Raw genomic sequence first — 115,343 nt, 5'->3', positions numbered from 1 at the left:
GTAAAGAAGGAAGTCAACCAAAGTCACCTCACCAAACTTTGGAACCAGGACACCACGTACCATAAACCCAGCGACTCGCTGAAAAACCTCTCTGACCGTATCAGTAAATATTTCACCATCATCATCATTGCCATTGCAATTGCCGGTTTTTCATACTGGGCGCTGCATAACGAAATGCACACCGCCATTTTTGTTTTTACGGCTGTTTTAATTGTGGCTTGCCCCTGCGCACTGGCGCTTTCCATTCCGTTTACCTTTGGAAATACCATGCGTATTTTTGGACGAAAAGGACTCTACATCAAAAACACCGATGTTATTGAAAAACTCTCCCACATCGATGCCATTGTGTTCGACAAAACCGGAACGCTGACGCAGCCCAATCAGAATGTGGTGGAATATTCAGGCGAATCGCTTTCTTCTTCTGAACTTGAAGCCGTTTTCTCGCTTACCAAACAATCGACACACCCCTTAAGCGCTGCGTTAAATCAGTTTTTCAACAACCTGAATTATCATTCACCCGAACATTTTGTGGAAGTAGCCGGGCGGGGAATGTTTGGAAAAGTTAACAACGTGGATGTTCGGATTGGTTCGGAAGAATACGTCACCGGGCAGGCAAGCACTACCGGGAAAAAATCTTCTACGGTTTTTATTTCGATCAACGAACAAACGAAGGGACATTACACCATCAGCAACCAGTACCGGAGTGGATTAAGCGAAGTTTTAAAAACACTCAGAAAGCAGTTCGCCCTCTTTCTTATTTCGGGAGATAACGATGCCGAAGCCGGCAATCTTTCTTCCTATTTCGACCGCGAGCACCTGCTATTTAACCAAAAACCGGGGGATAAAGCTGAATTCATCAAAAAACTGCAAAGCAAAGGGCGCACGGTTTTAATGACAGGCGACGGACTAAATGATGCAGGTGCATTAATGCAAAGCGATGTTGCACTTACGGTTGCCGATAAAGCCTATCATTTTTCACCTGCCAGCGATGCCGTGCTCGAAGCCGGGCAATTTCACCGCCTGGCCAGCTTTATCCGTTTTACGCGCACTTCACTTCGCATTGTAAAAATGGCTTTCATTATTTCCTTTTTCTACAACATTATAGGAATTTCGTTTGCCATCAGCGGAAATCTATCGCCGGTAGTTGCAGCCATTTTAATGCCAGTTAGTTCGGTTTCGGTGGTGGCCTTTGCCACATTCGTCACCAGGCTTGCAGGACAAATGAAGCTAAAATAAAACGATCGCGTTCCGTAATCAACCAATAAAGCACTAAATGAAGCGCCTATAAAACGGCAGTTTTGTTGGGAATGATTTATTGATCATTACGTTATTATTCTTTCTATTTTTAGTTGTCAAAACCAAACAAAATGATCAGCGGAAGAAAGGTTGTAGTTGTGCTTCCGGCATACAACGCCTCAAAAACACTTGAGAGAAAGTATAAAGAAGCCGATTTTTCGATTGTTGATGATGTTAAATTGTTAGACAATCAGAGCAATGACGACACGATAGAAGTTGTGAAAAAAAGGGAATCAAACAGATTGTAATTCACAACAAACCAAAGGCTACGGAGGAAACCAGAAATCGTTCTATAAAAAAGTACTGGCAATTCACATACTGCATGCCACAGGCTGAAATCAAAGTTTTAGATGACACCGGGAAGCAATTATTATCTCAAACGGTTTGAAATTTCGATTTTAGTTTTCATTTTTAACGACTAGAAACCTTTGACCTATGGCGAAATCGCTGGTAAACACCAACGCAAAATTTGGCACCCTTCCGGTTTTTTTAACCGCACTTTCCACCATACTTGGTGCGATACTGTTCCTCCGTTTTGGGTGGGCTGTCGGACAAGTTGGATTTCTTGGAGTTATCGGAATTATCATTCTTGGTCACGTAGTAACAATCCCCACCGCTTTTGCCGTAGCCGAAATTGCGACGAATCAACGCGTTCAGGGAGGAGGCGCCTATTACATCATCAGCCGTTCGTTTGGTTTGAATATTGGCGGTGCCATTGGTATTGCACTTTATCTTTCGCAAGCCATTAGCGTGGCATTTTACATCATTGCTTTTGGCGAAGCCTTCGAACCGCTGATCAGCTGGATCGCCAAAACCTACCACTTTTACATCCCCGACAGACGGTTTATCTCCGTTCCCACCATGGCGCTGCTTTCCATACTCATCCTTACCAAGGGCGCTAACGTTGGGATGAAAGCGTTGTATGTTGTTGCTACCATTTTACTGGCCTCACTGGTTGTCTTTTTCATGGGCGACTCTCCGCTTCAACCCACCGAAATAAACCTGCACCATAAGATCGAAAATAACCTGAATTTCTTTTATGTTTTTACCATCATATTCCCGGCGTTTACCGGCCTCGCAGCAGGTCTGGGGCTTTCGGGAGACTTGAAAGACCCCAAGAAATCGATTCCCCGCGGAACACTTTGGGCAACGGTTGTGGGCATGGTGATTTATATTGCGGTGGCCTATAAATTTGCGATTTCTGCCTCGCCGGAGGACCTGGTCAGCGATCAACTGATCATGCAGGAAATTGCAGCCTGGGGTCCCATTGTTCCGGTTGGTCTGGCGGCCGCATCGCTCAGTTCGGCGCTGGGATCGATTATGGTAGCGCCACGTACACTTCAGGCCATTGGCTTCGATGATATTTTTCCTCAAAATTCGATCAACCACTGGTTTGCGAAAGGCCGTAAAAAAGACAACGAACCCATCAACGGATCGCTGGTGACCATTTTAATTGCCTTCGTTTTTGTGTTTGTTGGCGATGTGGATTTTGTGGCGCAAATCATCTCCATGTTTTTTATGGTGACCTACGGAGCAATATGTTTGATTTCCTTTCTGGAACATTTTGCTGCCGATCCGGCCTACCGTCCAACTTTCCGGTCGAGATGGGAATTTTCGTTAATCGGCACGCTGTTTTCATTTTGGCTGATGTTCAAAATGAACGCTACTTATGCAGCGATCTCGGTTGTTATCATGTCGATGATCTACTATGTAATCATGCTCAACAACGACGAAAACCAGGGGCTAAACAAACTTTTCAAAGGTGTTATTTTCCAGTTGAGCCGTCAGCTGCAGATCATTCTTCAACGTGCCGACAGCGAAAAAGACACCAGCTGGCGCCCCTTCGGTGTTTGTATTTCGCACGACACCTTTAAACGACGCTCTGCATTTGACATCATGCGCTGGATTTCTTACAAATACGGCTTTGGCACTTACATTCACTTTATCAAAGGCTTGCTGAACGAAAAGACCACCGAAGAATCGAAAAAAGTGCTGGACCGCCTGATTCAGCTTTCTGCCGGAAGCAAGAACCGGGTGTACCTTGACACGATTATCTCACCTTCTTATACATCGGCCATTGCGCAGGTAGTGCAGCTTTCAGGCATTTCCGGGAAAGGAAACAACCTGATTTTGTTCGAATTTTCAAGGACCGATCCGGGAAACTTAAAGGAAATCACGGGGAACTACCAGATTGTTGAATCGGCAGGTTTCGACATTTGTATTCTGAATACATCCTACAAAAGCTTTGGCTATAAAAATGAAATTCACATCTGGATAAGTCCGGAGGACTATGTAAATGCCAACCTCATGATTTTACTGGGTTACATTATTTTGGGCCATCCCGATTGGAAAAAAGGGAAAATAAAAATTTTCGCCTTGTACCCGGAAGAAGACATCGAAGCCAAACGCAAACAACTGATGGAATTGATCAAAACCGGCCGGCTTCCCATCAGCCCGGCCAACATTTCGATGGTGCCCTTTGAGTCGGGGAGCCGGAAGAATGTGATCACACAATATTCGGCCGACGCCGACCTTACCATTATTGGGTTTAGCACCGATGCACTGAACGACATGGACGAATTCAGTGAAGGATATAATGATTTGGGAAACATTCTGTTTGTAAGCTCGAACCGCGCCAAAGCAATAAACTAAAAAAGTACTACGTTTTTTCACTTGGCAGATTTATTTACCTTTGATTGATCTTAATAAGAAAAAATGGAAAGAATTGCCATATTTCCGGGTTCGTTCGATCCCTTTACCATCGGACATGAATCGGTTGTCAGACGCGCTTTATCGATGTTTGATAAGTTATATATCATGATCGGTTACAACGCCAACAAGAAATCGTTTTTCCCGGTGGAGAAACGCATGAAATGGATCAATCAGGTATTTATAAACGAACCTAAGGTAGAAGTCAGGCTGCACGAAGGACTGACGGTGGATTTCTGCAAAGAAGTGGGAGCAAAATATATTTTGCGCGGAATTCGTACCTCTTCCGATTTTGAATACGAACGGGCGATTGCGCAAATGAACAAAAAAATGCACCCCGAGATTGAATCCGTTTTCCTGCTTACCTTGCCGGAACATACTCCGGTAAATGCAACCATTATTCGCGATATTATTTCGCATGGTGGCGATGCAAGCATGTTTCTGCCTGAGGGACTTGATAAAAGCGAGTTCAAAATTAACGTTGAATAAAAGTGGCATTAAACAGATTTTCATTTCTTCTTTTTCTTTCATTGTTCGGGGTAACACAACACGCGTTGTCGGTTGAAATTCGTTGCCAAAATGCAGAGTACGCAGGTAAAAAACTTGAGTTTTTAGCATACAGTGATCCCATTTCGGGCAAAACAGAAACTGCTTTTCAATTGACCTTTGATGGTTCGGGGAAAGCTTCTGCCAATCTCGATATCAAGGCAACAACCTTCGTTTTTTCTGACTTCGGGGTATTTCGGGGAATGCTTTTTCTGGAAGCCGGCAAAAACATCGGGTTAAAACTTCCTCCCTTCAAGGAAAAATCGTTTGCCGAAGAAAAAAATCCGTATTTCCAGCCGATCTCGTTTTGGTTTATCTCCGAAAACAAAAACCAGTTAACCGACAAAGTTTCGGAATTTGAGCAATTCTTTAATTACCTCACCGACAAAAATTTTAACCGGCTATACATCCGGCAGTCGAAAGCGGTGTTTGATTCGATAAGAACCGAGCTCGACAAAAAAGTACCCGACAACTCCGAAAAAGCCCTGGTCTGGCACAAAAACCTGAAATTAAAACTCATTGAAGCAGATATATTTCGTTTACGTCCCGAAGCATATTCAGCCGATTTCAACGCAGTAACCAGCGAATACTGGTTGCAGCCGGCTTTTATGGAAGTATTCAATAAAACCTTCGACCGGCAACTAAGTTTCTCGGCACAAGCCATTCACGGCGACGAAGTAAAAAAAGCGGTCGAAACCCGCGATCTGCCTGCGTTAAAAAGCTTTGTGGAAAACAAATACAAAGTAACCGGCAAGATGGCCGAATTGGTTTTGCTGAAACTGCTGCACGACGGTTTTTACTCGGATGAATTCAGCAAATCTGCTATCAAAGACCTGGCAGGAAACAAATTGTTTTTACAAAACACTAACCCGATTCTAAAAACTTCAGCCCAAAACATTCTCGACAAATTTGGTTTTATGGCAAAAGGGAGCAAGGCTCCCGCGATTTGTCTGAATGATTTGGACGAAAAAAAGCAATGTACCGAAGAGGATCACGGTAAATTTAAATACATCGTTTTTGCCGATGTTGAAACACGCGTTTGTCAGGAGCAACTCAAATACCTGAGTCGCGTTGACGAGTTGTTTAACAAACACCTCGAAATTTACGTGGTACTTCGAAATACCGGAAAAGAAAGTATCAAAGCGTTTTTTGAAGAGCAAAAAGTACCGGCGGTAAAACTGGTGGACACCGATGGTGCATTTATAAAACAATACCAAATCCGTTCGTTTCCGCAATGCTTCCTGCTAAACGAAAACCACGAAGTGGTTTTTGAACATACGAAAACGCCACTCGACGGATTTGAACAACAGTTTGGCGGATGGTTGCGCAACGAACTATTTATGCGGCAACGAAATCAGAATAAATAAGCTGCGAGCTTCGAGTAGCGAGCAGTGAGTCATAAAATGGCATAACAACAACATCGAATATCAAGAATCAAGGATCCACCATCAAGTATAAATCTGTATCAGCTCTTTTAAATTGTCATAGGTATTCGACAATACTTCATCCAATTCCGAAGGATGAAACCAACGCACTTCGCTTATTCCTTCTTCGGCTTCGGGCAACCCATCTTTCTGACCATTGTACTCCATTTCGAACCAGTGCGTTTGCTTAAAAATCCATTCCCCTTTGGTGTCTTTGTAGGGCGACTGGTAAATATGAAAAGTCGGCGGCAAAGGTTTTACAATCGAATGCCCGGTTATTCCGCATTCTTCCTCTACCTCGCGCAACGCTGCTTCTTCGGCCGATTCCCCCTTGTCAATTTTTCCCTTCGGTAAATCCCACTTTCCATTCCTGAAAATAAAGAGAAGCTGACCTTTTCGTTTTACCACTCCGCCCGCCGCATCGATATTCAGCAGCGCCGACCGAAAGGCTAAAAAAGCTTCTTCAGGGTTATCATGTTCTACAACAGCCTCGGAGTATTCCGAATTCAGCAACCGACCGAGGTAGTCAAAAACCTCTGAACTGCTTGTAAATGCTGGCGAAACAAGAGTTGTTTTCGCCAATGTTATCTTAGTGGGCGCGGAAAACCGAATCCTCTTTTCATTCAAAAAAACTTTATACTTTTGCATCGAACAAAATTGCTTTTATCATGGATTCAACTCAAATTGAAGTTACTAAACGACTCTTAGAAATCAACACCATAAAGATACAACCCAACAATCCTTTTACATGGGCTTCAGGCTGGAAATCGCCAATTTATTGCGATAACCGTAAGATTTTATCTTATCCTGAAACGCGTACTTTCATTCGCGACCAATTTGTAAAAGTGATCCGTGAAAAATACCCGGACGCTGAAGTGATTGCCGGAGTTGCGACTGGGGCAATCGCTATGGGAGTGTTGGTAGCCGAACAACTGGGATTACCCTTTATTTATGTTCGCTCGTCTCCAAAAGGACATGGTTTGGAAAACCTGATTGAAGGCGACCTGAAACCTTTCCAGAAAGTGGTGGTGGTTGAGGACCTGGTTTCTACCGGAATCAGCAGTTTGAAAGCTGCCGAAGCAGTAAATAACTTTGGAGGAGATGTTGTGGGAATGGTTTCCATCTTCACTTACAACTTTCCGCATGCCAAAGAAAACTTTAAAAAAGCGGGTATCGAACTTACCTCGCTAAGCCGCTACCAGATTCTTATTGACCTTGCCCTTGAAATTGGAGAAATCACCAAAGACCAGGTTGATTCGCTGATGGAATGGCGCGAGGACCCTGCAAACTGGGGAAAATAATTCAGAACTTTATCACAAAAAGATAGATCCCGCTCCTGATAATAATCCGGACGGGATTTTTTTTCAAAAGCAGACAGATGGGAGTTAACAAATACGTAAGCGACGTAAAAACAATCGCACACAACCAGCAAATTGTATTTAATTATTTGTCGAATTTCGAGAACCTGGCCACGTATATGAATTCAGGACTGATCGAACGGATTACCGAAAAAGTTCCGCAGATCAAAATCACTGAATTCAAGTCAGACAGAGACTCCTGCAAATTCAACATTACAGGACTGGGCGTTGCCGAGATCAGAATCATTGATCGCGATCCGTTTAAATCCATCAAAATTGAAAGTTCAGGCGGACTTCCGCTAAGTTTTACCTTCTGGATCCAGCTGCTTCCGGTTGACGAGTACAACACCAAAATGCGCCTCACCCTTCATGCCGAAATGAGTATGATGATTAAAATGATGGTGGGCAACAAACTGGAAGAAGGCCTGAATAACCTGGCGGATACGTTGACCAAACTGCCGTATCAATAGAGAGGTACTGAAGGACTGAGGGACTGAGGGACTGAAGGGCTGAGGGATTGAGTCAATAATGAAATGCTTGAATGCATGAATAAGTTTACTGTCGCAATTTGGCAGTTTTACAATTCAACAGTTTAGCAATTTCTTCGCATCGAAGCTTCTATATCTTCCGAATAAACTAAAAGCATCTTCCTAAAAGATATACTCGACCTCTTTAAACATGTATTCCGTGATTTTTCCAGAGCGGTCTTCCAGCTGAAGCTGCCCGAATTCACCGATCCCAGAAATTCTGGCTTCAAAAACCACTTTGTCTTTTCGAAAGTTTCTCCATTGGTTAAAACCAAAAAGACGATTCAGGTACGCAGTTTCGATTTCATCAACCTGTCCCGCTTCCAACAACTGATACCATTTTCGAAAATAGTAAAGCCATCCTTTTAAGGTTTCCTGAATGTCGTACTCCTTACCGTTAAGCTGCTGCAACGATACCGGATTGGGAGCATCGGAATGAAACTCCAACTGATTCAGATTGAGCCCTATCCCAATAATTGACCAATCTAGCTTTGATCCTTTAATGGAATTCTCGATCAGTATTCCGGCTACTTTCCGGTTGCCGATGTAAATATCGTTGGGCCATTTGATCGAAACATTCTCAACTTCCGTATTCAGGAGATCAAGTAAGGACAAACTCACAATTTTTGAAATTAAAAATTGCCGGGCCGCTTCCAGAAACACCGGGTACAAAATTACACTGGTTAACAGGTTCTTTTCGGCCACACTTTCCCAAAAGTTGCCAGGTTGTCCTTTCCCCCGCGACTGGAATTGTGCCAAAACGACAGTACCATTTTCGGTCCCGTCCGAAACAAGTTGCTTGGCATAATTGTTGGTACTGTCGACCTCGTCCAAGATGATAATATTTCGACCCGTTAAAAACATTTGGAAATCAAAAGTAAACCATTCTTGCAAAAAATGGTTAATGGACAAAAAGATTATCTTTGTAAGGTTCAAGATTAATTTATGAAGCAAAAAAAAGCAGAAACAGATAAACTTAGTGAAGCAATCCTGGAAGGGATACAACGTTTAAAAGGAAAAAAGATAACGATCATTGACTTAGAAAGCATCAAGCATACTGAATGCAGTTCTTTTATAATTTGTCATGGAACATCTTCGACGCATGTCGATTCCATTGCTCATTCGGTGGAAGAGACCGTTAAGGAAATGGTGGGGGAAGATGTATGGCACAGAGACGGATACCGGAATGCCATCTGGATTTTACTGGATTACGGCGATATAATGGTACATGTATTCCAGGAAGAATCCCGTCAGTTTTACAACCTCGAAGGCCTTTGGGCCGATGCAAAATCAAGAACAATAGAAGAAGATTAATACGTATCATGGCAGAAAACAATCAAAATAACAATCAAAAACAACAAAATGGGAAAGACAATCCGTTTGGCCGTCTGAATCCCAATAGAAAAGGCGATGGAAAACCGCCAAAATTCAATGCCTACTGGATTTACGGGATTATCGCCATCGTATTTCTGGCAGTTCAGTATTACATTAGTTACAGCCATGGCCCCGTTGACACTACATGGGGCGATGTGAAACAAATGATTGAAAACGGAGATGTTGAACGGCTCGAAGTCATTAATGAAAAGGATGCCAATGTTTACATCAAAAAAGACCGTTTAAAAAACTACGAAGCTCAGTTTAAGGGAAACTTTTCTGAACCCAACGAAATCGGTCCTCATTTTACGTTTAAAACAGGCCCTATTGAGAAGTTTGCCACCGATTTGGCAAAAGCACAGGAAGGAAAACCCGATGAAATTTTACCGTCATACAAGGATGAAAACAACTGGCTCCGGGATATACTGATATCCTTCGGACCGTTCCTTATTATCATCCTGTTGTGGTGGTGGATTTTCCGCAGGATGAGCCGTGGCGGTGCCGGTGGCGGTGCCGGCGGTATTTTCAACGTAGGAAAATCGCAGGCAAAGATATTTGACAAAGATCAACGCGTATCCACTACATTCAAAGATGTTGCCGGATTGGCAGAAGCCAAACAGGAAGTGGAAGAAATCGTCGAGTTCCTGAAAAATCCCGCAAAATATACCAAGCTTGGAGGTAAAATTCCAAAAGGCGCTTTGCTGGTAGGCCCTCCCGGAACGGGAAAAACCCTGCTTGCCAAAGCAGTTGCAGGAGAAGCCAATGTACCTTTCTTCTCGATGTCGGGTTCCGACTTTGTTGAGATGTTCGTGGGTGTTGGAGCTTCCCGGGTACGCGACCTGTTTAAACAAGCCAAGGAAAAAGCGCCGTGTATTGTGTTTATCGATGAGATTGATGCCATCGGTCGTGCACGTGGACGGAACCCTAACATGGGATCGAACGACGAACGCGAAAACACGCTGAACCAGCTGTTAACCGAAATGGATGGTTTTGATACCAACAGCGGCGTAATTATACTGGCCGCAACCAACCGTGCCGACATCCTCGACCGTGCATTAATGCGTGCGGGACGTTTCGACCGTCAGATTCATGTGGAACTGCCCGATTTGAACGAGCGTAGCGAAATATTCAAAGTACACTTGCGTCCGCTGAAATTAAGTGAAGACGTAAAAGTTGATTTTCTGGCCAAACAAACTCCGGGATTCTCGGGTGCCGATATTGCCAACGTTTGTAACGAGGCCGCATTGATTGCTGCACGTAAAAACAAGGATTCGGTTACCAAACAGGATTTTCTCGACGCAGTTGACCGGATTATCGGCGGCCTGGAGAAAAAGAACAAAATCATTTCTCAACAGGAAAAGAAAACCATCGCTTACCACGAAGCCGGGCACGCCACCATTAGCTGGTTGCTTGAATATGCGCACCCATTGGTAAAAGTTACTATTGTACCTCGCGGAAAAGCGCTTGGCGCTGCCTGGTATTTGCCCGAGGAAAGATCGATTACCACCAAGGAACAGTTGTTGGATGAAATGGCCTCTGCACTCGGTGGTCGCGCTGCTGAAGAAATTGTTTTTGGGAAAATCTCTTCGGGAGCTCAGAACGACCTGGAGAAAATTACCAAACAAGCCTACGCAATGGTAACTATTTTCGGGATGAGTGAAAAGGTTGGAAATGTAAGCTATTACGATTCTACCGGGCAATCAGACTTCACCTTCACAAAACCATACAGCGAAAAAACCGCTGAACTGATTGACGAAGAAGTAAAAATTCTGATCGATAATCAATACGAAAGAGCAAAACAGGTACTGCGCAGCCATGCAGAAGGACACGCCAAACTGGCTAACCTGCTGCTCGAACGCGAGGTAATTTTTAGCGAAGACCTGGAAGAGATCTTTGGAAAACGTCCGTGGGATAAAAAACACGTGATCGGAGAAAATGGCAACAGTGACAGCAAAACGCCTACTGTTTCTTTCGACGAACCAAAGACCACAGAAGCATCTGACAAAGAAGTTTTACCGGAATAAAACATGACTTCGGCCCGGGAGGAAATATTAAACAGGCTGAAACAAGCCACACATCCGGAACCGGACGAAATACCTGATTTTAACACTCCCGTTTATTTTCCCATTGATCAACCTTTGGAACTGGCTTTCAAAGAAAACCTGGAGAAAATAAACGGGAATGTTGTTTTATGTGCCTCTGAAACCGATTTGTATGAGCGCCTCCAGCAACTCCTTAAAGCTTTTTCTCCCGAAAAAGTGTACTGCAACGAAACAGCGCTTCAGCAGGCGTTCAAAGAAAACGGGATTGGCATTTCATCCGGATCTGAGCTGCCGTCTGATTTGGAAGCCGGAATTACCGGTTGCGAATTTTTAATCGCTCACACCGGATCGGTGATGGTAAGCTCAGCGATCGAAGGAGGTCGGCAAATGTTTGTTTACCCGCCGGTTCATATCGTGGTGGCCCGAAAAGAACAGCTGGTTGCCTACCTCGATGAAGCATATTCTTCCATTCAACAAAAATACTCCGGTTGTCTTCCGTCGCACATTGCCTTAATTACCGGTGCAAGCCGAACCGCCGACATTGAAAAAACACTGGTTATGGGAGCTCACGGACCACGCGCCATCTACGTCTTTATCGTTTGTTGAACACATTTATCCAGCATTGCCATATTTTCTTAACTTTACGCCATGGAAAAAGGATGGACTGAAGTATATATGACCGGTACTGAATACGAAGCAGAAATGGCGAAGGACATCTTGGCCAATGCCGGAATCAAATCAGTTATACTAAATCAACATGATACCGTTTACCAATCTTTTGGCGATTTCATACTATATGTATCGGAAGCAGATTATAACAAGGCTGTTGAGTTGCTAAAAAATCTAAAAGAAGGTGAGTAACTTAACAAAACGGTCGATCTGGGGCGCAATCTACGTCATCGTTATGATGGGCGGCCTTTTGATACATCCCTTTGCATTTGCACTTGTATTCGGGACACTGTTATTTTTTACCCAATATGAATTCTATGCCCTGGTAGAAGCTGCAGGTCACAAAATATCCCGGCTACCGGGAACCCTAATGGGTGTTTTATTTTTCGTGATATGCTTTGGTGTTGCCAACTCTTTCCTTCCCAAATCCCTGGTTTTTATCTGCATCCCCATCATCCTTTTAATGTTTATCATCGAGTTATTTCGCCGTAATCATAATACGCTGGAACGAAGCGGACTCACCGTTCTCGGTTTTATTTACATTGCCCTTCCGTTTTCGCTGATCAATTTTATTGTCAGCAGCACCATAAACGGACAGGCTCATGTTTACTATCCCTGGATAATGGCCGGTATTTTTCTCATTATGTGGGCAAACGATTCATTTGCTTACCTCATTGGAACACAGTTTGGAAGACACAAGATGTGCACCAGAATATCGCCGGCCAAATCGTGGGAAGGACTAATCGGAGGTGCGGTTTTTGGAATCGTCATGGGAATTGTAAATGCTGTTCTCTTTCAGGCGCTAAGTATGATTAGCTGGATTGTGATTGCTGCACTCACCGTAGGATTTGGAACACTCGGCGATCTTTTTGAATCAAAAATTAAACGTGAAATCGGGGTCAAAGATTCAGGTAATATCTTACCGGGGCACGGTGGTTTTCTCGATCGGCTCGACAGCCTGCTGTTTGCCATCCCCGTCGTTTTTATCTGGTTAATGCTTTCAGGAAATTTTTAAGCCATGCGAACAATTATTCGACAAATACCCAATGTAATCACCTTGATGAATCTTTCATCAGGAGTTCTTGCAACTATTTTCGCTATTGACGGACACCTGATCTGGGCCGGAATTTTTATCTGCCTGGCATCGGTTTTCGATTTTATGGATGGCTTTGCAGCACGCCTGTTAAAAGCTTATTCCGAAACAGGAAAAGAACTCGACTCTTTATCCGATGTCGTTTCTTTTGGTGTGGCACCCGGAGCGATCCTTTTTACCCTGCTCGAATTTTCACTTTTCGGGAAAAACCAGCCCATTTACGAGATCACCGCCAACTGGTACCAGTGGATCATACTTTTCTCGGCATTCGTGATTCCGATTTTTGGTGCCATTCGTTTGGCCCGCTTCAACGTTTTTTCAAGCGATGAACCATTCTTTCGCGGCTTACCCATACCTTCGAACGGAATTTTCTGGGCATCGTTGGGTTTGATGCTGGAATTTCCGAAATACCACGACTATTTCACAATGATTTACTCGACAAAAAACCTAGTGATTCTGGGAATTTTTATGGCCGGAATGATGGTCATTAACCTGCCTATGTTCTCGCTCAAGATGAAAAACCTGAAATGGAATTATAACTGGTACCGTTATATTTTTGTGTTGCTGGCGGCCGTCCTTTTAATCGCACTTAACGTTTACGGACTGGCATTAACCATCCTTCTTTACATTTTAATGAATGTAATCTTTTACCTTTTCAAAGTTGAATTATAAAAATCGACCAGGCGTAGGATCATCTGTAAAATTCGGTAGATTTCATTTTCCAAGCATAGATTTTAGTTCCTCTAAAAGGAAAATATTTGTTATAATTTGCCAGCCGGCGGCCATACTCTTTGGCTTGCCCCAAAGAGTATGCAGAAAGTTCAAGGCTGCTTTTTACCTTCACCTTCCATCTTTACAAAACTTAAGTTCGGACGGGTGATCTCCTCAATTCTTCGGAGCTTCCCGCTCTCACTAGAAGTTTTGCTTCGATTCCAGGCGCGATAAAAAGAGGCCAGCGCCCACTCAAGCCCATATCGGAAACATGAACTTTGCAGCATGCTCCATGCCTTCTTCGGAAAAAAGAATTGCACATGAAATTTGAACTGATCTAAAGCGCATTCTTTCTTGATTTTCATACAAAGAAAAGCCTCTGAAAACGGAAGAAATATTTTCCCGAGGGAAAGATTAATAATACGCCATGACAAATTGACTTCCGAAACCAGAGGCTAATATCTTATATAACACGCTTAAATAAGCGCCATTTTCGGCACTTGTACCATAGTTAACAACAAAGGGGGAAAGTTGTTTGTGATTCCAAAAATTATTTGATTTTTTTTCGACGCAGACTCGAAATAACGTGAGATTGCTTCGCGAGGCCGGCAATAACAGATGATTTATTAAAATTAGAAGTAAAGGAATTGGTTGGCGGCTCTACCGCCAACCAATTCCTTTACTTCCTTTAATCATTTCAATATATTGTCATTGCGAACGCAGTGAAACAATCTGCTTCTTACTAATTATTTTACTCCGTTAACACCGATTTCTATTTTAACGGAGCTGCAAATTTTAATACATCCGCTTCTGTAATTTCGTTGTTGCAAAGGATAATCAGTCGCTCGATCACATTTCTGAACTCACGGATATTTCCGGTCCAGTTAATTTTTTGCAACTCAGCAATCGCATTTTCGGTGATCGTCTTCACCGGCATTCCGTATTCATTACAAATCTGCTGAATAAAATGGTTGGCGAGTAAAGGAATATCTTCCAGGCGTTCGTTTAGCGCCGGAACCTTGATCAGAATAACGCTCAGACGATGGTAAAGGTCTTCACGGAAATTGTGGTTTTCAATTTCAACCGAAAGATTTTTATTGGTTGCCGCCACAACGCGCACATCCACTTTAATGTGCTTGTCGCCGCCTACCCGGCTGATCACATTCTCCTGCAGGGCGCGTAACACTTTGGCCTGCGCCGACAAACTCATGTCTCCAATCTCGTCGAGAAAAAGTGTTCCGCCATTTGCCTGTTCAAATTTCCCAAGTCTTTGTTTTACGGCCGAAGTAAAAGCACCCTTTTCGTGGCCAAACAATTCACTCTCTATCAACTCGGATGGAATAGCTGCACAGTTCACTTCCACAAACGGACCGGAAGCCCGGTTACTTTGCTCGTGAATACGACGCGCTACCAATTCTTTACCGGAACCATTTGCACCGGTAATCAGCACACGTGCATCGGTTGGAGCCACCTTGTCAGCCATATCCAGAATCTCAGAAATAGCTTCCGATTCACCAACGATCTCGTATTTTTTACTGACCTTCTTTTTTAGGATTTTGGTTTCCGTTACCAAGGTCGATTTATCCATCGCGTTTCGGATGGTAATCAACAGTCGATTCAGATCAAGCGGTTTTTCGATGTAATCGTACGCGCCTTTTTTAATCGAGTCGACAGCGGTATCAATGTTTCCGTGGCCGGAAATCATCACCACCGGAGTATCGGGAGCCAGTACCACCATTCGTTCCAACACTTCAATCCCATCGAGTCCCGGCATTTTAATATCGCACAAAACAATATCGTATTCCCCGGCGCGGATCATTTCCAGGCCCTTGTTTCCGTCTTCTGCCAGATCAACTTCGTACTTCTCGTACTCCAGAATATCTTTTAAAGTATTCCGGATACTTCTTTCATCATCAATTACCAGGATTCTTGACATGTGAATTTTCTTTTTTGAGTCTATAAAAATAACTGTAGTTGACGGTAAACAAAAATGATTCCAAACAATAATCCCGAAGAATATTTCTCGGGTTTGCGTGGTCCTTTCGATGTTGATCACTTAAAAATAATTGCGAGCAAGTTCTTTTCTACGCAAATCAGCAAAATCAGTGGCGCCCTAAGGATTCTTGAGATAAAAACAGAAAAGCAAAAATGTATAGATACCCAATTCAAAACGGAATCAACGGGAAGATTGAACGAAAGAAATGCTTTTTGAGAACAGAATCCAGCGGATTCGAATGTTTATAGCAGCAAACATGTTCAATGGGAAATTCGACTCCGACGGGAGTGGGCCCCGGGCGCTATAAACATGCAATCCCTCCGGGATTATTGGAATGTTGACCAAGCGCTGAACCCTAAAATCGTTCTGCATTAATCGGCGTAATCAGCGCGCAATTTCTTTTCAGCTAAATCAAAAAATCCCGGTAAAAAACTCACCGGGACTTTCAGAAATATATACTTGTATGGTTTTTTTAACAACCTCCGGCAGCAACGTTTGATTTTTGCCGGCGCTCAACCTGTACCGGTTGCTTAGCTACATGCTTAACTCCGGTCCCGTCTTCGGGAGCCGCCATTTCTGCATAATTAAAACGTGCGATGCCTTTTTTATACGAATCATCGTTTTTGGTAGCGGCGAGGTCGTCTTTGTGTTCGAAATAATACCGGTAACCCCCTAGCAGCAACTTTACATTGCTAAATCCCACCTGACGAAACAACATCCATGGTCCGTTTGCATGCAATTCGTCTTCGCCATAAAGAACCACGGTTGTTCCGTTGTCGCGTAATGCTTTTAAACGCTCAATATTTTCTTCGCGGGTCAGATTATTGGCCGACATATTTTCTGCTCCGGGAATGTGTCCCTGCCCGAAAACAAAATTGTCGCGAATATCGAACAGCACGATGTTTCCAGCTTTATTCCCGATTACATCTTCCAGCTGCCAGGGATAAAAATAAGCGTCCGAATCTTCAAGTGCAGCCACGCTTTCACTCATACTTTTCTCGTAAGTAAGCAGCGGTTTGTGCATGGTTAAGAAACCAACGATCAGAAGAACCACAAAAGCAGAAAGAGCAATTAGCGTTCTCCACGGATTTAATTCATGTATATGCATGGTATTGATTTTTACAAATTTCAATTAACAGCCACCGGCTGCCACACTCGACTTCTCTCTTCTTTGCACCTGAACTTCCACTTTCGCATCATCAGATGATTCGGCGCTTGCGCCTGTGAAATACATCTGTGCCCCTTTTCTGAACGAGTAGGTTTCCTGGTCGGCATAAGAAGCATCGCCTGAAGGTTGCTGTGGTTCGATAATGGTCTGCATCCAGCAGTTCAAACCGCCCTTCATAACGTAAGTTCCTTTATAACCTAAGCGTTTGGTCAGCACCCACATTTGGTCGGCCTTAATATCGTCGTCGGAAACAAAAACCACTTTCGTTCCCTTAATTCCGAGATAAGAAAGATTTTCAGGATTCAACAAGCTATCCAGCGGAATATTAACAGAGCGTGGTAAAGAATAATTTTGAAAATCTTCTTCGTTCCTTACATCAATCAGCATCAGCGAAGGATCGCCTTTGATAATCATTTTTGCTACCTGGTCGGTAGTTACGTACCTTGTTGGCTGAATAATTTCCTGAAGCAAAATTTCGGGATCAACCTGATCGAGCTCATCATCCATTTTCAGAAACAAGGTTCCAAAGGCCAGAATGAGCATTATTAGGGTCAGAATAATATAATTTCTGTTCATCGTTCTAGAATTTATATTGTTTCATATTCTTACGAACGCGTTTCTCGATAAACATGGTTCCCCAGAAAGCTGCAAGGGCGACTACCGTAAATGCCAATGCAAAGTAGGAAGCCGGAATTCCGGTAACATCGGTAAGCGTTACATTTCCAAGCGAGCCACTGTTATAAAAGTTCTCGAACAGCGGAAAAGCCAGCGAAAAGCCAAAAATTCCGACGTACAAACCGATCGTAAAAAACAAGGCATCGAGCTTGCCGATGGCTACGCCGGTAAAACTTGTTCCCGGGCAATAGCCCCCCAGAATAAAGCCAAATCCCATGATAACTCCACCAACGATCATCGGTCCTAAATAAGTAGGAAGAATAAATATTTTTGAAAGGTCGAGCCAACCCAGGTAATCAAAATACATGATGCCAACCATGGCAACGATAAGTGCGGTAAAAAATACGCGAAGCACAACAAAGTTGTAGCCATAAAACACTCCGGCCAGGTTTCTTGATGAAGAAAAGCCTGCTGCTTCAAGAATAAATCCAAAAGCAATACCGATTAAGATAGCGATTACAAAATCCCATCCGTCGCCTATTATACCGTTAGGAATTAATGGTCCCATATTTTATCTTTTTTGAATGTTATATGTATAAAATGATAAGTCATATTTTCTCAGTCTTAGTTTTCAGTCTCAGTTCTCAGTAGATTCGCCACTGGAAACTGTTCACTGCGACTGCCAACTTTCTTCTAAATCCACAATTTTCTAAAGAAGTAAGCGATGATGTACCCGGTTCCAAAAATGGAGAACATCACGATCACACCTCCCAGTGCAAAAGTTGAAGTTCCGCTTAACGCCGCTCCACTTGTACATCCACGGCCAAACTGACTCCCTATTCCAAAAAGTGCACCTCCTATTAAAGCCCAGAATAAACGTTTCCGGTTGGTAATTTGAGGTCCGCGATCGGTTCTGAACTTTTTAACACGGCCAAAAAGCATCCCCGACAATAACCCGCCAAGTAAAACTCCAAGCGATTCAAAAACCAGCCAGGTGTACATCGGAGAATGGTCGTCGCTAACAAATTTGCCCATATAGTTATTGGACTTTGTTGCCGCCGGGGCAATCGTATTTGACGTGGTTACCACCGCACTTTTGATAGCGCCACTGGCTCCAAGCCCTCTTCCTGTAATATAAACGGTTGCAAGGATCAACAGCCCTAACAATACTCCTCCCAGGTATGGATTGATATATTTTGGCTGATTATCGATGGTATTATTTACATTCATGTTTATGATATTTTTTGATTTAGTACAAATAGCGTGTGATCTGTCCGGCTTCCACCATAATAAAACGGAACATTAATCCGCCAATCAAAATCATTACCGGCGGTAACCATTTCGGTACGTGAAATCCCCAAATTTCGAGTGTTTCCAAAACAGCAGGGAAAATCAACCCAAGAATCACCACAAACACCCAGAAACTAACGGTAAACGGTCCGCCCAAAAACAGGTTGGCAGCTTCAATCGCAGTTTCCGAACCGGCTTTGAAGCCCATAAACAGGTGAGTAATCAGGAATAATTCGATGATAATAAATATCAGGTCGATACGACTCAATTTCTTGCGTTCTTTTTCGTCTTTGCTTATCCAGATAATGGTTGCCAAGCCGGTTGAAAATCCGGATACCAGAAACAGCGGCCCTAAAATGGAAGTATTCCACAACGGACGGGCATTAAAGGCCGATAACAAAATCCCGGTATAAACACCAAGGATAATGGCGTAGATCATCATAGCCCAGGCAAAATACTGCCGGTTTTTGATCACCCATGCTTCAAACTGTTCCAGCAAACTGAATTTCCAGTTCCAACCGGGAACCAGTTCCTTCATATAACTGGCTACCCAAATAAAAGCCAGGGGCGAAATTATCATCAGGGTCCAGGCTCCCCAGCTCATCGGAGACTCCAACCTAACGGTGGTGTACAACTGCCAGAAAAACAGTTTGTGTTTCAGATCGAGAAACAAAGCGAACAAGCCCAGCACCAGTGCGATAGGTGCAATAATGGGCGCCCACTTTACGGTTGCCTGCATTTGTTTTTCTTTTCCGCGAACCACATAAAATCCGGCAAAGAAAAGAATACCTGCTGCCAAACCTCCTAAAAACAAATAGAGAGGAATTTGCCAATGCCAGATATTGAGGTATGGATCAATATTCGGAATATTACGTCCACTTACAAATAATTCTTCCTTCATAAGTTATTTTTTTAGGACTTAAAGTCGTTTCTACAAATTATCGACTCTCCCTCTTCTCCCTCTCTACTGGTAGAGAGGGACGATTGGAACGCAGTTTCAATCAGGGTGAGTACGTTCAACTGAACTGATATATTAATTTCGTTATGATTCACTTATTACATCCACATTAGGTAAGAAAATACAATTGAGGTTTTGTACCTGCTTCAGGAGCCAGCACTTTCCATTTGCGGTCTTTGATGGCCAGTGAAACATCACTATTCGGATCGTCGAGATCGCCAAAATGCAGACAGCGGGTTGGGCAAACATCCACACAGGCCGGATTTTGTCCTTTTTGAACACGATGCAAACAGAACGTACATTTATCTACATAACCATCGGGATGCGAGTAACGGGCATCGTACGGGCACGATTGAATACATGCGCCGCAACCAATACATTTATGGTGTGTTACCGTTACAATTCCACCTTCCTCGATGTGACTGGCACCCGTTGGGCAACAACGCACACAGGGAGAATTATCGCAATGATTACATCTCTCCGAACGAAATTCCAAACTGATGCTTGGATACGTTCCGTCAACGCTTTCCACAATCCAGTCGCGACAATAGCCGTGAGGCACATTATTTTCTGTTTGACAGGCTACTACACAGTCGCCACACCCGACACATTTTTTTGTGTCAATTGCCATTGCATATCTCATGCTTTAACCTCCTTTCCTTCCAGTGCAGGATCTTCTGTTAAGAATGTTATAAAGTTTCCTCTCATACCGGTTCCTCCCATTATCGGGTCAACTGCCACGTTGGTGATCATTTCAGTATCGGCTGCACCGCGCCCGAATGCTCTCGAGAGTTTTTTGTTATTGTGTCCAAATCCGTGAACCATGTACACCGAATCCCAGCGTATTCTTTCTGTTACCCTCACTTTTACCGGGAACGATGTTATGGCGCCATCCTGGTTTTTCAGCCACACTTTCTGGTCTTTTTTCAAGCCCCACAAATCAGCTACTTTCGGATTTACCCAAACGCTGTTTTCGCTCATCAAATCCGAAAGGTTCGGATTGTTTGAAGTACGGCTGAAGGTGTGCATCGGAGCACGGCCATATATCAGTCGGTAAAAATTCTGCGGTGGTTCCGGATGCCTGGTATATTTTGGCATCGGATCGAATCCGTGGTCGGCAAAATCAGTAGAGTACAATTCTACTTTACCGGTATTGGTATTGAAAGTAAAATCTTCTCCGTCACCAAGGTAAAGCGGACCGCTCTTTCTCGGGAACTTCTTCACTCCAATCTTCTTCATCTCTTCAAGCGAAGTCCCCAGCTTTTTCAGCTGCCAGTCGATCACTTCAGCATAATCATCGTAGTTAAAGTAATCGTGCAACCCAAGGCGTTCACCAATTTGTTTGGCAATCCACCAACCCGGTTTGGAATCGTATTTTGGCTCGATGGCCGGCATACGCAATGCAATGTTGGGTTCGCGGTTTGGTGCCAAACGAATAACATCGTACCGCTCCAGATAAGTAGCTTCAGGGAATACTACGTCAGCATAACCAGTAATGTCCATTGGCATGGTGTCCATTACCGCGATAAATTCCACAGAAGCTGCTGCTTCTTTAAACAAGGGCTTATCCGGCATCGATAGTGGCAGGTTCGTTCCAGCCACCAGCCAGGCTTTTACCTGGTGTTCGTAATTATATCTTGGGATTGATGCTTTCAGCAATTCGGTGGTGATACCCATTGTTGCCAACGGATATTTCCCGTAATTCAGGTTCTTCCAGGTCCATTTCGGTTCAGGATATTCCGGCTGCGGGAAGTGTGGAACCGAGATTCCTTCCGGCAAATACAAACTTCCACGTTTTCCCCAGGCACCCAATAAAGCCGATAGGATAGCCATCGCTCTTTCACGCTGAGTATCGTCGCCATACCAAACCACATGGCGTCCAGGGTGAACCACTACTGCTGGTGCAGCACCGGCCATTTCGCGGGCAGTTCTGCGGATTTGTTCCGGCTCGATCGTCGTAATTCCGTATGCCCATTCCGGAGTCATGTTTTTAACATGCTCTTTCAGGTAATCGAAACCAAACGTATATTTTTCAACAAACTCTTTATTATAAAGTCCTTCATAAATCAACACATGAATCCATGCCATCAGCAAAGCAATATCAGTTGCCGGCTTAATCGGAAGCCAGTAGCTCGAATGTGCTGCAGCAGTTGAAAAACGAGGGTCGACCGTGATGATCGTTGCGCCGTTATCAATTGCTTCCGACATCTCCTGAACCTGCGAATTGTGCATGTTCTCGCCCAGGTGCGACCCGATCAGCACCAGGCAGCGTGTATCGCGAATATCGGTCGACTCAGGCGAACCAATGTAGGCGCCAAAAGTAGAATAATAGGCAGAAGAACGTGGCCCGCGACAATTGGCAAAAGCCGGTTCGGCATTGGTTTCAGAACCGTAGGCACGCAAAAGATGATGAAAATGTCCACCCGGCGTACCATGATTAAACAGCCCAAAAGCTTCCGGTCCGTATTTTTCTTTTACCTCTTTCATTTTGCCGGCCACCAAATCCAGCGCTTCTTCCCAGCTTGCTTCCCGAAAATACTGGCTGCCGTCTTTTTTAGTTTCGCGGATCAGTGGAGTTTTCAAACGGTCTTCGTCATAAACCATTCCTATACCACCTGTACCACGCGGACACAAACGACCGTTGCAATGTGGATCTTCTTTATTTCCGATCACTTTCCGAATACGGCCACTTTTGTCAACATACGCCCAACCGGCGCATTTCCAGAAACAAACTTCGCAGTAGGTAGGATAAGGAGTCAGGTCTTCATCGCTCACCGGCCCGTCAGGTTCCGATTTGAACAGGCCAAATCCATTCGAACCAAAAGCTTTTAAGCTAAGGGCCGCTGCACCGGTTCCAACTGCTGAAATTTTGATAAAATCCCGTCTTGTCTTCATTTGTGAAATATTTTTAAGATGATCAGGCAAATAAGTTTGCCATTCTTCTATTTCATCAATATTGCAATATGTATATCTAAATATTTACATTTATAGATATGGTCGCAAATATATAAAGGTTTTGGTAGAAGAAAGCTGTCAAATGTTAATTTGAAAACATTAAAAATAAGCAATTTAGATTAATTAAATCCAACAATACCATAAAACACACATGCTCTTTTAATGCAAATCCTACTAACTGTCTATCAAATACTTAAATCCGATTAAAAACTAAATCAAAAATCAAAATAAAATACTATAATGTATTTTATTTCAGAACAAATGCTACATTAATACTATAATATGAATGAAAACAATATTCACCATAAGTTTAAAAGAACATTGTATATAAATCACATTTAACAAGGGATATTCAACGCTAAAACACTGTCATAAGACGTACAAAAAGAGTCACCCGGTTTCAAATTGTTTCAAATTATCTCATATTTGCCAAACCAATGTATAAATGTGTCTGCAAAAACGAAATTCAATGATGTTAAAAAAATGACACATTATTGGGATGCAAACAAAACCTTATCAGATGAACGACAGAAGAACATTCCTGAAAATAGCCATTGCCGGAATCGTTGCGTTTTTTGTCTTTGTTTGGAATAAGCTAACGCTCAACCACATTGAAGCAACACAGCAAAATACAAGTGTTGTCCCTTTAAATAAGAATAAGGAAGTTACGTTCGCTGATCGCTTTATCATTGTAAACCAAAACAATTCCACCACCGTTTTTTCGGCGCATTGTACGCACCTCGGATGCAAAATTGACAAATATGAAGGCGATCGCCTGGTTTGTCCCTGTCATGGTTCGGAATACAATCTGCAGGGAGAAGTAATGAAAGGCCCCGCATATAAAAACCTGAATGTCATTCCTTCTCAGATATCTGACGATGGCAAAAACATTATAATCGGAGCGTAAAATGGGCCAAAAGAAAAACAAAACAACGTTTGGCACTTTGGCGCTGGCCATGTTCTGGCTGGTAGTGTTTTCCGGCGTTGCGCTGGCCATTCCCTTCGATGTAAAAGATCCGTACCTGAGCATCAGTAACATTATGGTAGTAAATCCGTGGGCTTCGCTTACGCGAAACTACCACTACTGGAGCTCTCAATTCTTTCTGATTTTTAGCCTCATTCACTTTTACGAACATTACCACTACAAGGAAAAGATCGGGCTTAAAAAAGGTATTTCTTTCCGGCTGAGCCTCGCGGTGCTAATCATTTTTCTGGCCATGATCACCGGCTTTCTGTTAAAGGGAGATGCCGACAGTCAGCAAGCCCGGCAGATTTTACAAACGCTTTCTGAACGTCTGCCTTTAATTGGGAAATCACTGGCGTTTTCGCTCTTGGGTGATCCGGAAAGCTATCAGTTGATTTACGTTCATCACATTGCCACGTTCACTGTGTTTATTGCGATAGCAATGGTGGAACACGGCCGCAAATTCTGGCCCCCGGCTTTGGATTTTGTTGCATCAGCAGCAGGACTTTTTATCTTAAGTTACCTTTTAAGCGCTCCGCTTCACGACAACTTAAATCCTGCCGTAAAAGGACCGTGGTATTTTGTGGGTTTTCAGGAAATACTGCACTGGCTCAGGCATCCGGAATGGTCGCTTCTGATCTTCCTTGCTGTTCTCGTGTTGGTTTACCTCGCCAATTCGGCAAAAGATAAAACCATGTTTTTGAGTAAACGTTCGTTGCTCATTTTCGTTGGTTTGTATTCCGTCCTCACCATCATTGGACTGTTTTTCAGAGGACAAAATTGGAAATGGACAACCCCGTGGAGCCAGGAATATAAATTTGAAGTACTTCATAATTTCAGAACGCCAAGCGTTAATTTTTCACCCGATTTTGAATTGAATGAAGCCATTGCATCTCCCGCTATCCAGGGGAGGAAAGAAAGTTGCCTAGCTTGCCATACCGGAACACATGGTTTTACGGATTCGCACCGGCCCGAAGCAATCGGCTGTATTTCGTGCCACGCCGGAAATCCGTTTGCCACCGGAAAGGAACAGTCGCATCGCAACATGATTCTTATTCCGGGCAATCTGTCAACTGCCAAACAATCGTGTGGAACCACACAGTGTCATCCGCAGATTACAGAACGGGTTCCAACCGGATTAATGGCCACCTTAAGCGGTATGATCAGTGTCAATCGTTTTGTTTTTAATGAACAGGATAATCCCGATGAACCTGCGCATGTGAGCCAGTTGGGAAATTCAGCTGCCGATGAACATTTACGTAATTTGTGTGTGCGTTGCCACCTTGGAAATCCCAAAACCGAACCGGGCCCGGTTAACGAGTTTAGCCGTGGCGGAGGATGTCTGGCCTGCCACTTAAACTACAGTCCGCAGGCTGAAAAAGAACTGGCTGAGAACAATGGCGAAATGATGCAGGCCCACCCCGAAGTAAGCCTAAAAATCACAAATAACCACTGTTTTGGTTGCCACAGCCGCTCGGGACGTATTGCGACTAATTACGAGGGCTGGCACGAAACTACGCTGACCAAAGAAGAAATGCCCGACTCGGCCAATTACCGGCTCATTGAAGGAGAACGTGTGTTTGTGAAAAAGCAGGAAGATGTGCATCACAAACTCGGTTTGGAATGTATCGATTGCCACCATTCATACGAATTAATGGGCGACGGGAATCATTATGCGCACCAGGAAAACCAACAGGATGTTCAGTGCTCGGATTGCCACATTGACGATGAACCCAGGACCATTGCAGCTGAAAACCTCGATAATGAATCGGCGATTATTGCAGCGCTTCGTTTTGGAAATATTGCCGGGAAGAAATTATTGCTGACCGAAAAACACAAGCGAGCCTTGATCAACACTTATGTTGAAAACGACTCGGTGTATTTCATCACCAAAAACAGTGGTGTCAAAATGACCATGCGGGCGCCGGCAGCCGTTTGCTCCCGAAACGAAGCACATTCCAGTTTGACTTGCTCCAGTTGCCACACGTCGTGGGCCCCCACCTGTATTGGTTGTCACAATGCCTACGATGTCAACGAGCGTGGATACAACATGATTGAAAACCACGAACAGAAAGGTACCTGGGTGGAATACATCGGGCAGTACGAGGCCAAACTGCCAACCTTGGGCGTTCGAAAATCAAAAGACAAAACAGAAGTCGTTCCGGTTATTCCGGGAATGATTATGACCATTGACCTGAAATCGTACACGGGCAACGAGAACGATCCAGAAATTTTCCATCGTTTGTATGCTCCTGCTTCGCCACACACCACTTCAGCTAAAGGAAGAAGCTGCGTAAGTTGCCACAACGACCCGGTGGCATTGGGCTACGGAGAAGGCGATCTCAACTATATCATTACCAATGGGAAAGGGAAATGGGAATTCAACTCGAAATATGCAGCCGATCCGCACGACGGGTTACCGGCCGATGCCTGGATAGATTTTATGAAAACCCGCACTGAGAAAGTAGCCACCCGCTCCGATCTTTTCCCCTTCGACGAGCAACAGCAGCAGCGCATCCTCACCGTGGGAGCCTGCCTTACCTGCCACGACGAAAATTCGGCCGTAATGCAAAAAAGTCTTAATCATTTCGATGAACTTCTCAAAAACAGAAGTAGTAAGTGCATCGTTCCGGAATGGAAGTAATATCAATTGAAGTGAGTTTTTACATGCAACGCATTCCATAAAAAACCTTGAAGAATCAAAAATCTTCAAGGTCGACCAGCTTATAATGGAAACCGTATTTCAGATAAAAACAAGGAAAGCCAGTTCAATCCACACGAACGTATTTTTCGATGTTGCAGTTGTCCTTATCATAATGACCATTCGCATCCAGCGGAAAAATTTGATAAAGCGTATCTCCTTTAAGTTCTACGTACTGCTGGATTGTCCTCCCCCGGAAGACTTGAGTATAATGATACTGGATGTTCTCAGTATATACATTTCCAGATAACTCATATGTTCCACCTCCATAATGCTGAGTTTGAAATCCGTTGCTACTTTTCCCCACAAACATAAAATACTTATCGGACCAGGTTTTTAGTACTTCCCCATTAACCTGATCCGTAATGGCCACGTTGCTTTTTCCGTTTCGGACTAGATTCTGGCTGATGAGTTTCCAGGTTCCGTTCAATTTTGTGTTATCGCTTTTAAAACTAAAAAGTGCAAAGATTAGGGCTAAAAGAACGAGTGTTTTGAGTTTCATAATAATTATTGATTTAGATTATCATTTCAGATGCTCTTGACAAAATAGCTTTTGATTAGTCCACACGAACGTATTTTTCTATGTTACAGTTATTTTTATCATAATTACCATCTTTGTCAAGTGGAGAAAACAGGTAAACCTGATAAAGTGTGTCTCCCTTTATTTCGAGATACTGTTGCACTTTTCTTCCCAGAAAGTTGGGAACATTGTGATAGAGGACTTCTTCTGTATAAACATGTCCAGACAAATCGTAAGTCCCTCCTCCATAATTATTGATAAGTTGCTGGCCGATGACACTTTTGCCAACAAACATAAAATACTTATCCGACCAGGTTTTGAGCTGTCCGCCATTCGCTTGATCCAGAATAGCGATTCTACTTTGCCCGTTTCGGACTAATTCCTGACTGATAAGTTTCCAGGTTCCATTCAGCTTTGTTTTATCGCTTTTAAAACTGAAGAGCGCGAAAATTACGGCGAATAAAATGAGTGTTTTGAGTTTCATAATAATTTTTGATTTAGTTGATATTCGAGAGTATTGAAAGTAGTTTTTATTTTTCTATAATAATGTGTTTTATAACATAATGTTACCTATATCTTCCGGATAATTCAGGTTTCGAAACAACTCAGGATATTTTTTAAACCACTCGCCCGATTCAACAAAATTGGTGTTGACTTCCTGTAAAAGAAAATGCAACTTGTAATTGCCCTCCCCTATTTTTACTTCGATTTGCGAAAGAACTGTCTTGCGGTAAAAGGCAATCAGAGGTTCTTTTTTCCCGTCGTGAAGGGGAACAACAGCATCAAAATTATTCGTTTCTCCTTTCAGAAACGCTATAAAATCTTTGGTAACAAAAGGAGCATCCACACTTAACACGAAGTTCCACTGATTGGAAGACGCTTTCAGGCAAGAATAAATACCTCCCATCGGGCCACAGTCTTTTACCTCATCTTCCACCAAACGGTACGAACCAACCCGATGTTCTTCCGCATCAGAGCTAATCAGAATTTCATCACAGAATTGACTGCACAAGTCAACAGCACGAGACAAAAGCGTTTTCCCATCTAATTCAAGCAATGCTTTGTCGGTTCCCATGCGGCTACTTTTTCCTCCGGTAAGAATTATGGCTGTGATTTGCATTTTATTTAAACAAAAAGCCCTGACATTTCTGCCAGGGCCAAGTATATTAACTTGCTTTTAATCGCTGTAAACTCGATTTATCCAGCTTATCCGCTGCATATTCCTTCGAGATCAGGAAGTGATCTATTTCTTCCGAAGGCATGTCGAACATGGCGTCGTTCATAATGTTTTCACAAATGGAACGAAGTCCGCGTGCCCCCAACTTAAACTCGATGGCCTTTTCTACAATGTAGTCCAGTACTTCGGGTTCAAATTCAAGCTTAATTCCATCGATCTCAAACAACTTTTTATATTGCTTAATGATCGAGTTTTTGGGCTCGGTAAGAATATTACGCAGCGTTTCTTTATCCAGCGGATCGAGGTAAGCCAATACAGGCAACCTCCCGATGATTTCCGGAATCATACCAAACGATTTCAGGTCCTGCGGCGAAACATACTGCAACAGGTTTTCACGTTCGATGCGATCGGTTTCCTTGGCTGCGCTATATCCAATAACCTTTGTATTTAATCGGTTGGCAATCTTCCGCTCGATTCCGTCGAAAGCGCCACCGCAAATAAAAAGTATGTTTTTGGTATCCACCGGAATCAGTTTCTGCTCCGGATGCTTTCTACCCCCTTGCGGAGGGACGTTTACAACCGAACCTTCCAGAAGTTTCAAAAGACCCTGCTGAACACCTTCGCCTGAAACATCACGGGTAATCGACGGATTATCCGATTTGCGGGCAATTTTGTCGATCTCATCCACAAACACAATTCCGCGTTCGGCCGCTTCCACGTTGTAATCAGAAGCCTGCAGCAAACGGGTTAGTAAACTTTCAATGTCTTCGCCCACGTAACCGGCTTCGGTTAAAACGGTGGCATCGACAATGGTAAACGGAACATGCAACATCCGGGCGATGGTTCTGGCAAGCAGGGTTTTCCCTGTACCGGTTTCACCCACCAAAATGATGTTTGATTTTTCAATCTCCGTATCGTCGTCACTAACGTGTTGTGTCAATCTCTTGTAGTGATTGTAGACCGAAACCGAAAGTATTTTCTTGGCACGATCCTGCCCGATCACATACTGATCCAGAAATTCCTTGATTTCTTTTGGCTTCATCAGCTGAATCCCATCCAGATCAAAGCTGTTGTTGCTTTTTAATTCCTCCTGAATAATGGAGTGAGCCTGATCGGCACACCGGTCACAAATATGCCCGTCGATCCCAGCAATGAGTAAGTTCACCTCATTCTTCTCCCGTCCGCAAAACGAGCACTTGTCCATGTTTTTGTTATTTGACATTATTTCCTGTTACGTACCAAAATCTCGTCGATCATACCATAATCAACAGCTTCCTGTGCTGTCATCCAGTAATCACGGTCCGAGTCTTTTTCAATCTGTTCAAAAGTTTGTCCCGAATGTTCTGCAATAATAGAGTACAGTTCATTCTTGATTTTTTTGATTTCGCGTGCAGTGATTTCAATATCAGAAGCCTGCCCCTGCGCACCACCCATTGGCTGATGAATCATGATCCGCGAATGTTTCAGCGCCGAACGTTTTCCTTTGGCACCGGCAGTCATTAAAACGGCTGCCATCGATGCGGCCATTCCGGTACAAATAGTAGCCACGTTGGCTGTGATATATTGCATGGTATCGTAAATACCTAAACCTGCGTAAACTGAACCACCGGGCGAATTAAAATAGATCTGAATATCCTTGCTCGGATCAGTTGATTCGAGGAACAACAACTGCGCCTGAATAATATTGGCCACTGTATCATCGATTGGTACACCCAAAAAGATAATACGATCCATCATCAAACGAGAGAATACGTCCATTGAAGCAACATTCAACTGACGCTCTTCAATAATGGTTGGAGAGATATAAGCTCCGTACATCGAGTTATACCTGTGCAAAGTCATACTGCTAATACCGGCATGACCCATCGCATATTTTTTAAATTCGTTGTGATTTTCCATTTTATAATTTCATTCGTCAATAATTGTTTATTTTAATGGAGACTCATGTAACTCGCATAGTCTAATGTCCCTGTTTACTAAAAGGCTTTTTTACTGTGCTCGTTCCACTTAATAAAAAAACTTTGCAAATCAGTTATTTTAAACGATTCACAAAGTTATAAAAAAGTTCTTTGCTCTTACCTTTTCGCAGGAGCTATATTTCCTTTATGTGAAACAGGCCGATCTAGCCCTATTGCATCATTTTTGTAAACTCTTCCTGAGAGATTTCTTCTTCTTCAACAGTAACCTTTTCTTTTACGATAGCAATTACTTTGTCTTCATGAAGTTTTTTGTAGATGCGTTCGTTTTCTTCCGGCTTCTCAAGCATCATTTTTGCAAACGACTCCAACTGCTCTTCCGGAACATCGTAAATACCGTATTGCTGATATTGAGCCAATGCAACGCTTTTGGCAAAATCTTCTGCCTCTTCCGGTGTAATTTTTACGTCACCTTCTTTAGCAATTGTATCTTTAATCAGTTGCCATTGCAGGTCTTTCATAAAACCGTCAAAATCCTGGTCAATCTGCTCTTCTGTCAACTCTTTGTTTACTTCTTTCAACCAGCGTTTCAGGAATGCTTCAGGTAATTCAAGATTGGCTTGCTCTACCAAAGCGTCGCGGGTGTCGACAGCAAATTTATAATCAGAAGAACTTACCAAACTTCTTGCGATCTCTTCTTTGATTCTTGCCCTGAAGTCATCAATGGTTTTTACTTCAGTATCCTCACCATAAAGTTTTTTAAACAGCTCTTCGTTCAATTCTGCTTTCTGGAACTGAAGCACTTCGGTTACCGTAAATTTAAATTCGCTGTTCAGTTCGTCAGCCTCTCCATGCTTAATGTTCAGCATGTGACCCACTTCGTGACGGTTTTCGAACGCTTTTACCGGATCGAAAATGATGATATCTTCTTTCTTACAACCAACAAATGATTTTTTGATGTCTGCGTCTTTGATTCTGTCAACCGCCAGGATTACACCTTTTGGAGCAATACCACCTTCTACATCGTTTCCTTCTGCATCGATCTGAACAAAGTCGCCACGTACAGAGCTGGTTTCAGTTGCTTCTTCAACCGGAACATTTTCACCGAGCTGATTGGCAGCCATTTCTTCCTGTTGCTGAATCATTTCATCAGAAACAGCTATTTTGTAGTATTTGAGTTTGTTGTCTTTGTCCAACGAAACTTTTACTTCAGGAGCCAAGGCAACATCGAATGAGAAAGTAAAATTCTCATCGGTTTCCCAGTTGATCGGAGCCTGTTTTTCTTCGTTGGGAAGTGGTTCTCCCAGGATAGGAAGTTTTTCTTCCACCATGTATTTTGACAAATTCTGAGAAAGCAATTTGTTTACTTCTTCGACCAAAACAGCTGTTCCGAATCTTTTCTGGATAAGTCCTTTTGGTGCTTTTCCAGGTCGGAATCCCGGGATAGAAGCTTTTTGACGATAGTCTTTCAAAACATCCGCCACTTGTTTTTCGTAGTCGGCTTTTTCAATGGCAATGTTGATCACAGCATTTACATTGTCGATGTTTTCCCTGGTAATGTTCATTTTTACTTTCTTAAATTAATTGCTTTCTACCTAAAATTAAAACCGCCAACTCTTACCTAAACAGGAAGGTCGGCGGTAAAATTGTGCGGATGAAGGGACTCGAACCCCCACACCGTAGGTACTAGATCCTAAGTCTAGCGCGTCTACCAATTCCGCCACATCCGCATTTAGCGGCGCAAAGGTAAATAAAAATTTTATTTTCCAATACCTTTTCCGCTTTTTAATAAAAATCTTATCGCAATACTTTTTTGCTGAAATGAAACCGGCTTTCGGTATTCACAGCAAATAGCCCTTTATTTCCATTCCACAATTGTTCCGCGCGACGCATCCTGCAACTCTTTTGGCACTACTTCGCGCATTTCGTTCCACAGCAGATTGATCAGCTTATGCTTGGCAAAATGACGGGAATACACCAAACTTACTTCCCGCAGCGGTTTAATATTGGTGAAATTCACCACATTGTAGGCCCGCTTTTGCGACATGGTTGCTTTGGCCAGCTCCGGAATCAGCGTCAGCCCGCCCTCCCTGTCAACAATGTTCATCAGTGTTTCGAGCGATCCGGCCTCAAAATGGAAAGGCAGCTGACTGTCGGTAGTTCCCAGGTACGAACAAAGATTCACCACCTGGTCGCGGAAACAATGCCCATCGCTCAACAACCAGATTTCCGGGGTAGCAATGTCTTGTACCGTCACTTCCTTTTGCGTGTGTAATTTATGACTGGCATTTGCATAAATCAGCATTTCCTCATAAAACACAGGCTTTTCAATAATCTTTTCTTCTTTCAGCGGCGTAACCAGAATACCAACATCAATTAAATCTTTATTGATAAGTTGCACAATATTCTCGGTAGTTGCTTCTACTACTTTAATGAAAATATTGGGGTATTTCTTTTTGTAAGCGCCGATAAAAACGGGCAAAAGATAAGGAGCCAGCGTTGGAATAATTCCAATTCGCAACATTCCCGAAACCTGGTTCTTATGATCTTTTACAATGTTATTGATTTCATCGGCCTGTTTTAGTACCACACGGGCCTGCTCAATGATCCGCGCACCCACATCGGTAGGGATCAGTGGCTGTTTGCTGCGATCGAAGATGATGATTTCCATATCTTCTTCGAGCTTCTTAATTTGCATGGACAATGTTGGCTGCGTGATAAAACAGGCTTCGGCAGCTTTGCCAAAATGCCGGTAGGTATCCACCGCAACGATATATTCCAACTGAGTTAAAGTGATCATGGCGCGTTGATTTTTGCTAAAATTAGAAAAAATCTATAAAATCAAGGAATACATCGCGCCAAAATGGATATTGTAAAATAAATGCTAAATCCACTTACTTATAGTACTGTTGCCGAAGCCATTCAAACGCCGCTACCGAAAGTGCATTCGAAATGTTCATCGATTTGCACCCGCCATGCATGGGAATATATACTTTACAAGCGCTTTTCTCGATGATGTGTGCCGGAACTCCGTGCGATTCGCTTCCCGCCAGAAGAATGGTTTTCCCGGGCATCTTTTGCGTGAAAATATTGTGCGCTCCGTCGCAGGTTTCCAAAACCGTTAACGGAACAGTATCCAGATATTTACTCTGAAATTCATCTTCTGATATAATTTGCCAGGGCATCTGATCGTAAGAAAAACCGGCAGTCCGCCTAATTTTCGACTCACGCTGTTGCTCGTTTCCCTGAATAAACAACACCTGCTCTGCGCCCACGTTGTGTGCCAGCCGAATCACTTTTCCCATGTTATCCGGATTTTTCAGCTGCCATGCAGCAACAATCAATTTTTTGTCGGCATGTTGGCTGTCAACCGGGTTATTGGAAAAAAATTCTACTGCGTTGGTATTCATCTTTTCGGTAGCTTAAAAATGTTTTATCATTCGTCGAACTGCGGCTAAAATACTACATTTGCCAAAAAGGTAAGTATGAGACACGTATTTCAATATATCATCGTAGCATTGTTATTTTTTGTTGCGGCTTGTGGCCCGTCGGAGGAAGATTTGGCGCGCAAAAAAATGGAACAGGCAAAAAATCTGTTGGTTCAGCAAGACACGTCAAAGGCCTTGTCAATCATGGACAGTATTCCCGGTTTATATCCCAAAGCCATGTATTCTGTTAATGCGGCCAAAAATCTGTCGAACGAAGTTCGTTTTGAAGTACTGCAACGAAAAGAATCAGAGCTCGACACGGCGAAAGTGCGCATTACCGAACTGGAAAAGAATTTTGTAAAAGAGAAAACGGAGTTTGACCGTTACACCCAATACATTCACAAACGCCAGACTTTCCAGCGTGCCTGGGACCGTTCATACATCCAGGTACATTTGGATGAACGGGGTGATTTATATCTGAGCAGCAACTACCATGGCGAAAACTGGCTCGACCATACAGGCCTCAGGGTCTACGATAGCGGAGAGGATGCAAAAACCGATACCATCCCGATTGGCAGCCCCGATAACCACCGCAGCGATTTTATGGAGGCCAAGTGGGAAAAAGTTTCGTACCGAAACGGAAAAGACAATGGCGTAATTGAATTTATCGCCCAGCATGTGGATCGTAACCTGAAAGCGGTTTTCCTTGGGAAAGAATATTATTACATCATTTTGGAAACCTACGATAAGGAAGCGGTTCGTGATGCACTAGCACTATCGAAAGCGATCAAAGCAAAAACTCAGCTGGAAAAAGAGATTTCATCGCTACAGAAAAAGCTGAACATCCAGTAGGATTACCAAATTAAGCGACAAATGCAGGCATAAAAAAAGGTGCTTGAATCAAATCAAACACCTTTCCCCTTCGTAGTTTGCAAAGCGAATTACTAATTCATCTCTGCCTCCTCCAGAACAGCTCCCAAAAGCTGCCCTTTCATATTATCTTCAAAAGCCGAAAGCGCTGCTTTCGAACCTTCGCCCATTGCAATTACGATCTGCTTAAACGGAACTTCCGTTACATCGCCGGCGCCGTAAATTCCCGGCTGCGTTGTACGACAGTGGGCATCGATCACGATTTCACCCATCCTGTTCCGATCCACTACATCGGCAAAAACGGCACTGTTGGCTATCAGGCCAATCTGGACAAAAACGCCGTCAACCGTTAATGTTTCTGTTTCTTCTGTTTTTCTGTTTTTAAAACGAAGCCCGGTTACCTTTGCTCCATCACCCACTACTTCAGTAGTTTGTACCGAAGTAATCACTTTTACATTAGGCAAGCCAGCCAGTTTATCCTGAAGCACTTTGTCGCCTTTCAGTTCGTCCATAAATTCGAGAACAGTAACTTCAGTTGCGATCCCTGAAAGATCGATGGCAGCTTCCAATCCTGAATTACCGCCGCCGATAACAGCCACTTTCTTCCCCTTGTAAAACGGGCCGTCGCAATGCGTACAAAAAGCCACTCCCGAACCAATGTACTGACTTTCGCCGGGTACATTCAGCTTTCTCCAGCTGGCTCCAGTTGCAATGATCAATGCAGGAGCACTGAGTGTTTCGCCCAATGACGTTTTAACTACTTTAACACCGTTAACCACTTTGGCTTCCTTGATCAGACGGTTCTCCAACACATCGATGGGATAATCTCCAAGATGTTGCCTTAAGTTTGCAGCCAGCTGTGCACCGGTAGTTTTTGGAACCGAAATCATATTTTCGATGGCTACAGTTTCGGTCACCTGCCCGCCAACTTTTTCGGCGACAATGGCTACCGAGAAACCTTTTCGGGCTGAATAAATAGCTGCAGAAACACCTGCAGGACCGCCGCCGGCAACAATCACGTCATAACTTTTTTCAACGTTTGATTCCGGGACTGGTTCCGTTCCGCTCAGTTCTTCAATCTTCCCCAGTAATTCCCCCAGCGAAGAACGTCCTACATGCAACACTTTACCTTCGGACATCACCGTTGGTACGGCCTGAATACCCAGCTTTTCCACTTCTTCTTTATTGATCCCTCCGTCGATAATCTCGTGCGAAATATTCAGATTGAAAATCGAAAGGATGTTGAGCGCCTGTACTACTTCGGGGCAATTGGTACAGGTAAGTGAAATATAGCTTTTTACTGCGACCGGATTCTTCAAGGCTTTGATACGGCTAATCATGGTTGAATCTGGCAGGTTCTTACCGATGCCGTCCATGTTTAAAACAGCCAACAGCAGTGTGGTAAACTCGTGTCCGTTCGGTACCGCCCGAAATACTATCGAATTTACTTTCTCTCCGTTTTGAAGGATGGAAAACGAGAGCCCCTCGCCTTCTGAAATCTGAACATTGATGTTTTCGGAACAGGAAGCCACCTCATTCAGCAGGTTTTCCATTTCGGTGCGTGCAGAATGAGACGGAGCTGCTTCAATCTTAAAAGTGTACTTATTTTTCAGACCGGAAAAAATCCCTTTTACCTGGTCTTTTAATGTTTGTTCTAACATGGCTTTAGAAAAAACAGGGAGGAACACATCGAATGTCCTCCCCATGAATAAATCAAAATCTTGTTATTAAATCACTCCAACCAGGTCGATGCTTGGCTTTAGTGTTTCGCTTCCTTCGTTCCATTTTGCAGGGCAAACTTCAGCAGGATGCTCAGCAACAAACTGCAGCGCTTTCAGACGACGCAACAATTCATCAGCATTACGGCCGATGTTTCCGGCTACTACTTCGTAAGCTACAATTTCGCCTTGAGGATTTACAATGAAAGTTCCGCGTTCTGCCAAACCTGCTTCCTCAATCATTACATCAAAACCTCTTGACAAAACACCTGTTGGGTCGGCCAACATAGGGTATTTAATTTTTTTGATGGTATTTGAAGTATCGTGCCATGCTTTGTGTACAAAATGAGTATCGGTTGAAACCGAATAAATCTCGCAATTTCTGGCTTTGAATTCATCGTATAAATTGGCAAGGTCTTCCAATTCAGTCGGGCAAACAAAAGTGAAATCAGCTGGATAAAAGAAGAAAACGGACCATTTTCCCAAAACATCTTCTTTCTTTACTTCTTTGAAGTTTCCGTTTTCAAAAGCCTGTACTTTAAAATCTACGACTTGTTTTCCAATCTGTGACATAATAATTTTTTTAAGTGTTATTGTATTTTTCTTTAATTCCGCTGCAAACGTAGAAAGCCATTCGAAACCAATCAAACAGATAATTTCTATCCAAAATAGAAGATATCTATAGAGGCACTCTATAAGGCCTTGCGATTGCATCGTTAAAATCGATTTAACCATATGTGTAACCGATTAACTTTCAGCCTTGGGGAGAAAGACTTTTTAAATCAAGATGTTGGAGATAAAAATACAATCCTGCCATAGTACAGGACACTGGAAAATCTTTTCTATTTTGAATCGAAAAAATCTATTGAATCAAATTGAAGCGTAAATTGAAAAACCCAGGCAAAAACAGAATTACCCTTTGCGTTTAATCTTTAGTTTTTGCCCCACATACAATCCGCGGTCGTTGGAAAGTTTGTTTAAGGCCTTGATATCGTCGGCACTAATGCCGGCATATTGCTGAGCAATGTCCCAAAGGGTATCGCCACTTTTTACAGTGTGGTAAACATAAGTAGCATCAACCGGATCCGGCGTTTTCTTCTCTGCTACCGCAACGCTTTTTCCAACAGACTGCTGTTTTTCGGCAAACGACATTTTGTTGATTTTGTCGTAGTGTTCCTTTTGTCCCTGCGGAACATAAATGGCCAGCTTCTGTCCGGCCCTGATCATATCGCGCTGAATGTCGTTCCAGTAACGCAAATCAGATAAGCGCACTTTAAACCAGGATGCAATGTAACCTACATTGTCGCCTGATTTCACGGTATAGATCACTTTGTCTTTGCCTTTAATATCAACCGGGGTAAAATACCCTCCGCTGCTCGTGGTTGGATTTACCAGGGTATTATTAGGAAAATATTTTTCGCGTTCGTAGGCAAAAACAGCGGTGTCTTTATCGACGAATGCCATCAGTTCATTGTTGGGCAGCACAAGCGGGTATGGTTTATCTGCCTTAGCGGGAATTACATTCCGACGGTACATCGGGTTTAAAGCTTCCAGTTCCTCCTTACTGATTCCAACCGATGCAACCACCTGGTCGAAATGAAGATAATCGTTTACCATGACAGTATCTACTGAAAGCGAGAAGTTTGGATATTGCGGAACGAGGTTGTGCTCTTTGTAGTATTCGAACACATACGTTGCTGCGATAAACGCCGGAACATACCCCCGGGTCTCCCGGGGCAGGCGGTAATAAATCTGCCAGTAATCTGTTTTTCCTCCCGATCGGCGAATGGCACGGTTTACATTTCCCGGACCACAGTTATAAGCAGCAATTGCCAAATGCCAGTCGCCATAAATATCGTACAAACGTTTCAGATAGCGTGCCGCAGCATCGGTAGCTTTTACAGGATCGCGTCTTTCGTCCACAAAAGTTGTTACCTCCAGCTGCATGTTCCTGGCTGTTCCGTACATAAACTGCCATAAACCAATCGCTCCGACATGCGATTTGGCAGTAGGATTCAGCGCCGACTCGATAATCGCCATATATTTCAACTCCAGCGGCATATCGTATTTATCAAACGTTTCTTCAAACATCGGGAAATAGTAGGCCGATAAGCCCAGCATAACTTCAACGAGGCTTCGTTTTCTTTCGGTGTACATCTGAATGTATTTTTTCACCACATCGTTGTAGGAAAGATCGATGACCGTTTCCGAGTTTTGCAGGCGTTGAATGTATATTGAATCAGGGATATTGGTTGGATACTGATACAAATGAGTTACTTCAGTGCTGTCGAGTTGAAACCGCATTTTGAATTCAGCCGAATTGAGCAGGCTGTCCATCTGATCTGAAAAAATAGCGTTAAGATCGTCTTCCAGCTTTATTTCTGTGTCGAATATCGAATCTGCGTCCATCGAATCAACCAGAGTGGTATCCAATGCCGTTTCGAAATCAGTGATCGGCGAGTCAGCATCCTGAGCAAAAGCGCTTGCCGAAAAAACAAGAGAAATAAAGGTGATATGTAAGATGAATCGTAACATACTAAAAATTAAATGAAACATTTAGACTGTAAACCGGCTGATTGTTGAAGTAATTCATCGAAGGCTGCCAGTTCATGGTCAGGTCTTCGCTAATGTCGAAATCGAAAAAGTGAGCATCAACGCTCGCGTCGATTATATTCAATCCATAAAATCCGATAATACTGATAAACAGGAGGTCGCGGTTTCTGCGGTAATAATCCTGCTGCCGGGTAAGGTTGGTTTTAAAATTCGCTCTATGCGTTGCGTTGTTCTCCAGATCGTAATACTGCGCTCCGTCCAAATCCAGGTAAGAGTTGGTGCCTGGATCATCGTCTGTGAAATCAGAATAAGCCTGCTTCATGATCTGGTAATTGTCATTATTCCAGTGAATAAAGTAGCCAATGGTTCCCAATCCGGCATACACCAGCGGAATTTTCCAGTATTTCTTATTGTAAGCCTGCCCTAAGCCGGGAAGAATCGCAGAATAAATAGTTGCTTTGGTTGGCGAATGTTTCACCTCCATCTTCTCTTCATCTACTTTGACGGTACGAGTAGTATCCATTTCAATATTTTGAGCATAAGCACCAAAACACAGAAAAATCAGCGTTAAAACAACTACTATTTTTGAAGTCAGACTACCTGCGTTCACACGATATATTTTGCGCAAAAATAGGAAATACGTCAGGTTATGGAAGAACCGTTTCGCTTTATTTTTGATTTTCAATTATTTTAACAATTCTTTCCAGGTCTTGTTGCGATTTAAAAGGAATGGTAATCTTGCCTTTTCCCTTCTCATCCATCGAGAATCCAATGCGTGAATTGAAGATACCGGAGAGCTGACGTTTAACCGATTCAAAAGCACTTGGGAATTTTTCTTTCACCACTTTTGCACCGTCTTTTTCCTCCGTATTTCCCAAATCGCGAACAATTTCCTCGACTTTGCGGACCGAAAAACCATGTTTAACAATTTGCTCAAAAATCATGATCTGTGTTTCGGCATCTTCAATGTTGATGATCGCACGGGCGTGCCCCATCGAAATTTCCTTGTCGATCAACCCTTTTTGAATGATGGCCGGAAGTTTCAGCAAACGCATATAATTGGCGATGGTCGAACGCTTTTTACCCACGCGTGAGCTCAATTCTTCCTGGGTATAGCCCAACTCTTCCATCAAGCGCTGGTAGCTAAGACCAATTTCGATGGCGTCGAGGTCTTCGCGCTGAATGTTTTCAACAAGGGCCATTTCCAACATCCCATCGTCTTTGGCTTTTCGCACATAAGCCGGAATGCTTGTAAGACCTGCCAGCTGCGACGCCCTGAAACGGCGTTCTCCTGCAATAATCTGGTATTTTTCTTCGGCAACTTTGCGAAGCGTAATGGGTTGCACCAGCCCAATCTCTTTGATCGAAGTGGCGAGCTCCTGAAGTGCATCCTTATCGAATTTGGTACGCGGTTGAAAAGGATTTGCTTCAATTTTGCTTAATTCAATTTCACTGATACCGGCGCCTTTCTGGATTTTTTCTGCGTCGTCGATCAGTGCTCCAAGTCCTCTTCCCAATGCGTTCCTCTTAACCATCATAACTGTATTCTAATTTATAACAACATTTTTTTCTTTCGACATCTGGGTCATCTCGTTTCGCTGCAGGATTTCACGAGCCAGGTTCATGTGGTTGATAGCCCCGCGTGAACTGGCATCGTACAATACCACCGGTTTCCCGTAACTCGGCGCCTCGCTCAGTTTAATGTTTCGCTGAATAACGGTATCGAAAACCATTTCCTGGAAATGATGCTTCACTTCTTCGTACACCTGGTTCGATAGGTTCAAACGTCCGTCGTACATCGTCAGCAAAAAGCCTTCAATCGACAATTCGGGGTTCAAACGGCTCTGAATAATTTTAATGGTATTCAGAAGTTTCCCCAATCCTTCCAAAGCGAAATACTCGCATTGAACCGGTATAATAACAGAATCGGAAGCGGTTAGCGCGTTCACGGTAATTAATCCCAAAGACGGAGAACAGTCGATAAAAATAAAATCGTATACCTGCTTTAATTGCTCAATGGCATTTTTCAGCACCTTTTCTCGATTGGGCAGATTCAGCATTTCAATTTCCGCTCCTACCAAATCGATGTGCGACGGAATAATATCCAGGTTCTCGATCTGGGTTTTGATTACTACTTTGGAAGCTTCAATTTCATCTACGATACATTCGTAAATACTTGACTGAACGCTGTTAACATCCAAACCCAAACCCGAAGTGGCATTCGCCTGCGGATCGGCATCAATCACCAAAACCTTCTGTTCCAATACTGCCAAACTTGCTGCCAGATTGATTGTTGTGGTAGTTTTTCCAACTCCTCCTTTCTGGTTTGCCAATGAAATTATTTTTCCCATTTATGCGTCTTTTTCTTTTTTTTGAGTGACTTCAAAGGTAACAATTTACCCCTAACCTGCTCAGATTTTTTATCAACGTGTTATCACGAGGCTATTAACGGCCGGAGACCAAAATCGTGAATTAAATTTTTTTTGATTTCATTTCGTTCCTTAGCTGCTCAGCATCCACGGGTACAACTCCCAGTTTCTCACACACCAGACCGCCTGCAAGGTTCGACATCAGTGCCATAATTTTTGGAGAAAGACCTGCTGCCATTGCCAGACTTGCCACACTCATAACAGTATCTCCGGCGCCCGAAACATCTGCAATGTCGCGAATTACCACCGGGTAATATTGTTCATTCACCCCGTTACTGATAAAAACTCCTAATTCTGAAAGTGTAATAAAAATTAGTTTCAGCTGCTGTTCTTTTTTGAATTTGTCGGCACTAGCTTTTAAGGCTTCCAAATCGTCTTTGGCGATCTGCACACCGGCTCCTTCCACAAACTCTTTGAAGTTGGGTTTAAAAAGCGTCACATTCCGGTAATTGCGGAAGTTTCGTCTTTTGGGATCAACTGCTGTCGGGATATTACGGGCAAGCGCCTCCTTGTTGATGGCATCAAACAAAGCAGAGGTAACAATTCCTTTATCGTAATCCACAAAAACAATCACATCCACCGGATTTTCATCCAACTCCTTCAAAATGGCTCCTATGAGCATCTCTTCCATTTCAACAGAAATGTAATTCGTCGACTCCTCGTCGATTCTTACAATCTGTTTTCCTCCACTGATGATTCGATTCTTCACCGTTGTATTCCGCGAGCGATCTACAAAAATCCCTTTCCCGGTGAGTTCACGCTGTTCCAGCAAGCTCAAGAATTCTTTTCCGTTATCATCGTCCCCAACCACCGAGAACAACACCGGAGTTGCCCCCAAGGCCTGCAGGTTTCGCGATACGTTGGCAGCTCCCCCCAAACGGTTTTCTCTTCTGGCAACCGACACAATCGGCACAGGAGCTTCCGGCGACAGACGTTCCACCTTTCCCCAAAGATAGGTGTCAAGCATGGCATCGCCGATAACGATTACCCGCATCTGGGAAAACTGTTCAAAGATTTGATCTACTTCTTTACTATTCACAAAAAGGTCTTAAGCGCTACAAATCTATAAAAAAACGATGTGCGAAAAATGTCATTCATTATAAAATGTCACCTGCGAATAAACAAAAGGCTCCTACATCGGATCTGCATCAATATTGAAGACAGAGTTGCTGAGCGAAGGCATTGATCTTACCTTTTTTACTGCCGCCACAATTTCTTCCTTCACCTGGTCGAGATGAAGTTTACGATCGATCTTCACCCATATTTCCTTGTGGTGCCACAACTGAATACGGCTGATCAGGGGAAATTCGGGACCAAGAATCACCAAATTCTTATTTTTCCGAAGAAGCGTTGCCAGTTCCTGTGAAGCCCTGTCTACGGTATCAACGTTTTTGTGTTTCACCACAATTTTCACAAGCCTGTAAAACGGCGGATATTTAAAAAGCTGGCGCTCCTCGAATTGCTGCTTCAGCACGTTTTGGTAGTCTTGCTCCTGAATGAGCTGAATTAGCGGATGATCGGGCTGCGATGTCTGGACAACCACGGTGCCGCGGCGGTGTTTTCGGCCGGCCCTTCCCGCCACCTGCGAAATAAGCTGGTAAGCCCTTTCGTGTGCCCTGAAATCAGGAAAGTTGATCAGGTTATCAGCATTCAGAATACCCACAACGCTGACGTGCTCAAAATCGAGACCTTTGGTTACCATTTGGGTGCCAATCAAAATATCCGTTTTACCCTCCTCAAGGTTTCGCACAATTTTCTCAAAGGCATTTTTTGTTTGTGTTGAATCCAGGTCCATCCGCTCGATTCGTGCATTTCGAAACAGCTGCTTGATTTCGTCTTCAATCTTCTCGGTTCCGAAACCCCGTGTTTTGAGTTCGGGCGACCCACACTCATCGCAACGGTCGGGCAACACATAAGAATAACCACAGTAATGACAACTAAGCCGTTTTTTGTATTTGTGATACGTGAGACTTACATCGCACCGGGTACACTTCGGAATATGACCGCAGGTAAAACATTCCACAAAAGGCGAATACCCTCTTCGGTTTTGAAAAAGAATGATTTGTTCCTTTTTCTCCAAGGCTTCCTCCATCAGGTTGTAAAGCTGTGGAGTAAGAATCGAACGCATCTCCTTCCGTTTGTACGCCCTTTTTACATCGGCCACCACTATCTCCGGCAGTTCCATTTCGGAATGGCGCCGCGTAAGATTTACCAGACCATATTTTCCGGTAATTGCATTATGATACGACTCGTAGGAAGGCGTTGCCGAACCTAACAATACTTTTGCTTTATGCTGAAATCCGAGTACGACGGCCATGTCGCGTGCATTGTAACGCGGTGCCGGATCAAACTGTTTGAATGAATTTTCGTGTTCTTCGTCCACTACAATCAATCCCAAATCAGAAAAAGGCAGAAAAACGGCAGAACGTGCCCCCAAAATTACCTGGTAGCCTTTATCGGGTTTTTCCTGAAACAACAGGGTCTTTTCCCAAATCTCTACCCGCTCCGAGCTGTTTAACCGCGAATGATAGATTCCCACTTTGTGTCCAAATACATTTTTCAAACGCTGCACAATCTGTGTGGTCAATGCAATTTCAGGAACGAGATACAATGCCTGCTTTCCGGTTCTTATCGCCTCATCAATCAGATGAATGTAAATCTCGGTTTTCCCGCTGGCTGTAATTCCGTGAATAAGTGTTACCTGCTTCGATTCGTACGACTGCCTGATTTCTTCCAGCGCTTTTGCCTGGTATGTGTTCAGCAGGTTCAGACTCACCTGTTCTGTTTTTTCCTCTTCAATACGCGAAACCTGTTTTTGATACTGAATCAGAATGTCCTTCTCAACCAGTCCCTTTAAAACAGCGGGAGTAAACTTTGTCCCTTCAAACAGGTCCTTTCTCGAGATTTCAGATAAAGCACTTTCCTCAAAAGCATTGATTGCAGAACAAAAATGCCACAGCAAAGCCTCCTGTTTTTTGGCGCGCTTTATCCCGGCAGCTTTTTCATTTAGTTTTTCCTCCGAAACAATATCAGGGAACAGCTTCACAAAAACCTCTGTTTTGGGCCGGTATTTTTCGTGCACTTTTTCCTCTACATAAACGAGCGCTTTCTGCATCAGCGCTTTCAGGGCAGGATAAGAAAAACGATCCTTTAATTTGCGTTCCAGTTCTGACAGGACATTGGTACCCTTTTCAATTTCAAGCATCAGGTTCCGTTCGGCATCGGTCAGGAGAAACTCTTCTTCCGATCCCGTAAGAAATATTTTGGATTTGCTTTCGAGTTTTAAGCCGGTTGGAAGGGCTGCCCGGAATACATCGCCCAGAGTGCAGCAATAATATTTGGCGATCCAGTGCCACATTTCAAAATTCTTTGGCAGCACCACCGGATGTTCGTCGAGCACCTGCCGGATTTCCTTTACCTCAATATCTTCCGGCTTTTCAGATGAAACCGAACTGACCAGGGCGGCATAAAATTTCCGCTGACCAAATTGCACGATCACACGTCTGCCGGGCTCCACATCCTTTTCCATCGACGGCGGAATAAGGTAAGTGTAGGCATCGTGTAAAGAAAGAGGCAATATAACTTGTGCAAAAAGCTGTGGCATGTATCGAATTTACCTGCCTAAAAGTACGCAAAAAAGCGTTCAGGGTGAAAGCCGGTTACTAACCGAAGTTTTCCTGCACCCACGCGGCAACGTCTTCCATCAGCCAGTTAGGCGTTGAAGTAGCGCCACAAATCCCCACTGAATTAACTCCTTGGAACCAATCGCGGTCAATTTCTTCGAGGCCCGTAATTTTTTTTGAATTCGGATTGACTTCTTCGCAAATGGTATAAAGATATTTCCCGTTTGAGCTTTTTACGCCGGCAATAAACAGAACCAGATCGTATTTAACAGCAAATTTCTTCAGGTTGGGAACCCGGTTCGATACCTGCCGGCAAATCGTATCCTTGATCTGAATCGGGACTCCCGGCTGCACCCGTGACTTAACCGTTTCGGCAATCTGGTGAAAATCTTCGATGCGCTTTGTGGTTTGCGAATACAAGGATATCGGGCGGCTCATATCCACTTTGTCGATGTCTGCGACACTTTCCACCACAATCGCATTGTTGTTGGTCTGCCCGTCCAGGCCAATAATTTCAGCGTGCCCTTTTTTTCCAAAGATCACCAACTGGCCTTCCTGTGCTTTGTTTTGCAGGTACGATCCTTTTACTTTTTCCTGAAGTGTCAGCACCACAGGACAAGTAGCATCAATCAACTCAATATTATTTTTCTCAGCATATTCATAAGTTTCCGGAGGTTCGCCATGTGCACGAATCAGCACTTTGCAGTTGCTCAGCGTAAAATATTCTTCCTTAGTAATGGATTTCAGCCCCATGTTTTCGAGCCGTTCCACTTCCTTTCCGTTGTGCACAATGTCACCCAGACAATAAAGCTTGTCTTCGTGTTGTAATTCTTTTTCAGCCGCTTTAATGGCATTAATTACCCCAAAACAAAATCCCGAACCTCTGTCAATCTCAACAATCATGCTTTAATAATCTCCTTTACTTTGTTTATCGTCCATTCCAGTTGTTCCTTCCGGCTCAAATGGCTGTTGTCGAGCACCCATGCATCATCTGCCTTTTTTAACGGACTTACCGCACGCGAAGAATCGATCTTGTCGCGTCCTTCTACGTTGGCCAGAATCTCCTCGAAATTTACCTCCTGCCCTTTTTCAGTTAGCTCGAGGTAGCGGCGCTGCGCCCTGATTTCGGGTGATGCCGTCATAAAAATTTTCAGTTCCGCATCCGGAAAAACTACTGTTCCAATATCCCGGCCATCCATCACAATGCCTTTTTCTCTGCCGTTTTCGCGCTGCTGATGTACCATCTCTTCGCGTACCTCGGCAATGGCGCTAATCGGACTTACATTTTCCGACACTTCCAGTTGGCGAATCTCGTCTTCTACATTCTCTCCGTTCAGAAATGTGGTGTTCATACCCCGTTCTTCGTCCCACTTAAAGGTAATGCGGATATCTTTCAGGCCCTCCAGGATTTTTTCCTTATTCGGAACCTTGTTTTCAATCCAGCCGTTTCGAAGTGCAACCAAAGTTACCACGCGATACATGGCTCCGGAATCGATGTAAACATAACCCAGCTCTTTTGCCAGGGCTTTTGCCATGGTGCTCTTCCCGCAGGAAGAATGTCCGTCGATGGCAACAATAATTTTTTTAGTACTCATAACGATTTCGCATCTGCAAAGATGGTAATTATTTAAGATATTCTTGTCTTTTTCTTAGAAATTGTCGTTCAAGTTAACCGCCACCGAGAAGAGATTCGAAGATCCGGCCAGGTGAAAACGCGATATCCCGTAGTCGAGTCTGAACCGTTTAATTTTCAATCCAAAGCCAGCCGAAAAGCCAACCGTTGAAGCTTTATCATCGAACTTCAATTCTTGTCTCCGCTGGTAGTTGTAGCCCACCCTCAGGGTAAAATTGGGCGATGGTAAAAGTTCCACTCCAAATACCAGGTGTCGCATAAATTGTTTGGTAAAACTTTCGTCGCGCTCATAAATGGTCTCGGTATTAAATTCGGGATCCTCCTCCGGCGTATATAATTTCCAATGATTTAAATTCTGAAGTGTGGCCATCAGCACCACCGGTGCGTGTTCCAAACGCTGACTAATACCGGCCTGCAGGTTAAAAGGAATGCTTTCACGGTTGGCGCCGTCATAATAAGTGCTAAGCTGTGTGCCCATATTCCGGGCCACCAGCGCCAATGTGGTATACCCCGATTTACTGGTGAAGTTCACACCCAGATCGGCAGCAATTCCAACCGACTGATAAGTTTCGAACGACGAAAGAATCGGTTTCAGGATCATACCGTATTTCAATCGCTTGTACTGGTTCGAGTAGATCAGGTTCAGCGCATATTCAGCCGCGTTAAAGGTAGCACCGGTCAACTCTCCAGCTTCGGTTGCCTCGTCAAATTTTCCGTAATTGATGTAATGCACCCCCACCGCAAAATTCCCGATACCTTCGTAGGTTTTGGCATACGACGCGTAGCCATAGTTTACATCGGCCAGGTAATTGACATAGTTTACCAATAATTTGTTACTCATCCCGGCTGCCAGCAACGACGGATTATGGTACGGAAGATTCAGATCGCCCGAATCGGGAACGGCAATCTGTGTGCCCCCCAAAGCAGCAATACGGGCAGAGTTGGTGAGTTCTAAAAACTGGTAGGTATGCTCTCCCCCGATCTGTGAACGACCGGCCAGCGCCAAAAATCCAAGCCATAAAATCAGATAGACTTTTCGCATCATCCGCGATTCTAATTTTCAGTAAAACGCCAAAGGTAATTAAATCGTATAATTTGTCTGATTTTGACTCCTGCAAAATAAGCCTGAACCGGGCAGAGATTAAGACTCATGAAATTTAGCTGAAAAGGATACAATTTCAGCAAAAAGATCACTAGCTTTATCCTGACAATAAACCAATTCAACCTTATGAAAAAGCTCATCATCCTTTCCGTCAGCATTTTTACATTTCTACTCGCAGCTTATTCTCAGGAAAAAATAAATGTTGTTGTGATTGGCGCTCACCCCGACGATTGTGACATCGACGCCGGAGGAACGGCCCTGAAATATGCACAAATGGGGCACCGCGTGCTGTTTGTTTCCTTAACCAACGGCGATGCCGGACACCATGAAAAAGGCGGAGGCGCACTTGCCCGGATCAGACGGGCTGAAGCACAGGAAGCCGGCAAACGTTTTGGCGTAAGCTACACGGTTCTTGACAATCATGATGCAGAACTGATGTCCACGCTTGAAAACCGCCACACAGTGATTCGGATAATTCGTGAATGGGAAGCGGATGTTGTAATTAGCCACCGCCCCTACGACTATCACCCCGATCACCGAAATGCTGCAATACTGGTTCAGGATGCGGCATTTTTGGTAGTGGTGCCCAATGTTGTTTCCGATGTTCCGGCATTAAAGAAAAATCCCGTTTTTCTGTACTCGCACGATGGCTTCCAAAAACCCTCACCGTTTCAGCCCGATATCGCGGTGGATATTACCGATGTTTATGATCAAAAAGTTCATGCAATGGCGGCTCACGAATCCCAGTTTTTTGAGTGGCTACCCTGGCTCAACGGTACATTGGATCAGGTTCCGGAAAGTGACGGGGAACGAGAAAAATGGCTGGCAGGTTTCCGGCGGTCACCCATTGGCGACGAGCTGCGTCAGTCGCTGGTTAAATGGTACGGCGGAGAAAAAGGGAACCAGGCAAAGATTGCTGAATCGTTTGAGATTTGTGAATTCGGACGACACCCGTCAGACGATGAGATCAGGCAATTGTTTCCGATGATGGGAAAGTAAGCAGTTTTCTAAATATAAATTCACAATTCATTCGCCACTCACCTCTTGTTCCATACATGAAAAAGAGAAAAAATCAGCAGGGAAAATGTGCTTAATTTTTGTAGCTCATTCGAAAAAATAGCTTTAAACGATAAATTATTTATCATTAACAGAAGTCGTCTTTTGTTCGTTCAGTTTTTCAAACGTAAAAACCAAACCGTTATATACATCAATGTAGGGCACATGATGTTCATTTTCCAATAGATCAACCTTCCATTTTAAATTTTCGGGAGAATTTTCTTTCAGCAACTTCTCAAACTGAGGCATCGGATTCAATACATTTTGATAATCGTTTCCCCCGTAAATTACATACAAGGTTTTATCAAAACTTTTTAGTTCGCTGAAAAAATCTATTGTTTCCTTTAACACATAGTTATCCCCCCAGCCTAACATTGGACTGCTTAAAATGTAGGATTTAAACAATTCGGACTTTTTCACCATAGCATGACATGCAAACATGGCGCTGTTGGAAAACCCGGCCAAAATACGAAGTGAATCGGCTCTGTAATTCGACTCAATAAAAGGAATCACTTCCGTACTAATCGACTCTAAAAACCTGTCAGCCCCGCCCGAAGTTGGTCTTCGGGTAAGTTTAAACGGGAAAACTTCATTCCAACTATCTTTATTACTTATCCCTACAACGATAAACTCGGGAATTCCATTTCGACCTTCTACATGCCAGGCTGCTGACTTTGCCCGGAAATAATTCGACTCCGGAAATAAAACATATAAAACGGGATATTCCTTTTTTGTATCCTTATAATCCATCGGTAGACTCAGATAGAGTTTTCTGCTTTCTCCATAAAGGTCCGAATCATACGAAATTATTTGCGTGATTGGAATCTCGTTATTCGACTGAGAAAATAAGGTGGCCGGAATAGTTAAAAGTATCGCCACGAAAAATACCAGTTTGTTTTTCATTTTATTTCATTAATGGGTTGAGTTAGCTGAGAAATATTGATGATATTTTTAACCTGAACAATTCCAATAAACCTCCCCGCTGCAAACTCACAAGGCACCTCAATGAAATACATGATATTCTTTGCCCGCATTAAGATGTGAAAAAAATGTCCTCATGAGTCCTGTCTCATGTTCGGGATTCCTGCCTGACGTTACGGGCAAGAATCTAAGAAATTGTTTTTGCACCCAAAGTCATCGCCTCGTGGAATTAAAACCAATGCAATTTATAATTCAGATAGCCCACCAAAAGCCAAAGTGCCAGCACCGCAACCACTACGCTTAAAACAAGCATAATGTAGCGCCCCCTGTTTTCGCTGATCAGTTCCAGTCGAAGTTTTGCCTTATACTCCCGCGGATATTTCTTTTTCTTAAGATTGTCGAGCGTTCGGGTTTCGAGGTGATAATATTCGGCGGCGCTCCGGTCATTAATGTTTCCACCACCGCCACCGTCGGTTTTACTTTTTTTCCCGAGAAATTTCTTGGGCTTCATTGTGGTAATCCATCGCTGCAAGCCCATTCCGTGGTATCCCATGATCGTTGTATTTGAAAGATCCTTAAAGTTACCAACTTTTCGCCATCTCAGGCGCAATCTCATATATTATAGAACATGTTATGTTATTTTTACGTCGCTTTCACATTAAACCCGGAACCTATTCCTGCTGAAAAACAAAACGGCCTTCGGTACCTGTTGCGATCTTATCTCCATCCATATCGAACCACAAGGTTAAATTACCATAAGCAAAATACCAAACACCCCAAAAATTCGGATGAATCGATAAATAGGAAAAAACATCTTCGTCAAAGTCGGTATCTCCAAAACGGGTGTTTACCACCTCATCACCGTCGCTGTATACGTTCAGTTGTTCCATTTGGTAGCGCAAACTTTGGTGTACCCGGGTAATTGTGCCGCTGAACTTCTTGTACAATACCAAGGAATCGCCCGATTGTATCGAAATTTCTGAGCTGAAGGCATTTGTTTCCAGGATTAAACTTTGCTTCAAATTGGCATTCATCTCCTTATCCTTCCAGGTTCTTACCCAGTTCCCAACATAATTGGGAACCTCATCTTCTGATTTTGAGCATGACTCCGCAATAAAAAACAAGAGTAAAAGAAGCGTTAAAATCCGCGTTTTCAATTTCATGGGTTTGTCTTTTTTTAGTTCAATTGTCTTTCCAGGCAAAGTTTAAAATTTAAGGCAAGCAATCTACTATTTAATTTCCTGCCTTTAAAACAACTTGTCAGCATATCTCCCAGGCGAAACGATATCGTCAAGATGTTGCAACAGGTAGGCCAATGAAAGGTTCTGTCTACCGCTGCTTTAGTTTTAATTCTTCAATGATTTCGTATACCACCGGGCATGTTTCGCAGTTAAGATGCGAAAGCTGCAGAATCTGGTAAAACCGCTTCCGGTCGGTATGCGGATATTCGCGACAGGCACGCGGACGACTCTCGTACACCATGCAGTAATTATCGGGCATAAGAAACGGACAGGGATGATCGCGAAACACCATATCGCCGTCTTCATCCACGCGGATGTATTGCTCCATAAAATCGCCAGCTTTCATTCTCAGGTGTTTTGCCAGGCGCTCAACATCCTTATCTATCAAACGTGGGCCAATGGTTTTACAGCAATTGGCACAATCGAGGCAACTAAACTGAGCAAAAGCATCGATGTGCAGTCCCTGTACAAAATCATCCAGATCTTTGGGCTTTTTCTTTTTGAGCTTTTTGAGAAAAGCAGCCGTTTCTCCCCGTGTTTTATCGGTGAGAAGCTTTAACTCTTCCGGCGTTTCATACTCTATTCTTTTCATCTGTTTTCTGATTACTGCGACTGCAAACTGGTCACTGTCTATCCTTTCCGTTGTGTGGTAATTTCAATGGGTTCCAATTCGCCACTTCCTTTTCGTTTTCGTTTAATCTGGGCGAGGAACAGTCCGGCTACTACAATCACAATCCCGACCACCTGCTGCACACCCAAACTGTCTTTCAGAATAAAAAACGAAAGAATGGCGACAAACACGGGAATCAGATTGATAAAGGTATTCGAACGGTTTACGCCCAAATGCCGGATACTTTGCGTAAAGAAAACAAAGGCCAGCGTTGACGCAAAAACCGCCAAAAAGATAATGGCCCTGAATGCCTCGGCGTGAAACGGTTGGTGAATAAAATCGTTTACTTCGAGAGAGAGCCACACCGGCAGAAAAAACACGACTCCAATTATGTTCTGGTAAGCTAAAATACTCAAGGTATTATACTTTCCGACGAGTTTGCGCAAAACAATGGAATAGAAAATGGCTGCAATAACCGCCATAAATTCAAGCCCTACTCCGAGCGGCGATGCATCGAACCGAAAGGCTCCGTTGAGCACCACCAATCCCACTCCCAGGAATGAAAACAGCAAACCCATGGCATTCATCCACTTAATTTTCTCGCGAAAAAAGAACCATGCGGCAACCGGCGAAAACAGCGGAATGGTGGCAACAATTACCGCTGCTTCTGTCGACGAAATATAAATCAGCCCGTAACTTTCTCCGATGAAATACAGGAAAGGCTCAAAAAATGCCATCAGCACAAAGAGCCAGACATCTTTTTTCTCTGGCTTTTGCAGGCGTTTCATCAAAAGTGCAATTCCTGTAATCAACACAGCCGAAATGGCCAGCCTGATAATTACCACGGTAATTGGGCCGTATCCCTGGTAAGCTATCTTAAACCAGATAAACGAAAAGCTCCAGAAAAAAGCAGCCCCCAGGGCCGAAGCATACGCCAGAAAATCCTTATTCCTCATGAGTTGAATTTGACGCGCCGAAATTAGCGATTAAACGACGAAGATTGCTTTCAATTTAAATAAAAACCACATCTTTGCTGTACTAAACAAAATCTTGTAATATTACCTAATACCAATTCATTATGCATTCAAAAAGAATCACTTTTAAACTTTTCGTATTACTGCTTGCCTTAGTAGGAATGTCTCTCTCTTTCCAGGCCTGTCAGTCGACCGGAAAGAAAGCAGCAGAAGAACAAAAGTCGGCAAAGGCTGAGAAATTCATCGGGCTCCAACTGTATTCAGTTCGCGACGACATGGGAAAAGATGTCGCAGCCACTCTAAAAGCCGTTGGCGAAATGGGCTATAAATTTGTGGAAAGCGCCGGTTATGGTGACGGAAAAATGTACGACATGGAACCGGAAGCATTCAAAAGCCTGTGCGAAAGTAACGGATTAAAATACCTGGGAGCCCACACCGGACAGGATGTACCGACCGAAGAAAAATGGGCCGAAACCATGGCATGGTGGGATACCTGTATTGCTGCACATAAAACAGCCGGCGTGAAATGGATCGTTCAGCCCTGGATGGGATCTACCGGTTACGAAAGTGTGGAAGGATTGAAAAAATATTGTGAATACTTTAACGCTGTAGGAGAAAAATGCAACGCAGCCGGCATTCGTTTTGGTTATCACAACCACGACAAGGAATTTTCTACCGAACTGGAAGGAAAACCCGTTTACGACTGGATGTTGGAGTTTACCGATCCTGCAAAAGTCATGTTTCAGCTCGATTTATACTGGATCGCCGAAGGAGGCAAAAATGCACTCGATTATTTCGACAAATATCCCGGCCGCTTTGAATTGTGGCACATAAAAGACGAAAAAGAGTTGGGCGCCAGTGGCAAAATGGATTTTGCATCGGTTTTTGCCCAACGCGAAAAATCGGGTTGTAAATACGGAATTGTGGAGGTTGAACGCTACGATTTCGAACCACTTGAAAGCTGCAAGAAAAGTATCGATTTCCTGAACGCTCAGGATTACATCGACTTACACGAATAGGAAAAAAAAGAGAGGGTATCTCAGAAGTTTAGAGAACAAAGTTCCCGCAAAGATACAAAGGAGCGCAAAGGCCACAGACGACTGATTCGCATTCTCTGTTTTTGCGTTCTTTTGATAAAATACTTTGCGCACTTTGCGTGAAAATTACTTCTGAGACTCCCCTCCTTTCCCTTTAATTCAGCTTACCGAATTTAAAGGTCATCCCAAAACTGAAGCCCTCCAGCGCATCACTGCCTGTTTCATAAATCTCGATATTGGAAGTAAAACGGTAACTGGCATACGCTGCCGCCCTGAACCAACGGGTAAGGTTAAATTCCAGCTCCATTGACGGCTCCAGCACAAAAAACACATCGTTGTCGATTTCATGCCCCGGATAATACGGATCCCAGTCCCATCCCCAGCCATCGTTTTCAAGCAGGGCAACACCACCTATACCGACCAAAAGAGGAAACGAAAGATGAACGGCCTTTCTTCCGCCAAAAATAGGCTCGACGATTAATCCTCCGTAGCCCCCGGCCAGCATAAATCGTGGATCCGAATTGTCGTAATAACTATGGTGATAGTCGAGGTTATTCACAAAGCCGTAGCCGCCCAACCCGATGGCCAGCGACTGGTCGAAAACGTACATTCCGCGAGCTCCCGTCATCAATGCATCACGCCCGTCGATTTCGGAATATCCCAGTGAAAATGCGCCATACCAACCGTTGCTTTGCTGATTGGTGAAAAGTGTCTGAACCTGATCGTTCCTGTAGTTTTCCTGTGCCCGGGCACAGATCGCCCCGAGCATCATGAATAGAATAATGCTTAATTGTTTCATTCGTTTAAATTTTAAATCTTCAATGGTAACTCATGGAACTCGCATTGAGCTTTATCAAACTATTGCCTGAAATCCGCAAGATGCTCGTTTCATGATACTAAAATTATATGACGTTTAAAGATCTTGGTCAAACCTGTCCCCGTCCGACAAATGACTTCGGACCGGTTTGTTTTCTGAACATATTTTAGGATTAAAAATGATACTTCACGGTAAAGGCAATGTCAAACACTTCGAGTTCGAACACTTCCCTGCCAAACAAGTCGAAATAAGGCTTTGCCTCGATCCCCAGCGAAAGCGGAACCTCATAAAAAAGGTATTCCAAACCCACCACGCCATCGAGGCCGGCGATAAAAGCTGTCTTTGTTTCGTACCACTCAGCATTGTAGCCCGTATACCGTTTTTGCCATTGCTGATAACCGGCATGCACTCCGGCGCCGTAAAAGAAACTCAGCTGATCGGTATAACGAAACAGATCGTACTGATGAAATTCTTTCATGGCATGTAACTGAACTCCTTCGTCGCGTGTGCCAAGCAAAAACTTATACGAATTTGCATCATCGGTATAAACCCGGTATTCAAATCCTGAAGTGAGCCCTCCCCTGATACCGATGGCCCGGTTAAATGTTTGTGCAAAAACCAGTGTGGGAAATAAGGCTAGTAATAATAGTAATCCTGCTTTCATACGATTAAAATTGTTTATTTTCAGCGGTATCGTATGTAACTCGCTTCTTTTAATCATTCCATTGAATGTAGATATTTTACGTGCTCGTTTCATAAAGTTATTCTTGATGATAAACATTACCCGATCCTGAAATATAGGTTTTGACCGTGGGATTTCCGTAGTAAAAAACATTTCCGCTTCCCGAAATACGGCTGTCAAGATCGTCTCCAATGGTCAGCCACATATCGCCCGAACCGCTGGTCAACGTTTTACAATCGGCAATTTCAAATCCGGCTCCGTTAATTTTTCCCGAACCGCTCACCGTAACATCGGCTTTACCTGCAAAACCTGAAACATCGATTCGTCCCGAACCCGAGAGTAGAATCGTTGCTTCCTGAACTTCAAAAGAACTTTGAATCCGTCCCGAACCCGACAAAACTATCTTTACGTCATCTCCCTGAAAAAGATCGGATTCGACCAGCCCGGATCCACTAAGATAAATTCCATTTAAAACCAGAGTTTTAATAAACACCTCCATCGGAATAACGGCGCGCACACTGTGTAAATTGTCTGTTTTAATGTGAAGTGTTCCCTCCGAAACCCAGGTGTCAATAAATTGAAGCAGGTTTTCGTCGGCACTTACTACCACACTAGATTCTTCGCCGCTGGTAATGTACACCTGAAACGCTCCGTGTGAATTTACCTTTGAAAAAGCCGGCACAGTGCGGTTTTCACTTGCCTGAATACCGTTTCCACTTACATCAAAATCGTTGGTACAACTTACGGCGCTCACCAGTAAAAAGAGCACACCAATAGCAAAAAAAGTAATTGTTTTCATGACTTTTTGTTTTCTGTTAATTTGAATATTGTTTGCTTTCTGTTTGTTGTTTTGGGAATTAAACTTGTATGTTTTCTGTTTCTGTAATCTTAATGACAGGATAAATTTCGAAGGGTTGCAGTATGGAACAAAAAAATCAAAAAAATTATCGGGTTTTGATATTAATCTGTCCCGAATCAGCAGTAATACTAAGCTTTGCAGCTCCCGAAGCTTTTGCTCCGAGGTGTCCGGTTACCCGCGAAGTTTTTCCATCGTCGCTTAATTTTTCATCCTCCACCTTTATTTCTGTTCCCAGATTCAAGGTCGATTTGGTATGATTGATCTCAAAGTTGAAACGAGTCTCAGGCTCAAAAAGCAAGTCGATATCGGTTGATTTTGAATGAATGACAATGTTTCCAAAATCGGAAGCGATCTTTTCCACTTCCACGCCTCCATAATCGGCGCGAATGTTTAAGCGGTCTGATAATTCACGCACCCGGAAGGTGGAAAAACTTCCCTGGGCATCAATCAGGTCGGCCAGTTGAATCCTGAATTTATCCCTTCGCGACTGGGCATCGATGTCCTTTACCTCTTCAAAATCGAACTCTGTTGATTTGCTCTGAATACGTAACGATTCGGCTCTTTTCAAATACAACTTACTAAAGTTGCAGTCGAGCCGCCCCCGCTGAACGGAATTAATGGTTGCATCGGCAAAATTGAGCGTTAAATCAAGTTCTCCGAAAAAATCGTAGGCTTTCAGGTTGCCGTTCGACAAATTCAGCCATACGTCGCCTTTATAATCACCAATAAAAATATCGCCAAATTTATTCTCTACTTTCAAGCGGTTGGTATTGGGCATCCACACTGTATAATCGATCTGTATATTTCCATCCGAATCCAGCAAAGTCTCCTTAAATTTCAGAATCTCTTTACCAATGGCACTTTTGTTCTGGCTTACCCGCGTAGATACAATCAGATAATGGTTGTTGGCTGTGAAGTCGAAATCAATGTCGCGCAACAATTCGTTCAGTTTTGATTGCTTTTTCTCTTCTACTTTGATTTTTATTTCAAAAACCACCGAATCTTTTGGCCAGGTTTTGATGTCAATCTTACCGTATTTGTTTACGATCTCTACCTGAGTATCGGGCAAAACTGCAAATCCGCGCCTGATTTCCTTTGTTTCAGAATACTGTGCTTCTGCCAGAAAAGGCAGCAAGCAGGCCATCATTATTATAAATCCACCAAATTTCGTCTTTCTCATTGTTTTCAGGTTAACATTTTAGTTGCTCCAACACATCGTCGCAAAGTTTCAGCCGAAAACGATTGTTTTCGATCATCGCCTCAATCACACTTTTATTCGATATGTTTTCATCCAGTTCACTTTTCAGCACTTTGTACATGCCTTCCAGTTCGTTTAAATCCGATTCAATATCGTCTTTTAATTCAGGATTGGTAAAATAACATTTCTGTATTTCCTCCATCTTTTTATCTACCTGGTACGAATAGTAAGCTTCTGTTTCCATCAGTTCCAGCAATTCAGGATCGGCATTTTTTGCCATTCGTCCGGGCCCCATTATCCCGGTTTTCCACACCAGTACCGAGCCAATTACTGCAATCGCAACTACTGCAGCCACCCTATAAAAGTGCGTTCGCATAAACACCACTTTCCGCGGCTTGCTGTTTTCTGCAATCCGGCTCCAAAGCTCCGGCGATGGTTCTCTGAAATCAAAATCCCCGCGATTGGCTTTTACGAAATCCTCTAATCTGTCCCTCTTCATTTTTTCGTTTTTAAAATCCACTCATTTCCTGATCCTTCAATATTTCGGCGATCCTTCTTTTTGCCCTCATGTACTGGCTTTTCGATGTTGATTCGTTAATCCCCAGTATTTGCGCAATTTCTACATGATCGTAGCCTTCGAGCAGGTACAGCGAAAAGATCATCCGTCCTCCTTCGGGCAGTTGCTCCATTGCCCGGGTTATGTTCTCTACGGTAAACCTCGGTTCTTCTTCACCGCTGTCCTCTTCCCTGTCGTGCTCATAAATTTCCTCGCAATAGGTCAGCTCCACTTTTCGCTTGTTGATGGCATTGATACAGGTGTTGATCACAATTCGTTTCAGCCAGGCTCCAAAAGCCGATTCGTAACGGTACGAATCCATTTTCATAAATGCCAAGGTGAACGATTCCTGTAACATGTCTTCCGCTTCCTCGCGGTTGTTCATCATGCGGTAACTTACATTGAACATCGCTCTTGCATACAATTGATACAATTCATAACGGGCACTCTCCTTTCCTTTTTTACACGCCTCAATTATGTCCCTGTGTATGTGCTGTTTTGGTACCAATTGCTTTTCTTTCCGTTTTTAATGACAAAATAAATGGGGAGGGGTTGCAAGAAGTTACAACTAATTTGTGTGTATTTTTTCAGGGCATTCCTGTTCGATCAAAAATCGTCTCGATTTTTATTTAATTTCAGTTGCAGAAAGAATAAAATATTTATATTTGCACCCGCAATCAAAACGGTGGATGTAGTTCAGTTGGTTAGAACGTCGGATTGTGGTTCCGAAGGTCGCCGGTTCAAGTCCGGTCTTCCACCCAAAAAGCTTCGAAGAAATTCGGAGCTTTTTTTATGGTCTAAGTTTCGACAGAAGCCATTTATAATCAAGAACCGGGGTCAGAAAATAATGATTATTACAAAGCTTTCAGAAATCAGTTCAGGGGAGTTCGCGATATTCGTTTTTTCCTGTATAGACTAGCCAAAATATATGCTTGAAATTTGTATCCCCACAGGAAGTTCAATTGATCCGCAAAGGGCAGGGAGCAAAGAGAGAGTGATGAAGGATGACCGGGCTAAAGCCCGGAGGCGGTCTGGGTGCATTACCCCCAGGCTTAAGCCTGGGTTTAGTAAGTTTCCCTGCGAACGGGCTTTAGCCCATAATAAAAGGCGGCAAACACAGCATGAGAAAATACAACAGCCTACCGCTTTATTTCAAATGAAAGCAAAAGCCATTACAATCCCGCGAGGAGACTTCCTGTTGAATAAAAAAATTAAGATGGTATAATCCGAAAAAAAGGAAAAGAGGGAAAGCTATGGACGCTTTTTGAAGATGATTGATAATTTACAAACCCCTAAACACAAAACCAATCATAAATACAGAAGTCGCTTTCCCCCTATTTTTTATCTCTTTTCTATCATGGACGGTAAGAGTAATGCAACTAACAGGCCAAAAATCCTTAGTCTCTGTTTCCCAGTGAAGTATATATTTTGTTAACCAATAACCTTTCTCTCTGTGGGAAAAAACGCCCCAAAACAGAACCGAAACGAGACGGATCGCCTTATTATTCCCGTGCCAACCGGCGACCTTTAACAATAGTTTTGGGGTGTAATTCCGACTTCCGCCATCAGCTTAAAAAAAGCTTATTCATCGGTAATCACTGTCATTTCCTTTTGAAGAAGCACCGTCATGGCTGCGGCCAGTAGCAGCTTTGTTTCCTCATCGAGGCTGTTGTGCAACCAAACAATACATTTATTCATTCCCAAAGCCCCCGCTCCCAGGTATTGAACCGCAGAAAGGGTTTGCTCCTCTTCACGAAACTGGTAGCCGCGTGCCGGAAACAGTTGGCGGCTCGTTTCGTTTGTTATAGAAGTAGCCGAAACAATGAAAATCTTTCGTTTGCCGTTGGTTAACACTGCACCGCCAGGCTCGTCGGATTCAGTGCCCACCGATTTTTTCATAAACAAAAGCCAGAGATTCGCAGTATCGCCGTTTAGAAAAATAGAAGCTGAGAAATTCTGTTCGGCCAGTTGCAGCTCGTCGTCGCCCACATAAAAGCCCGAGAAAAGCTCCAGTCCTTTTTTGAGCTTAATACTGGCATCGGTGGCGGCATTTACCTGTGCGGTGCCCGATTTCCCGTTGGTGAGTACAAACGAGAACTTACTTCGGGTAGTGCTTTCTTCTTTGGTGCCCCAGAAATTTGAGTTTCCCCTGGTGGTGGTCCAGCCGTTTTTGCTCTCGGTTACAGCGTATTCACCAAACTTGTATTTGGCGATCTTGCCAAACGTTTGAGCGCCTATTTTTACTTTTAATGCTTCCGAATTGTTGGCAAGACCGGGATCGATCACAATGTTTTTCTGTGCAGAAACATCCAAAAAGATCACAACTAAAATATACAGCAAAATGGTTTTCATCGCTACATCATTTTAATGCGTTAGTATTTCCCGTTTTTGTCTGTTTTCAGCAGGTAAAAGTTACGGCGAAAAAACGGTTTTTGCCTTCCATCCAGACTTCTTTGCACAGTTGCATCCACCCAACCAGACAAAAAAAGGCCGGTGTCCCAAATAAGGACAACCGGCCATTTTTTTACTGAATAGCTGTTTAATTATTTCTCTTCTTTCTGTTCTTCCACTTCCACATTAACTTTAACGTCGCCGCCTTCTTTCATTTTTCGGATCACGATTTTCTTTCCGTCTTTTTCGATCACTTTCACGTCGTCGTTCATTTCATCCACATGTATCCGTTTGCCGTCTTCATCCGCAATTACCTTTATGGTTTTGAATTTGTGCGGTACTCCGCCATGAAACATCATCGGAGCTGCAGGCGCTCCCGGAATCATAATTTCTTCGTTGATTTCCATTTCTTCTTCCGATGGTTTTTCACGGATAATGGTGATCTTTTCCTTTCCGTCTTTTAATTCTTTCTTTTCGAAAGAAATAATCCCGGGATCGCTTAAATCGATCACATTTCCTTTTTGATGATCCCGCATCATGATCATTTTAGGCGCCATGGGCATGTTCTTGCCGAACTGGTTAACAAATACCTGATGAAGAGAGTCGGCATCAAAGTCGAAATCAAAATCCATATCAGAGTCGAACGTGAAATTCCCCTCCTTCGAAATCCACTTCATTTCCTTGCCATCGCTTATGGTGTCGCCGTTCCAAACAAATACCTGACCGGTCATCAGCACGGTGTCTACTTCTGTTTTATTCCCCTGATCGTCGATCGTCATCAGTTGAATGTGTTTTTTCCCGCGAGGAGGATCCTGCGGCATTTCGCCGATCGAAATCGCAGAGGTTAATAAAGCGGCGAGGGCCAGAATTCCGGTGCTTGCTAAAATGCTTTTCATCGTGTTATTTTTTTAATTGATTTTCTGAAAACAAAGATAGATGGAACACTGCCTGCCAATCAGTTAAAGCCTGGTTAAAACCTGTTAAGGAAAAGTTAAAATCGGTTTTCGGCCTCATCAAATCACTATATTTGAGGCATGAACAAGAAATTATTTACCGGTTTAATTGTATTGATGGGCATTTCCATTTTGGGAATTATTGCCGTGCAGCTGGTGTGGATGAACCAGGCAATCCGCGTAAAAAATGAAATGTTCGAACGCAGTGTAAACGAAGCGCTGATTCGCACGGTAAACCGCCTGGAAGACATTCACAACCTGAGCGTGGTCAACGAAATGATCTTTTCGGATGATTCGGCACTTTGGGCGCCATTTTCCGGAACCAACTTTGATTTTGATGCAGATACCGAGTTCGTCTGGCGCACAGCGCCACTGGCCCCTCCACAGCCCACCGGCAAACCCGTTAAAATTATCCGGCAGGTAGGCCCAAACAAAAAAAATGCGGTGATCGAGATCAAAATGAACAACGATTCCACCCGGGCCAAACAGACTTTTACCTACAATGTCAGCACCACTGCATCGGCCAATAACCATGTGGTTGTAGCCGCCAACAACACCCATTCAAATGCCACGGTATTTGTCCGTGAAGACACCATTATTACAGATATGGATTCGCTGTATACCATCAGTACCATAAAAATCGATTCGCTGCTGACCGAATTGGATACCTTTAAAATACTGCGGCCCGATCTTTCCAAACGAATCCATCTGAAAGCCGGCAACCTGAAAAAACTGGCTAACCGCATGGTAACCGAAGTTTCGGCCTGGGATGTGCGTAAGGTGGATGAAGAACTGATTTCTGAAACCCTAAAAAAAGAGCTGGAAGAAAGCGATATTCCGCTTGATTTTGAATTTGGCATCATCCGCGACAGCATCACTGAATTTCCGATGGAGGTGAGTGATTCTGCAGCGGTGGTAAATACCAACTTTCAGGTGGAGCTGTACCCCAACGATATTTTTCAGAAGAACCTGAAACTGGCCCTATTTTTCCCGGGGAAAGATGGTTTTATCTACCGCTCGCTCAACTGGCTGCTGGTGGCTTCGTTCCTGTTTTCGATGTTTATCCTTGTCACTTTTGCCTTGAGTATTTTTTACATCCTGCGGCAAAAGAAGATTTCGGAAATGAAATCGGACTTCATCAACAACATGACACACGAGTTTAAAACACCGATTGCTACTATTTCGGTAGCCACCGATTCCATTACCAACGATAAAGTACTGGGCGATCCGGAACGTATACGGTATTTTGCCGGAATGATCAAAAAGGAAAATACACGCATGAACCGGCAGGTGGAAGATATTCTGACCATTGCCCGGCTCGACCGGAAAGACTTTGAATTTAACTGGGAGGCCATTGATGTGCACGACCTGATAAAAGATGCCGTGCAGGGAATTATTCTGCAGGTGGAAAAAAGAAGTGGCAGGATTGATCTCGATCTGCAGGCAATGAATCCGATGATTACCACCGACCGGAATCACTGTACCAACGTGGTCTATAACCTTATCGACAATGCCAACAAATATTCGCCGGATACCCCGGAAATTAAAGTGCGGACACGCAACCTTCAAAATGGAGTTCTGATATCGGTGGAAGACAAGGGCATTGGAATGAGCAAAGTGGTTCAGTCGAAAATATTTGAGCGCTTTTACCGGCAAACCAGCGGCAACATTCACAATGTAAAAGGTTTTGGCCTGGGACTGAGTTATGTAAAGGCCGTACTGGAAGCCAACCGAGGCAACATCAGTGTTCAAAGTGAACCCGGAAAAGGAAGCAAATTTGATGTATTTTTACCTTTTGTGAGGGAATAAAACCTTCTCCCCCTGCCCGTCAGCTGACGGATCAGGGTGCTCCTCCTACAGGAGGAGAAATAGAGCCGGCAAAAATTGAAACGACAAATAAATTCCGGAGCTGACTACAAAAAATTGAAGATGTTCATAAAGCATATAAAATACGGTTCTCGCAAAGACACAAAAGAAGCGCAAAGGTCGCAGAGCGCTCACTATGAACTTCTTATTTTGCGCTCTTTGCGTGAAATTTGTTTTTTGAACTTCGTCTCCGGCTTTAGCTTAAAGTGGTGAACTGACATTACAATGACAACAAAACAACACATATTTCTGGTGGAAGACGACCTCAGTTTTGGGGCGGTGTTAAAATCGTATCTCGAAATCAACGACTACGAAGTAACCTGGATTGACGACGGAAAGCATGCCGTAGAAAGATTTCGCAGCGGCGAATACCAGATCTGCATTCTGGATGTGATGCTCCCGAACATTGACGGTTTTACCATTGCCACCGAGATCAGGAAACTGAACAAAGATATTCCGCTGGTTTTCCTGACCGCCAAAACACTAAAAGAAGACATTCTGAAAGGCTACAACGCCGGTGCCGACGACTACATTACCAAACCGTTTGACACCGAAGTGTTGCTGTGCAAAATTCAGGCAATCATTAAACGACAGTCGGTGGAAACACAGACCGACAATACTGTTTTCACTGTAGGTTCGTATGAATTTGATGCTCGTTTGCGCACCATTGTCCGTGACGAAGAAAAACAAAAACTGTCGCCCAAAGAGGCTGATCTGTTAAAACTGCTTTGCCAGAATAAAAACGAGTTGCTCAGCCGCGAAACTGCCCTCCGCAAAATATGGGGCGACGACGGCTACTTTACCGCCCGCAGCATGGATGTTTTTATCACCAAACTGCGCAAATATTTGAAAGATGATCCGAACATCGAAATCCGCAACATTCACGGAAGCGGCTTTATGCTGGAAGTGAAATAATTATCGAACCTCCCATATTTTTATTTCAAAACTTCTGATTGTATCTTTCGGGAAAAACAAGCTATGATTATTGAAAACCGGATTGCCGTAATTACGGGTGCGGGAAGGGGAATTGGTGAAGCCATTGCATACGGGCTTGCCGACATGAATTACCAAACCGTGCTGATAGGCCGTAACCTGAAAAACATGGAACAGGTTTCTGCAGAGATTGTGAACAACGGAGGTCTGGCTCCGGTGATTTTTGAGCTTGATATTACCCATACATCCCAAATGCGGGAAACGGTAAAAGCCATCGTCGAAAAGCTGGGTCGGGTGGATGTACTGGTCAACAATGCCGGGGTTTATTTCGACGGCACACTGGAGCTTTCGGAAACCGAGTTCCAAACGATGCTGACCACCAACCTTACCGCGCAATTCAATCTTACAAAAGAGATAGTACCGCTGATGCAGCAACAACGAACCGGCTACATTTTTAACATCGTTTCGCGCTCGGGGAAAGTGGGCTTTGCCGGAAGCGGTGGCTACAGTGCATCAAAATTTGGGATGCTGGGACTTAGCGAATCGCTGTATCGCGAATTAACGCCTCTGGGTATTAAAGTGACCGCACTTTGTCCGGGCTGGGTAAACACGCAAATGGCTTTCGATGCCGGAACTCCTTTAAAAGCCGAAGAAATGATCCAGCCGGAAGATCTTTTTAAGACCATTCGCTGGTTATTAGAACTATCTCCGGTTGCCTGCGTGAAAGAGCTTGAAATAGAATCGCAAAAAGGCATCGAATAAACCACCGCACATTGAAACTACATTAAAACAGAAACTAAAATTTTATGCCACAATTACCGAATAAACCCACGCTGGCCAACTTTCAGCAATATGTTTCAGAGCTTGAAATGGAGCGAGGATTCCACTCACAAACAACCATCGATAAATGTTTGCTGCTTGGAGAAGAAATAGGCGAGTTATTCAAAGCTGTCAGAAAAACAGAAGGGCTGTTAATTGACAGCCATTCAAACTTTACTGAAATTGGCGACGAGTTGGCCGACATATTCATTTATATATGTGCCATTGCCAACCGCAAAGGTATTGACCTGGAAGCAGCCTTTCGAGCCAAAGAAGAAAAAAATAAAAAACGAACCTGGAACCCGGCTTAAATGGAAAGAGTAAGAGTTTCTTATGATGAAATGCAAAAAGAATTCACTCGAATTCTGCTAAAGCACAATTTCACGCTAGAAAAAGCTGAAAAATGTGCCCGTATTTTTGCGACCAATAGTTTGGAAGGAATTTATTCGCATGGCGTTTATCGTTTCCCGCGTTTTGTTGATTATATCCAAAAAGGATTTGTAACACCCGATGCTGAACCTGAAAAAGTTAGTGGACTGGGAGCCATTGAACAATGGAACGGCAACCTGGGACCCGGCCCTTTAAATGCTGAATTCTGCACTAAACGGGCAATGGAACTGGCCTCAGAAAATGGCATGGGCTGCGTAGCCATTGCCAACACCAACCACTGGATGCGGGGTGGAACCTACGGCTGGCAAGCTGCCCGAAAAGGTTATGTGTTTATTGGCTGGACCAACACCGAAGGCAACATGCCGGCATGGGGAGCCCAAGACAGCCGGCTGGGAAATAATCCGCTCGTTATAGCCATGCCTTTTGGCGATGAAGCCATTGTGCTCGACTTTGCCATGACACAATTCTCGTACGGAAAAATCGAAGCCGCAAAAATCGAAGGGAACATGTTACCCTTTCCCGGAGGATTCAATACAAAGCATGAATTGACACAATCGCCTGATGAAATTCTGGAAACCAAACGTGGCTTGCCCATTGGCTACTGGAAAGGAGCCGGATTGTCGTTATTGCTGGACATACTGGCCACCGTTTTATCGGCAGGGCTCGCGACCAAAGATGTTAGCGGAAAGGAAGCAGAATACGGGGTTTCTCAGGTTTTTATTTGTATCGACTTAAAGAAACTGCACAATTACCCTGCGATCGATCAAACCATTTCCGGGATAATTGATGATTTTAAAGCCTCGCTCCCGATCGACGAAAACCACGACATTCGCTATCCGGGCGAACGAGTGATTGCCGCCCGAACCGAGAATTTAAAACATGGGATTCCGGTTGAGAAATCGGTTTGGGAAGAGATTCTGCGGATGAGATGATGTGTAGGTCAGGCTGTTTCATTCCAACTAAAACATGCTTATAAAATCCCTTAAACGCATCTTTCTAACATAATGCACTTCCATCGCTTGATGGTATACCGCAAGTTTTTATCTTTACCGGATAACCGTAAAACTTTATATCTCATAAAAAACCTTGGGGTCACAGCTAATTGGCTTTGATAAAAATGAAAAAAAATCCAATTCAGAATTAACCTTTTCGTTTACTCAAAGTCAAAGTCCTTATCGGCTCCTCAGGGCTTATTTACAGACATAAACTGACTAAATTTATCGACGTGGGTACAAAAAAAATTTTCCGACTGATCCTTTCAGTCATCATTTTGCTGTTTCTGGCCGGGATAATTCTATACCCGAAACTTAAACCATTATTGGGCAAACAAAACGGGAATGGCTCTGCACAGGGATTTGCAGGCATGCGTGGCGGTATGCAGAAAACCTTTGCCAGCGGATATGTCATCGTTCCGCAGGAAATGAGCGAGCTTATCATCAGTACAGGTTCGTTGCTGCCCGACGAAGAAGTAGAGTTATCGTTTGAAACCTCGGGAAAAGTGGTGGGTATCTTTTTCGAAGAAGGCACGCGGGTGAAAAAGGGCGATCTGCTGGCAAAAATAAACGACCGCCCGCTTCAGGCCCAGTTATTAAAGTTGCAGGCTCAGCAAAAACTTTTAAAGGAAAAGGAGTTCAGGCAACGGCAACTGCTCGACCGCGATGCCATCAGCCGCGAAAGCTACGACCAGATTTCCACCGAACTGCAATCAGTGGAAGCTGACATTATGCTGATTGAGGCAAGGATTGCAGAAACCGAGCTGCGTGCTCCGTTCGACGGAGTTGTGGGTTTGCGTTTTATCAGCGAAGGAGCCTATGCCGGCACCCAAACCAAAATCATCCGTTTGGTAAAAATAAGCCCGCTCAAAATTGAATTCTCTGTAAACGAACGGTATTCGGGTGAGATTGCACCGGGATTTCCGATCACTTTCCAATTCTCTGACAGTCCTGAAAAATACAATGCAAATGTCTATGCCGTAGATCCAAAGGTGAACATCGAAACCCGAACCATCACAGTGAGGGCACGGTATCCCAACACAAGGGAAGAACTAAAGCCTGGCCGCTCAGTTAAAGTAGCTGCACTTTTGTCGAAAATCGAAAATGCCATTGCCATTCCCACAGAAGCTGTGATTGCTGAAATGTCGGGAGAAAAAGTGTTTGTGCTGAAAAACGGGAAAGCCGAACAGCGAAATGTGGTAATTGGCTTGCGCACCGAATCGCAGATACAGATCAGGGAAGGGCTCGAATTTGGAGATACGCTGCTTACAACCGCCATTTTGCAGTTGCGCGAAAACCTGCCGGTGCAGTTGGACACTTTGCTTACTAACCAGTAATTCCTGAATCATGAGTTTATCCTCCGTAAGTATAAAACGCCCGGTACTGGCCACAGTCTTTTCGCTGGTCATTCTCCTGTTCGGGGCCATCGGGATGACCTATCTTGGGGTTCGCGAATTCCCGAGTGTCGATCCTCCGCTGATCTCGGTAAGCACCTCGTATCCGGGAGCCAACTCCGATGTTATCGAAACACAGATCACCGAACCGCTAGAGCAGTCCATTAACGGTATTCCGGGTATCCGCACCCTGACCAGCCAGAGCAGCCAGGGACGCAGCCAGATTTCGGTTGAATTTGAATTGACCGTCGACCTGGAAACTGCGGCCAACGACGTTCGCGACAAAGTTTCGCAAGCCCAGCGTTTCCTGCCCCGCGACTGCGACCCTCCAACTGTTTCAAAAGCAGATGCCGATGCCAGCCCCATTATGTTTATTGCCGTTCAGAGTCCGAAACGCTCGCTGCTTGAACTGTCTGAAATTGCCGAACTAACTTTTAAGGAACAGTTGCAAACCATTTCGGGAGTCAGTTCGATTGCCATTTGGGGAGAAAAAAGATATGCCATGCGCATTTGGCTCGATCCCGCCAAGCTTGCGGGATACCAGATGACGCCCCTGGATGTTCGCAATGCCATTCTTCGCGAGAATATTGAATTGCCTGCCGGCAGTGTGGAAGGAAACACCACCGAGTTGACCATCCGCACCCTGGGATTAATGAAGACTCCCGAGGAATTCAATAACCTGATACTCAAACAAACCGGAGACCTTTCGATCCGGATTCGCGACATTGGCCGGGCAGAATTGGGCCCCGAAGACCTCAAGGGAATCATGAAAATGAACGGCATTCCCATGGTTGGTACCGTTGTTGTTCCGCAACCCGGCGCCAACCATATCGATATTGCAGACGAAGTTTACCAACGCCTTGAATACATCAAAAAAGACCTGCCCGATGATGTGGGTATTGAAATCGGTTTTGACAATACTCAATACATCCGCACGTCCATTTCTGAAGTGAAAAGCACAATCTACCTTGCCTTTTTCCTGGTAGTAGTAATCATCTTTGCCTTTTTACGCGACTGGCGCACAACCTTCCTTCCGATTCTTGTTATACCGGTTTCGCTGGTGGGTGTGTTTTTTATTATGTACATGGCCGGATTCACCATAAATGTGCTCACCCTGCTGGCCATTGTATTGTCCATCGGGCTTGTAGTTGACGATGCCATCATTATGATGGAAAATATTTATGTGAAGATTGAACAGGGGCTGAAACCGTTTGATGCAGGGATAGCGGGGGCCAACGAGATTTTTTTCGCGATCATTGCCACCACCATTACGCTCATCGCCGTGTTCTTCCCCATCGTATTCCTGGAAGGAATGACCGGCAGACTGTTCCGCGAATTCAGTATTGTTATTGCCGGAGCCGTGGGCATCTCTTCCTTTGTCGCCCTGACTTTTACACCCATGCTTTCAACCAAAATACTGAAAACAAGGCAAAAAAGAAGCAAGGCCTACATGTGGACCGAAAAATTCTTTGTGAAGATGAACAGCGCCTATAAAAGCTCGCTGGATACTTTCCTGGAACGCAGGTATCTTTCGCCACTTGTGCTTGTGGTAGCGCTGGGATTGATTTTTACATTGTGGAAAATTATTCCGGCTGAAATGGCGCCACTGGAAGACCGTTCTCAACTGAATATCAACATCACAACACCCGAAGGTTCGACCTATGAGTTCAACCAGGCTTATACCGAAGAAGTGACCGCGCTTGTGGAACGCACTGTTCCGGAGCGCGACAAGGTTACTTCCATGGTCAGGGGAAGCCGCGCATTTGTGCGCGTGGTTCTGGTTCCGCCCTCCGAAAGACAAAGAACACAACAAGAAATTGCCAGCCAGTTATCGGCCGCTCTGCGAAAAATGACCAAAGCAAGAGCCAGTGTCATTCAGCAATCAACTTTTGGAGGACGACGCGCTGGACTACCCATTCAATATGTTCTACAGGCGCCCAACATTGAACAGCTGCGGAAAATTCTGCCTCAATTCATGGCCAGGGTTCACGATAACCCTACCTTCGAAATGGCGGATGTTGACCTGAAGTTCACCAAACCTGAGCTACAGATTGAAATTGACCGCGACAAAGCCAACCTGCTGGGGGTTTCAACTCAAAACATCGGGCAAACACTTCAGCTGGCATTGAGCGGCCAGCGTTTTGGCTATTTTATTATGAACGGAAAGCAATACCAGATTTTGGGTGAAATTGCCCGCCAGGACCGGAATAAACCGCTCGATCTAAAATCGTTGTACGTGCGCAACAACACCGGGCAAATGATCCAGCTCGATAATTTTGTCAGCCTGAAGGAAGAGACTGCTCCTCCGCAATTGTACCGCTACAACCGCTTTGTATCGGCAACGGTTTCTGCAGGCCTGGCACGGGGGAAAACCATCAGCGAAGGCCTGGCTGAAATGGATATGATTGCAGCCGATGTGCTCGACGATTCGTTCAGGACTGCCCTTGCCGGCGACTCCAAAGACTTTACTGAAAGTTCTTCCAGCTTGATGTTTGCTTTTCTTCTGGCCATTGTCCTGATTTTCCTGGTTCTTTCAGCCCAGTTCGAAAGCTTCAAAGATCCGGTTATCGTGATGATGACCGTCCCGCTGGCACTTACCGGCGCCATGATTTTTATGTGGTATTTTAATATTACAATGAATATATTCAGCCAGATCGGGATCATCATGCTGATCGGTCTGGTCTCGAAGAACGGAATTCTGATTGTGGAATTTGCCAACCAGCGGAAACTGGCCGGCATGAACAAGCTCGACGCTATTCGTTATGCATCGGCAGCCCGGTTCCGCCCCATTCTGATGACCAGCTTATCGACCGTTCTCGGCATCCTCCCGCTGGCCATCGGTCTTGGCGAAGGTGCGCAAAGCCGTGTTGCCATGGGTATTGCCGTTGTGGGCGGGTTAACCATTTCCACTTTCCTTACCCTTTATGTGGTTCCGGGAATCTATCTTTTTATTTCAAGTGAAACAAAAAACATTCATGATGAATCGGTTCAAATACAAAAAATCGAATCTTCCGAAAATAAGTAATACACTGCTAATCATAGCGCTTCTTGCCGCCCCGTTTTTTACCGGCGCGCAGGAAGTTTACGACCTGAACCGGTGCATTGTAACCGGGCTGGAACGTAATTTTTCCATCAAAATAGCGCGCAACCAGGAACAACTGGCCGAGAATAATTATACAAAAGGAAATGCCGGTTTCCTGCCTTATGTAACTTCAACCAATCGTTTCGGGGGCACGCTCAACAACACAAATCAGTCGCTTGCTTCAGGCGATGACAATGAGAACAAGGGCGTTCATAACATGACCGGTTCAGCCAGTGTAAACCTTGATGTAACACTTTTCAGGGGTTTCAATGTACAAACGACGTACGAAAAGCTGAATCAGCAAAAGCAAATGGGCGGGCTCAACACCCAAATGGATATGGAAAACCTGATTGCCAAAATCATATCCGAATACTATTTGTACGTACAACAGCTGAACCTGAACAAAAACCTCGTTTATGCCGTGGAACTTTCCCGCGAGCGGGTTAGAATTGATGAAGCACGTTACCTGCTGGGGTCTTCCTCGAAACTCGAATTATTACAATCGATGGTTTACCTGAATGCCGACAGTTCAAGGCTGGCCAACCAGAACGAGGCAATTATAGCGTCGCAGGTGAGGCTCAAAAAACTAATGTCGGTCGAAAGGCTGGAAGATGAGCTTGTTGTAAAAGACAGTGCGATTCAGATAAACGACAACCTGCAATACCCGGCGCTGCTCGATCAAACCCTTGGCAACAATACCAGCCTGCTGATAGCTGCCAAAGACCAGGTAATTTCGGAACTCGATTACAAGATCATCGCCTCACGGGCTTATCCTTATTTAAATGCTTCTACCGGGTACAATTTTTCACACAACAGTTACGGAGCCGGTTCCGTTAAAAATCAAACGGTGAAAGGGCTGAACTACGGATTGACACTCGGGATCGATATTTTTGACGGATTCACAAGAAAACTGGAAAAAACAAATGCCCGCTTAAACATTGAAACACAGCAATACCAATATCAACAGGTAGAACAGGAAGTAAAAGCCGACCTCCTTACCATTTATTATTCGTATGAAAACAACCTGAAGCTCTTGCAACTCGAGAAACAAAACCTTGACGTGGCAAAGGAAAACCTTGAAATTGCCCTGGAACGTTACAAACTGGGTGACCTCTCGGGGCTCGAATTGCGCGAGGTACAGAAAAGCCTTCTTGATGCAGAAGAACGCCTGATTTCCATCCAGTATCTTACCAAGGTGGCCGAGATTTCGCTTCAGCAAATAGCCGGGAACATCATGGTTTACTACCAGTAAAAATACAGGCAAACACATACGATACCTGGCAGTACAAGCATCTTCCAGGCATAAAGTATTTGCTTCAATCCGGGGATTACACCACTGGTGCGTTACCTTTCCCGCGCATTTAGAAGTTTCCTATTAAAAATCACACCTATGCTTAAAAGAAATGCTAAATTTGCACGCTCGTTTAAGGAAAGCGGAAAACATAGATGCATGTACTTGAATTTGATACGGTTGTAATAGGAAGTGGATTGGCGGGTCTTTCGGCAGCCTACCACTCATCTGAATTTGGGAAAGTTGCCATTGTTACCAAATCGCAGCTCGACACCAGCAACTCTTATTATGCCCAGGGAGGTATTGCTGCTGCTATTTCGAAAGACGATTCACCGGATAAACATTTGCACGACACTTTGGTTACCGGACGTGGACTTTGCGACCGCGATGCCGTTGAAATTCTGGTGAACGAAGGTCGTGACCGTGTGCTGGAACTCATCGAGCTGGGAATGCCCTTCGACCGCGAAGGAAAAGATTTTGTTCTGGGACTTGAAGGGGGCCATTCGAAACGCCGGATACTGCATGCCGGCGGCGATGCTACCGGCAAAGCACTTACCTGCTTCAAACTGGGCCTTGTTCAGTCAAAAAAGAACATCGAATCGTTTGAATATGTAACAGCCATCAAGCTGCTCATTCAGGAAAACCGCATACAGGGCGTACACGCCTACGATTTCAAAACCGGCGAAAATATTGTTTTCAAAACAAAGGCTGTAATTATGGCTACCGGAGGAATGTCGCGAATTTTTGCACGTTCCACCAATCCACATACAGCAACCGGCGATGGGATTGCCCTGGCTTACGAAGCCGGTGCACAAATCTCGGACATCGAATTTATCCAGTTTCATCCATCCGCACTTTACATTCCCAACCAGGAAGCTTACCTGATCAGTGAAGCAGTGCGTGGCGAAGGGGCCTGGCTCCTTAACAACAAAGGAGAACGGTTTATGAAAGACATTCATCCGCTGGCCGAACTGGCGCCGCGCGATGTGGTCGCTTACAGTATTTTCAGGCAGATACAGAAATCGAAAGAAAAATTTATATACCTGTCGTTGAAACACCTCGACAAGGAAAAAATCAGAAAGCGTTTTCACAACATTAACCAGCACCTCAAAGAGTTTGGTTACGACATCACCGAAGACTTTCTTCCGATTGCTCCCGCGGCACATTACATGGTGGGGGGCGTACGTAGCAACCTCGATGCCGAAACCAATATCCCGGGTTTGTTTGTATGTGGGGAATTAGCTTCAACCGGAGTGATGGGAGCCAACAGGCTGGCCAGTAACTCGCTGCTCGAATGCCTGGTTTTTGGGAAAAGAGCCAGTGAAAAAGCGGCAAAAATAGAAACTACTCCGGGCGACATTGATTTACCCACCCCGGTTTACATCGACGAAGCCAACGAAGCCGTCTTCCTGGATTACCGCAACCAGATCGCCGAAATTATGTCGGATCACCTGGGAATTGTCCGAAACAAAACAGGTCTGGAAAATGCGGTTCAGCGCTTAAGCGAAATTGCCGAACAATTTGAAGGTCACACGAACGAATACAACTTACTTAAAATCCGAAACGAAGCTGCCATATGCAGGCTAGTTGCAAAAGCCGCGCTAATCAGGGAAGAAAGCCGCGGTGGGCACATCAGGGAAGATTTCCAGAGCGAAAATCCGGATTTTAAAGTACACAGCATACAAGAAAAAAATAACGAATTTCATTTTGAACCTGTTAGAGAGTAGAGGTTATGATGGACGAAAAAACATTGCGCTCAGCCGAGGTACTTTTTAACCTGGCTTACGCAGAAGACATAGGCGACGGAGATATTACCACCAACAATTTAATTGATCCGGAAGAAACAAAAACAGCCCGTTTTGTGGCAAAAGAAGCTGGCGTGGTAGCCGGACTTCCCGTAGCGGAGATGGTATTCAGAAAATTTGACAAAGACCTTCAGTGGCAAGTAATGAAACCCGACGGAAGCGAAGTTGTTCCGGGCGATATCATTGCTGAATTCAAAGGAAACTATCGCGCACTGCTTACCGGCGAACGCAAAGCACTTAATTTCCTGCAGCGACTGTCGGGAATTGCAAGCTACGCTCACCTTTGCATGAAAGAAATCGAAGGCACAAAAGTAGAGATCCTCGATACCCGCAAAACACTTCCGGGTTACCGTTACCTCGACAAATATGCCGTTCGGATGGGAGGCGCTTCCAATCACCGCTTTGGCTTGTACGACATGGTAATGATAAAAGACAACCACATCCAGGTGGCCGGTGGAATTACGAATGCTGTAAATGCCATTCGGAAACGAATTCCGAAAAGCATAAAAATAGAGGTTGAAACCACCACCATAGAACAGGTAAAAGAAGCATTGGCTGCCGACGTTGACATTATCATGCTCGACAATATGAGTACAGAGCAGATGAAAGAATGTGTTAAAATCATCGACCGCCGGGCAAAAATTGAAGCCTCGGGTAATATGACCATAAAACGCATCCAGAAAGTGGCGCACACCGGAGTAGATTATATTTCAATTGGTGCACTCACGCATTCTGTAAAGGCGCTGGATATTAGTCAACGCATAATCGACTAAATGAACCTGGTAATCGATATCGGAAATACCCGTACCAAGTTTGCTGTATTCGACCATGGAGAAATATTGCTGACTGTCCCGGTTGAGGAGTTTTTACCTTCTCATGTCGACGAGCTTCAGCTTGAATATCCTTCCTTAACCCAGGTAATCTTATCGAGTGTAAAGGAATATTCTTCTGAGCTTAAACAGATTTTGCAATCCCGGTTTGAAACCTTCATTGAACTGGACGAAAACACGCCCCTTCCGATTGAGAACCATTACCACACAAAAAATACACTGGGAAAAGACAGGATTGCTGCAGTAGTCGGCGCATTCGACCTCTACCCAAACAACAATGTACTTGTTATTGACGCGGGGACAGCCATTACCTACGATCTGTTAACGGAAGAAGGAAAATACCTCGGAGGAAACATCTCGCCCGGAATTGAAATGCGATTTAAGGCCCTCCATCAGTTCACAGGCAAATTACCCCTAACCGGAAAAGCGGAGATGAATAAGCTGTTTGGCACCAGCACAATCGAAGCCATCAGGGCTGGTGTTCAGAACGGAACTGTCTATGAAGTAGATACAACAATTACAATGTTTAATGAATTTTATAAAAATTTAAAGGTTTTAATCACCGGAGGCGATGCCGAATTTTTTGATAACAAATTAAAAAATTCTTTCTTTGTACACTTTAATTTAACCGCCTTGGGTTTAAACCGCATTTTAAAATATAATGGGGAGAAATAGCAGAGTACTTATATTGATCGCCGGAATACTAATGATTCCGGCAATGTTATTTGCACAGTTTAACAACAACACCTCGTCACCTTATTCGAGGTATGGCTTGGGCGACCTGCAATCATACAGCTTTGGCAGAACAGCAGCAATGGGAGGCGCAACACTTGGAAGCAGGTATGCACTTCAGGTAAACAACGCCAACCCGGCCTCTTATACCGCGACCGACTCGTTGAATTTCTTGTTCGAATTTGGTTTGAAAGGAGATTTCTCGCGCTACAGCAGCGAAATCAGTGAAATGAAAACCAGCGACATCAATTTCAACTACTTCTCAATGAGTTTCCGAATTAATAAATGGATGGCAACCAGCATTGGTCTCACTCCATATTCGAACGTAGGTTACCAGATTGAGGTGAACGAAGATATCGAAAACACCGGCGCAGCCCGTACCATATATTATGGTACCGGAACCATTTCGGATGCTTACCTCGGACTGGCTATCCAGCCGCTGAAAAACGTATCGCTGGGAATGAACCTGAACTACCGTTTTGGTAAAATCAGCCGTAATTCGGAACTTACTTTTGAATACGCCGATTTATACCTGTTGCAACGCTATTCCCAGCTTCGAGTTACCGACTTTGGTCTCGAATTCGGCGCCCAGGTTATTCTTCCAATGAAAGACAACAAACAATTGGTTTTGGCCGGAGTATTTGAAAGCAAACCGACTTATACCGCATTCGAGTCCGACATCGTGCAAAAAAACATCTATTATGGTGGTGTTGGCGATCAGGATACTCTCGCCATTAAAGAAGAACAAAAAGGAAAGATTGTATTCCCCACAACGCTTGGTTTTGGTCTTTCGTATTCCAAAAAGAACGTTTACGAACTCAATTTTGATTATTACCACCAGGGCTGGGCAGATGCAACAATCATGGGAGAGAAAAGTGAATTTCTTTCAGATTTAAATAAATTTGCGGTTGGTGCAGAATGGATACCCGATAAATTTTCCATCCGAAGTGCCTGGAAAAGGGTTGCCTACAGGGCTGGTTTTAAATACGAACAAACCTACCATTCAATCAACGGGCATCAAATTAATGACTTTGGCATAAGTTTTGGTTTAGGCTTACCAATATATCGTTCGAACTCAACCATTAACATTTCGGCTGAGTTTGGCAAGAGAGGAACAACAGACTATAATTTAGTGCGCGAAAATTACGCAAAAGTTAACCTGAGTGCCAACTTGCATGATTTATGGTTTATGTCGCGTAAAATTGATTAAAATTAAACTGAAAAAATAAAAAACTATTATGAAAGCTTTATTACGCATAACACTCTTCTTCGTAGTGACGGTGCTTACCGGCATCACCGTTGCGCAAGCACAAAGAGTATTGAAGGGTACCGTTTACATGGATGGAAAACCAGCTGCCGGAATTACCGTTGAAGCCCAAAAAGGGGGAACAATGATGACCAGTTTCGACGGAAAATACGAAGTAGAGGCTGATGCCAAAACCAAATGGATCAAATTCACTTTTATCGACGAGAAAAAAACACTGGATATAGAAGGCAAAACAGGAGATGTTTTTGATTTTGCTTTCACAGGTGAAATACCTTCGGGCAATGCAGAAGAAGATAATACCGGAGGTGAAGTCAATTTAGGCACGGCTGAAGATTTGATTAAAGCCGGAAATGAAACATTCAGAACAGAATATTCTTTGTATTCAGAATTCTACAAGCAAAAAGACTACAAGTCGGCTAAACCTCACTGGCAGGTACTTTACAATCAATTCCCTAAATCATCAGAAAACATCTACATTCAGGGAGCCAAAATGTATGAAGACTTTATTGAAAAGGCTGCCACAAAAGAGGAAAAAGATAAGCTGATCAACGAGTATATGAAATTGTACGACAAAAGGATCAAGTATTATGGAGAAGAAGGATATGTTCTGGGACGTAAGGGAACGGCTTGGCTAAAATATAAACTGAATACCGAAGGAGCAGAAGCTCCGGAAGGCGATGCGTTGGTACAAATCTACAAATCAGGGTATGAATGGCTAAATAAGTCTATCAGCTTGCAAGGAAACAAAACTGAAGCTCCGGTTTTAATCCTGTACATGCAGACTACGGTAGCTCTTTTTAAATTAGGAGAATTACCACAGGAGCAAGTAGTTAAAAACTATGAAAATACCGTAAAAGTTTCAAACGAAATAATTGCAGCAAACGAAAATGCGGATAATGTAAAAACGGTGAAGGAAACAGTATTGCCTTTTACGGACGATATTTTTGGAAAATCGGGAGCAGCCGATTGCGATGTTTTGGAGAAAATTTACTCTTCAGAATTTGCTGCCAACAAAGACGATATCGACTACATCAAAACCATGTTACGTCGTTTGGGTAAAGCCAACTGTACCGAGTCAGACCTGTTTGCACAGGCTACCGAAAGACTGTACGAACTTGATCCGTCGGCTGAAGCTGCTTTCAACATGGCACGCCGTCTGATTAAAAAAGGTGATGTGGCCAAAGCAAAAGAATACTACAAAATGGCTATGGAGCAGGAAACCGACCAGGAATTATTGGCTTCGTATTACCTGCAGTACGGACTTGTATTGTATTCTGAAAGCTCATATTCAGAAGCACGTAGCTACGCTCGCAAAGTGCTGGACATTCAACCCAACAACTGCGATGCTAACATGCTGATTGGGAACATTTATGTAGCAGCAAGCCGTTCTTTCGATGGCAAGAACATCGAAAAAGCCGCAATATTCTGGGTAGCTTGCGATTACTTCGAAAAAGCACGTCGTAGCGAAGATTGCTCCATTGACGCTGCACAAAAAATTTCGGAATACAGAAAGTATTTCCCCGACAAAGAAGAAGCTTTCATGGAAGGTCTTCAGGCAGGTTCAAGCTTTAAAGTTGGAGGTTGGATAAATGAAACAACAAAAGTCAGATTCTAATTTTTATCTGCTTCTAAAAAGATATTGTATTGCAGTTCTCCTGGTGGGGACTGCAATACTTTTCTATGCCTGTGAGGATAACGAGATCTCAAAGATTAAACCCATTGAGTCGACCGATAATCTTCCGATCATGGAAGCCACCAATTTTGAGACCCTCACTACCGACTCCGGGCAAGTCAGGTATTTTTTAAAAGCTTCTAAATTGCTTCGTTTTGAAAACGAAGGAAAAATTTACACCGAATTTCCGGAAGGCATCGAACTGATAAAATACGATGCCAATAAAAAAATAACTTCAAGTATTACAGCCAACTACGCCAAACAGTTTTTAAAAGAAGAACGTTGGGAAGCAAAAAACAACGTAATCGTTACCAACGAAAAAGGAGATACCTTAAAAACCGAACATCTTATCCTGGACGAGAAAAAACAAAAGATTGAAACCGAAGAGTTTGTACAAATTATTAGTAAGGACAAGATTATTAATGGAATTGGGTTAACTTCGGATTTGGATATGAAGGACTCAAAAATCTGGAAAGTAACCGGAACCATGTATGTTTCGGCGAATAATACTGGTTCCCCGTCGAACCAGAGCTTAAATAATACAACAAGTCCGCCTGCGGTTGAAATTCCACAACAGGATTCGAACAGGATACTTCAATTTAAGTAAAGGGCCAACTATGAATAACTATTTGCTGATCATACTGGTGACTATGCTGCTTTCAGCATTTTTCTCCGGAATGGAGATCGCTTTTGTATCGGCCAATAAGTTGCGCCTCGAACTCGACAAAAAATCGGAACCTTTTAGTTCCCGGATACTAAAATTTGTCACTTCAAACGGAGGAAAATACATTGCCACCATGCTGGTTGGCAACAACATTGCACTGGTAATTTACGGTATTGCTTTTGCTGCCCTGCTTCAGCCCTTATTTGAATCCTACTTCCAATCGGCTTCCATGGTATTACTGATGCAAACGATCTTCTCCACAATGATCATACTCGTTTTTTCGGAGTTCCTGCCCAAAACCTTGTTTCGGTTATTCCCCAATTCATTATTGACTTTCTTTTCGATTCCGCTGGCACTTTTTTACATTCTCTTTTACCCGATTACCAGTTTCTCAATGGGAATCACCAACATTTTGCTAAAAAGGGTACTAAAAACCGATATCGCCAAAGGCAAAAAAAATCCGGTTTTTAGCCGAATTGATTTAGATGAATTTGTGAGCGAGAACGACTCCGGCCGTAAGGAAATAGCAGAAAAAGCGGTAGAGACCGAGATTAAGCTGTTTAAAAATGCACTTGATTTTTCCAAGGTCAAACTGCGTGAAATTATGGTTCCACGCCCCGAGATTGAAATGCTCGAACTGGGCGCTACCATCAGTGAGTTGCGTCAGAAATTTGTGGAAACGGGATACTCCCGCATACTTTTCTATAAGGAAAACACCGACAATATTATCGGATATGTTCATTCGTCTGTTCTTTTTCAGAATCCCAAGTCGATTGAGCCCTTCATAAAAAAAGTGGCGATTGTTCCGGAAACCATGCCTGCCAACAAGCTACTGAGCACCTTTATCCAGGAACACCGCAGTATCGCTATTGTAGTAGATGAATTTGGCGGGACTTCGGGAATGGTGACCAGTGAAGACATTCTGGAAGAAATATTTGGTGAAATCGAAGACGAACACGATACCAGCGACATTATTGAGAAAAAAATAAGCGACACAGAGTTTATCTTTTCCGGACGTGCAGAAATAGACCTGCTCAATGAAAAGTACTTTTTTGATTTGCCCGAGACCGAAGAGTTCGAAACGCTGGCCGGATTGATATTGTACTACCATGAAAGTATTCCGAAAATAAACTCGGTGATTAAAATCGGGAAATTCCGGTTTAAAATATTAAAAGCTACCAACACAAAAATAGAACTGGTAAAACTCACTATTGCAGACAATTAAAACCGGGCACTTCTCTTATCATAATTCATTCATTGTCTGCCTTTTAAAGCCCGAGCCCTTTCAGGGTTAAAAAAAAATTAAATAACTGTGTTAAATACTTAAAATTGTTATCTTCGTAGCTCGAAAAAAATCAAACAAAATTTTGCATTAAAATAACTGTTAATCAATGGCAACGTTACAAAAAATAAGAACGAAAGCAGGATTGTTAGTGGCAATTGTAATCGGTTTTTCATTGGCAGCATTTGTCCTTGGCGACCTTATTCAGGGTGGTTCATCAGTGTTCCAAAGAAACCGTATGGAGATAGGTGTTATTGACGGAGAATCCATTCAGTATCCTGACTTTCAGAAGAAAGTAGAAGAGTTAGGTGAAATATTCAAACAAAACTACGGTACCAATCAGTTAGACGAGAATACCTGGGCACAGGTTAGAGACCAGGCCTGGCAACAACAAATAAGTGAAATCGTAATGGGAGACGTTTACGATAAACTGGGTATTGACGTAAGCTCTGACGAACTGTTCGACATGTTACAGGGAGCGAACATTCACCCCATCGTACAACAAATTTTCCGTAATCCTGAAACCGGTCAGTTTGACCGTGCAGCAGTGGTTCGTTTCCTGAAAAGTATGGAAACAGGCGCTGTTACGCAGGAAAACAGAGCATACTGGTTAAACCTGGAAAACCAGATTGTTGAAGAACGTGCACAGTCAAAATATGCCAACATGGTTGGTAAAGGTTTGTACGTTACCAAACAAGAAGCCGAAGCAAGTGCAGCTGCAAGTGGCAAAACCGTTAACTTCGATTATATTTCGGTGGCTCAAAGCACTGTTGCTGACGATCAGGTTACCGTAACCGAACAGGATTTAAAAGAATACTACGCTGCTCACCAGGACGATTACAAAGAAGCAACCAGCAGAAGAATCGAGTACATCACTTACCCGGTGAAACCTTCGGCTTCAGACTATGCTGATGCCGAAAAATGGATTAACGACATTAAAAGTGATTTCGAAAAAGCGGAAGACAATGTACAGTTTGTAAATGCCAACTCTGATGTTGCTTTCCAGAATGTATGGAACAAAAAAGAAGATCTTCCTGAAAACATTGCCGCTTGGGTTTATGACGAACAGGCACAGGTGAACGATGTATTCGGACCGTACGCCGACGGTGATGCCTTCACGCTGGCCAAACTGCACAAATCAGAAATGATGCCCGACTCGGTTGAAGCCCGTCATATTTTATTGCCGGTGAATTCACAAGCTGAGGTTATGGCTGTTCAGGCACTGGCCGACAGTTTGAAAACACTGATTGAAAAAGGAGCAGACTTTGCCAAACTGGCCCGTGAAAACTCAAGCGATCAGGGTTCAGCGGTTAATGGCGGCGATTTGGGATGGTTCCGTCGTAACATGATGGTAAAACCATTTGAAGAAGCTGCTTTCAACAATAAAAAAGGTGAAGTAAGCATTGTAGCAACCCAGTATGGAATTCACGTTATCCAGACTACCCAGCTTGGGAAACTGGTTCCTCAGGTACAAATCGCTTACCTGACCCGCAACGTGGTTCCAAGTACAAAAACATACCAGGAAACTTATGCTGTTGCCAGCCAGTTTGCCGGAGAAAACACAACCCGCGAAGCTTTTGACGCTGCTGTGGCAGAACAAAAACTGGCGAAACGTGTGGCCAACATGGGTGAAAGCGACCGTCAGATTGCCGGTTTGGAAAACGCCAGACAATTAGTAAAAGCTGCTTACGAAGTTGAGCTCAACGATATTCTGAAAACAACTCAGGGATCACCCATCTTTGAACTGGGCGATAACTTTGTTATTGCAGTGCTTACCAACGTTACCGAAGAAGAAATTGCTCCTTTTGAACAGGTTCGTGCACGTGTTGAACTGGCAGTTACCAAAGAGAAAAAAGCAGAATACCTGGTTGAAAAACTGAAAACTGTTTTGGCCGGAAAAACGGACCTGAACGCAGTAGCTTCGGAAATGAATACCGAAGTAAAAAATGCAACCAATATTAACTTTAATTCTTTCTCTATCCCGGGAGTTGGAATGGAACCGGCTGTAATTGGAACGGTAGCCAACCTGGAGGTAGATAAAATTTCTGCACCTGTTTCAGGAAATAACGGGGTATTTGTGGTAATGGTGACTTCTGAAACAGAAAATCCTGCAGCCAATATCCAGGCAGAACAAAACAGACTTGCACAAACACTGAGTTACCGTGCAGCTTCTCAGGCATTTCAAACACATAAAAATGCCGTTGAGATTGTTGATAAAAGAGCGAAATTCTATTAATAAGCGATCGCATAAAATCAAAAGCCGTTCAACACTGAACGGCTTTTTTTATGCCTTTCCCATCGACTTTCTTTAAGAAACAAGAACGCCTATACATCTCCAAAACAGTATCGCCTGCCCACTAAACAGGCGCTACAAACTGTATTGTTTCCTAATACCGATATTAAGTACATTTCAATCTTTGGTACTTATCACAAAAAAGTGCTAATTTAAACGCCGTAGTTCAAATTGGGAGAAGGACAGTATTACGCTCCTGATAAACGGATCAACCTAGAAACAACCAACTGTAAACGAACATGAGTATTCGTTCCACATATGGCCTACGATCAAATCCCGATGCCAGCAAGCTATCCTATACATTTATTTACAAAGACTTACCCTATCAAAAAACTAAAACCAACATTATGAAGAAACTGATTTTATTGACCATCCTGATTTCAACCAGTTTGCTATGGTCGTGCAAAGACATTGAAAAGAAAACCATTAGTAACGAGGAAGCCACTACCCTTTTAACCGAATCTATTACCGCTTACGCTTTGTTTTCGAGCACACAGCAACAGGCTTTCCGCTACAGCGAGGAAAGCGAAAATTTACTCAAAAGTGCCAGTGGTTCCAACGTTGAGTATCCAAGGATAAGTGTAGAGCCACTTGACCTTACTACCTGGCCCAAAACCATTACGATCAATTACGGATCAGAAAACCTGGAAGGAATCGACGGGCGAATGAGAAGAGGTAGCATTGTTATCTCTGCCGGTAACTTCGCCAGTGTCGACAATGCAAGCTGGGTAATTACTTTTGACGATTTTTACCAGGACAACTATAAAATTGAAGGCACACAAACCGTTCAAAATAAAGGGCTGAATAGCAACAACCATCCCGAATATTCCTGCAAAATTGAAGACGGCGTAATCACATCACCCGATGGACGAGTATTTCATTTTGAACAACAAACCACGCGGGAATGGATCGCAGGCAGTGATACCCACCTTTATACAAGCGGAAATGCCGAAGATTTTTGCGACGATGAGTACCTCATCTCGGGAACACACAAAGGGGTAAGTTCGCACGGCTATCTTTATGAAATGAGTACCAAACAGAATTTACATACCAATGTTTGCTGCCGCTGGATTATGGAAGGAATATTATCGGTAACGCTGCCCGACAACGACTTGAAATGCGAAATAAACTTTCATCCTTCGGCAGAAGCTGACGACTTGTGTAACAATCAAGCCCTATTTAAGATTATGGGCGAACAACTGACGATCACCTTGCCTTGATTTAACAGATTTCAAGCAACCGAATATCAAAGCTTAGTACGGCGTTGGGAGGAATTTTGTTTCCCGTGCCTTTTCGGCCCCAGGCCAAATCGGCCGGCACCCAGAATTTATAACGGCTTCCCACCGCCATCATTTGCAGTCCTTCCTGCAAACCTTCGATCAGTTCTTCAATTTTCGCCTTATCCGGCTGGTTCTGCCGATAGGTATCTTCCAGAATTTTGCCGTCGAGTAAAAGTGCCCGCTGATGAATAAGAACAACATCGTATAATCCTGGTTTTGCGCCACTTATTTCCTCTACAACAGAATATTGCAGCCCTGAGCCAGTTTCTGCAACACCGGCCTTTTGACGGTTGTTGATCAGAAAATCCTCTCCCGATTTTCGGTTATTCCCTGCCGATCCCTTGTTTCGCGATTTCTTTTCTCTTCCTCCCATTTATAGTACAGATAGTTTTTATTCCGATGAACTGTTACATTACTGAACCTCGCCCACCACCACTAAACACGTAGCCATTTCAAAACCAAATTGACCAAGAGCCGCTTCAATTTCAGGAATTTCCTCTTTGAAAGTTAAATACTGAGGCTTGTCTTTTATCGTTTCTACAGCTTCGTGCAGCTTTTTCTTTCTTTCTTCAATATCGGTGGCATCGGTAGTCGCCGCTTTACTGTTATAATCAAAATGAAGACAAATTTTTAATCCTGAAGTCTCTGCCATCTCCAGAATCTCATTTTTTTGAAATGAATTATTGTGACAGATTCCGTTTAATCGGTCAATTTTGCTTCTGAAATGATGCATTGCTTTATGCACTTCCTGTGCCGGATTCAGATGATCGCTGAAAAGTTCGTTGATGATAATCCACCCTCCGGGCTTAACCACCCGTTGCATCTCCTTCAGTGTTGCCTGGACATCGGAAAGATGGTGAAGCGCCATCGATATGCTGGCAGCATCAAAGTGTTCGTTCTCAAACGCAAGCGTCTCCCCTTTCATTACCGAAAAATGCGCTGAAGGATACTTTTGGGTAGCTTCTTTCAATGCCTCTTCATCGGGATCAACACCATACATCTCTGCTGCTGGAAACACTTTTTCCAACACTCCGATAAAATTCCCGGGGCCGGTTCCTACATCAAGAACCGAATTAACCTCTTTGTCCTCAAAAAAATCTGTAAGTTGCTTCATATCAATAATAAAAATGCAGAAAGTGCAGTTAAAACAATCACTGCTGTGCGGTATAGTTTTTCAGAAATCTGTTTAACCAGTACAATTCCAAGAAATGCGCCCAAAGCAATGGAGGGTAGCATCAAAACATTAAGCGTTAGTGTTTGCCAGTTGATGGTCTTCCAAACCAGAATATGGAGCGGAAATTTTGAAAAATTGACGATCAGAAAAAACCACGCCCCGGTGCCGATAAACGATTTTTTAGGCAGGTGCATGGCCAGTAAATAAATGGCAAAAATGGGGCCGGCTACGTTTCCGATCATCGTGGCAAAGCCCCCCAGTACCCCCATGGCAGCAGCAAACCACCAGGTATTGGGAAAAAGCTGCTCTTTTCTCTGACGGTCCTTCCACAGCATCAGCCCGATGCACAGAAAAACCAGAACTGCCATGATGTTTTTGAACCATTCGTCGTTTACCACATGCCCCACCCAAAGCGCAATTCCAATGCCCACAAAGGCCCACGGAAGCAGCTTCCATAGGTATTTCCATTCGGCATGGCGGTGATAATAACTAACCGCAAACACATCGGCCATCATTAGCATTGGCAGCAAAAATCCGGCGGAAGCTTTCCCGCCAAAAACAATGGCCAGTGCCGGAACTACCAGCATGGATACACCGGGAACACCAACTTTCGACATGCCCACCAAAAGTGCGCAAACGGCAAATAAAATCCATTGAAGTGTTGAAAAATCAAATCCGTGCATAGGCTGTATTATGCTTTCAAAAGTATCGAAAATAGCACAAACACACGAAAAATGCACAAAAAAATAGCCCCGGTTTCCCGAGGCTATTTCGCTAACAATTCGAAGGTAGATTCCTTCCCAAAAAACAAAAAACAAAAAGCAAGGTTACCTCTCAACCTCAATTATCCCTCAGCAACCACTTCATTATTTGAAGCCTCCTTGCATTACTTTAACATTCAAACGGCGTGCCAGACTGAACTCATTTACAGGCGTTAACGTCTCTTAACAAAAGACTATCACTTCGTCTGGTCGTCTATCTCTTTAATATCTTCGGGATTGATTTCGCCAAACCAATCGTTGAGTTTTTGCTTTGCTTTCTCTTTAATCTCAGGTGTGATACTCTTCGATATCTGTGAAAGCGCAAACAACAAAACTCCCAGATCGTCGGAATAACCGATTAATGGAGTAAGGTCAAAAATGGCATCGGTAGGCAGGATAAAATACCCAAGCGCAGCGGCAATGCTCAGCTTTGTTTTGATCCCCGTTCCTTTATCCTGCATGGTGTAGAACAAGAGTAAAACGGCATAAACAACCTTTGTTCCTGCCTCTTTGGCGTATTTTTTAAGCTTTTCCCAAAGCGACTCTTCTGAAAAATATTGGGTATAACTATTTTTCTTCATTTTAAACTTGAATTGTTAAAATCAAGGCGGTATTCGCCATATTGCTCTACAATTTTCACCAAAATCTTATTTACCTCATCGTTCGTCTCAGCCCGAAGCAGCGCAATTTTTAGTTCGCGGAAGTTGGGCAGACCGGGGAAATATTTTGCAAAATGCCGGCGCATCATCAGAATTCCGGAACGTTCGTTGTCTTTCCACTCCAGGTTCATAAACATTTGCTCCTTCAACACATCTACCACTTCGGCAACCGTGGGTTGCGGAAATTCCTCGCCTGTTGAAAGATAATGCTTTACTTCGCGGAAAAGCCAGGGTCTTCCAATGGCTCCCCGACCGATCATCAATCCGTCAACACCGGTTTCGTCCAGCAAACGTTTTGCTTGCTCTCCACTGTTAATGTCTCCGTTGCCAATAATAGGAATCCTGATGTTTGGATGATTTTTCACTTCCCCGATCAAACTCCAGTCGGCTACACCTGTATAAAGTTGCTCGCGGGTTCTGCCATGAATGGCGAGTGCCTCAATCCCGGCATCCTGCAAGCGTTCTGCAGCTTCCAGAATCGGAGTATCTCCGGCAGTCCAGCCCAGACGGGTTTTGGCGGTAACCGGAACGTTCACTGCCTTTACAATTTCCGCTGCCATCTGCTGCATTTTGGGGAGATCTTTCAACATGGCTGATCCCGCGCCATGACGAATGATCTTTTTCATGGGGCAGCCAAAATTGATGTCGATAAAATCGGGCTGGCTTTCTTCTGCTACCTGTGCAGCACGCACCATCGATTCGATGTTATGACCATAGATCTGAATCGCCACCGGCCGGTCAAATTCAAACAGATGCATTTTTTCTCGGGTCTTTTGAATATCGCGTACCAATGCCTCCGACGACACAAACTCGGTGTACATTACATCGGCTCCAAATTTCTTGCACATCCACCGAAACGACTTGTACGTCACATCTTCCATCGGTGCCAGAAAAAGCGGAGTATTTCCCAGCTCAAGATTTCCAATCTTCATCTTTAGTTCCTTCTATCCATTGGGCAAGCGGCTACTTTTACCGCTCAAATGCCACAGTTCAACTTTCTTAAAACAGGGCAAAGGTAGAAAATATTTCAGGTAGTGGATTTTACAGCAGGCGCTTCACTTTTGTATGTTCAGTGAGCCGTAAGTTTTTGAGCTGAACTCCTGTTAGCAGATTCACCCCTGGCTTTTTACCGGGCTCAAAACTTCCAAATTTTTCAGCAATATTCAGGGCTTTTGCACCCTTGAAGCACGCCCAACTCACGAGTTCCTCCAAGCCAACTTCCGGAAAATATTGATGTAACGTGATCATCTCCTTTACAACAGAAAGCGCACTATTGGAAGCGAGGCTATCCGTCCCCAGGCAAATGTTCATGTTAAATTTGCGGAAAAGTTGCACCGGAGGAAGCGTGTTTTCTATGAATAAATTGGATCCCGGACAAAGCACCAGGAACGTATTATCAACCGAACGTTGTGTTTGCAACAATTTCAGATCATCTCCGCCGGTGAAAGTGTTATGCACCAGTAACAAAGTATTCTCAGTGGGCAGAAATTCCAACGTTGCATCCAACGAATTCCTTTTCCCGGCTTGCCAGTGCGACAAATCGAGCCCAATATTGTGTTGAAAATGTCCGGCTATCGGACCGGTACCGTCTTTAAAAAACTGTTCCTCAGCTTTGCTTTCCTGGTTGTGGATCGAAAGAATACTCTTTGCTTTCGCAGCTTCGTTTTGAATTTTCCGGAACAGCGGTTCAGAAACTGAATAAGGCGAATGAGGAACAATGTTTGCCGGTAAGCCACTTTTTATGCATTCATCCCGGACCTGAACGGCCAGCTCAAATGCCCGCTCGGCACGCGAAGGATGAAAGCCGAAAGTTTCGGCGAAGGTATGGTAGTAAATTTTGCTTTTTTGTTTAACCGGAATCGAAGCATTCGAATTGGAAATGTCTCCTACTGCAGCAATCCCCGCGGCCCACATCAAACGATCGGCCAGCTGCATTGCTTTCAAAACAACATCGGGCTCTGCCTTTCGGTGTTGATTGATCTGCCCGATAAAAGCGCCAATACCGGTATGCGCTTCCAATTTCTTATGCAAGTGAGAAAGTTCGAGGTGACAATGTGCATTCACAAAACCGGGGACCATAACACCACTGTAGTATTCCACACTGGCTTCTTCCTTCCAGTTGTCCTCTCTTTCGAGCAGATCAATAATGGTTCCGTCATCCTCACAAACGAGAAGACCATTTTTTACAGGAGGCCTGTCTCCAGGGAAAATATATGTGGCCGCCAGTTTTCTCACATCGTTTGGCTATTTTGCTTCTTCCGGCTCTTCTTTCAACTTCAGTTCGTCCTGCTTTCTTCCCGATAATTCCTGTTCCATTTCACTAAGCTTCGACGTTACTTTCCGGTACATTTTATCGAAATTTTTCGGAACGCTCGCGTAATAAATAAAAGATTGCTCGAAGACCGAATCCTGAACATTGTACTTATCAAGTACGGAATAGTAAAAATTCACGGAAGAGTTATCCCGCATAAGCGTATCGTACCGAAACCGGTTGTAAGTAGCCTCCGCCAAATGAATATCCACCAGCATATCGATCATCTGATGTTCTTTGATCAAATGCTTGGGCTTCGGAACCACAGGATCGTCGCACGAAGCCAGCGCAACAACCGTTACCAATAGTATAAGTTGAAATATTTTCTTCATCAGGGTGCCAAATTATAAATAGTTGGCTTACAAATCAAAATTAGGTAGTTAAAAAAGTTTATTTACCACGTGTTTCACTGCAAGCAGAGTCTTCGCCATCAACGAAGGCAGTCTAAAAAGCATATTTCACGCAGAGTACGCCAAGGATTACCCCAAAGAACGCAAAAACGGAGGCTGGCAATGAGTCATCTGCGGCCTTTGCGATTCTTGTGCTTCTTACAAGAACCTTATCATCAACTTTTGGAAAGCCTCGTTGGAGCCGTAACTTAATATGTACGCCCTGCTGAAGTGGACTGATTTACGCGCTCCGGAATTAATCGTTTTTAAGCAAAAATGGTTTTGAACACCTCTTCCACCCGGCTTACTTTCACAATATCGATGTTAAATTTCTTCGCATCAAAACCTTTATTGAGCGATGGTACATAAATTCTGGAAAATCCCAGTTTTGCAGCTTCGGCAATGCGTTGTTCAATGCGACTCACAGCACGAATTTCGCCCGTTAATCCGACTTCGCCTGCAAAACAAATTTTGTGGTTAATCGCAATATTGATGTTCGATGAAAGAATCGAGCAAATCACAGCGAGGTCGGTCGCCGGATCGCTGATTTTAATTCCGCCGGCAATGTTCAGAAATACGTCCTTGGCAATCAGTTTAAACCCCGCCCTTTTTTCGAGCACCGCCAGCAACATGTTCAACCGGCGAAGATCAAAACCGGTGGAAGAACGCTGCGGTGTTCCGTATGCAGCAGAGCTAACCAGCGCCTGAATTTCAATCAGGAAAGGCCGCATACCTTCGATGGTAGCTGCAATTGCGGTTCCGCTCACATCGTGGCTCACTTTCGAAATCAGTTGTTCGGAAGGATTGGTGATTTCGCGTAAACCGTCGCTGCGCATTTCAAAAATACCCAGTTCGTTGGTAGAGCCAAAACGGTTCTTATTCGAGCGCAAAATCCGGTACATATAGTTGGTGTCGCCTTCAAACTGGAGAACCGTATCCACCATGTGTTCGAGCACTTTTGGCCCGGCCAGACTCCCTTCTTTTGTAATGTGCCCGATAAGCACCACGGCCACATCATTCTTTTTGGCAAACTTTAAAATCGCAGCGGTACACTCGCGCACCTGCCCCACCGAACCTGGCGAAGATTCGATCAATTCAGTGGAAATGGTTTGAATGGAATCGACGATCAATACTTCGGGTTTGATCTGCTCGGTATGTGCCAGAATATTTTCAAGCGAGGTTTCGCTCAAAAACAAACAATTGCTGGCGTTATTCGTCAAGCGCTCGGCACGGAGTTTAATCTGCTGCAGGCTTTCCTCCCCCGAGATGTACAGAATATTTTTCCCGTTCAACCCCAGCGCCATTTGCAACGCCAGTGTCGATTTTCCAATGCCGGGATCACCACCCAGCAGAATCAGCGAACCGGGAACGATACCGCCACCCAGCACCCGGTTAAATTCTTCAATTCCCACCGAAATCCGGCTGTTTTTTGCGGTTTCGATCTTATCGAGTGTCAGTGGCTGGTTTCCTGAAAGCTGCACCGACAGCTTTCCTGTACTTTGTTTGGTGGCCACAATTTCTTCCACCAAGGTATTCCATTCGCCGCACGAGGTACATTTTCCGAGCCATTTGGGAGACTGGGCCCCGCAATTCTGGCAGGTGTATATGCTTTTGGTTTTGCTCATTAATATCAGTTTTCTCCGTGACTTCTCTGTATCCTCTGTGGTAAAATAGAAGGACAAACCACAGAGAGCACCGAGGCTTCACAGAGGTTTTTTATAGTTTTTTTATGCGTTCAATCAATTCGCTGGTCGAGATGCCCTCCACCAGGTCAAGTCGTTCCACTTTTCCGCCGTTGTTGAGTACCGTATCGTGACCCGCAATTTCTTCTATTTTATATTCGGAGCCCTTTACCAACACATCCGGAATTATTTGTGCGATGATCTCGGCCGGAGTTTCTTCGTTAAAAATGATCACGGCATCCACACACTCGAAGGCTGCCAGCACTGCAGCCCGCTCCATTTCCTTTAAAATAGGCCGGTTCTCGCCTTTTAGTCTCCGCACCGATGTATCGGAATTCAGGCCCACAATAAGTTTTGTGCCCAATGCCGCCGATTCCTGTAACGCATCCACATGACCATGATGAATCAGATCGAAACAACCATTGGTAAAAACAATGGTATGATTGCTTCCCTTCCATATCTGCAAAAGCGGTGAAAAAGAGGCAAAGTCTCTGAATATTTTAGATTTGGTCATTAAGTTCATAGAGAATCGGATGTTTTTATTCATTTCTGAAATTAACACCTATAAAAATAAAAAAACCTCGCCGTTTCGAACTGCGAGGTTGTCCTATTTTTAAAAACTTCTTTAAACAATGCTGTTCGTCTCGGTGTCGGGGAAAACCAGGCTGGGTTTAAAAGTTTTGGCTTCTTCGAAATCCATGATTCCGTAAGAAATAATAATCACTACGTCGCCTACGGCTACTTTACGCGCTGCGGGTCCATTCAAACAAATGGTTCCCGAGCCGCGCTCTCCCTTAATCACGTATGTTTCCAAACGTTCGCCATTGTTGATGTTCACCACCTGAACCTTTTCATTTTCAATCAGGTTGGCTGCGTCCATCAAATCTTCGTCGATGGTAATGCTCCCCACATACTGCAGGTTAGCTTCCGTAACGGTTACTTTATGAATTTTTGATTTACAAACTTCAATTTGCATGGCTTTGCCTTTCTAGTTAAAAACTATATTGTCGATCAATCTGATCTTTCCGCAATAAGCTGCAATGCACCCGACTTTGACGGAATTTTCATCCCAGCTTTTAACGGGTTGCAGCTGCTCGTCGTCTACTATTTCAAAATATTCAACTTCCAGAAACGGGTTATTGTTTACTTCGCTGATTACCCATTCTGCAAGTTCATTTACGTTTTTCTGCCCGTTAAGTTCTTTAGCCCTGAACAGCGTTTTGGAAATCGTCACGGCATTCTCGCGCTGCTCGCTGGTTAACAATTCGTTACGCGAACTCATTGCCAGTCCGTTTGCTTCACGAACAATGGCGCAAGGTACAATTTCGACCGGAAGCTGCAGCTGTTTTACCATGTTTTTTATGATGGCCAACTGCTGAAAGTCTTTTAAGCCAAAATATGCCTTCGCCGGTTTTACCAGTTCAAACAAGCGGCTTACCACTTGTGCCACCCCGTTAAAATGCCCCGGACGAAACTTTCCTTCCATTACGGTTTCGAGCTCTCCAAAATTAAATTTTCGGGTGTCGGTTTCGGGATAAATTTCCTGAACCGGCGGTGCGAAAACAATACCACATCCGGTGGGCTTCAGCAGCTCCAAATCGGCCTCCAAAGTACGCGGATAACGCTCCATATCTTTGGGATCATTAAACTGGGTTGGGTTAACAAAAATGCTCACCACAACCACCTTGTTTTCAGCTACTGCGCGTGTTACCAGCGACAAGTGCCCCTTATGCAGTGCCCCCATGGTTGGCACAAATCCGACCCCCGTTGCGTGGCCCGAATTTTCTAGTTCCTGTTGCAGATCTTCTACTGTCCTTACGAGTTTCATACCCCTCAATTTGCGGCTGCAAAGTAAACAAATATAATTGTGAAAATACCACAAAATTCAGGTAGAGTAACTGAACCTAACCAAGTTAAATTGAATATTAAGTTTATTTTTATTAATTTTGCCCCCTGTTTTTAACTGCACAATTGGTTGATGGAAAAGAAAAGAATCCTTTATATCTCACAAGAAATAACACCTTACTTACCAGAAAGCGAAATGTCGGAAATAGCCCGGTATTTGCCGCAAGGTGTTCAGGAAAGAGGCAGAGAGATACGAACATTTATGCCCCGCTATGGTAATGTGAACGAGCGTCGTAACCAACTTCACGAAGTGATCCGTTTATCCGGGATGAACCTGGTTATTAACGATACCGACCATCCGTTGATCATAAAAGTAGCTTCGATTCAGGCTGCCCGGATGCAGGTGTATTTTATCGACAACGAAGACTATTTCCAGCGGAAAGCCATCCTGAAAGATGACAAAGGAAATGAATTTGAAGACAACGACGAGCGTGCCGTTTTCTTTGCCCGCGGGGTATTGGAAACCGTAATTAAACTGCGTTGGGCACCCGATATTATTCATTGCCACGGCTGGCTTACCTCGCTCGTTCCGTTGTACATTAAAAAATATTACTACAACGACCCGCTCTTCAGCCAGTCGAAAGTAGTTTATTCGGTTTACAACGACGATTTCAAAAAAACGCTCGACCCGCGTTTCAACGAAAAGCTTTTGCTCGATGGAATTACAAAGGAAGATGTTGAAGTGATCAATGATCCTTCGTTCCTGAATGTTAGCAAACTGGCCATCGATTACTCGGACGCTGCGATTCAGGGAACCGAAAACATTAACGGCGACGTGAAGGATTACATTAAAAAATCGGGTAAATTATTTTTGGACTATCATCCCAAAGAAACTTACATCGATGCCTATAACGAATTTTACGACAAGGTTTAGCATCAAAACTTTGTTAAAAGATCAAAATAAATTTTAAAATCTTCATTAAAACAGTGATTGCCGAAATGCTCTCGTTGTTTTTTCATACGTTTGTGTGATTTAAGAGAAAACAGAAAAGGTTAATAATTAAAATCGGAAATTACGTGAGAAAATATATCCATCAGATGCTTCGTTTCGGAACCGGATTCCTCTTCCTGGTAATGGTATTTACTGCCTGCAACGACAAAAACGAACTTGGACTTGAACTGCTTCCCGGAGAAGATCTGATCAACGTAAAAAGTGTGGAAGTGAAAAGCGATATTTCTGCTTTTACTTTTACTGAAGACAACATTGTGACGAGCGAACATACTACCAACCTTCTGGGCAGCATGAACGATCCGGTTTTTGGAAATACAACCGCCAGTTTCGCTTCGCAGTTCCGACTCACCTCTTATCCCGATTTCGGAGACAACCCGGCAGCCGACTCTACTTTTCTGGTGCTTTATTACCGGATTATTTTTGGCGACACCATTACTCCTCAGAATGTAAAGGTTTATGAGATGCAGGAAGCGCTGAATCCGGATATCGAATACACACAGGAAACCGACCTGAAAATGATGGCTTCGCCCGACGTGATTGGCGAACTAACATTTACACCCAAAGTTGAGCTTGATTCGACAACAGCCGACACGCTGTATCAATACCTCAAAATTCCGATCGACAACGATCTTGGAAACCGCCTTGTAACGGCCGATTCAGTAGACTTGTCTACCAACGAAGCTTTTTTGAATCTGTTTAAAGGACTGTATGTTGAAGCAGAGAAACTAAGCTCTTCGGAAAACGGAGCATTGATTTCCGTTGAAACAGTTCCTACTTCATCGTTTAACGGATCGCTGCTGGTGGTGTACTACAACAACGACGAAAACAGGCTAAAACAGGAAGTAGACACGCTTACTCCCGATACACTTTCGAGGGTCTTCAGAATAACACAATACAGCGCCAAGGTGGGTAACATTACACACGACTACACCGGAACAGCATTTGAAAGCAACCTGAACCAGGAAGAAGAACAACAGACAAAAATCTACGTTCAACCCACCGGAGGATTAAAATCAAAAATTTTGATCGACAATCTGCTGCATTGGCAGGACTCAACAAATACGGCAATCAACAAAGCCGAACTGGTTTTCCAGATCGATACCCTTACCAGCGATAAAGACAATTATACGCCGCCATCGCGGTTACTGCTGACGTATATCGATAAAAACGGTGACGAAAAAATGCCGGTTGATGCTACCGAATTTAGCTATGCTTATTTCGACGGGTACTTAAGAAGTGATTATACCTACCACTTCAACATTACACAGCATTTACAGCGAATCATTGATATTACCGATCCTGAAGAAAAAGGCTATGTTGGAAATCAGGGATTTTTCCTGACCACCGGAAGACGTCCCGATATCGCAAACCGCGTTGTTTTGGAAGGAGCCAATCAACCCGATGGAATCAAGTTGATCATTACCTATTCGAAATATTTGCAATAGCAAAATATAAAAAACGCAAAAAGGGCGAATCAAAAACAATGATTCGCCCTTTTTGTTATGAAAGTCGATCAACGAAAGACAGCTATTTTTCGTCCGGAAGTCTTATAAATCTATGATCAACTAACTGTTCCGGACGATTTCCCTTCGATCATTTCATCCCGGCGTTATACACCGGGTTAATCACATTCGACGTTTTCAGCGCCATAAAAAGTGAAGTGTTCAAACATTACTGTCCGGTTAACTCGACTTAAGTTTGTAACTCTGCTCAATATCCCGAAGGGATAAAATAAGATTAACCTCGGGTGAAACCCGGGGGTGATATGTATAAGCGATTCAACGCACAATCGCTTTATGCGCCTTGTAATCTAACTACTTTTATGAAATGCTGTCGACAAGCCACACTTAAACATTGAAAACATCGATTTTTTCCTTTTCGCTGGCCTTGAAAATCAATACAGGCCTTGGAAAAGCAACTATTTCGACAATCAAACTTATTACGCTGCTCTGCAGCTTAACGGTCTTTCTTGTCTGTTTGTCTATAAATACTTTGCTGCTCTGCAGCTGTTTTTGAGCAACAGCGTTGCGATACTATTTATAGAAAATTCCAGATGAGAAAAAATTAGCCCCATCGGGGCGAAACATTCAGGAAGAGCAAAACTGAAAAGATATATATCTTTCATTCCTGTTGGTGATTCCTGAAAATCATGATTGTTTTGTGCTTAATTTACTTTACTTGGTTGTAATCTTAACAAGGAGTATTTCATCGTTCTTGCTGTCCTTTTGGGATATCGATTTTTCAATTCTCCTGAAAACAATACCTCGGGCAAAATTTCCAGAAATATTTCGCACATCTCTTATCAAACTATTGGTAGCGTTCTCATTCAATTGCTTATTTTTGCCTCCTCAAAAATGACACTGGTCGAATTCATAACGTTTTTACTGATCGGCATCGGATTGAGTTTCGATTCGTTTGCCGTTTCCGTCTCCTGCGGATTAATGCGGCGGGAAATTCAGTTTCAGCAAGCTTGCAAAGTGGCGGCATCACTTGCATTTTTTCAGGCACTTTTTCCACTCGTGGGCTGGGTAATCGGTAGCGCCATCGAAAATTTAATTAAATCGGTTGACCACTGGATCGCTTTTGGCTTACTCGCAGCAATCGGCGGGAAAATGATCGTTGAAGGAATCAAAGAAGATGGTTCGCTAAAAAACCTCGATCCTTTTAAAATGAGTGTACTGATCGGGCTTTCGATCGCTACCAGCATCGACGCATTTGTGGTGGGAATCAGTTATGGCTTCCTCGAAATTCCGATTATACTGCCTGTTCTGGTGATTGGAGCGGTAACTTTCATCGCCTCAATGCTGGGTATGCTTTTCGGCAAATACATTCCGGCCAAACGCAGTCAACAATCCATTATACTGGGCGGAATCATTTTACTTTTGATGGGATTTAAAATTCTGGCCGAACACCTTTGGTTCTAACGATCAAGCTTTCTGACTTTCAACGTTACCTTGTAGTCTTTTTGTTCAATCTCGCGTGAGATGTCGGGATACGGACTTACATCGATCAATTCAATTTCGTAATTCTGAACCGTATCTTTGGGCTGACGAACCGTACTCAACACCAGTTCGTTCACTTCCTGCAGCCGAACATACATATAAACGGTTGCCTCACCTTCCCAAACACAAACCACTCCTGTCGGGCAACGCGAATCGTCTACGTGTTCCACACCGATCTTCAGATTCTGATCCGGCGAAGCATACTCTTCCTGCAGCCTCACCTGCTGATCTTTGCCGAGCGACAAAATATGATTTTCTTCGTCGGAGCTGCATGCTGCAAAAACCAGCAAGAACATCGTTATAATTACCTTTACTTTCATTTTTCCTGTTTTTAGAATCTTACCCCGCATACTTCAGTAAAATCTCCTCTCGCGTTGTTTTGTCTACCTTCAGAAAGACGCAATTTTAACAAAATTGGTTGCGTTGGCATTTCGCCAAATTCTATTCCTGTTTTGCTGAAAAAAACCTTACTTTCACAACACCAAAAGGGACTGACAAATGCCGAGGATAAGGGTAACCAAGTGTTTTGATTTTGAAATGGCGCATGCGCTTTTAGCGTACAACGGAGTTTGTAAAAACGTACATGGCCATACTTACGATTTGCAAGTAACATTGATCGGGGAGGTTTTAAGTAAACCCGGGCATCCGGAAGACGGAATGGTAATGGATTTTAGCCAACTAAAAACCATCGTAAATTCAAAAATTATTGAGATTTTCGATCATGCACTGGTAATTAATTCGATCACTCCCGAAGCTCAGAAACAAGCTCTGGCTCAAACCACAGAACGACTCACTGTCGTGGATTTTCAACCCACTTCTGAAAACCTGGTCACTTATTTTGCCGGCATCCTTCAACAAGCTTTGCCTTCAAACGTTTCACTATTTAGCCTGCGGCTTTACGAAACCAAAACTTCGTTTGCCGAATGGTTTGTATCCGATAATCAGTAAAATTCCGAAATATGCCAGAAACTGGTCAGCAAAAACTTTTTCTTTTAGATGCTTACGCATTGATTTACCGCAGTTATTTTGCCTTCATCCGTAACCCACGCTTTAACTCGAAAGGATTAAATACCTCTGCTATGCTGGGAGTTACCAATACCATTGTTCAACTTTTCGAGAAGGAAAATCCCGACTACATCGGGGTGGTTTTTGATGTTTCTGCACCTACTTTCCGGCACGAGATGTACAAGGAGTACAAAGCCAACCGCGAGGAAATGCCAGAAGACCTGCGGAAATCAATCCCATACATTCGCCGGATTATTGAAGCGTTTAACATTCCGATCATTGAAAAAGAAGGTTTTGAGGCGGATGATGTGATTGGAACACTGGCCAAAAAAGCCGAAAAGGAAGGTTTTACCACCTATATGATGACCCCCGACAAAGACTACGCACAGCTGGTTTCGGAACATGTGGTAATGTACAAACCGGGGAAAGCCGGTGGCGATGCTGAAGTGTGGGGGCTTGACGAGGTAAAGGAAAATTATGGCATCGAACGGGCCGAGCAGATGATCGATATTCTGGGGCTGATGGGCGACACGGCGGACAACATCCCGGGATGCCCGGGAATCGGCCCCAAGACAGCACAAAAACTGATCGGCGACTTTGGCAGCATCGACGGAATCTACCAAAACACTGATAAGCTAAAAGGCAAGCAAAAAGACAACCTGATCGAACATGAAGAGCAGGTGCGTCTGTCGAGGACGCTGGCCACCATTATTACCGATGTTCCGATCGACTTCGAGAAAGAAAAACTGATTCGCGAAGAACCACATGCCGAAGACCTGAAAAAGCTTTTTGAAGAGCTCGAATTCAAGTCGCTGATCACAAGATTGAATCTTGCAGAAGCTCAGCAGGTTGTGGAAACTGCTTTCCAGGGAACACTTTTTGGAACGCCCGAAGTAACTATACAGGAAACCAAAAACACCGAAAACATCGATTCGGTTCCTCATCAATATTATTTGGTCGAAAACGAAATGCAACGTGCCAGTTTGCGCGCTGAATTATCGGTTCAAAAAGAATTTTGTTTCGACACCGAAACTACCGGGCTCGATACCCACACTGCCGAGATTGTGTGCATGTCGTTTGCATTTCGTACACACGAAGCGTATTGTGTCACCATTCCGAAAGACAAAAAAGCAGCACAAAAAGTAATGGATGAATTCCGTGAAGTTTTTGCTGACGAAAATGTGGTGAAAATCGGGCAAAACATTAAGTACGATATCCTGATTCTGAGTAATTACGGCATTGAAGTAAAGGGTAATCTTTACGACACCATGCTGGCCCATTACCTGATTCAACCGGATATGAAACACAACCTCGACCACTTGTGTCTGCAATACCTGAACTACGAAAAGGTGCCCACTGAACATCTGATCGGGAAAAAAGGGAAAAACCAGATCACGATGCGTTCGGTGCCGGTTGACAAGCTGCGCGACTATGCCTGCGAGGACGCCGATCTTACGTTTCAGTTGAAGCTGGCCATCGATCCCGAGCTGGATAAAGCAGGTGTGCGAGACTTGTTCGAAACCATTGAAATGCCATTGGTACCGGTATTGGCCAGCATGGAAAATGCTGGTGTGAAGTTAAATTCGGAAGAGTTAAACAAGTATGCCGTTGTATTACGTGAGCAAATCATTGAGCTCGAAAAAGAAATTATCGAGCTGGCCGGTAAAGAATTCAACGTTTCCTCGCCCAAACAATTAGGCCCCATTTTATTCGAGAAATTAAAGATCGACACCAACGTAAAGAAAACAAAGACCAAGCAATATTCCACTTCTGAAGATGTGTTGATCCGACTTGTAGACCGTCATCCGATCGTTCAGAAAATCCTCGATTTCCGTGGCTTGAAAAAATTGCTTTCAACCTATGTGGAAGCGTTGCCACTATTGGTAAACAAGAAAACCGGAAAGATTCACACGTCGTACAACCAGGCGATTGCGGCAACGGGGCGTTTGAGTTCGGTGAATCCGAACCTTCAGAATATTCCGATCCGCGACGAAAGCGGGCGCGAAATCCGAAAGGCTTTTATCCCATCCGACGGTGAGCACACCTTCCTTTCTGCCGACTACTCGCAAATTGAACTTCGGATTATGGCGGCACTTAGCGGCGACGAGGAGATGCAACTGGCTTTCCGCGAGGACAAAGATATTCACGCCATTACTGCGGCGAAAATTTACCAGATACCCGAAGAAAAAGTAGATTCGGATATGCGCAGAAAAGCCAAAACGGCCAACTTTGGTATCATCTATGGAATTTCTGCATTCGGACTTTCGCAACGACTCAATATACCGCGAACGGAAGCGAAAGAACTGATTGACGGGTACTTTGAGAATTTCCCGAAAATCAGGGAATTTATGGACAAGCAGATCAAACTGGCACAGGACATGGGTTATGTGGAAACCATTAAAGGCCGTCGCCGGTATTTAAGCGATATTAATTCAGCCAATGCCGTGGTGCGTGGAATGGCCGAGCGAAACGCCATCAACGCACCGATTCAGGGTTCGGCAGCCGATATCATTAAAATTGCGATGATCAACATTCACCGCGAAATGCAAAGACAAAAACTTCAATCAAAAATGATCCTTCAGGTACACGACGAATTGAACTTCGACGTGTTAAAACCCGAACTGGAAACCATGAAAAAGCTGGTGAAAGAAGGTATGGAGAATGCGGTAAACATTGGTGTCCCGTTGATTGTTGAAATGAATGCGGCCGACAATTGGCTCGACGCACATTAAGCAGGACTAAACATGATTTATGATATTGTAACGGAAGATGACTACAGGGACGCCTTGAATCGCTTTCTTGAGATTTGTGAAGCCCCCAAAAGCGACGAAGAGGCAAAAGAAATGTTTTTACTGATGACCCTGATGGAAAAATACGAGCGGGAGAACTGCTCGTTTAACTGATCATGTCGATTCACGACACAACCTTTCCGTGCCAATAATACTTCCTGCCTCCGCTTTAAAAAGTGCCAGCTGCTTTGATTTTTTTATCCGCTTAAAAGCTTTGGCCTGATTTTCAAAATGATAACTAAAATAGCTCCAGAACTGCTGCATTTTATTGAGAGCATTCCCCGGGTTATCGGTCGTTTCGAGGTATTCTTCCAGCATTTTCTGATGAAACTGAAACAACGCAGTACGTTTCTCATCTTCATTTAGCTGAATTCCCATTATCTCTGAAGGAAGAAACGCATTCATCAGTACGCCCCTGCCCACCATCCAGTTTTTGATTTCCGGAAATTGACGGGCTTTGCGATGATAATCTTCCAGCGAAAAAATATCGCCGTTGTAGCCCAGCGGATGCTTCAGATTCTTCGCAGCAAAATCCACTGCCATGTCGATCGTTTCTCCTTTGTATAGCTGACGGGCAATCCGGGGATGCAAAATCACTTCTTTTAACGGAAACTCATTTAACACCGGAACGATCCTTTCAATCTCCCCGGGTGACTCCAACCCGGCCCGCAGTTTTACCGACAAAGCACTGTCGAAATGTTCAAAATACGTATTCAAAATACGATACACCTGTTCCAGATCGGGTAAAAGTCCTGCTCCTCTCCCGCGTTTGGTCACCATCGGGTACGGGCATCCCATGTTCAGGTTTATTTCGGTGTAGCCGTAATGCACCAGAATTTCAGACAGAAAACGGACCTCCTCTTCATCTTTAGCCAGAATTTGAGGAACTACACGATTTTGCGGATTATTCTGCGGTAGAATTTCACGTTCATACTTTTTTAAAATCGCTGCATTCTGCACGGTGATGTACGGAATAAAATAAGCATCAACGCCCTGGAAAATTCCGGCATATACTTTCCGGTAAACAAAGTCGGTAAATCCCTGTAAGGGTGCCAGGTAAATCATAAATTCTGAAGTCACTTAAGGCCCGAAATTTACAAATAATAGTTGGCACTCCTGCTTTATTCGGTGATTTGGGAAATCAAAAATTGGTATCTTTGCACATCGGAACAAAATGGATGCTTTGATCACATACCAGACCGACTCCATACAGACAGGTAACCAAAGTCTGAAACAGGGTCAGCAAGAAAAACAAAAGGTATTTTCGGGCCCGTCGAATGTCGCTAAAAGCTATCATTCAAAATACAAAGATCCGATCCTCGAAGCTGGTTATCTTCTCCCCAGAAGCATTGAACATCTTACCCATGCCGAAGTTTCGGCACCCGACATTGTTTTGCCGGTTCAAAAAAGACAGAATCCGGAGACCGACTGGCTGGTTGTTGCAGTGTTTATTGCTATTGCGCTGTTTGCAACCATTCGTTATTCGTACATTAAGTACCTCAATCATCTTTTTTTGTCGCTTATCAATTATGCGACCTCGGCGCGAATGTTACAGGAAAATAATTATCCGGCATCGCATGGAGCTTACCGTCTCGATGCCATTTTTTATATTACATTTTCCATTTTTGTTTTTCAGACATTCAACCTGCTCGACCCTGCGAATTCAATAAAAGGAATTACTTATTTTGCTTTTGTACTGGCGGGTGTCCTTCTATATTTTCTTGGGAAAAAACTTATTTACATGGCGGTGGGTTCGTTGTTTGAAACCCAAACCGAAACCAGTGAATATCTTTTTAATGTAGATAATTTTAACCGTTCACTGGGTTTGATCCTGTTGCCGCTGGTTGCACTCGTTGCTTTTTCGCCCTGGGATAATAAGTTATTTTTGATTTTTGCAGGTTTAGGAATTATTGTAGCCTTTAATCTGGTATTACTTCAAAGGGGGGTAATAATTTTATTAAGGAAACAATTTTCTATATATTATCTCTTTTTATACCTTTGTACCCTTGAAATTTTACCCTTGCTTTTAATTTATAAAATAGTTGTAGTTGAATAAGAAGGGATATGTTTCATTAAAAGCATAAAATATTGAAAGTCAAGAGCATTTTAGTTTCACAGCCGGAGCCCCAGACAGCAAAATCTCCTTATTTTGAGCTGGCGGAAAAAAACGGCTTAAAAATCGATTTCCGACCTTTCATTCAGGTGGAAGGTGTTCCGGCAAAAGAATTCCGCCAAACGAGAATTCAAATCCTGGATCACACTGCCGTGATCTTCACCAGCCGTACGGCAATTGATCATTATTTCAGAATTGCACAAGAGTTGCGCTTAACCATTCCGGATACCATGAAGTATTTCTGTATTTCGGAGGCCACCGCATTTTACCTTCAAAAGTACATTGTGTATCGGAAACGTAAGATCTTTTATGCCGATGGTAAATTTGCCGACCTGGTAAATGTGATGAAGAAGCATGCAAATGAACGCTTTTTGGTACCACTTTCCGACATCCACAAACAGGAAATTCCAACCCTGCTGGATAAAGGAGGTTACAAGTACACCAAAGCCATCCTGTATCGTACAGTAAGCGCCGATCTTTCGGATTTGGCAGATATTAAGTACGATATCCTGGTATTCTTCAGCCCGTCAGGAATTAAGTCGCTGTATCAGAACTTCCCTGACTTTGAACAAAACAGCACACGTATTGCGTGCTTTGGCCCCTCCACTGCAAAAGCAGTTCGCGATGCAGGTTTGCGTCTCGACATTGAAGCTCCAACCGTACAGGCACCATCTATGACCATGGCGTTGGAGCAGTACATTAAAAAAGTCAACAAGAATTAAAAAGAAAAATCTATATTTTTGAAAGGCTGTCAGTCGATTGACTGATGGCCTTTTCATTTTTCGATGCAAAATAAACCAGAAATAGAAACCGGAGCTTCTTTCTCCTTTACGAAAGAAGAACGACTTTGCAGCCAAAAAGCCATCGAGAAGCTTTTTGCAGAAGGCGAATCGTTTTTATCGTTCCCTATTAAAGTGGTTTACCTGAAAACGGAATTGAACGCAACGTTCCCGGTTCAGGCGGCTTTTAGCGTGAGTAAAAAGAGCTTTAAAAGGGCAGTTCGCCGCAATCGCCTCAAGCGCTTGATGCGCGAAGCTTACCGTCTTCATAAAAATGAATTTTACCCCAAACTGGGCGATCAGCAACTGGCTGTATTTTTTATCTACATTGGAAAGGAAATGACCAACTACGCTGCCATTGAAAATGCCATGAAAAAAGCATTGAAAAGAATTGCCAAACAATTGCAGGATCAATCGGCTCAGAACGCGCAATAAAACGATCATGATTTCGGGGAATCACCGACAAAAATGAGAGTTAAGATCTTTTCTCGTATCCGGGAATTGTTATTAATTTTTTACTGTAGAATATCCAATGTAGAATTACCAATATCCTGTTATCCGGATTTTGTTCGATATTTTACAGTCAAAATTGAGCATTGGATATTTTTAAAAAATTGACTTTCATAAAAAAAGTGCAACTTTCGCCGCACTTTTCTATCATGTTTTTACTACTCTTCTATTAATACGAAAGCAGTTTGCCCAGATTGGCGAACTTGTTGTTGTAATCTTCCACCGACAGTTTGATCACTTCCAGTGCTTCTTCCACGCCATAAGTAGTGGTAATTTCGGTGTTGCTGTCCACTCCCGGCATGTCTTTGTACGTCAGGAAATAGTGCTCGAGACGCTTCACCACGATTTCCGGTAGTTCCGAAACATCGTGGAAATGCCCGTAAACCGTATCATTCATTAACACAGCAATAATTTTATCATCGGCCTGGTTACCATCAATCATCCTGAATCCTCCGATGGGACGGGCGGTCACTAGCAAATCACCGTGTGCCAGGTCTTTCTCGGTTAGCACGCAAATATCGATCGGATCTCCGTCGCCTTTAATATCTTTTCTCCTTGTTTTTTCGTTGCAGTATTCGCCCACTTTATCACCACAATAGGTTTGCGGAATAAAACCGTACAAGGCTGGCACCACGTTCGAAAATTTCTGTGGACGGTCAACACGCAAATAGCCGCTGTCTTTGTCAATTTCATATTTCACCGTATCGGTTGAAACCACTTCGATAAAAGCAGTGATCACTTCCGGCGCATTCTCTCCAATGTTGACTCCGTGCCAGGGATGGGATTTATAGCGAAGCCCCATTAATCGGCCAATGGGATCTGATATTCTGTCTACCATATAGTTATAAATTAACGTTGTTCTTCAAACCATTGAAAACACTATAATGTTCAAAATTAATGTTTCAATTTGGTTAAACTTGTATTACGCTGGTTTTATTTCGAATGGACCATATCGTGGCTGCCTTTTCTCCATCGAAAAAACGAAAGCGGAGCGCAAAAGTAATCCAATTATTGTTTTAACCGAACGTCGATAATTCCCCCTTTAAAATAATAGCACTTTTCGTCGCATTCGTTTTTCTCCCGCTTCAGGTTAAACTTATCACCATCAACCACATAGATGGTATCGGCACCACTTACATATTTTGCTTCCACCGAGTAATATTCGTCAACCGGAACCTCAATCTGCTCTTCCTTATAAAAGGCGGTGTCGGCATATTCCACAATACCTTCTTCGAAATTACCCTGGTAGATGGTATAGAGCACAAAATCGTTTTCGTGGTTGAAGGAAAAGTAGATAATCAGCGGGCCTGTTTCCGGCTTTTCCCGGTAACAATCATCACAGTTAAACTCAAATAATTCAATTTTTCGCTCACACGAAACAGCCAGCAGCAAAAATAATATCAGCGACATCCATTTTTTTGACCGTGTCTTTCCCTTTAATTGATTTGCTTTTACGTGATTCATTACTACATCCTCCCAAAATAAAAATGAACCTGAATACCCAACACCCCGGATTCACCGCTGTGAAATACATCTCTTTTGTATCCGATTCTGGTTTCTGTAAATCCCTGCCGCCAAAATAGTCCGGCAGACGGCAGAATATTCAGATCCGAAGACGGATGAAGGCGTGTCCCGCGGTAAGTTCCAAAATCGTACCCGGCTTCGGCCCCGGCATAAATTCCAAATTCGGCTTGGTAACTTTTATGAAAAGGAAGGTACTTATCGGCTTCCAACGCCAGCCTGTAATCGCGTTCCCAAAACTGGTATTTCTTCCGGTTCAATTCGCGAAGCGTACTATACACAAAGGGATTTAGCCCGAAAGACAGCTGCACCCATAAATTGTACTTTGTTTCCCGAACCCCAAGTAGCAGAGCAGTCGTGAAGTAACGATCAATCCATCCCAGTTTCAGGCCTGCTGCAAAATCTTCCAATACAGGAGAAAGGTTTCTTTTTACATCCGATTCGCGCAATACCTTTCGCATGTATTTTCCCGTTCCTTTCGAAAAATACCAGTGGTCCCTTGCTTCCCGCGAAAGCAGGTTCCCATCGGCACCATTCAACAGAAAAAGCTCTGCCAGGTATACATTCCCATTCAAAATTGCAATGGTAAACGCTGAATACCCCTGATTATTTACCACATTCAGATCTGTCGCGTAACTGAGCAACAATTCGGCCGTAGAAATGAAGTTCTCTGAAGTTGCCACCATTAACGGCGTAAATCCTTCGTAATCCTTCATATTGGCATCTGCCCCGGCATCCATTAATAGGCCAACCAGTGAATCGTTTCCAAACACGGCAGCATAATGAAGCGCCGTATTCCCATCGTTATTCGCAACGTTTATATCGGCTCCTTCCCCAATGAGCATCTCCACCATTGCAATATTATTATTTTCGGCAGCGCTTAAAACCGGGGTGTTTCGCCATTGATCTCTCGAATTTAGGTCAGCACCGTTCTCTATCAGCAATTCAGCAGCCTCCTTCTTCCCTGAAATAACAGCGCTTTGCAGAGCGGTTACTTTGTTGTCGGGAACTTGATTCACACGAGCGCCTGCCTGCAACAGTTTCCGAATAAAATACAAATTACCGTCCTGCGCGGCGTACATCAGAGGTGTTACTCCTTCGCTGGCAGCGATATTCACATCAACTCCGGCTGAAAGCAAGCTGTCCACTTTCAATGTGTCACTTTTTAGAATCGCTTCAGCAAGCAGAATTGAAAGTTTTATCGAATCTCCGGGAGGTTTTGTATCCTGCGAAAATCCTCCGAACGGTCCTGCCAGCAGAAACAACAAAAGCAAAGGAAAAATTCGATGAAATACGTTTTTACAGGCCATATAGTTTTCTGATTTAGCAGAATCCCCGAAAACAAAATTCATACCATGCAGACTTATGTTTTTCTGGAATTCTTATCTCACTTGTTTATAATGAAAAGCATCGCGCTTTTATCATCCTGAGTGAAAAAATCAACGGGAAACTACTTTTTAATGGTCTCTACATACAACTTCTCCACCTTATCGCGCGCCCACTGTGTTCTTCTCAAAAACTTTAAACTCGACTTTATGCTTGGATCTTTTCGAAAACAATTGACAGGAATTATCTCTCCCAATTCTTGCCAACCGTAATAACTAACCAGGTACACCACAATGGCTTCGAGTGTTTTCCCGTGAAGTGGATTATTGGGCTGCTCCATAACTCAAATTTTTTAGCTGAAATTGTTCTGTTCCGAGGCAAAGATAGCCCTTTCGTTCATTTCCTCTGCTAACTGAGAACTGCGACTGTCAACTTTCTCACCCTCCCCAGTTCTCACGATCCAAACTGCGGTAATGAATGGCCTCCGACAAATGATGAGCCTCTACATTTTCCGAACCTTCGAGATCGGCAATGGTACGCGAAACTTTCAAAATACGATCGTAAGCCCGGGCGGAAAGCCCCAAGCGGTCCATGGCATTTTTTATCAGGTCGTTGCTTTCGGCATCCAGCACCACAAATTCACGGATCAGTTTTGAATTCATTTGTGCATTCGCATAAACTCCTTTGTGTTCTGCGAAACGTTCTTCCTGAATTTTGCGTGCAGCAATCACCCTGTCGCGAACCGATTCACTTTTTTCAGCACCATTCAACTCCGACAGTTTTCGAAACGGAACCGGTACTACTTCCAGGTGAATATCGATCCGGTCGAGTAAAGGCCCCGATATTTTGTTGAGGTATTTCTGCACAACGCCCGGCGCACAGACACAATCTTTTGAAGGATGGTTGTAATACCCGCACGGGCAAGGATTCATCGACGCCACCAGCATAAAACTCGCCGGATATTCGACCGAAAATTTAGCACGCGAAATCGTAATATTACGGTCTTCCAGCGGTTGACGCATCACTTCGAGCACGGTACGCTTAAACTCGGGCAACTCATCCAAAAACAAAACGCCATTGTGGGCCAAACTAATTTCTCCCGGCTGCGGATAATTACCCCCTCCAACAAGAGCAACGTCCGAAATCGTATGGTGGGGCGATCTGAAAGGTCGGCGGGTCATCAGCGAAGTCTCTTTGTCGATCTTTCCGGCTACCGAATGTATTTTGGTGGTTTCAAGTGCCTCTTTCAATGAAAACGGTGGAAGTATCGTAGGAATCCGCTTCGCCAGCATGGTTTTCCCCGATCCGGGCGGACCTACCAAAATGATGTTATGACTGCCAGCTGCTGCGATCTCCAGCGCCCGTTTCACATTCTCCTGACCTTTCACATCCGAGAAATCAAGCGGATTATTGGTTACCTGCGCATAAAATTCAGCCCGGGTGTCAATCACCGTTTCTTCGAGTACCGGTTTTCCGTTCAAAAAATCGATCACTTCCGCAATATTTTCGGCGCCGTACACTTTCAGCGTGTCCACCACTGCGGCTTCCCGTGCATTTGCTTTTGGCAGAATAAAACCTTCGAAACCCTCCTTCCGCGCATTAATAGCGATGGGCAACACTCCTCTTATGGGTTGCAGGGTTCCGTCGAGCGACAATTCGCCCATTAAAACATATTTTGAAAGCAATGAAGCGTCGATCTGCCCCGAAGCGGCCAACACTGCAGCGGCCAACGGTAGGTCGTAAGCAGAGCCTTCTTTACGGATATCAGCCGGGGCCATATTTATGATGATTTTTTGCCGCGGCCATTTGTAACCGTTCAGCCGAAGGGCCGATTCAATACGTTGCTGGCTTTCTTTAACTGCACTGTCGGGCAAGCCAACCAGTAAAAATTTAATACCGGTGGTAACATCCACTTCCATGGTAATGGTGGTGGCATCGATTCCAAAAACTGCGCTTCCGAAGGTCTTTACTAACATAGTGGGGATTTTTATTTAGTTAAAAACTAAATATAGCGAAATTGACTGATTTTTACGAATTAAAATAGTGTAGTCTATTCCTATACGCTTATGTAGTTTTTATGACAGCCAATTGTTCTCCCATATTTTTATGATAACTTTAAAACCACTAAAAAACGATATCTAACAATGAAAAAAATAGTGATTCTGGTATTCCTTATAATAGTCGCATCTACCTATGAACTATGGGCAACGAATCCTTTTCTGCAAAAAAAAGAAACAGCACCGGGGAATAAAATTCAATCAGAATGGTCGGGGAAAAAAGTGGCTTTTCTGGGCGACTCCATGACCCAAAAACGCGACAGTTCGGTTCAGGTTTACTGGGAATATTTGGCCGACCTGATGGGAATACAACCCTTTGTATACGGGATAAGCGGCCATGAATGGGACGACGTTTACCAACAGGCGCAAAAGTTAAAGTTGGAAAAAGGAAGCGATATTGATGCCATTTTTATTTTTGCCGGAACCAACGATTACAACCACAACACTCCCCTGGGAAGTTTTTACCGCGAAACCGCCAAAGAAACGAACTACAACGGAACAACCGTTACCCGGAAATACCGCACATTGGTGGTAGACGACAACACTTTTTGCGGACGGATCAACTAGGTAATGACTTTTCTGAAGGAGAATTATCCCGATCAGCAAATCGTGATCATGACACCTATTCACCGCGGTTTTGCCAGGTTCAGTGAAAAGAATGTACAACCCGAAGAAAGTTTCTCGAACGACCTGGGCCTTTACATCAACGACTATGTGGATGTTTTAAGACAGGCGGCATCGGTATGGGCTGTTCCGCTTATCGATCTTTATTCTATTAGCGGACTTTACCCGATGGCGGATTCCCAGACCAGATATTTTTCGAATGCTCAGACCGATCGCTTGCATCCGAACTCAGCCGGGAATTACCGCCTGGCTAAAACCATCCAGCACCAACTGCTGGCTCTGCCTGCCGATCTGCTGGAGAAATAAAACGGTGCGTGCTTCCGAAAAGCGTTTTTACAGCTGGCTAAAATCGGCGGGAATCAGGAATCTCTTTTTAACCTTACTTACCGTATTGGCATATTCAGGTTTGTCTTTCATGGCATTCCACTCTGCACTGCCGACAAATTTTGCCCAGTTGGCCTCGCGTTCTTCCATGTCGGCAAACCACAACATATAGGTTAAAGCAGGCATGTATTGCCCGGCAAGATGCTGTCCGAAAAATACAGAATGTAACCCCACTTTTTCAAACAGCGGAAGTTCCTCGTCGTTAAACATTTTTACCTTGCGCACTCCGGCATCTTCGTTGTAACTCTCGTAGGTTCTCAGTTCGAAAAGTCCGCGGTTTTTAGCCGGTTCCTTCAGGCGCGGAATGCCATCAAAAGCTTCCAGTAAAAAGGTTTCATACCGGTCAAAAACAGGATTATCGGCCGGCAAACTCATATAGTCTTTTGCCGCTTTTAGAAACGCTGCATCTGTGCGCATGTCCTGCACGGCGTCAAAATAAGCAGCCAGACTTTTATGGGCGTGTAAAGTGTACATTACCGGCGGATCTTCTTTGCTGTACTCGTTGAAAGCTCCCACTTTTGCACCTCTTTCATTCAAAAAAGGAATCACGGCTTCGGTGTAGAATTTCTTGAGCTGATTGCGGCTACCACCGCTTTTCAGGTGGTACACCCTTAGTTCGTAGATGTCTTTTTCAACTGCCGAAGGAGTGCCGGCTTTTAAGTTGGTTGCACTAACGACTGCACCGGTTGCCAGCGCTGATTTTTTCAGAAATGATCTTCTTTCCATGATTATCGGTTTACTTTGGTTCTTTGGTTTTTATTCTTGTTCAACATTACAAGAACCCTAAGATACTTTTATTCACCGATATACAATTCTCTATTGAAGTAAAATTTGTAAGAAGGATATTGAAATAAAGAAAAGAGGAGAAATTGCCCTAGAAAAGCTTCTTTCGCTTTACGAGATACGAAAACAGCACTTCTTTAAAATCTTTGTTGATGTCGGCTTCCGCCAAATCGATCCGGTACTGGCCACATTTCACTTTTAAGTCGTCGAAATACGCTTTTACCGTAGAAACATAATGCTGTTTTACTTCCCAGGGATTAAATTTCACTACTTGCCCGCTTTCGAGATCCACAAATTTGTGTGGCCGGTTCGAGAACTCGAATTCGCGCTCAAGGCTATGATCGGTGACATGAAAAAGTATCACCTCGTGTTTATTGTACCGAAGATGCTGAAGCGCTGAAAAAAGTTCGTCGGTTTTCTGACTGTCGAGCATGTCGCTAAAAATGATCACCAACGAGCGCTTGTGAATGTTCTCGGCAATCTGGTGAAGCACCTGTGTAGTATTGGTATTTTTCCGAAGGTGCGCATTTTCGGGCTGAATGAGTTCGGAAAGTTTACTGAACATGATCTCGGCATTTACCGACGACAACCGGGGCGTGGAATGAAACTCAATTTCATCCGAAAAAAGGGTAAGCCCCACGGCATCGCGTTGTTTTCGCATCAGGTATATAAGCGCTGCTGCGGTGTACACCGAAAAGGCCAGTTTATTGTGCAGGTGTTTGCTGCCTTTTGTATAAGGGAAAAGCATCGACGAAGAGGTATCGATCACCAACTGGCAGCGAAGGTTGGTTTCTTCTTCATATTGTTTTACAAACAATTTATCGGTGCGGGCAAAGAGCTTCCAATCGATCTGGCGGGTTGATTCTCCCTGGTTGTAAAGCCGGTGTTCGGCAAACTCTACCGAAAAACCGTGAAACGGGCTGCGGTGAAGGCCGGTTATAAAACCTTCCACCACCTCCTGTGCGATCAACCCCAGGTTATCGAACTGATGAAATTGCTCTATGTCGAATATGTTTTTCACTTAAAAATGAATTCACCGGGTGACTGAATGGTACAAGGCCAGGTCATCCGGTGAATATTATTTCGTTACCGATTACAGCAGTGCATCCAACTTTGTTGTAAACGCCTGTTTTGGAGCGGCGCCCACTTGTTTGTCAACCACTTCACCGTTTTTAATAAACAAAACTGTTGGGATGTTACGGATTCCGTATTTCATGGCAACATCCTGGTTGCTGTCCACATCCACTTTACCAATTACTGCTTTTCCTTCGTATTCTCCTGCCATTTCTTCAACGATAGGAGCAATCATACGACACGGGCCACACCAAACAGCCCAAAAATCCAACATAACCGGTTTGTCTGAATTCAAAACCAATTCCTCGAAATTGGCATCTGTAATTTCTAAAGCCATAATGTATCCTTTTTAATATTTATTGTTATAATTTGAAGCAAAACTAACTAATTAATTCTATAAGTCACGTCGGGCTGATCGTCAAAAAAGCCCAGGAAAGCGTCGGTCGGATCAACCTTCGCCGTTCTTGAAAACATTTCTAATTGCATATTGTTCTCGGGGTCGTACACAACAAACTTCAGCAAAGCGCTTCCCTTGTGTTCTTTTGCCAGATGATCAATATCCTGTACCAGTTTTTTGCTAATTACTGAAACCGGCATATTAATGGTGATGCTTTTTACGTAGTTTGACCGGACATCAGAAAGCAATTCAATGCTGTTTACCTTGTATTCGTAGAAATTACTGTTGAAACGGGTTTTCACCGTTCCCCTGACCATCAGGAAAAGCCCGGTTTTACAGAACTTCCCGAAGTTAACGTAGTCGTTCCCGAAAAAGAAGAGTTCTTTCGAGTCGGTATAATCCGACAAGGTTAGCGTGGCATACATATTCCCGTTTTTCGACTGTCCTTCGCGTGAAGCCGTCACCATTCCCCCAAAAGTCAGATCCTTGTCTTTGAGTTTTTCAATGTCGTTGTTCAGGTCTTTCAGCGAAAATTCTCTCGAACAGAAATTTTCCAGTTCAAGCTTGTAGTCATCCAGCGGATGGGCTGTCAGGTAAATACCAATCAGGTTTTTCTCTTTCTCCAGCAAAATAATCTTGGCCCATTCTTCCACATTCGGAATCGTGGGTTTTTGAACCACCGAACCGGTATCGAAGGCACCGAAAAGACTTTGCTGCGCGCTGTTGTTTTCCTGCTGAACCTTGTTCCCGTAACGAATCAGTTTCTCGATAAAATTGGTATCATCGTTTTCATTCTCGCCGGCAAAGAAAACGCTGCGCTTCATGCCCAGGTTATCAAAAGCGCCGGCCATTGCAAGCGCTTCAATGTTCTTTTTGTTTACCGCCTGCAGGTTGACGTTCTCCACCATATCAAAAACGGTTTTAAATCCGCCCAGCTTCTCCCGCATATCAATAATGTTCTGAACGGCGCCTGTACCCACACCTTTAATCGCCCCCATCCCAAAACGAATGTCGCCGTTTTTATTGGCTGTAAACTTTACAAAACTCTCGTTGACATCGGGACCGAAAACATTAAGTTTCATGCGCTTGCACTCCGTCATCAACTTGGTAATATCGGTAATATTGCTGAGGTTTCGGCTAAGGTTGGCCGCCATAAACTCTGCCGGGTAATGCGCTTTCAGGTAACCGGTTTGATACGCAATGTAAGCATAGCACACCGAGTGCGATTTGTTAAAAGCGTACGACGCAAAAGCTTCCCAGTCTTTCCAGATTTTGTCGATAACGTCTTCGGGCTTTTTCCCGCTGTTTTTACATTCATCCACAAACTGAAAGTTGGCCTTACATCCGTCAACAAATTTTGCCTTTAGCTTATTCATCACCGCCATAATCTTTTTACCCATCGCTTTACGAAGCGTATCGGAATCACCACGGGTAAAACCGGCCAGCAAACGCGAGAGTAACATCACCTGTTCCTGAAACACGGTAATACCATAGGTATCGCTCAGGTATTTCTCCATCATCGGAACATCGTATTCCACTTTCTGGCGGCCGTGTTTTCGGGCAATGTAATCCGGGATATATTCCATTGGGCCCGGACGATACAAGGCGTTCATTGCTACGAGGTCTTCAAAACGGTTGGGTTTCAAATCCCTCAGGTGCTTTTTCATTCCATCCGATTCGAACTGGAAAATGGCGGTAGTTTCGCCGTGACTAAACAGTTCAAAGGTTTTTTTATCGTCGGGTGGTATTTTATTAATGTCAATTTCAATTCCTTTTGAAATCCGTATATTCTCGAGGGTTTCCTTGATGATCGAAAGTGTTTTCAAACCCAGGAAGTCCATCTTCAGCAAACCGATATCTTCTACAAAACGGCCGTCGTACTGTGTCGTTAAAAGATGCTCTTCATCTTTGGTCGGCATTAAAGGAATATGATCGGAAAGCGTGTCGCGGCTGATCAGGATCCCGCAGGCATGCACACCGGTTTGACGCACCGATCCTTCGAGCGTTTCCGCAAATTTGATGGTTTGAGCCACCAACTCGTTCGGCGATGTTTTTTCGGCCGTCAGTTCCGGGCTTTCCTTGTACGCTTTTGCAAAACTCATTTTAGGCGCATCGGGCACCAGTTTTGCGAGGCGGTCGGCTTCGGGAAGCGGGAGTTTCAACACCCTGGCCACATCCCGAATCGACGATTTTGTTGCCATGGTTCCGAAGGTACAAATGTGGGCCACTTTATCGCGCCCGTATTTATCGGTTACATAATTGAGCACCAATTGCCGGCCGTCGTCGTCGAAGTCGATATCGACGTCGGGTAGCGATATACGGTCGGGATTCAGGAAACGCTCAAAAAGCAAATCGTACTTAATCGGGTCGATGTTGGTAATTCCGCAACAGTAGGAAACTGCTGCTCCCGCTGCAGAACCACGTCCGGGGCCCACGAGTACGCCGTTTTCCTTTGCCCAGTTGATAAAATCCTGCGTGATAAGAAAGTATCCCGGATACCCCATCACTTTAATGGTATTCAGCTCGAAAGTCAAACGTTCTTCCACCGAGCTTTCCAACGGATCGCCGTAACGTTCTTTGGCTCCTTCGAAAGCAAGATGTTCCAGATAGGCTGACTCAAGCTTTACACGCAGCACTTTGTCGTAGCCTCCCAAACGTTCAAAAGCGGAATCACCAAATTCTTCCCGCAGATCGGCTTCCGAATATTTCTGGGCAAATTCCTCTTCCGTTCCAATTTCCTCAGGAATGGGGAAAACCGGCATAATAGGGGCAGAATTCAACTCAAAATTTTCAATCTTATCTACTATTTCCTGCGTATTGGCCAGCGCCTCGGGAATATCACCGAAAAGCTCATTCATTTCGGCCTGCGTTTTAAACCACTCCTGTTTGGTGTAACGCATCCGGTTGGGGTCGTCAAAATCCTTCCCGGTATTCAAACAAATCAGCAAATCGTGGGCATCTGCGTCTTCCTTGTTGGTGAAATGAATATCGTTGGTGGCAATAAGTTTTACGCCCAGCTTTTTTGCCAGCACCACCAGTTGCTTGTTCACCATCACCTGCCAGTCGTACACTTCCTGCCGCTGCTGCAGCGCCTCCGCAGGGTGACGCATCAGTTCGAGGTAATAATCTTCGCCAAATAAGTTTTTGTACCACAAAATTGCCTCCTCGGCATCTTTCATTTGGTTGTTCATGATCAGCTGCGCGATCTCGCCCCCCAAACAAGCCGACGACGCAATCAAGCCTTCCCGATGCTTTTGCAACAGCTCTTTATCGATACGGGGTTTGTAGTAAAACCCCTCAGTATTCGCGACGGAAATTAACTTGATGAGATTACGGTAACCGATTTTATTTTTCGCCAGCAAAATAAGGTGATGCCCCGAGCGGTCCACCTTGTCGTTTTTATCCAGAATGGTACGCGATGCCACATAGGTTTCGCAGCCCAAGATGGGTTTTATTTCACTCTTGCTGCAGGTAGCATGAAATTCCTTGACCCCGAACATGGTACCGTGATCGGTAAGCGCCAGGGCGGTCATATTGTCTGATTTGGCTTTATTGACCAGCGCCGGAACACTGGCAGCCCCATCGAGAATCGAGTATTGTGAATGTACGTGTAGATGCGTAAATGGAACCATAAAAAATGCGTTTCAAAAAGTCCGTTAAAGGTACTTAATTTGGCTGCGGCAAAGGGGTATTGTTAATAAAATTTGGCAGAAACAGAACACGCAAAAAAAAGCCCGGTGAGTACCAGGCTGTTATTTATTTGATGTTTTTGTCTCGTCCTGAAATAGCGTTACACAAAAAGTAGCGTTATGAAAGAAATCAATCATTCACAGTACGTTAAGCGTACACAGAAGGACTATTCGATGTCCTTTAAATTGCAAGTTGTCACTGAGA

At 43.8% G+C, this 115,343-nt stretch carries 112 protein-coding genes and 2 tRNA genes (1 of these 114 running past the window's edge); 48 read left to right on the top strand and 66 right to left on the bottom strand.

Annotated elements, in window-relative coordinates; genetic code table 11:
• The 5 genes from MR764_RS00570 to MR764_RS20325 form a co-directional block, all read left to right on the top strand.
• Positions 1–1,236, top strand: the 3' portion of a protein-coding gene (locus MR764_RS00570; protein ID WP_247977435.1) for a heavy metal translocating P-type ATPase metal-binding domain-containing protein. It extends 1,158 nt beyond the left edge of the window; only the last 1,236 of its 2,394 coding nucleotides appear in the window; its start codon lies off the left edge, out of view; it ends in the stop codon at positions 1,234–1,236.
• Between the two features lie 131 nt (positions 1,237–1,367).
• Positions 1,368–1,544: a hypothetical protein gene (locus tag MR764_RS00565; protein WP_247977434.1), complete on the top strand. Its 177-nt coding sequence runs from the start codon at positions 1,368–1,370 to the stop codon at positions 1,542–1,544.
• Positions 1,545–1,731: 187 nt separating this feature from the next.
• The gene (locus MR764_RS00560; RefSeq protein ID WP_247977433.1) at positions 1,732–3,948 is read left to right on the top strand and encodes an amino acid permease; all 2,217 of its coding nucleotides are present in this window, start codon (positions 1,732–1,734) and stop codon (positions 3,946–3,948) included.
• Between the two features lie 63 nt (positions 3,949–4,011).
• Entirely contained in the window at positions 4,012–4,494 is a 483-nt protein-coding gene (gene coaD / locus MR764_RS00555; RefSeq protein WP_247977432.1) for a pantetheine-phosphate adenylyltransferase, read from the top strand.
• Between the two features lie 2 nt (positions 4,495–4,496).
• Complete coding sequence (locus MR764_RS20325) at positions 4,497–5,918, top strand: redoxin domain-containing protein (RefSeq protein ID WP_247977431.1); 1,422 nt, start codon at positions 4,497–4,499, stop codon at positions 5,916–5,918.
• An 81-nt stretch (positions 5,919–5,999) separates the two neighbouring features.
• On the opposite strand, the gene MR764_RS00545 is transcribed toward MR764_RS20325, so the two are convergent.
• Complete coding sequence (locus MR764_RS00545; protein ID WP_247977430.1) at positions 6,000–6,623, bottom strand: NUDIX domain-containing protein; 624 nt, start codon at positions 6,621–6,623, stop codon at positions 6,000–6,002.
• A 20-nt stretch (positions 6,624–6,643) separates the two neighbouring features.
• On the opposite strand from MR764_RS00545, the gene pyrE reads away from it, so the two are divergent.
• Complete coding sequence (gene pyrE, locus MR764_RS00540; protein WP_247977429.1) at positions 6,644–7,276, top strand: orotate phosphoribosyltransferase; 633 nt, start codon at positions 6,644–6,646, stop codon at positions 7,274–7,276.
• Positions 7,277–7,353: 77 nt separating this feature from the next.
• Complete coding sequence (locus tag MR764_RS00535) at positions 7,354–7,803, top strand: hypothetical protein (protein WP_247977428.1); 450 nt, start codon at positions 7,354–7,356, stop codon at positions 7,801–7,803.
• Between the two features lie 180 nt (positions 7,804–7,983).
• Here the strand turns inward: MR764_RS00535 and MR764_RS00530 are convergent, their stop codons facing one another.
• Positions 7,984–8,694: a biotin--[acetyl-CoA-carboxylase] ligase gene (locus MR764_RS00530; protein ID WP_247977427.1), complete on the bottom strand. Its 711-nt coding sequence runs from the start codon at positions 8,692–8,694 to the stop codon at positions 7,984–7,986.
• Positions 8,695–8,805: 111 nt separating this feature from the next.
• Here MR764_RS00530 and rsfS point away from each other — a divergent pair, with 111 nt between their 5' ends.
• Genes rsfS through MR764_RS00500 form a run of 6 tightly spaced genes read left to right on the top strand, consistent with a single transcriptional unit; the run spans position 8,806 to position 13,710 of the window.
• Entirely contained in the window at positions 8,806–9,174 is a 369-nt protein-coding gene (rsfS, locus tag MR764_RS00525) for a ribosome silencing factor (RefSeq protein WP_247977426.1), read from the top strand.
• A gap of 8 nt (positions 9,175–9,182) precedes the next feature.
• Positions 9,183–11,258 carry an ATP-dependent zinc metalloprotease FtsH gene (gene ftsH, locus MR764_RS00520; protein ID WP_247977425.1) on the top strand — a complete coding sequence of 692 codons (2,076 nt, stop codon included), beginning with the start codon at positions 9,183–9,185 and terminating at the stop codon, positions 11,256–11,258.
• Between the two features lie 3 nt (positions 11,259–11,261).
• Entirely contained in the window at positions 11,262–11,882 is a 621-nt protein-coding gene (locus tag MR764_RS00515) for an LUD domain-containing protein (RefSeq protein WP_247977424.1), read from the top strand.
• A gap of 42 nt (positions 11,883–11,924) precedes the next feature.
• Positions 11,925–12,137 (top strand): DUF2007 domain-containing protein, encoded by a 213-nt coding sequence (locus MR764_RS00510; RefSeq protein ID WP_247977423.1) that lies wholly within the window; start codon positions 11,925–11,927, stop codon positions 12,135–12,137.
• Positions 12,130–12,960: a phosphatidate cytidylyltransferase gene (locus tag MR764_RS00505; protein WP_247977422.1), complete on the top strand. Its 831-nt coding sequence runs from the start codon at positions 12,130–12,132 to the stop codon at positions 12,958–12,960. The genes MR764_RS00510 and MR764_RS00505 overlap by 8 nt, the downstream gene beginning before the upstream one ends.
• A gap of 3 nt (positions 12,961–12,963) precedes the next feature.
• A complete protein-coding gene (locus tag MR764_RS00500; RefSeq protein WP_247977421.1) occupies positions 12,964–13,710 on the top strand; it encodes a CDP-alcohol phosphatidyltransferase family protein in 747 nt (248 codons plus the stop codon).
• 149 nt (positions 13,711–13,859) lie between these two features.
• Here MR764_RS00500 and MR764_RS00495 read toward each other — a convergent pair whose 3' ends face one another.
• Positions 13,860–14,114, bottom strand: coding sequence for a hypothetical protein (locus tag MR764_RS00495; RefSeq protein ID WP_247977420.1), 255 nt, complete (start codon positions 14,112–14,114; stop codon positions 13,860–13,862).
• Between the two features lie 407 nt (positions 14,115–14,521).
• Positions 14,522–15,685 (bottom strand): sigma-54 dependent transcriptional regulator, encoded by a 1,164-nt coding sequence (locus MR764_RS00490; protein ID WP_247977419.1) that lies wholly within the window; start codon positions 15,683–15,685, stop codon positions 14,522–14,524.
• A gap of 54 nt (positions 15,686–15,739) precedes the next feature.
• Here MR764_RS00490 and MR764_RS00485 point away from each other — a divergent pair, with 54 nt between their 5' ends.
• Positions 15,740–15,961 carry a hypothetical protein gene (locus MR764_RS00485; RefSeq protein ID WP_247977418.1) on the top strand — a complete coding sequence of 74 codons (222 nt, stop codon included), beginning with the start codon at positions 15,740–15,742 and terminating at the stop codon, positions 15,959–15,961.
• A gap of 256 nt (positions 15,962–16,217) precedes the next feature.
• Here the strand turns inward: MR764_RS00485 and MR764_RS00480 are convergent, their stop codons facing one another.
• The 7 genes from MR764_RS00480 to MR764_RS00450 form a co-directional block, all read right to left on the bottom strand.
• Positions 16,218–16,853, bottom strand: coding sequence for a rhodanese-like domain-containing protein (locus MR764_RS00480; protein WP_247977417.1), 636 nt, complete (start codon positions 16,851–16,853; stop codon positions 16,218–16,220).
• A 24-nt stretch (positions 16,854–16,877) separates the two neighbouring features.
• Entirely contained in the window at positions 16,878–17,489 is a 612-nt protein-coding gene (locus MR764_RS00475) for a rhodanese-like domain-containing protein (protein WP_247977416.1), read from the bottom strand.
• A gap of 4 nt (positions 17,490–17,493) precedes the next feature.
• Entirely contained in the window at positions 17,494–18,096 is a 603-nt protein-coding gene (locus MR764_RS00470) for a YeeE/YedE thiosulfate transporter family protein (RefSeq protein WP_247977415.1), read from the bottom strand.
• Between the two features lie 125 nt (positions 18,097–18,221).
• A complete protein-coding gene (locus MR764_RS00465) occupies positions 18,222–18,758 on the bottom strand; it encodes a YeeE/YedE thiosulfate transporter family protein (protein WP_247977414.1) in 537 nt (178 codons plus the stop codon).
• Positions 18,759–18,777: 19 nt separating this feature from the next.
• Complete coding sequence (nrfD, locus tag MR764_RS00460; RefSeq protein WP_247977413.1) at positions 18,778–19,719, bottom strand: NrfD/PsrC family molybdoenzyme membrane anchor subunit; 942 nt, start codon at positions 19,717–19,719, stop codon at positions 18,778–18,780.
• Positions 19,720–19,885: 166 nt separating this feature from the next.
• A complete protein-coding gene (locus MR764_RS00455; protein WP_247977412.1) occupies positions 19,886–20,407 on the bottom strand; it encodes a 4Fe-4S dicluster domain-containing protein in 522 nt (173 codons plus the stop codon).
• Positions 20,408–20,415: 8 nt separating this feature from the next.
• On the bottom strand, positions 20,416–22,671 hold the full coding sequence (locus MR764_RS00450) for a molybdopterin-dependent oxidoreductase (protein WP_247977411.1): 2,256 nt from the start codon (positions 22,669–22,671) through the stop codon (positions 20,416–20,418).
• A gap of 580 nt (positions 22,672–23,251) precedes the next feature.
• Here MR764_RS00450 and MR764_RS00445 point away from each other — a divergent pair.
• Together MR764_RS00445 and MR764_RS00440 are read left to right on the top strand one after the other, a co-directional pair.
• Entirely contained in the window at positions 23,252–23,638 is a 387-nt protein-coding gene (locus tag MR764_RS00445) for a Rieske (2Fe-2S) protein (protein ID WP_247977410.1), read from the top strand.
• A 1-nt stretch (position 23,639) separates the two neighbouring features.
• Positions 23,640–26,339 (top strand): hypothetical protein, encoded by a 2,700-nt coding sequence (locus tag MR764_RS00440; RefSeq protein ID WP_247977409.1) that lies wholly within the window; start codon positions 23,640–23,642, stop codon positions 26,337–26,339.
• Positions 26,340–26,463: 124 nt separating this feature from the next.
• On the opposite strand, the gene MR764_RS00435 is transcribed toward MR764_RS00440, so the two are convergent.
• The 9 genes from MR764_RS00435 to MR764_RS00395 all read right to left on the bottom strand — a co-directional run bounded on the left by MR764_RS00435 (position 26,464) and on the right by MR764_RS00395 (position 33,419).
• On the bottom strand, positions 26,464–26,898 hold the full coding sequence (locus MR764_RS00435) for a lipocalin family protein (RefSeq protein ID WP_247977408.1): 435 nt from the start codon (positions 26,896–26,898) through the stop codon (positions 26,464–26,466).
• Positions 26,899–26,953: 55 nt separating this feature from the next.
• Positions 26,954–27,400, bottom strand: coding sequence for a hypothetical protein (locus tag MR764_RS00430; RefSeq protein WP_247977407.1), 447 nt, complete (start codon positions 27,398–27,400; stop codon positions 26,954–26,956).
• A 69-nt stretch (positions 27,401–27,469) separates the two neighbouring features.
• Positions 27,470–28,036 carry a molybdenum cofactor guanylyltransferase gene (locus tag MR764_RS00425; RefSeq protein ID WP_247977406.1) on the bottom strand — a complete coding sequence of 189 codons (567 nt, stop codon included), beginning with the start codon at positions 28,034–28,036 and terminating at the stop codon, positions 27,470–27,472.
• A gap of 46 nt (positions 28,037–28,082) precedes the next feature.
• Positions 28,083–29,315 carry an ATP-dependent Clp protease ATP-binding subunit ClpX gene (gene clpX, locus MR764_RS00420; RefSeq protein WP_247977405.1) on the bottom strand — a complete coding sequence of 411 codons (1,233 nt, stop codon included), beginning with the start codon at positions 29,313–29,315 and terminating at the stop codon, positions 28,083–28,085.
• Positions 29,315–29,992 carry an ATP-dependent Clp endopeptidase proteolytic subunit ClpP gene (clpP, locus tag MR764_RS00415; protein WP_282189084.1) on the bottom strand — a complete coding sequence of 226 codons (678 nt, stop codon included), beginning with the start codon at positions 29,990–29,992 and terminating at the stop codon, positions 29,315–29,317. The genes clpX and clpP overlap by 1 nt, the downstream gene beginning before the upstream one ends.
• Positions 29,993–30,221: 229 nt before the next feature.
• Complete coding sequence (gene tig, locus MR764_RS00410; protein WP_247977404.1) at positions 30,222–31,574, bottom strand: trigger factor; 1,353 nt, start codon at positions 31,572–31,574, stop codon at positions 30,222–30,224.
• Between the two features lie 84 nt (positions 31,575–31,658).
• Positions 31,659–31,739, bottom strand: a tRNA-Leu gene (locus tag MR764_RS00405).
• A 128-nt stretch (positions 31,740–31,867) separates the two neighbouring features.
• Complete coding sequence (locus tag MR764_RS00400; RefSeq protein WP_247977403.1) at positions 31,868–32,809, bottom strand: LysR substrate-binding domain-containing protein; 942 nt, start codon at positions 32,807–32,809, stop codon at positions 31,868–31,870.
• A 94-nt stretch (positions 32,810–32,903) separates the two neighbouring features.
• A complete protein-coding gene (locus tag MR764_RS00395) occupies positions 32,904–33,419 on the bottom strand; it encodes a TrmH family RNA methyltransferase (RefSeq protein WP_247977402.1) in 516 nt (171 codons plus the stop codon).
• Between the two features lie 75 nt (positions 33,420–33,494).
• Between MR764_RS00395 and MR764_RS00390 the strand changes: the two genes are divergently transcribed.
• Positions 33,495–34,289: a hypothetical protein gene (locus tag MR764_RS00390; RefSeq protein WP_247977401.1), complete on the top strand. Its 795-nt coding sequence runs from the start codon at positions 33,495–33,497 to the stop codon at positions 34,287–34,289.
• Positions 34,290–34,381: 92 nt separating this feature from the next.
• Here MR764_RS00390 and ahpF read toward each other — a convergent pair whose 3' ends face one another.
• The 11 genes from ahpF to porQ all read right to left on the bottom strand — a co-directional run bounded on the left by ahpF (position 34,382) and on the right by porQ (position 47,308).
• Positions 34,382–35,968, bottom strand: coding sequence for an alkyl hydroperoxide reductase subunit F (gene ahpF, locus MR764_RS00385; protein WP_247977400.1), 1,587 nt, complete (start codon positions 35,966–35,968; stop codon positions 34,382–34,384).
• Between the two features lie 66 nt (positions 35,969–36,034).
• A complete protein-coding gene (gene ahpC / locus MR764_RS00380) occupies positions 36,035–36,598 on the bottom strand; it encodes an alkyl hydroperoxide reductase subunit C (RefSeq protein WP_247977399.1) in 564 nt (187 codons plus the stop codon).
• Between the two features lie 339 nt (positions 36,599–36,937).
• A complete protein-coding gene (locus tag MR764_RS00375) occupies positions 36,938–38,560 on the bottom strand; it encodes a lytic transglycosylase domain-containing protein (RefSeq protein WP_247977398.1) in 1,623 nt (540 codons plus the stop codon).
• A gap of 1 nt (position 38,561) precedes the next feature.
• Positions 38,562–39,263, bottom strand: a complete 702-nt coding sequence (locus MR764_RS00370; RefSeq protein ID WP_247977397.1) for a DUF5683 domain-containing protein — start codon at positions 39,261–39,263, stop codon at positions 38,562–38,564.
• A complete protein-coding gene (locus MR764_RS00365) occupies positions 39,247–40,116 on the bottom strand; it encodes a ParB/RepB/Spo0J family partition protein (RefSeq protein WP_247977396.1) in 870 nt (289 codons plus the stop codon). The genes MR764_RS00370 and MR764_RS00365 overlap by 17 nt, the downstream gene beginning before the upstream one ends.
• Positions 40,117–40,125: 9 nt before the next feature.
• Complete coding sequence (locus tag MR764_RS00360) at positions 40,126–40,929, bottom strand: AAA family ATPase (RefSeq protein ID WP_247977395.1); 804 nt, start codon at positions 40,927–40,929, stop codon at positions 40,126–40,128.
• Between the two features lie 121 nt (positions 40,930–41,050).
• Positions 41,051–42,001 carry a bifunctional ADP-heptose synthase gene (locus MR764_RS00355; RefSeq protein ID WP_247977394.1) on the bottom strand — a complete coding sequence of 317 codons (951 nt, stop codon included), beginning with the start codon at positions 41,999–42,001 and terminating at the stop codon, positions 41,051–41,053.
• A 138-nt stretch (positions 42,002–42,139) separates the two neighbouring features.
• Positions 42,140–44,611: a primosomal protein N' gene (gene priA / locus MR764_RS00350; protein WP_247977393.1), complete on the bottom strand. Its 2,472-nt coding sequence runs from the start codon at positions 44,609–44,611 to the stop codon at positions 42,140–42,142.
• A 58-nt stretch (positions 44,612–44,669) separates the two neighbouring features.
• On the bottom strand, positions 44,670–45,533 hold the full coding sequence (locus MR764_RS00345; protein ID WP_247977392.1) for a 4-hydroxy-3-methylbut-2-enyl diphosphate reductase: 864 nt from the start codon (positions 45,531–45,533) through the stop codon (positions 44,670–44,672).
• Positions 45,530–46,225 (bottom strand): (d)CMP kinase, encoded by a 696-nt coding sequence (gene cmk, locus MR764_RS00340; RefSeq protein ID WP_247977391.1) that lies wholly within the window; start codon positions 46,223–46,225, stop codon positions 45,530–45,532. Before cmk ends, MR764_RS00345 begins: the two co-directional genes overlap by 4 nt.
• A 54-nt stretch (positions 46,226–46,279) precedes the next feature.
• Entirely contained in the window at positions 46,280–47,308 is a 1,029-nt protein-coding gene (porQ, locus tag MR764_RS00335; RefSeq protein ID WP_247977390.1) for a type IX secretion system protein PorQ, read from the bottom strand.
• Positions 47,309–47,491: 183 nt separating this feature from the next.
• On the opposite strand from porQ, the gene MR764_RS00330 reads away from it, so the two are divergent.
• A complete protein-coding gene (locus tag MR764_RS00330) occupies positions 47,492–48,364 on the top strand; it encodes a PIG-L family deacetylase (RefSeq protein ID WP_247977389.1) in 873 nt (290 codons plus the stop codon).
• Positions 48,365–48,499: 135 nt separating this feature from the next.
• Here MR764_RS00330 and MR764_RS00325 read toward each other — a convergent pair whose 3' ends face one another.
• The 5 genes from MR764_RS00325 to MR764_RS00305 form a co-directional block, all read right to left on the bottom strand.
• A complete protein-coding gene (locus tag MR764_RS00325; protein WP_247977388.1) occupies positions 48,500–49,324 on the bottom strand; it encodes an alpha/beta hydrolase-fold protein in 825 nt (274 codons plus the stop codon).
• Positions 49,325–49,571: 247 nt separating this feature from the next.
• Positions 49,572–49,895 carry a hypothetical protein gene (locus MR764_RS00320; protein WP_247977387.1) on the bottom strand — a complete coding sequence of 108 codons (324 nt, stop codon included), beginning with the start codon at positions 49,893–49,895 and terminating at the stop codon, positions 49,572–49,574.
• A gap of 118 nt (positions 49,896–50,013) precedes the next feature.
• Entirely contained in the window at positions 50,014–50,505 is a 492-nt protein-coding gene (locus tag MR764_RS00315) for a hypothetical protein (RefSeq protein WP_247977386.1), read from the bottom strand.
• A 166-nt stretch (positions 50,506–50,671) separates the two neighbouring features.
• Complete coding sequence (locus tag MR764_RS00310; protein WP_247977385.1) at positions 50,672–51,175, bottom strand: YkgJ family cysteine cluster protein; 504 nt, start codon at positions 51,173–51,175, stop codon at positions 50,672–50,674.
• Positions 51,176–51,213: 38 nt separating this feature from the next.
• Entirely contained in the window at positions 51,214–52,149 is a 936-nt protein-coding gene (locus MR764_RS00305; protein ID WP_247977384.1) for a DMT family transporter, read from the bottom strand.
• Between the two features lie 122 nt (positions 52,150–52,271).
• Here MR764_RS00305 and MR764_RS00300 point away from each other — a divergent pair, with 122 nt between their 5' ends.
• Positions 52,272–53,186 carry a sugar phosphate isomerase/epimerase gene (locus MR764_RS00300; RefSeq protein ID WP_247977383.1) on the top strand — a complete coding sequence of 305 codons (915 nt, stop codon included), beginning with the start codon at positions 52,272–52,274 and terminating at the stop codon, positions 53,184–53,186.
• A 172-nt stretch (positions 53,187–53,358) separates the two neighbouring features.
• On the opposite strand, the gene MR764_RS00295 is transcribed toward MR764_RS00300, so the two are convergent.
• The 6 genes from MR764_RS00295 to MR764_RS00270 form a co-directional block, all read right to left on the bottom strand.
• On the bottom strand, positions 53,359–54,003 hold the full coding sequence (locus MR764_RS00295) for a hypothetical protein (RefSeq protein WP_247977382.1): 645 nt from the start codon (positions 54,001–54,003) through the stop codon (positions 53,359–53,361).
• Between the two features lie 190 nt (positions 54,004–54,193).
• Entirely contained in the window at positions 54,194–54,778 is a 585-nt protein-coding gene (locus MR764_RS00290; RefSeq protein ID WP_247977381.1) for a hypothetical protein, read from the bottom strand.
• Between the two features lie 4 nt (positions 54,779–54,782).
• A complete protein-coding gene (locus MR764_RS00285; protein ID WP_247977380.1) occupies positions 54,783–55,502 on the bottom strand; it encodes a head GIN domain-containing protein in 720 nt (239 codons plus the stop codon).
• Positions 55,503–55,647: 145 nt separating this feature from the next.
• The gene (locus tag MR764_RS00280; RefSeq protein WP_247977379.1) at positions 55,648–56,742 is read right to left on the bottom strand and encodes a DUF4097 family beta strand repeat-containing protein; all 1,095 of its coding nucleotides are present in this window, start codon (positions 56,740–56,742) and stop codon (positions 55,648–55,650) included.
• Positions 56,743–56,752: 10 nt separating this feature from the next.
• Positions 56,753–57,259: a hypothetical protein gene (locus MR764_RS00275; RefSeq protein WP_247977378.1), complete on the bottom strand. Its 507-nt coding sequence runs from the start codon at positions 57,257–57,259 to the stop codon at positions 56,753–56,755.
• Between the two features lie 10 nt (positions 57,260–57,269).
• Complete coding sequence (locus MR764_RS00270) at positions 57,270–57,824, bottom strand: RNA polymerase sigma factor (RefSeq protein WP_247977377.1); 555 nt, start codon at positions 57,822–57,824, stop codon at positions 57,270–57,272.
• 176 nt (positions 57,825–58,000) lie between these two features.
• Between MR764_RS00270 and MR764_RS00265 the strand changes: the two genes are divergently transcribed.
• Positions 58,001–58,076: transfer RNA gene (locus MR764_RS00265), tRNA-His, on the top strand.
• A gap of 821 nt (positions 58,077–58,897) precedes the next feature.
• Here the strand turns inward: MR764_RS00265 and MR764_RS00260 are convergent.
• Positions 58,898–59,668, bottom strand: a complete 771-nt coding sequence (locus MR764_RS00260) for a hypothetical protein (RefSeq protein WP_247977376.1) — start codon at positions 59,666–59,668, stop codon at positions 58,898–58,900.
• A gap of 191 nt (positions 59,669–59,859) precedes the next feature.
• Positions 59,860–60,603 carry a hypothetical protein gene (locus MR764_RS00255; RefSeq protein ID WP_247977375.1) on the bottom strand — a complete coding sequence of 248 codons (744 nt, stop codon included), beginning with the start codon at positions 60,601–60,603 and terminating at the stop codon, positions 59,860–59,862.
• Between the two features lie 138 nt (positions 60,604–60,741).
• Between MR764_RS00255 and MR764_RS00250 the strand changes: the two genes are divergently transcribed.
• From MR764_RS00250 to MR764_RS00170, 17 genes are all read left to right on the top strand, one after another.
• Complete coding sequence (locus MR764_RS00250; RefSeq protein ID WP_247977374.1) at positions 60,742–62,469, top strand: HAMP domain-containing sensor histidine kinase; 1,728 nt, start codon at positions 60,742–60,744, stop codon at positions 62,467–62,469.
• A gap of 282 nt (positions 62,470–62,751) precedes the next feature.
• A complete protein-coding gene (locus MR764_RS00245) occupies positions 62,752–63,441 on the top strand; it encodes a response regulator transcription factor (RefSeq protein WP_247977373.1) in 690 nt (229 codons plus the stop codon).
• Positions 63,442–63,504: 63 nt separating this feature from the next.
• Positions 63,505–64,221: an SDR family oxidoreductase gene (locus MR764_RS00240; protein WP_247977372.1), complete on the top strand. Its 717-nt coding sequence runs from the start codon at positions 63,505–63,507 to the stop codon at positions 64,219–64,221.
• Between the two features lie 44 nt (positions 64,222–64,265).
• The gene (locus tag MR764_RS00235) at positions 64,266–64,589 is read left to right on the top strand and encodes a MazG nucleotide pyrophosphohydrolase domain-containing protein (protein ID WP_247977371.1); all 324 of its coding nucleotides are present in this window, start codon (positions 64,266–64,268) and stop codon (positions 64,587–64,589) included.
• Positions 64,590–65,600, top strand: coding sequence for a 3-dehydro-L-gulonate 2-dehydrogenase (gene yiaK / locus MR764_RS00230; protein WP_247977370.1), 1,011 nt, complete (start codon positions 64,590–64,592; stop codon positions 65,598–65,600).
• A gap of 293 nt (positions 65,601–65,893) precedes the next feature.
• A complete protein-coding gene (locus MR764_RS00225; RefSeq protein WP_247977369.1) occupies positions 65,894–66,997 on the top strand; it encodes an efflux RND transporter periplasmic adaptor subunit in 1,104 nt (367 codons plus the stop codon).
• A 10-nt stretch (positions 66,998–67,007) separates the two neighbouring features.
• Entirely contained in the window at positions 67,008–70,079 is a 3,072-nt protein-coding gene (locus tag MR764_RS00220; RefSeq protein WP_247977368.1) for an efflux RND transporter permease subunit, read from the top strand.
• Positions 70,030–71,388, top strand: coding sequence for a TolC family protein (locus MR764_RS00215; RefSeq protein WP_247977367.1), 1,359 nt, complete (start codon positions 70,030–70,032; stop codon positions 71,386–71,388). Before MR764_RS00220 ends, MR764_RS00215 begins: the two co-directional genes overlap by 50 nt.
• 194 nt (positions 71,389–71,582) lie before the next feature.
• Positions 71,583–73,154: an L-aspartate oxidase gene (nadB, locus tag MR764_RS00210; RefSeq protein WP_247977366.1), complete on the top strand. Its 1,572-nt coding sequence runs from the start codon at positions 71,583–71,585 to the stop codon at positions 73,152–73,154.
• A gap of 5 nt (positions 73,155–73,159) precedes the next feature.
• Positions 73,160–74,005 carry a carboxylating nicotinate-nucleotide diphosphorylase gene (gene nadC / locus MR764_RS00205; RefSeq protein WP_247977365.1) on the top strand — a complete coding sequence of 282 codons (846 nt, stop codon included), beginning with the start codon at positions 73,160–73,162 and terminating at the stop codon, positions 74,003–74,005.
• The gene (locus tag MR764_RS00200; protein ID WP_247977364.1) at positions 74,006–74,737 is read left to right on the top strand and encodes a type III pantothenate kinase; all 732 of its coding nucleotides are present in this window, start codon (positions 74,006–74,008) and stop codon (positions 74,735–74,737) included.
• Entirely contained in the window at positions 74,724–76,004 is a 1,281-nt protein-coding gene (locus MR764_RS00195; RefSeq protein WP_247977363.1) for a hypothetical protein, read from the top strand. The genes MR764_RS00200 and MR764_RS00195 overlap by 14 nt, the downstream gene beginning before the upstream one ends.
• 28 nt (positions 76,005–76,032) lie before the next feature.
• The gene (locus MR764_RS00190; protein ID WP_247977362.1) at positions 76,033–77,676 is read left to right on the top strand and encodes a tetratricopeptide repeat protein; all 1,644 of its coding nucleotides are present in this window, start codon (positions 76,033–76,035) and stop codon (positions 77,674–77,676) included.
• Entirely contained in the window at positions 77,651–78,340 is a 690-nt protein-coding gene (gene lptC / locus MR764_RS00185; protein ID WP_247977361.1) for an LPS export ABC transporter periplasmic protein LptC, read from the top strand. Before MR764_RS00190 ends, lptC begins: the two co-directional genes overlap by 26 nt.
• 10 nt (positions 78,341–78,350) lie before the next feature.
• Entirely contained in the window at positions 78,351–79,622 is a 1,272-nt protein-coding gene (locus tag MR764_RS00180; RefSeq protein WP_247977360.1) for a hemolysin family protein, read from the top strand.
• A gap of 166 nt (positions 79,623–79,788) precedes the next feature.
• Positions 79,789–81,915 (top strand): peptidylprolyl isomerase, encoded by a 2,127-nt coding sequence (locus MR764_RS00175; RefSeq protein ID WP_247977359.1) that lies wholly within the window; start codon positions 79,789–79,791, stop codon positions 81,913–81,915.
• 404 nt (positions 81,916–82,319) lie between these two features.
• Positions 82,320–83,192: a hypothetical protein gene (locus MR764_RS00170; protein ID WP_247977358.1), complete on the top strand. Its 873-nt coding sequence runs from the start codon at positions 82,320–82,322 to the stop codon at positions 83,190–83,192.
• A 1-nt stretch (position 83,193) separates the two neighbouring features.
• Here MR764_RS00170 and MR764_RS00165 read toward each other — a convergent pair whose 3' ends face one another.
• The 11 genes from MR764_RS00165 to panC form a co-directional block, all read right to left on the bottom strand.
• Positions 83,194–83,625 carry an FKBP-type peptidyl-prolyl cis-trans isomerase gene (locus MR764_RS00165; RefSeq protein WP_247977357.1) on the bottom strand — a complete coding sequence of 144 codons (432 nt, stop codon included), beginning with the start codon at positions 83,623–83,625 and terminating at the stop codon, positions 83,194–83,196.
• A 39-nt stretch (positions 83,626–83,664) separates the two neighbouring features.
• A complete protein-coding gene (locus MR764_RS00160; RefSeq protein WP_247977356.1) occupies positions 83,665–84,366 on the bottom strand; it encodes a class I SAM-dependent methyltransferase in 702 nt (233 codons plus the stop codon).
• Entirely contained in the window at positions 84,363–85,109 is a 747-nt protein-coding gene (locus MR764_RS00155) for a sulfite exporter TauE/SafE family protein (protein ID WP_247977355.1), read from the bottom strand. The genes MR764_RS00160 and MR764_RS00155 overlap by 4 nt, the downstream gene beginning before the upstream one ends.
• A 275-nt stretch (positions 85,110–85,384) precedes the next feature.
• Positions 85,385–85,768, bottom strand: a complete 384-nt coding sequence (locus tag MR764_RS00150; RefSeq protein WP_247977354.1) for a YkvA family protein — start codon at positions 85,766–85,768, stop codon at positions 85,385–85,387.
• Entirely contained in the window at positions 85,765–86,778 is a 1,014-nt protein-coding gene (dusB, locus tag MR764_RS00145) for a tRNA dihydrouridine synthase DusB (RefSeq protein WP_247977353.1), read from the bottom strand. Before dusB ends, MR764_RS00150 begins: the two co-directional genes overlap by 4 nt.
• Before the next feature lie 109 nt (positions 86,779–86,887).
• Positions 86,888–88,081: an amidohydrolase family protein gene (locus tag MR764_RS00140; protein ID WP_247977352.1), complete on the bottom strand. Its 1,194-nt coding sequence runs from the start codon at positions 88,079–88,081 to the stop codon at positions 86,888–86,890.
• A gap of 9 nt (positions 88,082–88,090) precedes the next feature.
• Positions 88,091–88,489, bottom strand: coding sequence for a DUF4296 domain-containing protein (locus MR764_RS00135; RefSeq protein ID WP_247977351.1), 399 nt, complete (start codon positions 88,487–88,489; stop codon positions 88,091–88,093).
• Positions 88,490–88,812: 323 nt separating this feature from the next.
• Positions 88,813–90,171, bottom strand: coding sequence for a DNA repair protein RadA (radA, locus tag MR764_RS00130; protein ID WP_247977350.1), 1,359 nt, complete (start codon positions 90,169–90,171; stop codon positions 88,813–88,815).
• A 91-nt stretch (positions 90,172–90,262) separates the two neighbouring features.
• Positions 90,263–90,742: a D-glycero-beta-D-manno-heptose 1-phosphate adenylyltransferase gene (gene rfaE2 / locus MR764_RS00125; RefSeq protein ID WP_247977349.1), complete on the bottom strand. Its 480-nt coding sequence runs from the start codon at positions 90,740–90,742 to the stop codon at positions 90,263–90,265.
• Positions 90,743–90,853: 111 nt separating this feature from the next.
• Positions 90,854–91,204: an aspartate 1-decarboxylase gene (gene panD / locus MR764_RS00120; RefSeq protein ID WP_247977348.1), complete on the bottom strand. Its 351-nt coding sequence runs from the start codon at positions 91,202–91,204 to the stop codon at positions 90,854–90,856.
• 12 nt (positions 91,205–91,216) lie between these two features.
• The gene (panC, locus tag MR764_RS00115; RefSeq protein ID WP_247977347.1) at positions 91,217–92,056 is read right to left on the bottom strand and encodes a pantoate--beta-alanine ligase; all 840 of its coding nucleotides are present in this window, start codon (positions 92,054–92,056) and stop codon (positions 91,217–91,219) included.
• Between the two features lie 150 nt (positions 92,057–92,206).
• On the opposite strand from panC, the gene MR764_RS00110 reads away from it, so the two are divergent.
• The 3 genes from MR764_RS00110 to MR764_RS00100 all read left to right on the top strand — a co-directional run bounded on the left by MR764_RS00110 (position 92,207) and on the right by MR764_RS00100 (position 96,009).
• Positions 92,207–93,007 (top strand): glycogen/starch synthase, encoded by an 801-nt coding sequence (locus tag MR764_RS00110; RefSeq protein WP_247977346.1) that lies wholly within the window; start codon positions 92,207–92,209, stop codon positions 93,005–93,007.
• Positions 93,008–93,150: 143 nt separating this feature from the next.
• Positions 93,151–94,530: a DUF4270 domain-containing protein gene (locus MR764_RS00105; RefSeq protein WP_247977345.1), complete on the top strand. Its 1,380-nt coding sequence runs from the start codon at positions 93,151–93,153 to the stop codon at positions 94,528–94,530.
• Between the two features lie 909 nt (positions 94,531–95,439).
• The gene (locus MR764_RS00100) at positions 95,440–96,009 is read left to right on the top strand and encodes a manganese efflux pump MntP family protein (RefSeq protein WP_247977344.1); all 570 of its coding nucleotides are present in this window, start codon (positions 95,440–95,442) and stop codon (positions 96,007–96,009) included.
• On the opposite strand, the gene MR764_RS00095 is transcribed toward MR764_RS00100, so the two are convergent.
• Positions 96,006–96,407 (bottom strand): hypothetical protein, encoded by a 402-nt coding sequence (locus tag MR764_RS00095; protein ID WP_247977343.1) that lies wholly within the window; start codon positions 96,405–96,407, stop codon positions 96,006–96,008. The two genes, MR764_RS00100 and MR764_RS00095, sit on opposite strands and share 4 nt — an antisense overlap.
• A 178-nt stretch (positions 96,408–96,585) precedes the next feature.
• On the opposite strand from MR764_RS00095, the gene MR764_RS00090 reads away from it, so the two are divergent.
• From MR764_RS00090 to MR764_RS00080, 3 genes are read left to right on the top strand one after another with little or no spacing between them, the layout of a single operon-like run.
• Positions 96,586–97,035 carry a 6-carboxytetrahydropterin synthase gene (locus tag MR764_RS00090; protein WP_247977342.1) on the top strand — a complete coding sequence of 150 codons (450 nt, stop codon included), beginning with the start codon at positions 96,586–96,588 and terminating at the stop codon, positions 97,033–97,035.
• A gap of 11 nt (positions 97,036–97,046) precedes the next feature.
• Positions 97,047–99,824, top strand: coding sequence for a DNA polymerase I (gene polA / locus MR764_RS00085; protein ID WP_247977341.1), 2,778 nt, complete (start codon positions 97,047–97,049; stop codon positions 99,822–99,824).
• Between the two features lie 12 nt (positions 99,825–99,836).
• Positions 99,837–99,995, top strand: coding sequence for a hypothetical protein (locus MR764_RS00080; protein ID WP_247977340.1), 159 nt, complete (start codon positions 99,837–99,839; stop codon positions 99,993–99,995).
• Here MR764_RS00080 and MR764_RS00075 read toward each other — a convergent pair whose 3' ends face one another.
• On the bottom strand, positions 99,996–100,961 hold the full coding sequence (locus tag MR764_RS00075; RefSeq protein ID WP_247977339.1) for a tRNA-dihydrouridine synthase family protein: 966 nt from the start codon (positions 100,959–100,961) through the stop codon (positions 99,996–99,998). It abuts the gene before it with no gap.
• 94 nt (positions 100,962–101,055) lie between these two features.
• Between MR764_RS00075 and MR764_RS00070 the strand changes: the two genes are divergently transcribed.
• From MR764_RS00070 to rnpA, 3 genes are all read left to right on the top strand, one after another.
• Positions 101,056–101,937: a DUF4271 domain-containing protein gene (locus MR764_RS00070; protein WP_247977338.1), complete on the top strand. Its 882-nt coding sequence runs from the start codon at positions 101,056–101,058 to the stop codon at positions 101,935–101,937.
• Between the two features lie 32 nt (positions 101,938–101,969).
• Positions 101,970–102,716, top strand: coding sequence for a uroporphyrinogen-III synthase (locus tag MR764_RS00065; RefSeq protein ID WP_247977337.1), 747 nt, complete (start codon positions 101,970–101,972; stop codon positions 102,714–102,716).
• A gap of 63 nt (positions 102,717–102,779) precedes the next feature.
• Positions 102,780–103,208, top strand: coding sequence for a ribonuclease P protein component (rnpA, locus tag MR764_RS00060; RefSeq protein ID WP_247977336.1), 429 nt, complete (start codon positions 102,780–102,782; stop codon positions 103,206–103,208).
• Between the two features lie 244 nt (positions 103,209–103,452).
• Here the strand turns inward: rnpA and MR764_RS00055 are convergent, their stop codons facing one another.
• The 5 genes from MR764_RS00055 to MR764_RS00035 all read right to left on the bottom strand — a co-directional run bounded on the left by MR764_RS00055 (position 103,453) and on the right by MR764_RS00035 (position 108,106).
• Positions 103,453–104,121: an inorganic pyrophosphatase gene (locus MR764_RS00055; RefSeq protein ID WP_247977335.1), complete on the bottom strand. Its 669-nt coding sequence runs from the start codon at positions 104,119–104,121 to the stop codon at positions 103,453–103,455.
• A gap of 170 nt (positions 104,122–104,291) precedes the next feature.
• On the bottom strand, positions 104,292–104,693 hold the full coding sequence (locus tag MR764_RS00050; protein WP_247977334.1) for a hypothetical protein: 402 nt from the start codon (positions 104,691–104,693) through the stop codon (positions 104,292–104,294).
• A gap of 56 nt (positions 104,694–104,749) precedes the next feature.
• Positions 104,750–106,156, bottom strand: a complete 1,407-nt coding sequence (locus MR764_RS00045) for an ankyrin repeat domain-containing protein (protein ID WP_247977333.1) — start codon at positions 106,154–106,156, stop codon at positions 104,750–104,752.
• A gap of 98 nt (positions 106,157–106,254) precedes the next feature.
• A complete protein-coding gene (locus tag MR764_RS00040; protein WP_247977332.1) occupies positions 106,255–106,470 on the bottom strand; it encodes a VF530 family protein in 216 nt (71 codons plus the stop codon).
• A gap of 97 nt (positions 106,471–106,567) precedes the next feature.
• Positions 106,568–108,106 (bottom strand): YifB family Mg chelatase-like AAA ATPase, encoded by a 1,539-nt coding sequence (locus tag MR764_RS00035; protein WP_247977331.1) that lies wholly within the window; start codon positions 108,104–108,106, stop codon positions 106,568–106,570.
• 168 nt (positions 108,107–108,274) lie between these two features.
• Between MR764_RS00035 and MR764_RS00030 the strand changes: the two genes are divergently transcribed.
• Positions 108,275–108,754, top strand: a complete 480-nt coding sequence (locus MR764_RS00030) for an SGNH/GDSL hydrolase family protein (protein ID WP_247977330.1) — start codon at positions 108,275–108,277, stop codon at positions 108,752–108,754.
• Positions 108,755–108,757: 3 nt separating this feature from the next.
• On the top strand, positions 108,758–109,117 hold the full coding sequence (locus MR764_RS00025; RefSeq protein WP_247977329.1) for an SGNH/GDSL hydrolase family protein: 360 nt from the start codon (positions 108,758–108,760) through the stop codon (positions 109,115–109,117).
• Positions 109,118–109,144: 27 nt separating this feature from the next.
• Here MR764_RS00025 and MR764_RS00020 read toward each other — a convergent pair whose 3' ends face one another.
• The 4 genes from MR764_RS00020 to dnaE form a co-directional block, all read right to left on the bottom strand.
• Positions 109,145–109,921 carry an NIPSNAP family protein gene (locus MR764_RS00020; protein ID WP_247977328.1) on the bottom strand — a complete coding sequence of 259 codons (777 nt, stop codon included), beginning with the start codon at positions 109,919–109,921 and terminating at the stop codon, positions 109,145–109,147.
• 148 nt (positions 109,922–110,069) lie between these two features.
• Complete coding sequence (locus MR764_RS00015) at positions 110,070–110,999, bottom strand: DUF58 domain-containing protein (protein ID WP_247977327.1); 930 nt, start codon at positions 110,997–110,999, stop codon at positions 110,070–110,072.
• Between the two features lie 72 nt (positions 111,000–111,071).
• A complete protein-coding gene (gene trxA / locus MR764_RS00010) occupies positions 111,072–111,389 on the bottom strand; it encodes a thioredoxin (protein ID WP_247977326.1) in 318 nt (105 codons plus the stop codon).
• A gap of 47 nt (positions 111,390–111,436) precedes the next feature.
• Positions 111,437–115,081 (bottom strand): DNA polymerase III subunit alpha, encoded by a 3,645-nt coding sequence (dnaE, locus tag MR764_RS00005; protein WP_247977325.1) that lies wholly within the window; start codon positions 115,079–115,081, stop codon positions 111,437–111,439.
• Positions 115,082–115,343 lie beyond the last annotated feature (262 nt).

The organism is Maribellus sp. YY47 (assembly GCF_023111095.1).
Taxonomy (GTDB): Bacteria; Bacteroidota; Bacteroidia; order Bacteroidales; family Prolixibacteraceae; genus Draconibacterium.
Note: the sequence above shows the minus strand (reverse complement) of the source record. Positions and strands in the feature narration are given on the sequence as shown.

Excerpts from the sequence above, each read along its gene's own strand:
- MR764_RS00195 (WP_247977363.1), top strand. The coding sequence starts at position 74,724 with ATGGGGAGAAATAGCAGAGTACTTATATTGATCGCCGGAATACTAATG.
- MR764_RS00425 (WP_247977406.1), bottom strand. The coding sequence starts at position 28,036 with ATGCAAATCACAGCCATAATTCTTACCGGAGGAAAAAGTAGCCGCATG.
- MR764_RS00345 (WP_247977392.1), bottom strand. The coding sequence starts at position 45,533 with ATGATTGTTGAGATTGACAGAGGTTCGGGATTTTGTTTTGGGGTAATT.
- MR764_RS00170 (WP_247977358.1), top strand. The coding sequence starts at position 82,320 with ATGAAGAAACTGATTTTATTGACCATCCTGATTTCAACCAGTTTGCTA.
- MR764_RS00450 (WP_247977411.1), bottom strand. The coding sequence starts at position 22,671 with ATGAAGACAAGACGGGATTTTATCAAAATTTCAGCAGTTGGAACCGGT.
- MR764_RS00495 (WP_247977420.1), bottom strand. The coding sequence starts at position 14,114 with ATGAAAATCAAGAAAGAATGCGCTTTAGATCAGTTCAAATTTCATGTG.
- MR764_RS00305 (WP_247977384.1), bottom strand. The coding sequence starts at position 52,149 with ATGAGGAATAAGGATTTTCTGGCGTATGCTTCGGCCCTGGGGGCTGCT.
- MR764_RS00055 (WP_247977335.1), bottom strand. The coding sequence starts at position 104,121 with ATGGTAGACAGAATATCAGATCCCATTGGCCGATTAATGGGGCTTCGC.
- polA (WP_247977341.1), top strand. The coding sequence starts at position 97,047 with ATGCCAGAAACTGGTCAGCAAAAACTTTTTCTTTTAGATGCTTACGCA.
- MR764_RS00565 (WP_247977434.1), top strand. The coding sequence starts at position 1,368 with ATGATCAGCGGAAGAAAGGTTGTAGTTGTGCTTCCGGCATACAACGCC.
- nadC (WP_247977365.1), top strand. The coding sequence starts at position 73,160 with ATGATGGACGAAAAAACATTGCGCTCAGCCGAGGTACTTTTTAACCTG.
- MR764_RS00080 (WP_247977340.1), top strand. The coding sequence starts at position 99,837 with ATGATTTATGATATTGTAACGGAAGATGACTACAGGGACGCCTTGAAT.
- MR764_RS00285 (WP_247977380.1), bottom strand. The coding sequence starts at position 55,502 with ATGAAAACAATTACTTTTTTTGCTATTGGTGTGCTCTTTTTACTGGTG.
- MR764_RS00310 (WP_247977385.1), bottom strand. The coding sequence starts at position 51,175 with ATGAAAAGAATAGAGTATGAAACGCCGGAAGAGTTAAAGCTTCTCACC.
- MR764_RS00395 (WP_247977402.1), bottom strand. The coding sequence starts at position 33,419 with ATGAATACCAACGCAGTAGAATTTTTTTCCAATAACCCGGTTGACAGC.
- MR764_RS00165 (WP_247977357.1), bottom strand. The coding sequence starts at position 83,625 with ATGGGAGGAAGAGAAAAGAAATCGCGAAACAAGGGATCGGCAGGGAAT.
- MR764_RS00175 (WP_247977359.1), top strand. The coding sequence starts at position 79,789 with ATGGCAACGTTACAAAAAATAAGAACGAAAGCAGGATTGTTAGTGGCA.
- clpX (WP_247977405.1), bottom strand. The coding sequence starts at position 29,315 with ATGTCAAATAACAAAAACATGGACAAGTGCTCGTTTTGCGGACGGGAG.
- nadB (WP_247977366.1), top strand. The coding sequence starts at position 71,583 with ATGCATGTACTTGAATTTGATACGGTTGTAATAGGAAGTGGATTGGCG.
- MR764_RS00215 (WP_247977367.1), top strand. The coding sequence starts at position 70,030 with ATGATGAATCGGTTCAAATACAAAAAATCGAATCTTCCGAAAATAAGT.
- MR764_RS00095 (WP_247977343.1), bottom strand. The coding sequence starts at position 96,407 with ATGAAAGTAAAGGTAATTATAACGATGTTCTTGCTGGTTTTTGCAGCA.
- clpP (WP_282189084.1), bottom strand. The coding sequence starts at position 29,992 with ATGGAAAATCACAACGAATTTAAAAAATATGCGATGGGTCATGCCGGT.
- MR764_RS00315 (WP_247977386.1), bottom strand. The coding sequence starts at position 50,505 with ATGAAATTGAAAACGCGGATTTTAACGCTTCTTTTACTCTTGTTTTTT.
- MR764_RS00275 (WP_247977378.1), bottom strand. The coding sequence starts at position 57,259 with ATGAAGAGGGACAGATTAGAGGATTTCGTAAAAGCCAATCGCGGGGAT.
- cmk (WP_247977391.1), bottom strand. The coding sequence starts at position 46,225 with ATGAGTACTAAAAAAATTATTGTTGCCATCGACGGACATTCTTCCTGC.
- pyrE (WP_247977429.1), top strand. The coding sequence starts at position 6,644 with ATGGATTCAACTCAAATTGAAGTTACTAAACGACTCTTAGAAATCAAC.
- rsfS (WP_247977426.1), top strand. The coding sequence starts at position 8,806 with ATGAAGCAAAAAAAAGCAGAAACAGATAAACTTAGTGAAGCAATCCTG.
- MR764_RS00440 (WP_247977409.1), top strand. The coding sequence starts at position 23,640 with ATGGGCCAAAAGAAAAACAAAACAACGTTTGGCACTTTGGCGCTGGCC.
- MR764_RS00390 (WP_247977401.1), top strand. The coding sequence starts at position 33,495 with ATGAGACACGTATTTCAATATATCATCGTAGCATTGTTATTTTTTGTT.
- MR764_RS00245 (WP_247977373.1), top strand. The coding sequence starts at position 62,752 with ATGACAACAAAACAACACATATTTCTGGTGGAAGACGACCTCAGTTTT.
- MR764_RS00220 (WP_247977368.1), top strand. The coding sequence starts at position 67,008 with ATGAGTTTATCCTCCGTAAGTATAAAACGCCCGGTACTGGCCACAGTC.
- MR764_RS00045 (WP_247977333.1), bottom strand. The coding sequence starts at position 106,156 with ATGAATTTTGTTTTCGGGGATTCTGCTAAATCAGAAAACTATATGGCC.
- tig (WP_247977404.1), bottom strand. The coding sequence starts at position 31,574 with ATGAACATTACCAGGGAAAACATCGACAATGTAAATGCTGTGATCAAC.
- MR764_RS00480 (WP_247977417.1), bottom strand. The coding sequence starts at position 16,853 with ATGCATATACATGAATTAAATCCGTGGAGAACGCTAATTGCTCTTTCT.
- MR764_RS00435 (WP_247977408.1), bottom strand. The coding sequence starts at position 26,898 with ATGAAACTCAAAACACTCGTTCTTTTAGCCCTAATCTTTGCACTTTTT.
- MR764_RS00260 (WP_247977376.1), bottom strand. The coding sequence starts at position 59,668 with ATGAAAACCATTTTGCTGTATATTTTAGTTGTGATCTTTTTGGATGTT.
- ahpC (WP_247977399.1), bottom strand. The coding sequence starts at position 36,598 with ATGTCACAGATTGGAAAACAAGTCGTAGATTTTAAAGTACAGGCTTTT.
- MR764_RS00110 (WP_247977346.1), top strand. The coding sequence starts at position 92,207 with ATGGAAAAGAAAAGAATCCTTTATATCTCACAAGAAATAACACCTTAC.
- radA (WP_247977350.1), bottom strand. The coding sequence starts at position 90,171 with ATGAGCAAAACCAAAAGCATATACACCTGCCAGAATTGCGGGGCCCAG.
- MR764_RS00535 (WP_247977428.1), top strand. The coding sequence starts at position 7,354 with ATGGGAGTTAACAAATACGTAAGCGACGTAAAAACAATCGCACACAAC.
- MR764_RS00280 (WP_247977379.1), bottom strand. The coding sequence starts at position 56,742 with ATGAGAAAGACGAAATTTGGTGGATTTATAATAATGATGGCCTGCTTG.
- MR764_RS00155 (WP_247977355.1), bottom strand. The coding sequence starts at position 85,109 with ATGCACGGATTTGATTTTTCAACACTTCAATGGATTTTATTTGCCGTT.
- MR764_RS00180 (WP_247977360.1), top strand. The coding sequence starts at position 78,351 with ATGAATAACTATTTGCTGATCATACTGGTGACTATGCTGCTTTCAGCA.
- MR764_RS00240 (WP_247977372.1), top strand. The coding sequence starts at position 63,505 with ATGATTATTGAAAACCGGATTGCCGTAATTACGGGTGCGGGAAGGGGA.
- priA (WP_247977393.1), bottom strand. The coding sequence starts at position 44,611 with ATGCCACAGCTTTTTGCACAAGTTATATTGCCTCTTTCTTTACACGAT.
- MR764_RS00150 (WP_247977354.1), bottom strand. The coding sequence starts at position 85,768 with ATGAAGAAAAATAGTTATACCCAATATTTTTCAGAAGAGTCGCTTTGG.
- panC (WP_247977347.1), bottom strand. The coding sequence starts at position 92,056 with ATGAAACTCGTAAGGACAGTAGAAGATCTGCAACAGGAACTAGAAAAT.
- coaD (WP_247977432.1), top strand. The coding sequence starts at position 4,012 with ATGGAAAGAATTGCCATATTTCCGGGTTCGTTCGATCCCTTTACCATC.
- ahpF (WP_247977400.1), bottom strand. The coding sequence starts at position 35,968 with ATGTTAGAACAAACATTAAAAGACCAGGTAAAAGGGATTTTTTCCGGT.
- MR764_RS00490 (WP_247977419.1), bottom strand. The coding sequence starts at position 15,685 with ATGTCAAGAATCCTGGTAATTGATGATGAAAGAAGTATCCGGAATACT.
- MR764_RS00050 (WP_247977334.1), bottom strand. The coding sequence starts at position 104,693 with ATGTCGCTGATATTATTTTTGCTGCTGGCTGTTTCGTGTGAGCGAAAA.
- ftsH (WP_247977425.1), top strand. The coding sequence starts at position 9,183 with ATGGCAGAAAACAATCAAAATAACAATCAAAAACAACAAAATGGGAAA.
- MR764_RS00360 (WP_247977395.1), bottom strand. The coding sequence starts at position 40,929 with ATGGGAAAAATAATTTCATTGGCAAACCAGAAAGGAGGAGTTGGAAAA.
- dusB (WP_247977353.1), bottom strand. The coding sequence starts at position 86,778 with ATGAAGATTGGAAATCTTGAGCTGGGAAATACTCCGCTTTTTCTGGCA.
- panD (WP_247977348.1), bottom strand. The coding sequence starts at position 91,204 with ATGCAAATTGAAGTTTGTAAATCAAAAATTCATAAAGTAACCGTTACG.
- MR764_RS00455 (WP_247977412.1), bottom strand. The coding sequence starts at position 20,407 with ATGGCAATTGACACAAAAAAATGTGTCGGGTGTGGCGACTGTGTAGTA.
- MR764_RS00400 (WP_247977403.1), bottom strand. The coding sequence starts at position 32,809 with ATGATCACTTTAACTCAGTTGGAATATATCGTTGCGGTGGATACCTAC.
- dnaE (WP_247977325.1), bottom strand. The coding sequence starts at position 115,081 with ATGGTTCCATTTACGCATCTACACGTACATTCACAATACTCGATTCTC.
- MR764_RS00510 (WP_247977423.1), top strand. The coding sequence starts at position 11,925 with ATGGAAAAAGGATGGACTGAAGTATATATGACCGGTACTGAATACGAA.
- MR764_RS00160 (WP_247977356.1), bottom strand. The coding sequence starts at position 84,366 with ATGAAGCAACTTACAGATTTTTTTGAGGACAAAGAGGTTAATTCGGTT.
- MR764_RS00030 (WP_247977330.1), top strand. The coding sequence starts at position 108,275 with ATGAAAAAAATAGTGATTCTGGTATTCCTTATAATAGTCGCATCTACC.
- MR764_RS00545 (WP_247977430.1), bottom strand. The coding sequence starts at position 6,623 with ATGCAAAAGTATAAAGTTTTTTTGAATGAAAAGAGGATTCGGTTTTCC.
- porQ (WP_247977390.1), bottom strand. The coding sequence starts at position 47,308 with ATGATGCGAAAAGTCTATCTGATTTTATGGCTTGGATTTTTGGCGCTG.
- MR764_RS00020 (WP_247977328.1), bottom strand. The coding sequence starts at position 109,921 with ATGGAAAGAAGATCATTTCTGAAAAAATCAGCGCTGGCAACCGGTGCA.
- MR764_RS00560 (WP_247977433.1), top strand. The coding sequence starts at position 1,732 with ATGGCGAAATCGCTGGTAAACACCAACGCAAAATTTGGCACCCTTCCG.
- MR764_RS00500 (WP_247977421.1), top strand. The coding sequence starts at position 12,964 with ATGCGAACAATTATTCGACAAATACCCAATGTAATCACCTTGATGAAT.
- MR764_RS00290 (WP_247977381.1), bottom strand. The coding sequence starts at position 54,778 with ATGAAACGAGCACGTAAAATATCTACATTCAATGGAATGATTAAAAGA.
- MR764_RS00445 (WP_247977410.1), top strand. The coding sequence starts at position 23,252 with ATGAACGACAGAAGAACATTCCTGAAAATAGCCATTGCCGGAATCGTT.
- MR764_RS00330 (WP_247977389.1), top strand. The coding sequence starts at position 47,492 with ATGAAAAAGCTCATCATCCTTTCCGTCAGCATTTTTACATTTCTACTC.
- rfaE2 (WP_247977349.1), bottom strand. The coding sequence starts at position 90,742 with ATGACCAAATCTAAAATATTCAGAGACTTTGCCTCTTTTTCACCGCTT.
- MR764_RS00025 (WP_247977329.1), top strand. The coding sequence starts at position 108,758 with ATGACTTTTCTGAAGGAGAATTATCCCGATCAGCAAATCGTGATCATG.
- MR764_RS00430 (WP_247977407.1), bottom strand. The coding sequence starts at position 27,400 with ATGAAACTCAAAACACTCATTTTATTCGCCGTAATTTTCGCGCTCTTC.
- MR764_RS00365 (WP_247977396.1), bottom strand. The coding sequence starts at position 40,116 with ATGATGGTTAAGAGGAACGCATTGGGAAGAGGACTTGGAGCACTGATC.
- yiaK (WP_247977370.1), top strand. The coding sequence starts at position 64,590 with ATGGAAAGAGTAAGAGTTTCTTATGATGAAATGCAAAAAGAATTCACT.
- MR764_RS00090 (WP_247977342.1), top strand. The coding sequence starts at position 96,586 with ATGCCGAGGATAAGGGTAACCAAGTGTTTTGATTTTGAAATGGCGCAT.
- MR764_RS00475 (WP_247977416.1), bottom strand. The coding sequence starts at position 17,489 with ATGAACAGAAATTATATTATTCTGACCCTAATAATGCTCATTCTGGCC.
- MR764_RS00235 (WP_247977371.1), top strand. The coding sequence starts at position 64,266 with ATGCCACAATTACCGAATAAACCCACGCTGGCCAACTTTCAGCAATAT.
- nrfD (WP_247977413.1), bottom strand. The coding sequence starts at position 19,719 with ATGAAGGAAGAATTATTTGTAAGTGGACGTAATATTCCGAATATTGAT.
- MR764_RS00295 (WP_247977382.1), bottom strand. The coding sequence starts at position 54,003 with ATGAAACAATTAAGCATTATTCTATTCATGATGCTCGGGGCGATCTGT.
- MR764_RS00100 (WP_247977344.1), top strand. The coding sequence starts at position 95,440 with ATGACACTGGTCGAATTCATAACGTTTTTACTGATCGGCATCGGATTG.
- MR764_RS00190 (WP_247977362.1), top strand. The coding sequence starts at position 76,033 with ATGAAAGCTTTATTACGCATAACACTCTTCTTCGTAGTGACGGTGCTT.
- MR764_RS00035 (WP_247977331.1), bottom strand. The coding sequence starts at position 108,106 with ATGTTAGTAAAGACCTTCGGAAGCGCAGTTTTTGGAATCGATGCCACC.
- lptC (WP_247977361.1), top strand. The coding sequence starts at position 77,651 with ATGAAACAACAAAAGTCAGATTCTAATTTTTATCTGCTTCTAAAAAGA.
- rnpA (WP_247977336.1), top strand. The coding sequence starts at position 102,780 with ATGCAAAATAAACCAGAAATAGAAACCGGAGCTTCTTTCTCCTTTACG.
- MR764_RS00485 (WP_247977418.1), top strand. The coding sequence starts at position 15,740 with ATGATTCCAAACAATAATCCCGAAGAATATTTCTCGGGTTTGCGTGGT.
- MR764_RS00135 (WP_247977351.1), bottom strand. The coding sequence starts at position 88,489 with ATGAAGAAAATATTTCAACTTATACTATTGGTAACGGTTGTTGCGCTG.
- MR764_RS00250 (WP_247977374.1), top strand. The coding sequence starts at position 60,742 with ATGAACAAGAAATTATTTACCGGTTTAATTGTATTGATGGGCATTTCC.
- MR764_RS00040 (WP_247977332.1), bottom strand. The coding sequence starts at position 106,470 with ATGGAGCAGCCCAATAATCCACTTCACGGGAAAACACTCGAAGCCATT.
- MR764_RS00470 (WP_247977415.1), bottom strand. The coding sequence starts at position 18,096 with ATGGGACCATTAATTCCTAACGGTATAATAGGCGACGGATGGGATTTT.
- MR764_RS00300 (WP_247977383.1), top strand. The coding sequence starts at position 52,272 with ATGCATTCAAAAAGAATCACTTTTAAACTTTTCGTATTACTGCTTGCC.
- MR764_RS00200 (WP_247977364.1), top strand. The coding sequence starts at position 74,006 with ATGAACCTGGTAATCGATATCGGAAATACCCGTACCAAGTTTGCTGTA.
- MR764_RS00325 (WP_247977388.1), bottom strand. The coding sequence starts at position 49,324 with ATGAAAAACAAACTGGTATTTTTCGTGGCGATACTTTTAACTATTCCG.
- MR764_RS00070 (WP_247977338.1), top strand. The coding sequence starts at position 101,056 with ATGGATGCTTTGATCACATACCAGACCGACTCCATACAGACAGGTAAC.
- MR764_RS00375 (WP_247977398.1), bottom strand. The coding sequence starts at position 38,560 with ATGTTACGATTCATCTTACATATCACCTTTATTTCTCTTGTTTTTTCG.
- MR764_RS00515 (WP_247977424.1), top strand. The coding sequence starts at position 11,262 with ATGACTTCGGCCCGGGAGGAAATATTAAACAGGCTGAAACAAGCCACA.
- MR764_RS00355 (WP_247977394.1), bottom strand. The coding sequence starts at position 42,001 with ATGCGGGTAATCGTTATCGGCGATGCCATGCTTGACACCTATCTTTGG.
- MR764_RS00255 (WP_247977375.1), bottom strand. The coding sequence starts at position 60,603 with ATGAAAAGCATTTTAGCAAGCACCGGAATTCTGGCCCTCGCCGCTTTA.
- MR764_RS00320 (WP_247977387.1), bottom strand. The coding sequence starts at position 49,895 with ATGGGATACCACGGAATGGGCTTGCAGCGATGGATTACCACAATGAAG.
- MR764_RS00465 (WP_247977414.1), bottom strand. The coding sequence starts at position 18,758 with ATGAATGTAAATAATACCATCGATAATCAGCCAAAATATATCAATCCA.
- trxA (WP_247977326.1), bottom strand. The coding sequence starts at position 111,389 with ATGGCTTTAGAAATTACAGATGCCAATTTCGAGGAATTGGTTTTGAAT.